Raw genomic sequence first — 115,343 nt, forward strand, 5'->3', positions numbered from 1 at the left:
ACTTTTCATCTTGTTAATCATTGTAGGTACTTCCTTTATGGGAGGCTACTAATTTAAAAAAGTGACATGTCGCTTTTTGAAGGAGCAAAGGACAGGTTGAAATAATCTGTCCTTTTTCCAAACTTAAATCAACAGAATACCTCGTATTCTGAGCAACCTGCAAGAGAAAGGAGGAAGAGAATTGCCTAATTCAATGATGAGATTCATGGGTCAACCTATTGAAATTAGAGATCGTTTTGGTAGAGTTCACCGTGGGTTCATGGATGGGTTTGATGGTCGAAGAAGAGGCGTGTTTATCCGGGATGGCTTTAGAAGAAGAAGATTTATCCCCTTCTTTATAATCTTTGCTATTTTTTCCAGAAGACGTCGCATATTCTAAAAATCGACTGATATCTATGAATAAACACAATGAAAGGAAGAGCCTATTATAGGTTCTTTCTTTTTCGGTTTTTTTTAGTCTCCTCCATATTAAATGAATATTCATTTTCGAAAAAACTTTTCTTATCTTTCTAAACGCTTGTCCAGTCCTCTTTATTCTTTTTGCATAGCTTATTAGGGAGAGACAGGAATCTCTCCGCCGCCAAGCACAGACATAGAGTCACCTCTGGAAGTAGCGTATGTCATAATGCATACGCTACTTCTTGTTTTTATCGGTTTAGAAAAATTACGGTACGATCGCGGATTTCTTCAAAAAAGCGGTGCATGTCCAATCACGTTCTCTTGTAAAAAATATACTAATGGTAAGATGGTAATTAACCATCCACAAACGAAATAGGTGGTGAAAAGATATGGGATTTTGCGGTGGCGGTTACGGCTACGACGGTGGTTATAGCGGTGGAGGTTATGGCGGCGGCAGCACATTTGTTTTAATCGTTGTATTGTTCATTCTATTAATTATCGTTCTTTCCACATTTTAGTTTTAGGGACAATCTGAACATGTTCATTTGAGAATGAAATCGTCATTTTCAAATGATCGATCGGAAGGAAGAGCCTAGTATGGGCTCTTCCTTTCATTATGTTTATCGGCGAAAAGCACATGTGCACAATTAAAAAAACGGTTAAACTAAGGCGTCTTAACCGATTTTCATTTGGTTACGTTAAAGCTCATTGTTGATTTTGGCACATGTTGATTGAAGCGGAAGGCGCGAAGACTCCTGCGGGAGGACGGGGCAGGGGAGACCCCGCAGAAGCGCAGCGACGAGGAGGCTCCCCTGCCCGCGGAAAGCGAAGCGCCTGGAGTGGAAATCAACAGCCAAGTATAACAGAGCTTTTTATTTAAAATTGATGCGATTTAAGATCTTTGCTTTTTGATAATGAAAGATGGATTGAGATAATTCAAAGATGGTTCCGTTCGTTAAACAAACGGTGTTTTCAATAATCAATGCTGGATCGAGCGGATTGACCAGGAGCAATCCCGCACTGGCTTCATCGATTTTTTCGCAGTTGATAACTTTGTCCGCAAAACCAATCGATAATTTTAAGTCGTCGATCAGGTAACTATAAATAGAACTTGAGGCGATCTCTTCGTTTAAGTATGGGACAATGTCCTTATTAAAATAACTGATTTCAATCGAGAAGGGTTCTTGATCTACGATGCGGAGCCGCTTGATATAATAAAGCTTGGTTCCAACTTCACTACGCAATTGTTTTGCTTTTTCTTCATCGGCTTCTAGCACGTGTAAATCTAGAATTTTCGTTTCAATGTTCTTTGAAGTCAAATCTTTTGTTAAGCCTCTAAGACTGCCTAAATTGATCGTATCGGTTTCGGATTTTTCCCGTAAAAACATGCCGCTGCCCTGCACCTGATAGATGTGGCCGCGATTGACGAGCTGATTAATGGCTTTCCGAATCGTATTACGGCTCACTTCAAATTTATTTATCAGTTCATCTTCGGTCGGCAGCTTTTTCGTTTGATCGAATTTCCCATCCTGAATGTCCCGTTCTAATTGATCCGCTATTTCTTTATATTTTACAGCCATATATTCTCCCTAATGTTTCGTTCCATTATTTAATGACTTTATTATACATCAAGCCTCCTGATTCATATCAAGAGGCTTTCTTTTTTACTTACAGCTCTTCTCCTCTCGTCTCAATGATATGCTTGTACCAATGAAACGACAGCTTTTTCTTTCGATTTAAGTGATTCTTGTGATCGACGTATATGAATCCGTATTGCTTTTTATAGCCGTTTAACCAGCTGAGGAGATCAATGACAGACCAGGCGTAATACCCTTTTAAATTTATGCCTTCTTGGATGGCACGCTTAATCACTTTTAAATGCGCCTCAATATATTTAATCCGAGGCACATCGACGATTTCGCCCTCAATGATCGGATCCTCATCACCGAGTCCGTTTTCGGTTACATACATTTTGATATCACCATATCGCTCTTTTAGCATATGGAGGCCGTCTAAAAATCCTTGCGGTGATATCTCCCATCCCCATTTTGTATAGGTTTTATCCTCCATTTTCACGGTCCGATAAAAGCCATCAAACGACGGGTTGCCTGGAGTCAGCGTCGAAGTTTCTCGTGAATGTTCCATGGTTGAAACGGCTTCGTGATTTTTTTCAACGCGAATCGGCTGGTAATAATTCAGTCCGATAAAGTCATTTTTTCCGGCATTTCTTTTTAAGGTATCCAGCTCTTCTTCTGTCCAATTTGGCGTCCAGCCTTTTTCCTGTAATTGCTCGACCACGTAAGACGGATATTCGCCTTTTAAAATCGGGTCATAATACCAAAACGTTTCATATTCAGTGGCATGCCGGGCCGCTAGGACATTCTCCTCTTGATCATCTACGCTGTAAGCGGGTAAGAATACATGGGTAATCCCAATCTCGCCGTAATGATTCAGCCCCTTATAGACTTCGACGGCTTTTGCATGGGCATAAAACACGTAATGTGTGGCTTGAAAGTATTTATTCTCATCGTTTTGAATCCCAGGCGGATGCGCCCCTTTTAAATAGCCTAAGCCAGTAAACATCACCGTTTCATTAAAGGTAATCCAATGTTTGACGCGGTCGCCGAAGGACCGAAAACAAATTTCCGCATACTTGACGAAGGCTTCCGCTGTTCGTTTACTCGTCCATCCCCCGACTTCTTCCAGCGTCAGCGGCAAATCCCAATGATAGAGCGTTACAAATGGCACAATTCCGTACTTTAAACATTCATTGATGACATTGTTATAAAACTCCAGGCCCTTTTCATTGACTTCACCGTCTCCCGTTGGCAAAATCCGTGCCCATGAAATCGAAAACCGGTACGATTCCAGTCCCATCTCGGCCATCAGTTGAATATCTTCTTTGTAGCGATGATAATGGTCGATCGCTACGTCTCCGTTGGTGCCCTCATACGTTTTCCCCGGAATCTTTGAAAATACATCCCAATTGGTTACCCCTTTACCGTCTTCATTCCACGCTCCTTCTACTTGATAAGAAGCAGAAGCCGCGCCGAATAAAAAATCATGTGGAAACTTCATTTATAACCCCTCCATTTTTATACCAACTCATTATATTTATTACTATGAATTTTATTTATAGGTACAAATATTAATATGATTATATACCGTTTTTTATTTTTTGACTAGAAAAACTTCCTAGATAGTATCTACTGAAATGGATCATTAAATCCGAGTGCGATTTATTATAACCTTCCCCCTTTGTTCAACTACTAACAAGAAAGCTAAAAAGCCAGGGGTTTTTCCTGGCTTAGGTCATTGTGTTTGCCGCTTATGGAGAACCTTTTATTTTTTGGACTGGATCTCGGACCGTGGCGGGCTTTTTAGTTACCTTTTTTAATCATGCTGGGATGAAAATTTTAGGTTAAGATACTAGATTTCTATTCTAGCAAGTATAGAAACAACGAAAATAAAACCCCTGCCATCGGATTTAACCTAAGAACAATTTATCGGCCACTTCGAACAATTTATCGGCCACTTTTTCATTTTATCAGCCGCTTTTCGATTTTATCGGCCACTTGTCATTTTCCTGCCCCAAACCTCCTAAAAAACTAAAAATCCAGGCGTTCAGCCTGGATCAGGTTATTGTCTTTCTCTTTTCTCAATACCTAAACCAATAAGTTGCCCTTTTTAATAAAAACCCTAGTCAAGTCCATTTAAATGGAAAGGAAGCCTACTCTGGGTTCTTTCTCCTTATGTTTATTTAAAAAAAGGACATGAATGATTTAGATTTTTCATAAATTGTAAGAGCGATTTAGAAAAGGGGGAAAAGATATGGAAATTCCGGTTACTGGGTTTATCCTTCATTCAAGTGATTCAAATATGGATTCTGAGCATTCTCACATATTATATCTTACGTCTTGGAACGGCACTCCTATTCATAGACATCATTTTTCAGGAGTGACCTCATTTATGGGAGGGCATGACCATAGATATTCAGGTACTACGGAACCTGCCCCTACTGGTGTAAAACATACTCATAAATACTTTACCGTGACTTCGTTAAATGATGGCCATAAACATGAAATCCGAGGCACAACGGGTCCTGCTATTCCCTTACCTGGTGGAGTTGGACATTATCATAATTTTCACGGAGTAACGACAGTGAACGGAGACCATCCTCATTCACATAAATATAGTGGTACAACTAGCCCTAGCTCCTAGGGAAAGTTTCACCCCATTAAAAAGCCGATTTCCTGATGGTTAAGGAATGGGCTTTTTTTAGCTTCTTTAACTGAGGTACCCGTAAGCTTAATAAGGGTACCACTCCAACTCATTTCTCTTTTAATTTTCCAGTATCCGTTTCACCCATGATACAACACACATAGACTAATGATGACTTTACAAATTTTTCATCTAGGGAGATGACTGTATTTTGTATAACCCTTACCAATACAATCCTTATCACATTAGTCAACAGCAGCAGTATAGCCCACACCATTATAAACACACAGTATTAAGAAACATTGAACCTCTTGTTCAGTATGGATTACACGAAGCCCAGCACACTTCTTTTCCTCATGCCTTACGAGAGGTTGCTGCTATAACGTACCTTATGGGTATGGGATATGAACCTACCGTAGCCCGCAAGATCGTTGAGTCTTGGGAAATCAACGAGGCATTTTATCCAGGGCAGATATAATTCCTAACCTTTCAAAAGGGTAATGAAGCACCGTTTACACGGTGCTTTCTTGTAAATTTTACATGATTTAAAGGTAGCTCCTTGTCTATTTTTTGATTACCCACTATTCTATAGAACGTACATATTCGGCTATTTTTAAAATTTCACCGTCTGTAAACTCAGGCTTTCCTTTATATCGAATACGCTTAATAACCTCTTCAATCGTATTGGCACTGCCATCATGAAAATAAGGTGCACTTGCCCATACCCCTCTTAATGTTGGAACATCAAAATGAAGAGTATCTCTTGGGTTTGTAAAACCTTGTCTAGCATTACCTTTAGATGGTTTATCTATCGGATTAGTAGTACCGATATCATGCAAATAATTAGTATTGCTAGTTGTCAAATGACCGTTTTCATCAATAGCCTTTACGCTATCTGTAAATTGAGCCCCTGCATGACATGACATACATCCTGCTTTCCCCTCAAACAATTTTCTTCCATCCTCTGCTGTAGAGGTTAAGCTTCCATCCTTATTACGATAAGGACTTTTTGGGACTGGGAGTGAATCAGGATCATCGAGATAGGCAAACATCGCATCATACATATGCTCGACATCATTAGGGAGTGGTTTTCCCGGATCAAATTCCATCATGCCACCCATTTCACCCTGCACAGTCAATATATAATCCGTAAAATCATCACGACTGCCATCCCACATAAATAATCCGGTTTTTGTCGTTAAAACATTGCTTGGAACTTCTCTTGGTCCTTTTGGAGTCATTAAAGTTAGTCCATTTGTTTCACCATCAGCATGACAAGAAATACAACTCATCCAATTATTCCCTGTAATTCCTGTCGCAAACTCATCGCTATTGGCACTATAAAAAATCGTTTTCCCTTCTCTTACTAGTGGGGACAGAGGATCTTTTGCTATCAACTCAAGATTTTCACCTTTCATTTTTGCACGAGCGTATGGACTGTTTCCACCTGTAGAAATCTCAGCAAGATCATGACTCATAGCGTTGTTAACATAAACGGTTTTGCCATCCGGTGAAATCACGGCACCTCTTGGATTATTTCCTTCAATTCTTCTTAGAATCTGCGTTGCATTGCCACCACGTTTTAAATCAAACACAACGAGATCTTCACTTCCAGACATGACAACATATGCTTTGTTACCGTTTGGATGAAAGACGACATCATTTGGATTTGAGGTAATGATTGTGTCATTTTTTTTATCTGTGATATTTATTTCTTCGAACAATTCTTTCCGTTCATCAACCAACTCTTCATCAGTCGTTAAATCAATGACAGAGATGGCTGGGAAAATCGTTTCTTGAAAGTGAACTGGTGTATCAACATTTGTTAACAAGTGAGGAATCCAAGCTTTTTTTCCATCGGGATCTATCACAAATTGTTCTAATGTATTTGGAATCCCTTGGCTTTTTTTGCGATCGTTATTATCTGGTGAATCGGCAAGGGAAAATACTTTACTTATTTTTTCAGTTTCGGTATTAATCACACTAATTTTCGCATCTAAATAATGCGGAACATATAACTTATGCCCATCTGCCGTAATCGCTAATGTTCTAGGTCGATCGCCGACTTTAATCTCAGACTCAACTTTTTTATTCGTTAGATCGATTACTGATATTGTACTAGATCGATAGTTTGCAACATACAGCTTGTTACCGTCCTGATTTGTTACAACACCATATGGTTCAATTCCGACATCAAGAGAATCGACCACTTTTTCTTTTTCAATAGATATGATGTCAATTTTATTGTCATACCTACAGGAGACATACAATTTACTTTCATCAGGTGAAAGGGTAAGCTGCACAGGGGATTTTCCGACTGGTATTTCAGCTGTCACCTTTTTTGTTTGACTGTCAACAATGGTAACTGTATTTACATCAATATTGGCTATATAAATGGTATTACCAGCCTTATTCATAACAATATTGTTGCTGTTAACAGCATAGTCCCGAACAACTCCTGGCTCTTTCTCGTTTACTGCTTGTATTCCTTCCTTACAACCAACTAACGCCCCCATCAATAGGAGCGTTAGCCAGAAAAGGGCAATTTTCCTCACGATTACCTACCCTCTTTATCTTTATTTTTTTACTTCAACAGGTACAAGAACAGGTGCAATGCCGTATTTACCATGACCAGCTTGAGTTTGTGGAACTTGATCTCCATCTGTGTTTCCAGACTTATCACCATCAATGTAAAAATCACCTGTATCCCAGAATTCACTTGCTTGCATTCCTTGTTTAAGATCTGGACCATCTATGACAGTTTCATAAAAATCAACATATCGCGAAATAATGGTTTCCACTTCTAATGCTTTTGGCTGTTCTTTATCGCCTTCCATATTGCTTAAGTTATTAATCGCGACACGTAAGACAGCAGATACTCCACCTGCAGTATAGGCATCATATTTCATTTCGCCTTTCACAGTTTCATAGGCTTTTGCCTTATTATCCCAAAGCATTTCATCCATTGCTTGATAAACGGTACGAGCAGCATTACGATATTTTTCATCCTTTGTTGCAAGATATGCTGCTGTTAAGCCGCGAACGGCCCCAAGTTGTGCATTTAATGGTGTTTCCTTATCTGCACCTTTACCGAATGTATAGCCTTTTGCAACTAAGCCTGAATCTGTCATCAGTTTATCAATGATAAAATCAGCTTGTTTTGTCATTAATTCAATTGCACGTTTACCTTCAGCTGTATTTAATCCTTCAGCGTCTTCTGCATTTGCATATCCAACTGGAAGACCATCAATTGCACGCTGGAAAATACGAAGTGATTCCATTGTATAGCCTGCATTAAACGTATCTACATAATTTCCTTGCTCTTTACCATTATTTTCAGCTACAAATGCACCTTCTTTTTCATTAAAGTGCATGGCGTCAATATTTTTAAACACATGAAGCAGTACGTCACGGTTAACAGAGTATGGATCGTTTACAGTCACATCGTTTCCTGCATTGTTATCAAGATTTACTTTAGGTGCAGCAGGATAAGGATCACTGTCAAAAAGTGCTCGGAATGATGGCGCGACATTTTTATTTTCTGGACGCTGATCTGTCGTGCCGAAGAATTCAGATGAAGGCCAAAGCATTAACCATTGATCTGTTAAAATACTGCGCGCATCTGTTACTTCTAGTGACTCGGCATTAGGGACGTCTGTATTTCCGTCTTCTTTTACTTGGATTGTATGAGGTAAATAAACATAGCCTTTTGATGGATCATACTGACTTCCAACACTTGCAGGAAGTAATTTCTTATCATTTTCCTTGTAAAATAAGTGATTACGAACGTAATTTAATTTGTTCCAAATTTCCTCTACTAGGATGGCTCCCTGCATACCATCTGCTGAGCTGACACCAATAGCAACGTTTTCATCATGATCATCAGTAGGTGTTTCACCTTCCAATTCTTCATCACCGTCTACAGTATGAAACCCACCCATAAAATCTCCAGCCCATAGAGCTTGTTTTAAGAATGCCCCCCCATATGCTGCTGGATTTAATACTTTATCCATTTTATTACGATCCCATCGAAGCGACTTAAAGTTAACTTGATATTGAGGAACGTATGTATTTTCTTCCCCTGAAGCATAGTTAGAAGTATCTACTTCTTGAATATAATGAGGGTCACCTTTTGCATATTCAATAAAGGTTGGAAACATATTCCTATGAATCTCTTCACGAGGATAGCCAACTGCATCAGCTAATTTATAGAAACGCTCTGCTAATAATTCTTGTGATTCTTTCCCCTGCTTTTTAGCTAATTCCTTGACAACCGGACCATTAATTAAATGTAGCCCCAACCCTGATTTTTCTACAACTTCATACATTGCTTCCTCTGAATATTCATACGATTCAATTCCTGCTGTATAATCAAACTTTGTGGGCGAATCTAATTTTTTTGGATCAAGAACATCCAAATCAAGTCCTAGTCCCTCTACTAAGGGTTCTCCTGAAAGTTCAAATTCTGCATAGGCGAACATGTTACCTGCTGTATCAAACGTATAATCTGTCACAGGTACTGTTACAGAAGCGTTTGTCACTTTCTTACTTACTTGTTGCTCTTGCTCTGATGTTTTTTCTTCTTTTGCAACTTTCTTTTCGCTCGTACATCCAGCAATTAGTACTAAAGTGGATGCAAGTGCGATAGACGACATCACTTTCCATGGCTTGTTTTTCATAATAATATCCCTTCAACATAATAATTTTATCTATCATCATAAAAAAATAAGAAATAAATTGATTAATAGCTAATATACGACTATTTTTTTAACTAATCTATAAAAAAATACTTATTAATTAAGAAATATTCTTAATAAGCCTTTTTGGTATAACAGGCTCTTCTACCTTTTTGTTTTTAAAAGAAAGCTTTTGATCTATTCCAAAATACCGGTCTACACTGAAAACATAACTACGTTGTATAAAAAATATAATTGCAAATGCGCTTGTATAAAGGGTCAGACTTATTAAATTCATATTTCCTGAAAGAATAAAATTCACATGCATAAAAAGACAAATAAAAACAGAAGGAATAATCATAAATCCAACGATCAAACATATTCCCAAAATAATTTGCACAATAGGAATTGTATAATTGAAGAACATAACATGATCTAAAGCTACATGTTCAATAAAATACTTGTAAAATTCTGGAACATTCGGTTTTTCTACTGCAGTTAATAAATAATTTTCAATAAAAATACCAGGTTCACTAAACCAGTGTTTTTCACTAATCTTCGTTACACCTGCTAAGAGCCATCCTACAGCAAAAAGAATACGCATTACAGTTACCAATAATTGCAAGACCACTTTATTAATTAATGTACTCATTATTATCACCTCCAATGAATCTATTAAGAATATTCCATAAGCTCAATGATAATGATTATCATTTTCTTTATGATTTTATACTTAAATGATAATCATTGTCAATCAAAATTGAGTGAAAATTACATAATCTATGCTATAATGACAGATTTAATAGTTTAAAATAGAGTAGTATTAATATAAATTGTAAGAATAAGGAGAAAAAATGGATCGATTTAAAAACGTTTTAATTATTTCTTTTTTAATAGCAAATATTATCGGACTTTGTGTATGGATTTTTTCTATATTGAAATAGAAAAATTCCTTTATTAACAGCCTCCATGAAAAGTTAATTTCTTAATGGAGTAACCTTATTCCACCTGAACCGAATTCTGAACAAGAAAAAAGAGTGACTAATTAAGTCACAATTCATTTCAATTTCCAACTATTATTTGATTTTTTTTACTAAATGTTTTAAAGAAAGGAATTGAATAAAAGATTTTTAAATTTGCTTCTTTTTTACAAAATGAGCAGGTGCTATGATAATTATCAACTTTAACAACATGAGGAACGTCAAGTGCTTCGAGAGCTTCAGTTACATGTTTTTTACAAACTAACACTTTTACAACCTACTTTCATAATGATAATCAGTCAGAGTTTTTCTTTATTCAGTTATCAATTCCAGACAATAATTGATAATCATTATCAATATCTCACTTAAATAATAATTGAAAATGATTATCAATGTCAATAAGAAAAAAGAGCGACTTTTCAGTCACTCTTTTTTCTTTATAAAAATATATAAAAGCGTTATCTAATTAGACATTTTGATGTTATTTTCACCAAAGGGTATCATCCAAAGTTCATTCGTCAAAGATAAGGAAAAGGAGGTGTGATACGAATGGCACAAGATGTTCTTTGTGAAGTAAATAACTGTTCTTACTGGGGCAACGGAAACAAATGCAATGCAGATGCTATTTATGTAGTCAGTCATAAAGGCAAACAGGCATCCACTAGTGAAGAAACGGATTGCAAAACATTTGTTCCAGAAGCATAATTTTCGTTGGGATAGCCTTTTTATGGTTATCCCTCTAATATTTGTAGTATTGATAATAATAATCATTTTCATACATGCTTATGGATATTTCTTATTTTTCTAATTTTATTGGAAATAGGAATTGAATAGAAAATATTTATATTAGCTTCCTGTTTACAAAATATACAGGGACTTTTATACAATTTGCTTATTTCTACATGTGGGACGTCAAGACCTTTTAGTGCCTTTTTAACATGGTTTTTACACACCATTACCATATAGAGACCTCACTTTCCTTGATCTATAAATAAATATATGTGCTGTATAAAACATTTATCATCACTCAAATGTTGCTGACATGTACACATTTGAATTTTTATTACAAAAAAAGAGCAGCTTTTCAGCCGCTCCGATGTTATCCCTTTCTTCTTATTTTCGCTTGAAATACCTAAATCTTAAGCCGATTAAACTCCAATTTCCTCTTTATAAGGATGCGATTCTTTGAATAGCTGTTCCCACTGTTCATATAGGCTTTTAGCTGTCTGATAATCATCGAAATCTGCTATTAAATCTTCCTGTAATTTCTCTTTTAAATTGCGGCATGATGACTCCCATTCCTCTAAACTTTTTATATCAAAAAGTTTTGAAAACCTTGGTTTCATACTTTCCCAATTAGAATAAATGGTATTACACCATTCTAACAATTCTTCACGGTATTGTAGTTCTTCGTCTAAATCCACATATTTATCTGTATCAACCTCAATCTCCTCTTGATAAGCAACCCTTTCCAATAATCCTTCATGGAATGGTTGTTCCTCTTCCCATTCCAAACGGTGATCGGAACCGACTTCAATCTCTTCTTGAGAAGCAGCCCTTTCCATTAATCCTTCATGGAATGGTTGTTCCTCTTCCCATTCCAATCGTGTATCAGAAACGATTTCAATCTCTTCTTGATACGCATTCGTTTCTTTGAATACCTGTTCCCACTGTTCATATAGGCTTTTAGCGTTCAGATAATCATCGAAGTCCACGTTTAAATCTGACTGTAATTTCTCTTTTAATTGACGGCATGATCCTTCCCATTCCTCTAAACTCTCCCTATCATAGAGCTTGGTAACCATTGGTTTCATACTTTCCCAATTAGAATAAATGGTATTACACCATTCCAACAAATCATTGCGGTATTGTTTTTGTTCTTCCATTTTGAAACATTCCCCTCACCAAGGTTATTTATTTTTTCTTATCCTGATTATAAGGACCACAAATTTATACTATGTTCCACGATTGTCCTAGGTTAAAACATTCACCCATAGGTAAATAACAACATGACGTCAGTAAGAAAACGAAACAAAAAAGGGTTCCAACCACTTCAAAATTTAATGAATAATTCAAGAATGGGAACTTTTCAGAAGCCCAATATGGCTGGATTAACTGAGTTTGCTAAGGAATTTGTTATAAATAAAACGCCACTCAAGAACAAATAGCTAAATAAAAATGCCCACATCAAGTTGGGCATTTTTTTGAAATAATTGATTATAGAAATTAAGGTATACAAATCTGCCCAAAAAAACACAATAATTAGAGAAAAAGGGTTATATTGCCATTTAAAACCTTGATCTTAATGTTCAGAAGTTATTTTAATACCTGCAGCCCCTGTAATAATACACATAATCAATAGGATTGTTCTTAAACTTCTAGGTTCTTTAAAGAAGATCATTCCTGCTAAAACACTTCCAACAGAGCCGATCCCAGTCCATATTGCATAGGCAGTCCCCACTGGAAGAGATGTTAATGACAAAGAAAGAAAATAAAAGCTTAAACTCCCCAAAAAAAGACACGCTACAGAGGGGAGCAATTTTTTAAACCCGTCTGCACGCTTCAGGCTTATAACACTACCAATCTCGGCAAATCCGGCAATAAGAAGAAAAAACCAAGCCATTGAATCATCCCCAAACCTTGTATAAATCATTTCATTTCCTTTAATGTTTAGGTTGTGCAGGACTAACTTTTATTCCAATTATACCCAATATCATTAAAGCTACAAAAAATACTTTCAGTGGATTAATAGTCTCTCCCCAAAAAAGCATCCCAGTTACTACTGTTCCCACCGTTCCCAATCCAGTAAAAATGGCGTAACCAGTTCCTAAGGGAATTGAATGTAAAGCTTTTGAAAGTAAAAAGAAACTAAAGAGTATAATAACTACCGTTACTATACTAGGTATAATTTTGGTGAATCCGTGTGAATATTTAAGACCGATCACCCAGACAATTTCCAAAATTCCTGCCATTATGATATAGATCCATGCCATTTTATCGCTCTCTCCTTCGGCATTGACACTTATTTTTGAACCACGAAGTTCTCCATATATCGATAAATCGCATAAGCTACCCCATTCTCATCATTTTTAAGGGTTGTCGTTGTACAAACAGTTTTTATGACATCTTTCGCATTTCCCATCGCTACGCTGTATCCAACTTTCTGGAACATGGATAAATCATTGTTGCTGTCCCCGATTGCCATAGCCTGATCTAAGGAGCCATTCATCGAGAGAACCAATTTTTCAAGGGACATCCCTTTTGAAGCTCTTTTACTAGTCATTTCAATGTTATGATCAGCAGATGAAACAACCATCAACTCATCAAACTTTTTGAATTGGTTCCATGCTTCCTCTAATTTCTTTTTATCAAAAGAACATGCTAAAATGTTATAGAATTCTTCCTCCTGTTTTAAGATATCATGATAGTTTTCAACTAAAACATATCCAGACTGGTCAAATTGCCTTTCCGCTACTTCAACTAATTCTTTCATATCTGTATTCAAATCTGAGCTTTTCAAGCTTTGAATCTCATTATAGAAATGTTCTCTTCCCTCTTTAAGAGTATAAATGGCTTTATCAGTAAACACTTCGTAATAATAATTCCGTTCATCTAACCATTGGAGAATAGCTTCGACACGATCTTTAGTTATCGTAATAGAAGAAATGCACTTTCCGCTTTTTGAATGAATGGTTGCGCCATTTGTCCCGATTACAAATGGGGTAATCCCGGCTTTTTCACAAATTGTTTGAACGTCAAAATAAGCCCGTCCTGTTGAAATAACTACTTCAAAGCCTCTATCTTGGGCATATTGAATCGCCTTTATATTTTCTTCACTAATTTCATTCTGGTCGTTTAATAATGTTCCGTCTAAATCTATCGCAATGAAACTCATACAATATATCTCCTTTTCCCATTCTATCTATTAAATTTTCTTTCTAGTTTTTTTACCTGCTTTCAATAAAAATCTAATCAAAAAAGAGAGAGAACTCCCTCATCCGTCTCGATATGTCCTTTTATGGATTGACTATGCTTGAATCCAATTGATTTCCTCTAATTTTGAATGATTTCTCCATTCCTCTGGAAATGGTTGTTCGCAGACAATCACATCGACTTTTTCTAGAGGACAAACTTTACAAAATGTATCGACACCAATTTTAGAGTAATCTGTTAGCAATACAACTTGCTTTGATACCTCGACCATCTTGCGTGAAACTAATGTTTCATGTAAATGATAATTACTAACCCCACTTTGAATAGAAACACCACCAGCTGAAATGAACGCTTTATCAATATTAAATTGATTTAACATTTGTTCAGTGAGACCGCCGCATATAGATTGCTGCTTTGGATCAATTTGACCACCTAGTAATAGAATTTGTCCTGTAAACTTATTTTGATTAAGCGATTCGGTCAACACAGACGACACAGGAAGAGAATTGGTTAAAATCGTAATGTCTTTTTTATTTTCAATACACTGCGCAAATTCAAGCATGGTTGTCCCTACATCAATGACAATCACATCTCCGTTAGAAATGAGTTCTACTGCTTTTTTCCCAACCTTAACTTTCGCTTCTTGATTCACCGTTGTACGCTGTGTGAATGGAGGTTCCTCAAATTGAAAGACTGTTTTAATCGCTCCACCGTAAACCCTCTTTAAAAGTCCTTTTTCCTCTAATATCATCAAATCGCGTCGAATCGTTTCCTCTGAAACATTATATTGATCAACTAATTCCATAACTTTTACTTTTCCCATTTTGTTCAGTTCTTTTAAAATTTCATTCTTTCTTTCTTCTGGCAAAACAGACATATTTCTTCCCCCGCGATCATTGATAATTTATAAAATAAGGCATTCTTTCTTCGGTACAAGAATATGAACGCGTGCTCCTTGCTCAAACATTTTCCCTCGGTGGTGAAGATAGTCTACATGGAAAGCGGACTCCTCTGTTTCTACTTCATATCTTAAAACATTCCCTGTCATGGAAACATCTTTAATAACCCCTTTAATGCCCCAGTTCTCTTGTAAATCCAAGCTATCCTCACCAACAGAAACTAATTGTAAAACTTCAGGACGAATCGCGACTTCATTCCCTTTTAATTCTGTGCTGCGAACGAGTTTACGGAAAACTTCCATATTACAAACATTGTAATTTCCGATAAATTTTGCAACAAATGTATTGACTGGAGAAGTATAAATTTCTGATGGAGAACCGGATTGTACAACATTTCCTTTATTCATGACAAAAATTCGATCAGACATTGTCATTGCTTCTTCCTGATCATGCGTAACAAAAATAGTAGTAATATCTAATTCTTTTTGTATTCTCTTTAATTCTTTTTGCAAACTTTTTCTAATTTTAGCATCCAATGCGCTTAACGGCTCATCCAAAAGCAGTACTTTCGGCTCCATGACAAGCGCACGGGCAAGAGCAACCCTCTGCTGTTGTCCACCAGATAATTGATGAGGATAGGACTCTTCTTTTCCTATTAAATCAACCATCTCAATCATCTTTTTTACTCTTGATTTAATATTTTTTACCTTCTTCATTTTAAGGCCGTACGCGATATTATCAAAAACGCTCATATTTGGGAAAAGCGCATAAGACTGGAATACCATACCGACTTCACGCTGACGCGGTGATAAATTAGTAATATCTTTTCCATCAATTAAGATTCTTCCTGCATCAACGCCTTCAAGCCCCGCAATGGAACGTAATAATGTACTTTTTCCGCATCCGCTTTGCCCAAGAAGCGTAGCAAATTCTCCTTTTTTTAATGTTATTGAAATGTTATTTAAAACGACTTGATTTTCATACCCCTTAGTCACTTGATCGATGGTTACATAGTTCATTAGTTTTCACCTTCTAAAGCAGTATTTTTATGACGGTATTGTTTTTTTAAAAAGGAAAGAATTCGCTTCTTATTAGACACGATAGGATTTTTTTCATTTCTAAACGTCAGTTTTAATACAGTCCCCGTTAACAGTAAAATCATTGAATAATAAGTAATAACAATTGCACTTGTTAAGTGACCGCTGCTGTTTAGTTTGTCGGCAAGATAAATTTGAATGGTTTCAAATCGGCCCCCGACAAGCAAATTGGCAAAAGCAAACTCACTAAATAAAAGAGCGACTGATAATAAGGTAGACACTAAAATACCAGATATAATATTTGGAAACACCACTGTGCGAAACGCCTGGAATTTTGTAGCACCTAGTAATTCAGCAGCATCAACAAGCTGTACAGCATTAAGCGTACGAAGACTGTTACGAATACCTTGATACATAAACGGTAGAATGGTTATGAAATAAGCACCAATTAAAATCCAAGGTGTTCCGGCAATTTGAATCGGTCCATCTGAATATACCTTGATTAATCCAACAGCTCCGACAATGGGAGGAATTCCATAAGGAAGCATAGCTGCTGCTTGAAGCAATCCTTCCCATTTACTGAAATATACTGTGATGATGAAAATAGTCGGAAGCATAATAACAACACTAAGACCTACAGACATGACAATTAAAAACAGCGTTCGTCGAAAAGCATCATAAAACCGTTCATCTTGAAACAATTCAATATACCATTTCATTGTATAACTCTCAGGTAAAATGGTATGATCCCATTTACCAGCAATCGAGAATAATAATGTTCCTACAAGCGGAATTAATAAATACATAACTAGTAACCCCACAAGCACTTTATGAAAAGTCAATGAAGATTTCATCGTAAATCCCTCCTAATGCGACGCATCATTCGTTCATTGAACCACATCGCCCCTATCATGGTCGCCGCTAGAAGAACTCCCAACGCACTGCCTAGCTGCGGCTTTAATGCAACGTCACTAGAAACTAGAGAGGCGATTTGCAATGACAATAAATTATAGTTGCTGCCGACCAATGCATAGGCTGTAGCGTAAGCTCCCATCGCATTCGCAAACAAAATACTGAATGTACCTACAATACTAGGTAAAAGAACCGGAATCCCAATGTGAAGCCAAAATGATAATGTTGACCCTCCTAATAATGAAGAGGCCTCTTTCCATTGTTGCTTAATTCCTTGATAAGACGGGTAGATGAGCATAACAGCAAGCGGAATTTGAAAATAAATATAAACAAGAATGAGGCCTGTCCATGAATATAAATTAAAATCTGCAAACACATCCCAACCAATCTTAGAAAAAAGCAATGTAAACAACCCATTGTTTCCAAGTAAAATAATATATGAAAATGAAAGAGGAATCCCCTCAAAGTTCGACGTCATATTGGCAATCATCAGTAAACGATTTTGTATTTTTTGTGAGAACTTTGTAAACGAATAAGCTGCAATGACAGCTATAGTCACAGAAGTTATAGCAGCAACTAAGGAAATGACAAGGCTATTTTGAATGGCTTGTAAGTAAAATTTACTTTTAAATATGGTTGTATATTGATCAATCGTAACTTGAATTCCATCGTCTGCATAAAAACTATTTTTAATCATTGCCACTAATGGCCCCAGTTCAAATCCAATCACAAACATAACAAATGGCAGTAAAAGAGCTAATAAGTAAATTTTTTGTTTTTTTATTTTTCGCAAGACTTCTCGCTCCTCTATGTTCACTAACAATTTGGGAATTGGTTTAACAGTACGTTCGTTAAACCAATTCCAGTCAACCTTCATTCTAATGTTGAAGAGGGTATCTTTTCTAAATGGAAATTTTTCCTTTCAGACCTGGCAATTGATATGAAATCATTTTATTGGACGGCTCAATATTTAAAAGTTCACAAACTAGTGGTGCAAAAGCTAATTGCGGAACCACTTCACTGTAGACGCCAGGCTCAACTTTTGGACTAATGATAAAGAGCGGTACATCACGCTCACCATCAGTTGTGCCGCCATGGTTGCCATATTCACTCATTCCATGATCAGATGTAATTAAAATGTGGTAACCTTCTTTGATCCAAATTGGCAAAAGTTGTGCCAACAAGCTTCCCATTTTTAAGATTTGTTCACGATATTCTTTCGATTCTGAACCGAAAATTTCTCCTTTTACATCTACACCGAGCGGATGGATATATAAAAAGTGTGGGTCATACTTTCTGCGCAAGGCTTCTGCGTCCATTAACACATGACTGTCTGGATAGTCATCGTCCCAATAGAATTTTCCATATTGAATCGGCTTAGACTCATCCTCTTGCTCACGATCTTCAATAAAATGGAATGGCGCCCGATTATAAAGTTCGCTTACCCAGTAATACGATACCGTTCCGTTCCTTAATCCGTTTTCTTTCGTAAGATGAAAGAGACTTTTCTCGGTAGATAAGCGAACGGCTTGATTGGACGTAATTCCGTTCACTGAAGCCGGTGTACCCGTTAGTAACACTTCATATAATGGGCGGGAAAGACTTGGGAGTTCCGACTTTACTTTGTATAGTGCCGCCTGATTTGTTTCAACTAGATGTTGAATAAATCCAAGAGCCTCACATGCTTTATCATATCGCATACCATCAACAACAATTGCTATTACTTTATTTGACATGGACTAACACCTCTTCTTGCCAAATCTGCGGTAAATTTTTAGCCGTTTCTTCCCATGCTTTGTAATCTTCAATTGGTTTTGCATTTTTGTACTGTTCTTCTGGAACCATTTTTTCAGCTACTTCTTTCGGAAGTTCTACATCGCGAATTGGACGGGCAAACCCTTTAGCTAAGTTAATTTGTCCTTCATCACTTAAGATATATTCTCTAGTTGCCATCGCTGCATGCGGATGCTTTGCAAATTTGTTAATAATAGTTGCATAGCCGCTTACGACTGAACCTTCACTAGGAATGGTTACTTCAAATTGATCACGTTTAATTTGATTAGCGTAACCAAGGGCATTGAAATCCCAAACAAGGGCAACTTCCACTTCCCCTTTTTCGATGTTAGCCGGCTTGGCATCAGTTAAGCTAAGGCGGCCTTGCTTGGCAAGCTTAGCAAAATAGTCAATTCCTGGTTGGAGATTTGTTTCATCACCGCCGTAAGCGATGGCGGCTGCAAGAACGGCCATTTGGTTCTGTGTACCACGCTGAACATCTCCAACTGTTACTTTATAATCTCCTTTTAATATGTCACCCCAAGATTTTGGCGGGTTATCTACTAATTCTTTATTAGTAAAGAATGCAATTGTTCCTTGGTAGCCAACAACCCAATCCCCGTTGTCATCTTTTGCCCAGTCAGGTACCTCGTCCCAATAGGAAGTTTTATATGGAATCGTTAATTCTTTTTGTTCCGCGATTGGCCCAAAGGAAATCCCTACATCGCCGATATCAGCTGTTGCATTCTCTCCTTCAGATTCCATTTTGGCAATCTCTTCGGCACTGGATAAATCTGTATCATTGTGTTCCAATGTATATTTTTTCATCACTTCATTCCACGTTTCTCCCCAGTTAGCCCATGAATCAGGCATACCAACACTATTAATTGTTCCCTCTTCTTTTGCCTTTGTTTCAATTTCTTTCATGGTTAACGAACTTGGATCCTTAACAACTGGAGCAGCCTCCTCTTTAGTAGCTCCACAAGCAGCTAATCCTAGTACACTCACTCCTAACATCACAGCTTGAATAGACTTGTAACAATTCTTCTTGAATGTGTAATTCATAAAAAGTGCCTCCATTTAGTGTGGAATTTTTAATGTTTATTACTGTTTGTTACAACTTGATCATAATCAGACAATGTTAACTCCACATTAATCCAATGTTAAGGTTATGTAAATCAGTTCTTTATTTGTCCAATTCATCAGCTTTTATTTTCAAAATGGGGTCCCGGTAGCAAAACGCGGAAATAAATACACTTTTTATTATTTTTTTGTCCGTATGGACGGTTTCTTTAGGTGTATCAAAAACAAATGAATGTAAATGACTACACAAATGAAGCACCGTTTACGCGGTGCTTTCTTGTATAATGCCCAAAACAAGTCGGACATTTTTTGATTATAAAAATTAAGGTATCCAAATCGGCAAAAAAATAGAGCTATTTATCAGCTCTAAGTTTTTATTCATGATTAAATTTTTTATTGGCAATCCAATAATTCGTTACCAAGAGTACCAGCAAAATACAAGCAATTGTTAGTAGTACATTGACTATTTCGTTTAAATTTACCGAACCTGTGATTAGAGATTCCATTGCATGTTTACTCATACTGGCTGGATTTACATAATCAATTGCTGGATTCAAACCGACGATAATTCTGCAACCCAAAAGGTAAACAATTGAAATTAGCGCGATAATACCTTGACTGTGAAAAATAGTACTAATCATTGTTGTAAAAGATACGATATAAAGAACCCATACAAGATAAAATAATAGTGCAGCAATCATGTCTAAAAATGGAACATCTTCGAAAAGATAATTTACGTATAGATAAGAAGAAAGGTATCCAATCGTTACACTAAAAGCTATTATCAAATAATTTGATACAATTTTTCCACTGATATATGAAAAAACAGTAACAGGTCGTGTTAAGATAAAGGCCAACATACCATTTGATTTATCTGATTGAATAATCCCCATCATTGAGATAACAATAATCATAATCCCAAGCTGATCAAATTGGGACCCTAACGTGGTGGATAGTACTTCTCCTCCTTTTTGAGCTGCCACACTCGGATCAATTGTAATGCCTGTCCCTCCTCCTAACGATTCCAAAATTGATGGCAAGTAATAAGTTACTATTGGCTGAGTTATTCCTAAAAAGAGAAAGACAATCGGTAGCCAAATAACTTTATAATCACGTACCATTTGAACAAATTCTTTTTTTATTAGTACAGTAAAATTATTCATTTCACACCACCAATTTTAAAAATATTTCTTCTAAAGTATCATTATTGATTTCAAATTTTACGATGTCCACGTCGTGAGAGAGTGCATTCATCAGTAGCATATTTTTGTTTTTTTGGATGTTTTCAACTTTTATTTGGACTTTATTCCCTATGACCTCGACTTCCTTCACATAAGGTAATTTTTTTATCATGCTAATCCATTTTTGATCCTTCGATATGATTTCTAAATTTAATTTATTTTCGTTATTTCGGTTCAACAGTTCTGTGATTGTTGTATCTTCTATTTTTGTTCCATTTTTAATGATTACAAATCGTTCACATATTTCTTCTGCATCGCCTAATATATGGGTTGATAATAAAATAGTAGTATCTTTTTTTATATCTTCGATCAGGTTTAACACTTCTCTTCGCCCAATTGGATCTAATGCAGATACTGGCTCATCCATGACAATAAGTGAAGGCTTATGTAATAGTGCTTGTGCAATACCAAGTCTCTGTTTCATTCCACCAGAAAATGTGCCGACTTTTGAGTTTTCTTCACCTTCTAGTCCGACTTTTGCTAAAATTTCAGGTATCCAGTTCGATAATTCTTCTTTTAGCATTCCAGAAAGTTGACCCATAAACGTAAGAGTTTCTTTCGCTGTCATCCATTGAAAAAAGTTAGGGTACTGTGGTAGGTAACCAATTTCCCTTTTCATTTTCGATATTTTTTTCCCATTCAACAAAACTTCACCAGAGTCTGAATTGATAATATCTGAAATCACTTTTATTAATGTGGACTTCCCTGCCCCATTCGGACCGATTAATCCGACACATTCTCCTGAATTCAGTTCCATCGAAAAATTATTGACAGCCATTTTTCCTTTAAATTTTTTCGTAACATTTTTGATTTCTAATTTCATATTCTCTCACTATCCTTTCTCCCTATGGTGAAGTACAGAATTGGTCCAAGTGTATTGGCAAATAGAATAATTAGCACCCATGGGAGCACATTTTTTCTTGTTTTTCTATGTCGGTATAAATCAATTAATGCAATTAAAATTAATATCGTACTTACTACAATAACTGGCATTATTATAGGTAGAAAAGCCATAAAATCAATATCTTTTAGGTCACCCAGTCCGTATTGCAGCTTCATTTCCGTCATCCCCTTCAATCTCATTCTCATTCTTAATAATGATAACTTAGTTGCAGGTGTGTTGCAATAGCTATTCTCATTATTTATAATGAGATTAAAATTAAACATTGAATGAGGTGAAATTGTGAGTAACAAAATTGAAGTTATAATGCATCCAGTAAGAATGAAAATTTGCCAAGCATTAATGAGAAATAAAGAAAATGGACTCACACCCTTAGAAATGGTAAAAATCATTAAAGATGTGCCTCAATCAAGTCTATATAGGCATATACAAACCATGGTGGATTCTGGTGTCATCCACGTTATTAATGAAAAAAGGGTGAAATCTGTTTCCGAAAAATATTATGCTTTAAATGAAGAAGAGGCAAGAATTGACGTAGAGGAATGGAAAAAGGCTTCTAACGAGGAAAAATTAACCTATTTTTCTTATTATCAATTATTACTTATGACTCAATATCAAGATTATCTTAAGAAATTAGGCGAACAAAACTGCCAAGAGGACCTTGCTGCTTTTTCTGTAGTTGAATTAAAGATTGATGAGGAACACTTTATACAATTTCAAAACGAATTAAACGATTTATTGACTAAATACTACAATACTACAAGCAAGAAAACAGAGTCTCCGGTTCGAACAATTGCTTTTACAATTATTCCAGATGCTTAACAGAAGCTATCGTCTCACTAGAAAAAGAGAGTCTTAATTTACCTCGATGGCTTGGAGTATTCTTCGAGCCATTATTTATGCAAAAAAACCTTCTTCAACTTATTTTCATGGTAGTCAAGAAGGCAACATCATTTTCATAAAAGTAAAATCTTTATCGACACATATTTTAATAAATACCTTTTGCATTAACTGGTAGTTCTCTAACGTGTTTTAGGAATTTAGTCATTTTTTTATCGTCATCAATTGGATATATGTACAATAAATGTGCTGCAACATCTTTTGCTAGAGTTCGAAACAATTCACAAGTAACAAATATTGATCTCCAAAAATTCTCATAGTTATCGTCAGAATAAGTTTCTTCGTACATTTCCCAATAAGATTCAGGAAGGAACTTTTTGAAATGCTTACCCATCTTCCCCGTCGAAACTTGGAAGTCGTGTTTTATGCCGACCCACCAAGAAACCATCTCATCTAGTCTAACCCTTATTACATATTCAAACATTTGCTTTGCATATGGTAATTCATCACGCCATATTCCTTTTCCAACGTTCTGTAGACACCACCAAAAGTCATTACAGCAACTAAAATAGACTGGTTCTATTGGCTTCTTTACCCAATAATCAATATCTGAAGGAGCAGGGATGGGCGGAAGTATATGGTCCTTATCTAATAAAGGAGTTGTAAGTTTATCCTTGATATACCCCTCATCCATAACTTCTCTTGTTTCGAGATGAAGGTCTATACGATTCCCATCTGTAAAGAGCATTAAATATCCATAGGACCTGTCAAAATCCATTTCCATACCAACATGTTTATCAATTTTATCAGGTTCTTGAATCATAAGTAAATCTCCAAAAATACTTATCCATTTTTCATCTTTTATGAAAGAGGCAGTTTCCGTCACTACATAAACAATATCGTAATCCTGAAAAATATCCTTTGGGGCATTTGGATTGGTTCTTGAACCGTTCATATAAACAGCTCGAATACGTTCATCCTTTTGTGCTATTCCTAATATCAAATCATACATTTCTTTTTCGGTTCTCAATTGCTATCCACCTCCGTAGGATTCTCCATCTATTTGTTTCCATTAAATATCAATAATCAATTATTTCTATATAAGTAATGGTATTTCCTTTAATCCCAATACATTTGTTCTTGAAATAACTTTCTCGGTTGGCAGAATAAGGAAATGGGGATATTGGTCTATCTAACCCCAAAAAACTTAGTACTTTACACTCGTTGACTAAAATATAAGTTTAAACGATAATGATAATCGTTATCAATGATAATAATTATCAATTATTTAGGGGGCTTTATTATGTTTATTAAATTTTTAAAGGAAAACCGTTTTGTCTCACTGCTACTTACTTTACTTCGACTCTATCTTGGTTGGCAGTGGTTAAATGCTGGTTGGGGAAAAATCTCTAGTGGAAAATTTGATGCAAGCGGCTTTTTGTATGGAGCAGTAAAAAATATGTCTGGTGAACACCCTGCTGTTCAACCTTGGTGGGGGAATTTTTTAAAAGAGGTAGCATTACCGTATGTTGATATTTTTAATGTAATCGTTCCTTGGGGTGAATTTTTAGTAGGTCTCGGATTAATTTTAGGTATTTTCACCACATTTTCTATACTAATGGGGCTTACAATGAACTTTGCTTATATGTTCTCTGGAACAACCAGTACAAATCCACAAATGGCTTTACTAGGGATGTTTATTCTAGTTGCCGGACTAAATGCGGGAAAAATTGGTTTGGATCGATGGTCCATACCTTTTTTAAAAAGATTATTTTTAAAAAAAGCAGAGAAAGAACAATTCCCCCAAAGTGCTTAAAAGGAACACAAAATCAGCGATTTGCCTAAAAATAAGAGAAACGTCTGCTTTATAAGCAAACGTTCTTTGGAGGTCACACTTTAAAAATATTTGGATTGGGTGTAGTAATAATATATGTACAAGATATTAAAACTGAATAGGCAAGCGCTGAGCTAAATGAAAAAAAGTTCTCCAAAATCAGGCTTAACTCATTGGTTATTCACATGAAAGGCTGCATAAGCTAGAGTGTACCCAAAGCCCCATAACCAATTCATGGAACATACACCTTCATGAGTAATAGTTTCAACCAAAAAAGCCCTTATAGGGCTTTTTTTGGTTAAGAATAATTGTTTCTTCTTAGAAACAGATTACTGCTCCTACGATGATTAACAAGATAAACAATACAACAATTAAAGCAAAGCCGCCGCCATAGCCGCAGCCGACACCGCCGTAGCCATAGCCACCACAACCACCATAACCACCATAACCAAACATATTACAGACCTCCTTTAGGATTATTCTTTACAATCTATGTTAAGAAATTAAATTTGGGAAGGGCTTTTTCACTAGGTCTTTTACGGGACAACTACATCCCCTCCTACGAAACCCGCCATATATAGCGAATAGCTCATTTCTGTAAAATCTTAATAACCAAGAAAAAAAACATTCGGCCATTTTTTGTCGAGTAGATAGGACGTAAGCCGTTACTTTTGTCCAATGGTTGCATTTATTATAGTAATTGCTTTTAAAAGCGCTTTGGTAAAGGTTTTATAACCATTTTTCAGGAAAATACACTAATTGGACCATGTGGAGGTTATTGAATGGCAGCAAAAAAGAAAGACAAGTTCTTTAATCATTTAAATAACATTTCTTTAAATTTAAAAGAAAGTGCGAACTACTTTGCTGACTACAAGTTAAAAAATGTTAGTGATCTTAAAATTTTTTCCGAAACGATGAAAGAATTTGAATCAAATGGAGATGCCATGGTTCATGACCTGATTAGGGATCTAAATAATGCCTTTATCACTCCATTTGAGCGTGAAGATATTTTGGCTCTTTCCATCAGCTTGGATGATATTTTGGACGGTTTATACCATACAGCTGCCCTATTTGAAATGTACTCTATTATTGAAATGGACTATTATACGCTTCAATTTGTTGATGAGATCAAAAATTGTGCCGCGGAAATTGATGCAGCGATTCAACTGCTTTCCACTAAGAAATTGCTTCATATAAGAGAACACGCAATTAAAATTAAAGAAATTGAGTCGCATTGCGACCATATTCTGCGTGCATCCATTAAACATTTGTTTACCGCTGAGCTTGACCCTATCCGAATTATTAAATACAAGCAAATCTATGAAGGTCTAGAAGAAATCGCGAACTGCTGTCAAGCAGTGGCGAATTCGTTTGAAACCATTATTATGAAGAATGCGTAACACGCTTCATCCTCCAGAAAGTAATTTGTTCCTCCATATTGCACTTTATCCCAAGAAAAAAAGCCTCAAACCTGAGGCTAATTTTTTTGATACGATTTATTGTAAAGATAGTAAAGTCATTTGTTGACCCCTTTTTCCTTCAAGTGTTAGGGTCACTTTTTCCCCTTGATGTTCATATAATTCATTTAACATGCTGCCTGTTGCTTTAGCAGCATACGTGATCCCATTAGATGTGATAAACCGAAACGTTCCTTGAGGGTCCACCCCACCTATATGTGCTGTAACTTTAATTTGATTCGTAGCCGTTGCTGTTGTGGCAGGGATTTTGATTTCTTGGCCAATTTTCAACTTTGCTGAGTCTACGGTTGGATTTAATTCTTGAATGGTTGAGACAGAGATATTTAGGGCTTTACTGATTTTTGTAAACGTGTCACCGGGCTTAACCACATACACTGATGGACTTGGTTTTGTTGTTGCTGGCAGGTTAGTAGTTAAATAGGTTTCACTCACATACGCTGCTTTGCCTTTGAAATTAATCTGAGCCCAACCATTTATAGATGATTTGACAGAAACAAGATCGTTTAATCGTAACGTACCTATTACAGCACTACTCGTAGTGGCAGCGTCTCTCACTCTCAAGGAAGTGGCCGTTACATACATGGGTTTGGCTTGAGTGATCGCTGGTTTCGTCGTTTCTTCTGGTGTGGTAAGATAATTGGCACTCACAAAACAAACTCTTCCTTTGATCAGAATGCCAGCCCAGCCGTTTTCTATGAAGGAGACCTTCACTACATCCCCTTGTATATATTTTCCGATGACACTGCTTTCAGTCGTCGGGTGTGACCGAACATTTAGCGTGGTCGCGGTAACCGTTCTGTTATGTACTTTTGGTAAAAGAATTTTTTTACCGTTAATGGAAGTTCGTCCATTGGCCTCTACGATTTCTTGTACTGTTACTCCATGTGCGGCAGCGATCTCTTCGATTTTTTCACCGTTTTTTACCTGATAGGTATATTCCTGAATAAAGGCTGCGTTTGATGTGCTTGCAAAAAAGCTAAGGACGACGGTAAAAATACCCGTCACGACCAGTTTTTTTACTGGGCTGGTTTGAATCCATTGGTTCACCTGTGACACATATGTATTCCAATTGGCACGAATATCTTGTAGGAATCCTTTGACATCTAATACATTTCGAATATCAAAATAATGGACGCGTTGATCATATTCGCGTTTTTCCATCCTTGAAGTGAACTCTGGGACAGGTTTGGTTGGCTTGCTTTTTCCGTGGGTTTCTTTCCTGATTCGTCTTAATTCACCATTTACAAATAATTCTTTGGTCATAATAACTTGTTCTCCTATTTCCTGTTTAGGGTCATTCATTTGTTGTCATTTAAGAAAAATGAACGATTCTGTATTTTTATTAAGGTAGACGATCAAGGTTAACACTAAATGTGGCCCATGACAATATACCTCCCCTTTGTATATTTCGACATTTTCCATCATTTTCTGTCCCAATTCTTCGTTTTTCTTTCAGAAATATACAAAAATACTGACACTGACTAAATCACTATGGCAAATTTTTCAAAGGCATTCCCCTATATATTTGCATAAGTATATAAAGAAGGAGTGAAATACAGTGAATGCTCAAACAGAAAATACAAAAGAAACCAAGAAAAATAATAATTCTGACAAGACGGAACTGATTTCACAACTTGAAAAACAAGTCTCCGTTGCCGTCTGGATTCAATTTATTGGTCAGATCATGGAGGCATTTTATTTATCTAAGATTATGTTAATTGATGAGGAAGTCCAATCGGATGCCAATGAGAGACAAATATTACTGGGAGCATGGATTCAAACCATGGGCCAATTTTTAGAAAGTATTGGTACGACGAAACAAGTATTAACGGATGAGGAAAAGCTCACGTTGGAAGCTCAAGAAATCACCAATTTGGGAGATTGGTTACAATCCTTAGGGGTTGTAATAGAAGCAAACGCAGGTACGCAAATTATTCTGGAGGAAAAAAAGAAAGAATTGGAACCGACCGAGGAGTTCTTGCCATAACTGTTAATTATTTGTTGAAGTTTAAAGACTTAAATTGTTACCTGGCTAAAACAACTACATTGAAAAAAGGAATGGGTTGGAAATGAATCAATCTGGAATGCTCTTGTTTAATGAAAATGATAAAAGACGGATATTTCTGCGGCCTCATGCTTTTTATCACCATTTTTACTATGGGGGACCACATTTCGGCGCCCCTTTCTGGGGAGGGTTTACGGGTGGAATGATGGGAGGCCATTATTTATCCCCATATGGTTACAGTTCCCCTTATTATGGATATGGTTATCCTGGATATTATTCCTATTATTAGTTTAATGACTTTTTTTACTGCCAGGTGCAAGAAATTATAGTTGAAGATGGGGTTGCGGCTGCAACTCCTTTTCTAATTCCACTAACGGCAGTTTAGTTTATTAAGAATCTTCCATCTGTTTAATTGAGTGCCAGCTCATGTTATAATGAGTAACTTAGGATAATTACTACTTTTACTTAGAATTGAACGGATGCCAAGAAAAGCCTCCGCCAAGCGATTAAATATGGAGGTGTAATAGAATGAATAAACGATGGACGATTGGTAAAATTAAAGAATTTGTTGAGAACCATTCAGAAAGTAAGTTGCTAACCACGGAATATCAAGGTTTTTCTCAAAAGTTACTATTTAAATGTGCATGTGGCAGCAACTTTGAAAAAACATTTACGAAATTTAAAAATAATGACCAACGTAAATGTGACGTGTGCCAACCTCCAAAAGCGACACGATAACGTATAGCGAATAAACGAAGTGCCAATTTCTATTAAAGAGAAGTTGGCACTATTTTTATTTTATAGGGGAATAAAAGTGGATTTCACTATAGGGCGGTTTAGACGAATATTCCTTTTTAAACTACCGGATGCAAGAGTTAAAGATCGGAGCTGCCATTTTGGCGGCTTTTCTTATTGGACCAATGGATTAGGATGCTTCTGTCATAAGTTTCCTAAGCTTTGAACGGTATGGTCGTTTGTAAGTTTTTTATTAAGATAATATTTAAAAAAACGGTATGAAATGACTACATAAAATCGATATAAATTTCCGTTGATTGGAAAAAATATAGATTTTATCCCTTTTTAAATCGAAGGTCCTATTCTAAATTAACTGTCTATCGACTACCAGACTATTTTTCTTTTTACAATATCTTCATATTCAATTAATAAATCCCATTTATAATCAAAGCCGTGGTAAAGAAAAGTAATCTGAGAGGGGAATATGAAGCATGACAAATGAGAGATCTTTGGATCAGTTAATTAAGAATTTTAACGAACAAAATTTGCAAAAGAATATTGACCGCCGCAGCTTTCTTCATGGAGCCGGCAAGATTGCGGGGCTGTCCCTAGGGTTGGCTATTGCTCAATCAATGGGAGGATTTAAAGTAGATGCTGCTCCGAATTTCAGCGAATATCCTTTTACTCTTGGTGTTGCTTCTGGCGATCCGCAATCTGACAGTGTCGTTTTATGGACAAGGTTAGCTCCAGATCCGTTAAATGGCGGTGGGATGCCCTCTCATATCGTTCCCGTCAATTGGGAGCTTGCATCAGATGAAAACTTCCGAAGCGTAATCAAACGAGGAACAGAACATGCTTCTCCTACCCTCGCCCATTCTGTCCATGTAGAAGTGAGCGGCCTGAAGGCGAATACGGTTTATTATTACCGTTTCAAGACCGGAAATGAACTAAGCCCTGTTGGAAAAACAAAAACCCTCCCGGCCGCAGGTGCCAGTGTAGCAAGCATGACGTTCGCATTCGCTTCCTGCCAGCAGTATGAACACGGGTATTATACTGCATACAAGCATATGGCGAAAGAAGATCTCGATCTTGTGTTCCACGTTGGCGATTACATATATGAATACGGTACGAACGAGTATCTTTCTCCCACAGGCAATGTCCGTGCCCACAAAGGCGATGAAATTATCGCGCTTGAAGATTACCGCACTCGCCATGCCCAATATCGTTCAGATGAACACCTAAAGGCTGCGCACGCTGCATTCCCGTGGGTTGTTACATGGGATGACCATGAAGTGGAAAACAACTACGCAAATGTCATTCCAGAAAAAGACCAGTCTGTTGAAGAGTTTATCAAGCGCCGTGCCGCTGCTTACCAGGCTTATTACGAGCACATGCCGCTTCGCAGGTCGTCATTGCCGCACGACGGAGGCATGCAATTATACAGGGATTTCACGTATGGGGATTTGGCGAACTTCTATGTTCTTGATACACGCCAGTACCGTGATGACCAGGCGAATGGTGATGGAACGAAAGCTCATACACCGGAATCCTTGGATCCAAAGCGCACTCTTCTTGGAACAGAACAAGAAAAATGGCTGCTTTGCAATCTAGGAAACTCGAAATCTTATTGGAACGTCCTTGCGCAGCAGATTTTCTTTGCGCAGCGCAAATCCGGAAGCAGCACGGCTCCGAAATACAGCATGGATTCTTGGGATGGCTATCCGGCCGCACGAGAGCGCGTTACGGATTTCGTCGCTGGACATAACATCAACAACGTAATCGTCATTACTGGAGATGTCCATGCAAGCTGGGCTTCTAACCTGACAACGGATTACAACAATCCAGACGCTCCAATTTTTGGAGCAGAGTTTGTGGGTACATCGATTACGACAGGAGGAAACGGATCGGATTTGCGTGCAGACACAGCCAAAACTTTAGCGGACAACCCGCACATCAAATTCTTTAATAATTACCGCGGTTACGTTCGCTGCCAGGTCACTCCGCAACAATGGCGTGCAGATTACCGTGTCGTTCCGTTCGTAACTGAGCCGGGAGCAGATATTTCAACAAGAGCGTCATTTGTTTATGAGAAAGACCAGAAAGGGATAAAGGAAATTGCAGCCACCACGGTGCCTATGGGTATCAAAATGTCTGCAGAAGTCGAAGAAGACCGCCACAAAGCCCACGCACGTGCGCATGAAATCCAAATGGAGAAAAAGCGCAAACGCGAAGCCGTTCCTAATTAATTAAGATCATACCTGTAGAACAGCAGGCTTTTAATAAGAAGGATACAAAATAGAATCGTCTATTTTGTATCCTTTTTATTTTGAGGCATATTATCGTAGTTATTCCTAGCGTACAAAGATTCAAACTTTGAAATAAGAAATTTTTACAGTATAGATTCAAAGATAGTGAAAGAATGGGATTTTATTGCACCTGTCAGTTGAAGAGAAAATAGTAATAATTTTAAGCTTTTTGGTAAATTTTAAAATAAAAACTGTTGAAATTGGGTGTTCCTATTGCGTGTTGTTCTGTGCCTAATTCTGGTACTTTGCTGCTGGAAATTTGGAGATCTAAAAAATTGGAGAAAATATTACCCCACTATTTTGTACCTGATTGCAAATAATTTATTATATAGCTTCTTTGTTAACGGAAAATATTTTCTATGGAAGTTGGAACCTGATTTTTTATTAAACCATGCCTTTTCAGTATTAGTTCAAACTTTCATCATTTTTCCATGTATTGTCATACTATTTTTGTCATATTCACCTAATAATCGGAAGAATCAAATAATTTATTTGCTAATATCGGTAGCAATTCTTGTTTGTATCGAAGGTATAATGTTTATTGGTGGAAAAATCACCTATCATAACGGGTGGAATTTCTGGTGGTCAATCGCCTTTAATTTCATATGGGTTATTTTGTTGAGATTTCATTACCTTAAGCCGATTCCAGCTTGGTTGGTTTCTATTTTATTTACAGCTTTTTTTGTCATTTATTTTCATGTTCCGTTGCCTTAACACAAGTAAAAAACGAAAAAAGATTTTTACCGTTGATTTCAGACTTTAAAAAAATTTAATACTTAATCACACCGAACTTATTGTAGGTGCATAACATGCCTATATGTTTATTTGATACCTAATAAGAGGTGAAGAAATTTATGGCTTCCTATATGGATTATACATCTCCATCAACTCAATACACTTTTGACGTAAACAAAAGCCCCCTGTTCATAAAAGATAACCAAAACTATATTAATGTATTAGGTATTAAACAGTTGAATACACTGGAAAATGTGTCTCTGCTGGACATTTTCCTAAGTACTAATAATGTTGTAGAACCGCACTATCACCAAAATGCAGCCGAGCTAGTCTATTGTATTTCAGGTACTGCTACAGTATCCATCCTGAACCCCTTTACAAAACAGATACTCAATTACACGATTACTCCTGGACAAGTGGCGAACGTTCCTCAAGGTTGGTGGCATTATGAAGTAGCTGCGGTTGATAACACTCATCTATTGGCTATTTTTAATGCACCAACTCCAGAAGTAATTTTAGGATCTGACATATTAAAATTTACTCCTGCAAACATCATGTCGCATACCTATTGTCTTGATGAAACTCAATGGAAACAAGTAACTGCACCTGTAAAACCCTCAACATATATAGGTCCATACAAGGACTGCAACAAAGCAAGAGAAAATATACCTCATCAAAATGTACATCAACCGTATCAACAGCCCCAATATCCACAATACCCACAAACACCATACGCTCCTCAGTATCAGCGATATCGTTGATAGCAGAGAGACCATTACAACTATAACTGGGACGAAGACCGCTTCGAATCTTGAAGGGGTCTTTGTATGTTTATATAGATGGGCTGATCTAACTAATGATTTAGTTAGATTTTTTTGCGATGGGCATACCCCTACTCAAGTTTACTGGTATAAGAGAGTGATAGTTTGGCAATAATGATGATAGTTCCATATTCGAGGGGGTTATGAGGGTGAAAGAGAATAGGTTGTTATTGTCAGAGTTTGCGAGTGAGGAAGGTTTTGAGCTTAACAGCTATCTTACCAGTTTGTTTGAATATTTTTCTAGTTTGACAAAAAATGAAGGCACGAAGATTGAGCCAACCCCTTGATTAGTGAGGAGTGGCTTTTTTTTGTGTGTTTATTTAACTGTGTTGGGGGATGAAAATGGGGTTTCAGGCATTTTTGGATTTTATTCTGGCAAACCTCCAAATTGTGGATTCCGCCTACTTGTGGAGGAATTCCGCCGATTTGTGGAGTCATTCCGCCGATTTGTGGAGGAATTCCGCCAAACTGCGATGGGATTCCGCCAACTTTGACTACTATTCCGCCAAACCCCTTTTTAGTTACCTTTTTTAAGAAGAATCTTGCCTAGATTACTCCACTCCCTCCATTCAACCTCAAACTCCCCAAAAAGCCAGGCGCCAGACTGGCTCAGGTAACTTTTTTTTCTACTTTTTCCATTCGACCACCCTAATTTCAAGACATAAAAGCATTAAGTTACCTTTTTTTTATTAAAACCCTGCCGCCGCCTGAAATTTGGTGTCAGGCACCGCGACCTCTTCCCGTCGATTTGCCCGAGGTTTGGTGTCAGGCACCACCTCTTCCCTTCGTTTTACCTGAACTTTGGTGTCAGGCACCACGATAATTGCTTTGAGATGAATTGCGGTGCGATGGAGTTTTCGCAAACGTTTCCTATTCGGCGAGGGCGATTTTGGGTTCATTTTTCAAAAATGTGTTTTGGATTGAGGCTTGCCTTCCTCTTTGGGTGTGTTTTTGGGTATAATAGTGGAATATGGATTTTTTGGAGGGGGTTGTGGCTTTGGAGTCGACGCCTGCAAGTGAACGGATTGAGCTTTTTGGGGATCAGGTTCGGGAATTGCTGCACCCGACGGTGACGGAGGATGCGAAGCTGGTTCAGAAGGGTTTGATGCTGTACCGGCAAGGGCTGGTGAAGCAGTTACAGATATGGAATGAGCAGATTACGGCGACGGTCCAGGATGTGACGCCTTGTTATGTGAAGTTGAATTTTGAGTTTTTGTCGCAGAGTGAGTGCTCGTGTCCGACTGAGGGGTTTTGCCGTCATCAGATGGCGGTGTTTTTGAGTGCTTATTCTCGGGTTGGCAGTGTGGCGGATTGGGTCGCTGAGTGGCGGGAGCCGATGCGTGAGTCGAAGGCTGTTTCGGACTGGGGGCTGCAGACGGCGAAGGATTTGATTAAGGCGAATGGGGTGTCGAAGCCGGATTATGGGCGTTGGGTTCATTCGTTTGAGGTGAGTTTTGATACGCTGCTGGCGACGAAGAAGTATACGAGTCCATATGTGATTCCGGAGTTGTTTGGGATTTATGAGCGCCGGATTCATGCGAGTGCGCCGGTTGAGCAGGAATGGCGTTTGCTGTATGAGTTGGTTGGGATCGTGGTTTCGTTTCGGAAGCTGGCTCGACTGAGTGAGCAGCTTGGGCATGATGAGGATATGGTTAAGCGGGCTTATTTGCATTTGTTCCATAATTTGATGGATGATGCGGAGGAGCTCTCGATGAAGATTGGCGTGCAGTCGCTGCCGTTTGATTTTGATGAGTTTGTCGATAAGTTACGTGAGGATACATTTGAGCTGTTGACGTGTACGCAGGGATTGGCGTATGAGCGGATTTTCTTGTACCGGCTGTTGTGGATTCATTTTTTCAAGAAGAAGGCGTGGCGTGAGGAAGAGTTAGTGAAGATTCAGGCGCGGAAGAAGGAGTTGCAGGATTGGGAGAGCCCTGCGCCGTTGCTGCTGGCTGGAATTCATTTGAATTTTCTGCTTGGGGATGATGAGGCGGCGTTGAAGTTGACGGGTCCGTTTGGTGATGAGGAGATTGCACCTTATTTGGTGTATTGGATTGAGTATTTGTCGGGGCTGAAGGCGTGGAAGCGGGTTGGCCCGGTGATTGAGTTGTTTTTGCAAAAAGTGAAGGGCTATTTGGAGTGGCTTGGCGGTTATCATAGTTGTGCGACGTTTGTGCGGAATGCGCTGCGGGCGGTGGCGCCTTATTGTGCGGAGAGTGACCGGGTGGATTTGTATGAGCGGGCGATGCTTTCGATGCTCCCCTTTAGTTTTGGGGATTATGAGTTTGTGTTGTTTGAGCGCGGGCAGTATGACCGCTGGGGTGAACTGCAGGCGTTTGTGGGCTTGGATTATTATGAGTTGCCGAAGGACCGTTTGAAGCTTGTGGAGAAGGAGCGGCCTGAGGTGCTGTTGGCGATGCTGCATCAGACGGCGCAGCGTGAGATTGATCAGAAGAACCGGGCGAGTTACCGGATGGCGGTACGGCACTTGAAGAAGCTGCGTACGCTGTATAAGAAGCTGAAACGGGTAGATGACTGGGAGTATTTCTTGGATACGTTGATGGAGCGGACAAAGCGTCTGCGGGCGTTTCATGAGGAGTGTAAGCGGAGTAAATTGATTGAGGGTTGATGGTTTTTTCTTGATAGAGCAAAAGGTGCCAATTCTAGTGGCACCTTTTATTTTTGTTATTTTTACCATGGGGCGGCGGTGCAGGTTCGTTCGAATGTAAATTTGAACTGGGATAGTTACCGTTGAAGCAGGCTAAGTAACAATAACGAGTGTATGTTTTGGGCTATGGCCTGATAGGTGATTTCGAATTCTGCATGGTCCCCTTCTGCATGGCTGACGGGAATGCTGATTCCGAGAGAGTCGCTGGTGAAATAGCTAAATGTGTCGGACTGATTTTCGGTGCCGATATTGTCGAGTGAATCAGCGTTTGTGAGCATGTTTAGTAGGTCGCTTGGGTGTATGCTGTTCAGGATGCCTTGGTGTTCAGGCTTCATGGATTTGGCGTTTTGCTTGAGATTTCCGACGAAGTTTTCATCGATATTGACCATGTCTTTTAATTGTAGAATAGTTCCCGTTTCGATGTCGATATTGGTTGTATAGTAATGATTATTGGGATGGGCTGCACTGTTCATGTACCCCACTCCTGTGTATTGAATGCTCAGCAGGCTGGGACTTTTGGATTTGATTTCATAATTGATTTCGAGGGTTAGGTCTTGAACCTCGGGCAGGTAGTAGTTTAGTACTTTGATGGCTTCTTTTTTTATTAGTTCGTTAATGGTTTTCTCCTTTTGCTGATCGCTTGATTTCTTGAGTTGGGGATAGTTTATTTTGATGTTGTTTTCTGTGTAGTTTGTTTTTGTTATTTCGTAGGGATTACTGGATGGACTTGGATTGTTAGGGCTGCTATTGTTGTTATTGTGGTCGGGTGGTTCGGCGGGCTTTACGCCGGGGTTGGTGTCAGGTTTTTCGGTGTCATCGGGTTTGGTATCGGGCTTAGCATCCGGTTTTTCAGCAGGTTTTTCGTTTGGATTTTCAGTTGCTGGCTCGGGTTGTGGGTCACCACTCGTTTTCGGATTATTCCCTTGGCTGCATGAGGTTAACAACAGAAGTAAAAAGATTAATAGCGTTATCATGAGATTCTTCTTTCCCATATACGATCTCCTCGTTTTATGTCCTTAATAGATACAATAAAAAATCAAAGCTTAAGCTTCCATTGGTGGGTCCAGATGAAACTAGATTTCGCCATCAATTATATGCCAATTTATTCGTTTTATGTTACTACTGGCGGTTTCCTTTCTCAGGTCATTATCTTTCCGATTATGGAGAACCAGCACTTATTAGGGGATGGATCCCTGCCTGGGACTACTTTTAAGTTACCTTTTTTAACAAACAAACCACGTACAAATATACTACTTACGGAAGAACTTCAAGCCTCGCCCTCCTCTAACCACACTTTTTTGGGTATAATAGAGGATATGGATTTTTATGGAGTAATTTAGATTGTTATTTATGGTGACATTTATGGTGTCAGGCACCGCTCGAGGACACTTTATTGATTTTGTCCATACTGAGCGGACATTTGGTTAGAATTAGATAGGTTGACTGGTATTGTGGCTTGTTTATTTTTAGGGGAAATTTGTTTTGTGCTATTTTGGATGGGTTTTGTGCCATTTTAATAAGGTTTTGTGCCATTTCAGGGGGCTTTTGTGCCATTTTTAAGGGGTTTTGTGCAATTAGACATTTACTGGAAATTTTTATCTGACTTTGTTCTCTCCCCCAATAAAGGAGTTTTGGATCGATGCTTAAAACAAGGTTTATGAAATTGCTGACAACTAAATTAGGGGAAGGTCGCTTTCTTCTTACTGCGGAGGATGAACGGGGTCATGTGATGAGCCCGTCTAGATGGAAGAATCTCGTTTTCAGCAGTCATGAGGAAAGCTTCTTTGGTACGCTCCTTGAGACGGAGACGGTGAACGACGTTGAGGGTGTGGTGGTGAGCGGCTGGCATCTGGTTTCGCTTTTTGCCAAGGAGTCGTTTAATCGCTATATCGAATGGGATTGGAATGAGCAATCTGAGATTTGTCTGGCGGCCGCCCATTCGCTGTATGAAGGCATCGTCGAGAAGGATTGGCTGCCGGACTTTTCGGTCTGGGAGCACGGAGATTTCCGTTGGAAGCTTCCTGAACGCGTGAAGGATGAGTTTGACCCGTCGTTTTGGGAACAAAGGATTGAGGAGTCTGAGCCCGCCGTCGACGAACTGATTGGCCATGAACTTGGGACGACCAAAAACTATATCTCAGACTTGTACAATGATGCCCTCGATGGCTATTTAACGCGGAATTCAGCAATGAAGGAGTTATTCGGACCGAAGCTTGATTTGCTCCGGAAGCAAAATATTTCCGGCGGTGAGCTCGCTCGCTATTTTGATGAGGAAAGCTGGCTGGAATGGGTCGGAATTAAGGAAAGCGACACACCGTTTACGATTGGGCTGCGCTTAGATGAGCCGGTTGATGGCGAAGGTGCGTGGAGTCTGGATCTATTTATACGAGGAAAGAAAAACGTCGATGAGGTTTATGATGTGGATGGGACCACCAAAATCCCAGCGAAGTGGCGTCCATTTTTAGAAAAAGTTGACCGCGAGCGGGATCGCTGGGTGCGATTGATTCCGTGGTTGGGTGAAGACGGTTATTTTAAAACGCATCTGAGCGAGGAAGAAGCGTGGATGTTTTTGACGGAGGCGAGTGAGACGCTGGTGGCGTTGGATGTCGAAATCCTTCTCCCTTCCTGGTGGCAGGCGATGAAAAATGCCAATCTGAAAGTGAAGGCATCGCTGAAGGGTGGCTCGAGTCACCGGCCGTCATTCGTCGGGCTTCAGGCAATGCTTGATTTTAACTGGCGCTTTTCGATGAATGGTGTCGACTTGTCCGAAGATGAGTTTGGGAAACTTGTCGAGGAAAAAAGGCGGCTTGTCTTCATTCGCGGCCGTTGGGTAAAGCTTGACCCGCAGTTTATTCGACAAATACAGGATATGATGAAACGCGCCGAAAAAGAGGGCCTGCATGTCCGTGATTTGCTGGAACAGGAATTGATGGAGTCGGATGCGACCGAGGATGAACTGGATAATCCAAAGGCATTTGCGAAAATTCAAATTGAGTTGAACCGACAATGGAAGCAAATGATCAAACAGCTGGCGGAAGTCCACGAAATTCCGCTCGAGGACGTCCCTTCTGGTTTGCAGGGTGAACTTCGTCCTTACCAGCAGCTCGGCATGAGTTGGCTCTGGTTCTTGCGCCAGTACGGATTTGGCGCCTGCCTCGCCGATGATATGGGTCTCGGTAAAACCGTCCAGCTGATCTCTTACCTTTTGAAGGTGAAAGATGTGGTCGGGGATGAATTGGCTGTGGTGCCTGACACCCGAACTGAGGCGAAAAAACGCCGTAAGAAGGATGAGGATGCAGCTGCAGTTAAAGTTCCAACCAAGGCTGCGTTGATTATTTGCCCGACTTCTGTACTTGGAAACTGGCAGAAGGAGCTGGAGCGCTTTGCACCGGAGATGAAGGTGTATTTGCATTACGGGTCCAACCGTCTGAAAGAGGAAGCTTTTGCGGAGAAGGCAAAAGATGCCGATATTGTTTTAACTTCGTATGGGCTGAGCCACATCGATTTGGCGGAGTTTGAGTCGCTGATTTGGAGTTCGATTGCGATTGATGAGGCGCAAAACATTAAGAATGCCCAGACAAAACAGTCAAAGGCAGTTCGCAGACTGCGCGGCCGTCATCACATTGCGCTGACAGGAACACCGATGGAAAACCGTTTATCGGAGCTGTGGTCGATCTTTGATTTTACCAATCATGGCTATCTTGGCAGTTTGGGCCAATTCCAGAAAAAGTTCGTGATTCCGATTGAAAAAGATGAGAAAAAAGACAAGGTTCAGCAGCTTCAAGCGTTGATCCGGCCGTTCTTGCTGCGTCGCACGAAAAAGGATGAAGAGGTTGCCCTTAACCTCCCTGATAAGCTGGAGCAAAAGGAATATTGCCCGCTCACCGCTGAGCAGGCGTCGTTGTACGAACAGCTTATCCATGACACGTTTGCGGAAATTGAAAAACTGACAGGCTTTGAGCGCAAGGGGTTAATTTTACAAATGTTAAGTAGATTGAAGCAGTTGTGCAATCACCCTGCCCTCTATCTGAAAGAAAAAGCGGCTGGGCGCGAGCTACTGGAGCGTTCGAATAAGCTTGAGAAACTTGTCGAATTGATTGACGCCGTTTTGGAACAGGGCGAAAGCTGTCTGATATTCACCCAATATATCGAAATGGGCGAAATGATTCGGAGCACATTGAAGAAGAAGTTTGGCATTGAGGTGCCTTTCTTGAACGGAAGTGTGCCGAAAGTGAAGCGTGACGAGATGATTGAGCGATTCCAGAATCAGGAGTTTCCTGTGTTCTTGCTGTCATTGAAAGCAGGCGGAACCGGGCTGAATCTGACGGCGGCCAATCACGTCATCCACTACGACCGCTGGTGGAATCCGGCTGTTGAGAACCAGGCCACCGACCGTGCCTACCGGATCGGTCAATCGCGCTTCGTTCATGTGCACAAGATGATTTGCACAGGTACCCTCGAGGAGAAAATCGACGCGATGCTTGAGAAGAAGCAATTCTTGAATGACCAGATTATCCAAAGTGAGAACTGGATCACCGAGTTATCAACGGATGAGCTGAAAGATTTGGTTTATCTAGGGTAACGTGGTTTTTCGTGTAATGATGGTGCCTGTGATGGTAATTGTGTCAGGCACCATCGTGTAGACCAAAAAACATACAATGAAAAAACGCTCAGAGATTATCACTCTGAGCGTTTTTTATTGTTTCACTTATAGTCCCCCGTTTGTTTATAGGCAACTCTTTTTTGGAAGAATATCCCTAAATTAGGATTTGCAGTTTATAAATTTCCTGTGTAATGGGAGGAAAAAGCTAAATACAACAAAATACAACGGTATTGAAAAGAAAAAGCTCCAGCCGTGTGGCTTGATATAACCTACTTTTCGCATTCCCCATTCCACTAGAGTAGCAATTATGGTAAATATAATGACTAGTATCCATTTATTTGTTTTCTTAAAATAGTTTAAAAAAACAACAGAAAGAGATGAAGGAATTAAGGTGTAACTAATAAACTCACCGATTCCCGTGATATTCGGGTTACCAAAATCAACAAGGTCGAGCATTTTTGCAAATAAGGAATCACCAATCCAAGCAAAATAACCAATGATTCCAAAAGTAATATAAAATTCTCTCCAACCGATCTCTTTTTTAGGCATAAAAAGAGCATATAAAAACAATAACAAGCCTACACAGATTGGCAGCCAAGTTCCTTGAGCATGTAAATCTAAATTCTTCGTCACTGAACTCAAACGAATCACCTCTTATTTACTTTCTCCAAATTTATTATGATTATTTCAAGTTTTGTCCTACGGTTGGACTAGTCATTTAATTTAAGATTTGCAGATTATTATATCGAATTGATTTAAGCCGCAAAAAAAGTCATTCTCAATAGAATGACTTTTTTACTGCTTTATACAAATAGATCTGTCTGATTGTTAAACTCTTGCACTCGTTAGTTTAAGTGCAAAATTTCACAATTTTTATTGTGGAATAAAAAAAGGCAACCTTCATCTTGAAGAGTCGCACCCGCTACTTTAAAAGTCATTAGTTTTCTTGTATTTTTCAAAAAGATATTGAAATCCATATAAGAAAAAAGCCTTGTAAAAGAAATATAGAAAGAATTGAAATTCGTTAAATTGAACTAATTTATAGAGTTTTAATTTTGTGAATAACCTTGTAATTGGAGATACAAAAATTACTTCGCCAATAACATTTAACATAATAAACTTTTTAAAATTTCCGTATCCCCATTTTAATGTCCATAAAGACATCGCCAACATTGGACCTATGAGAAAAGGAAATTCATTTTGAATAAAGGACTGTGGTTTATTATAAAAAGACCACCATCTGCGTTTTTTTCCAATTTGAGCATCCAAACCACATAGTAGAACTGCAAGGATTGAAGCTGGTAAAAATCTCTTTATAGTCCGCCATCCTAACAAAGGTATTGTAAGCCACGAGAGTAATATCATTACAATATTAAGTAACCACTGTTTTTTCATTGACATATTAATACCCCCCTTATCCAAAAGGAATTATTTAACTTAGTATATCTCCTTCTTTATTTAGCTATTCTGCCCCTTTAGTGCAACAAGAAAAGCTGCCAAAATGACAGCTTGATCTACAACTCTTGCACCCGTTAGTTAAACAAGGTCCATTCACTTTATTTCAAGTTTGCAAGGATTTAATAACGGCACCCCAAATGGCAAAGTAAATAACAGATACTTTATTATCCATTTTCAGTGGACAAAATTGTTTTCCTGATTAAAAATGTGGTTAAACTTAGGATGGTTCCTATATGTTAATAAATAAACCATGATATTGAGCTGAAAAGAGGTAAGCAAATGATTCAATCAATTGTTCACATCGCATTAGTTGTTAGAGAATATGATGAAGCAATAGATTTTTATACTAATAAACTTAATTTCACATTAATTGAAGACACTTATTTACCAGAGGAGAATAAGAGGTGGGTAGTGGTTGCTCCACCTGGTTCTGTTGGTACAACAGTACTACTCGCAAAAGCATCTAAACCTGAACAAGAACCATTTGTAGGTAATCAGGCAGGCGGGAGAGTCTTTCTATTTTTAAACTCCGATGATTTTTGGAGAGATTATAACGAGATGACCTCAAAGGGAATAGAATTTGTAAGAGAGCCAAAAGAGCAACCTTATGGAACGGTTGCAGTATTTAAAGATTTATACGGTAACTTATGGGATTTGCTTGAGTTAAAAGAAGACCACCCAATTTTAAAGCGAATTAAATAACTGATTCTAAAAGCAGGGTACTTATATACCCTGTTTATCCCCTTTAGTTTAAGAACAATAGGTATCGTCGCAGCAACCCCTTTTTTAATTTAAATAAAAAAGCTACCGTTTTGTGGTAGCTAATCGACAAACAAAAAACAATGTTATCTTTTGATGATAGCCATCGAAATCAGAGCTTGTCGTAGAGTAGAATATGTGGGAACACCATTAAATTCGAGTCCTAGCTGTACAGCCGTTTGTGCTATCTCAGGTCTAACTCCTGTAAGGGTAGATGTCACCCCTATTAATCTCAATGCTTTTATCAGATGGAAAATTTGATGTGCTACCATTGTATCAATCATTGGAACGCCTGATAAATCAATAACAAGAAAATTTACTCCTAGATTTGCACACTGGTTTAATGTATTTTCAAGCATTAACTTTGCCCGTCTTGCATCTATATCGCCCACAAGAGGAAGTAATGCTACCTCGTTGTTAAGAGTAATAACCGGAGAACTTAACTCCTGTATAAGTTCCTGTTGAGCAGATAGTTTTTGATGTAAATAGTATTGATGTTCTTCGACAAAACCTAACATAACTTTATCAAATGCTTTTAAAATCATTCGGTTCCAGCTATCTATCACCTCATTGGGAAACTCACCCATATGTAGAGAAACAAAATCTTTAATATAATCAAGATACTGTTCCCGCACCCTGAAAAATTCTCTTAACATAAAATGGATTGGTGTGTTTAAATGCTGTGGATCTTGAGCAATCGAAAGAATCCATTTTTGAAATTCTTCCAGGAACGCTGTTTCCTCTCTAATAAAAGCCTCACAAAGATGTAAATGGAAATCAAAGTTTTGTTTTTTTAAAGTATCGATTATATTAGGGTCATCCGAGGAATATACTCCTGACGAGTCATTTTTATCTAGAGAATTATACCATTCCTCTGTAAGATTTCTTGCCTTAGCCAATAAAAACGAGTGTAATTCTTTATTTTTATGCAACTTAAATCCCCCCTCCATCAATTCAATATTATATACATTATACTAAGTAAATTTTAACTTATCTTACCAATTAAGTCTTGCTGCATACACCTCCTTATTATACTAACCTGCTCCGTTAGTACAATAAGAGAAGCCACCAAAAAGGGAGCTGGATCTTCAAATAAAAGTAACGCGCTTAGTCGCTCCTTTTTGTCTCCTCATTGAGACAAACTTCTCTTATTTTTCAGTATAATTTTGCTATTTCGCCTATTATGTAACCGCTTTTATGTGAAGTGATTCACATGTATAATAAGTTTATAAGGTATCCAATAACCCATTCCAGGGAGGAATCATGATGCTTACTGATTTTTTGTTTGAACTCAAAAACTGGTTGCTTGGCGATCCAATGGATGAAATCCACGAATTCGAACGATTAGAATCAAAACATACCAGGGTTCACCACGATGAATATATTTACGAGATTATCCGGGTCCATTAATCCATTTTATACGTCAACGAAGCCTTCATAATGTGGAAGGCTTCATTTTTTTGATGTTAAGAAAGAAATTCAACTAGCATAGCCTCAAAAAAAGAAAGCAAACTAAATTCGTGGGGTGCCGAAATTTTTGCATCCTGGCGAGGGAAATCTACATGGGTGGTGAAAAAATGGCTAAAACTAAGAATAACCAATTTAAGAAACATAATACGGCTCTGCCAAAAGCAGATTTGGAATTTGCGGAAGAACGAGGAAATGGCTTTGAAAAAGTCGCATTAAAAGCTCAAAAAAGTCATAATAAGTAAACCAAAAGGGACAGTTAATCTGTCCCTTTTGGTTTTCTAGTGGGGCGTCTCTGTTCTATGCAGGAACGCTTTTTTACTTGCTGCTTTTTTCTTGTGATATATGTAGGATTTGATAAATTACTCCGCTCATTTCTTGTACGCTGCTTACATCGTTTAAAAAGTAAAACACATCGTACTTCCATTTCTCGGGATTATAAATAACTAGATACTCTGTATGATCAATGGTTGGTATTTCTTTTCCTATTTTATCTTTTAAGTTATTTAGACTTTGTTGTGGTGGTATGTCCCTTGTGATTTGGAAAAGATATTTATTCTCTTTGATTTTCGATGTCGTTGTATCAATTAGTGGAATTCCAACATTTACTCGCTGCCATCCAAAAGAGTTGATTATATTGTCATAATACCCATTAAATAAGAACTTGTTTAGCCCGTTGCTGCCGTTCCAAAGGTATAATGGGCAATAACTATTTTGTAAATTATTGTGGATTCCTTTTTCCGTGATCAAATAAAGCTTAAATTTGAGATCCTCAAATCCATCTGTTTTATGACCATTATTTCGGACTCTGTCTCTGATTATATTCATATCATAATCACTTGGTAAGATAATCTTATATTGTGTGGCGATCATTTTATCATTTCCTCCTTTTGAGTCCTTGAGAATCACTCGGCATTTATTTTTGTAGTGAGTGCCTGAAAGAATTTTTGTGGTTCATCGAGACGGAGATGGGCCTTGGTCACCTTTTTCTTAATCCCGTAGATGAACCTGGCTTCGATTGGATGATGAAACTCCACCTCAAATGTGGGTTTTTCTTTGAAAAAATCAGCAAGGACCGCGTCGAAAACTTGTTTTGATTCGTCATTTGTTAATCTTTCAGGACCATCGTAATGTTGGATGCTTTTAATTTCCGCAAGCGGAACGATTAACTGTTTGATGAGCCCTATTTGCAGGTATAAATGCCGGTCGGTGATCATAATCGGGCAATGCCGAATTGCTTGGATTTCAGCCAGAAAGAATAATAACGTATACACATTAAGTACGAGAGCGATGATGGCGACTAGCGGACTCCACGAATGAAGGAGGAAATGAAAACCTACCGATTCCAAAACCAGTGCGTGGATCAGCATGATGTACAGCGTGATGGTGCCAGTTTTTTTATGATAGGTGTAAATAAACTCATTAGGTAACATCGGTTTTTTCCGCCAAGAAAATAGGCTGTAATAATACATCGTCATGTCGGAGAAAAAGATTTCTTGTACCCGGGATGGTGGTAGATGCTGATCCCATGCCTGCTTCATTCGAAATGAGAAGGTTGGAATTTCGCTGGCGTTTGTGCGGTAACTCTTGATGATTTTTGGAAGCGATGCAAATAGCTTAAACACGACATAAAGCTCGAGTAGGAAAAAGGCAGCCTCGCCCGCTAATAAGATATATTTTACAAAGGAGTAAGCTGACAGCAGGCCGTGTGGAATTATTAGGACTGCTGCGCCATAGCCCGCGATCATGACTGGGAGTATATATTTTAGGGAATAGCGTTTTCTGATGATAAAGAAGTAGACGAGTAAGGGTATGGTAAGGATGAAATCGAATAGGGTTCCTAAGGCGATGCCTGTTGGGAGTGGTCCTAAGCTTTCTAGGCGGTAGATTAATAGATTTGAACCGACCACTAAAGAGATGACGACAGAGAACCAGAGCCATTTATTTTTCGAAAGAGAGATCATGGTTTCCTCCAGAAGTTGTACTTTGATGGTTCTATTTTAACATAAATATCCAATTTACGAGGTTATAAAGTACTCTAAAATAGGTAAAAATATCAATCACTTTTAGAAATAGGTTCGGTAATGGTATAACAGGGTTTCAGAACCTTTAACCAGACATAACCAAAAGAAGGACCCATTATGGTCCCTCTGATCACACTTTCGTCCCCAGCACACGAATCCGCTTATAATCCGCGATCCACTCACCGTTTTGGAATAAGACTTCTCTTAAGTTTTTTTCGACTCTCGTGATGATTAACTCTTTGGTGTCGCTTGTCACACCTTCGAACATGCTGGTGGCGAACATCTCGATCCAATTTCTTAAGCCTTGCTCTCCAGATAAAGGCGTCGGCCGATCAAAATGTTGGGCGTGGGTGACATGAAATCCCACTTGTTCCATTATGGATGTGTATTCGCCAATGCTTGGGTAATACCAAGGGAACTTCTCTGATTTATACTCGATTCCCTGCTCGCCTAATTGGTTAATGATTGAGTCGGTAATTTTCTGGACATTGCCTTTCCCTCCGAATTCAGCGACATATCTGCCCCCAGGTTTTAAGGCATTATAGATGGACTGTAGAGTCTGTTTCGGAGTTTTAATCCAATGTAGTGTAGCATTAGAGAAAACTGCATCAAACTCGTTGGTGTACCCCATATTCACAGCGTCCTGTACCTTAAAGGTGAGACCCGGGTACTTTTTTTGTGCTTGCTGGATCATGTTTTCGGATTTATCAATCCCAATAATATCGACGCCCAGTTGATTCAGTTGGTTGGCTAGATCCCCTGTTCCGCAGCCAAGATCAAGAATCTTTTCACCTGACTGCGGTTCTAGCAATTGGACCAAATCCCCTCCAAATTGAGAAACAAAAGAATGCTTCTTATCATATAAATTGGCATTCCAACTATCTTCCTGAACTCCATTAGCCATCCTTCCCAACCCCTTTTTGGTACTTTGCTAAACATTATAACAAAGGTCTGGAAAAATTTGTTGCTAGTTGTCCCTTGTGCAAGTACAAATGTCCACGAATGGTGCCTGACACCATTATTATTAGCTCCCTCCATTTACCGTCGAAGCGGTTTTTTTCTTTGAGTGGTATATGAAACGGCTCTCCATTTATGCACGACCTGATTTTTGCCTTGGACGGTAAATGAAAGAATAGAAAAAAGACCAATCTCATAGCAAGATTGGTCTTTCCACTCGAGATGGACAAATAAGTGCATTTGTCCACGGACGGTGCCTGACACCAAAATGACACCATAGATGACACCAAAAATGTTACACCAGTGATGACACCAAAGGTAATTTTAAAAGTCAAAGTTGTCGGGGTCTGGGCCGACGCGGTGGTTTTGGTTTAGGTTGTTGATTTGGTGCATGTCTTCTTGTGTTAGCTCAAAGTCGAATACTTGTGAGTTTTCGATGATTCGGTGTTCTTTTGTTGATTTTGGAATGGTGATGACGCTGTTTTGCAGATCCCAGCGCAAGATGATTTGGGCGACTGATTTCTTGTATTTTGCGGCGATTGCTGCCAATCCTTCATTGTCTAATAATTGGCCTTGCATTAATGGCGACCAGGCTTCCATCTGAATTCCCTGTTCGCGGCAGAATGCTTGGACTTCATTTTGGGTTAAGCGCGGATGGTATTCGACTTGGTTTACCATCGGCTTGACCTCTGCATCTTTCATCAGGTCTTCAAGGTGGTGCACTTGGAAATTACTTACCCCAATCGCACGTACGCGCCCTTCTTTATAAAGCGTCTCTAATGCTCGCCACGCCTCCTTGTATTTGCCCGCCACAGGCCAATGAATCAGATAGAGGTCCAAGTACTCTAAACCTAGTTTATCTAGGCTTGTTTGATAGGCCGCTAATGTGGATTCGTAGCCAAGGTCGGCATTCCAAACCTTTGAGGTGACGAATAGGTCTTCTCTGGCGATCCCAGATTCCTTAATTCCTTGTCCGACGCCCTCTTCGTTTTCATAGATGGCCGCTGTATCAATGCTGCGGTAGCCATGTTGGATCGCCGTTTTCACCGCGTTCACGAGCTCCGGTCCTTCCTCTACTTTAAAGACGCCAAGTCCGAACCAAGGCATTTTTACCCCATTATTTAATGTTGTTGTACTTTGTAAATTCATCTAATGTTCCTCCTCGAGATATAAAAGTTGTTATTTTAACCTAGCAAGATCGTTTTACATGTTCTGTAAGGATATTTTCGAAAAGATTACTGCTTTTTACTACTTTTCAACGCCTTAGCCGCTTAAATTTAGGATAAAATTACACCCCGTCAACCGATTTTAAGATATATCAGCGGAAAATTTCCTTTTATCAGCGATAAACCGATTTTATCAGCGATAAATAAATTTTATCAGCGAAACTAAGTCATTTATCAGCGGAAACACGATTTTTTCAGCGAATCTATATTTTTGCTACGTGCTTTTAATTATTATGGCTTTAGCAAGCTTCTTCTAATAAAACTGGTTGGACTCTCCGTTCCAACGCTCGACTCCATCCTGTTAGAATGGCTGCTGCGAGAACCATTAAGGCTCCGATCCAGGTGGTGTGGATGAGGCCAAGTGTGTCGGTGATGGTGCCGCCTAGATAGGAACCGATGGCGATTCCAGCGTTAAAGGCGGCGATGTTGAGGGCGGATGCGACATCGACGGCACTCGGGACGTAGCGTTCCGCGAGAATGACGACGTATACTTGCAGTCCTGGTACGTTCATAAAGGCGAGCAATCCCATAAATATAATCGTGATGAGGCCTGCGATTTTGAATTGTGCCGTGAACATCAAGACAAAGAGAACAACGGCTTGAACGATAAACATATAGAATAGGGATCCAATCGGATTGCGGTTCGATAGCTTCCCTCCCACCATATTGCCCACCGCGATCGCTAATCCGTAGGCTAGTAAAATTATTGCGATTGAGCCTTCTTTAAAGCCGGTTATTTCCTGTAGTAATGGTGACAAATAAGTAAAGACAACAAATGTGCCGCCATACCCCAGTGCCGTGATTGTGAATAGAAGTAAGAGCCGGCCATTGGTTAGGAGCTTGAATTGGTCTCGAACGCTTGTCTGGGTTCCTTTTTTCAAAAAAGAAGGAATGAGAATCCAGTTGGCGATGAAGCCGATGATACCTACGACGATGATGATGACGAAGGCGAGTCTCCAGCCATATTGTTGGCCAATGAATGTTCCGAATGGCACGCCGGTGACGGTGGCGACGGTGAGGCCGGAGAACATGATGGATATGGCGCTGGCGCGGCGGTTGGCCGGGACGAGGTCGGCGGCGATGGTGGAGCCGATCGACATGAAGACGCCGTGCGACAGTGCGGAAATCACTCGTGCAACAAGTAGGACGCTGATGCTTGTTGCGGTTGCGGCGATACTGTTACCGATGATGAAGACGATCATGATCCATAGTAATAAGGTTTTGCGTGACATGCGCGATGTCAGTGATGTTAGGACTGGCGCTCCGAATGTGACCCCAAGGGCGTATAGGGAGACGGTTAGTCCGGCCGTTGTGACGGGTATATGCAAATCTTTGGCGATGAGCGGCAGCAGGCCGACACTGATGAATTCGGTTGTTCCGATCGCGAAGGCGCTGACGGCTAGGGCCAATAGTGCGAGTGTGCTTTGCTGTTTATTTAAAGGCATGATTTTTCCTCCTCATTTGTGTAGGTTTATTTAAAAGGGTATGATTGTTTTCATCCGGCAAATGTTATTATGGGATATATGAGGAATATTAGGAAGTACGCACTTTAAAGTGATATAGGTACCTTTTGGTGCGGTAGGTACTTTTCGGTGCCTGTCTGAATGAGGAGGAAGATGTGTAATGGAGAAGAAGAAATACAATATATCGGTGGAAGCGACGCTTGAGGTGATTGGGGGGAAATGGAAGTGTGTAATTCTCTGCCATTTGACGCATGGGAAAAAGCGGACGAGTGAATTGAAGCGGTTGATGCCGAATATTACGCAGAAGATGCTGACGCAGCAGCTGCGGGAGTTGGAGGAGGATGGCGTGATTAATCGGATTATTTATAATCAGATTCCGCCGAAGGTTGAGTATGAGCTGAGTGAGTATGGCCGGAGCTTAGAGGGGATTCTGAATTCGCTTTGTACATGGGGCGAGAATCATATTACGAGGGTCTACGGGGATAAGTTTTCTGTCCTGGAGGAAAATGTATTGAATGATCATCTGAAATAGATGGTTTTTATTGGTGTCAGGCACCATTAGTGATATGGGTCTTGTGACAATATTGTTTTTGGTGTCAGGCACCGTTTGTGATATGGGTCTAGTGGCAATAGTGTTTTTGGCGTCAGGCACAGTTTGTGATCTACGTCCACTGCCAATAGTGTTTTCCGGTGTCAGGCACCAATCATGGTTTACTCATGCACAGGTTTATTTTTCTACATAAACTGCCCCTGCGTTATTATATTTGTTCTCTCCAACGGTAACGTTCCGGCTAGACTCTTTTGTTGTGTTAACTGACTTCCCTTTTATGTTTTCAAATGTGTTTCCTTTAATAGTTAGCCCATCGATGATAAAACGTTTATAGGAGGCTGTTTCAATTCCACGTTTGAAGGTATTGAAGGTGTTCTTTTCAAATGATGTGTTTTTAATATCGGGACCTTTTGCCCATAAATAAACGGCTTTACCTTTACCTGTTCCGGAAATTGTGTTTCCTGTGAATTCTGTATTTTTTGCACTAGTTTTAATGGTTATCCCATTACCAGTGGTTGTTACGTTATTTTTGGATATGTTTGTCCCAACGGAAGCTCCTAAATGTCCCTCGATGACCATTCCATTCTGAGTATCGATCGTATTGTTAGAAATCCCCAGACCAGCGTTTTTAAACAATACGTACATTTCTTGCACTAAGAATGTATTATCGTGGATTTTGGCATCCTTTGTTTCTTTGATCATGAACTTTCCATTTCTGCCTTTTACCTTGTTATCATAAAACTCTATATCATGATAATAATTCCCTGCTCCCTTCGTTCCTTCTATTTGGATGGTATAGGTTCGGCTGCGTTCGTTTCAAATGTGTTATTGAAAATTTTCGCATCATATAGGTTTATTTTTTCCCAAGGTTCGAAGTGCAGAGCTGGACGACCGACGGATGATTTACTCATGTTATTAAATATCTTAATTTAGAGTAACCGTATCGCGATTCTCACCCACTAGATTCACATTTGATTTTACAAAAATCGGCTGCAAAATATAGGCTCCAGCAGGTATGTTCACATCGCCCCCGCCATTTTTTGCAACGGTATCGATTGCCTTTTGGAAAGATTTTGTATCATCGGTTAATCCATCACCTTTTGCCCCATAATTCTTCACACTGGACCCCGAAGGATTGTTCACCTGTTTGGTAACGATATAGAATGAAAGGAGCGTTAGTGAAAATAAAATTAATAGAGTAACTTTTTTCATTTTACGCTCCTTTTTTATAGAGATTTTATACGACTTAGGCAAGCTGTTTATGATTGTATAAATGGCCGGTCTTTTAGATGGTCGGTATGCTCCATCATGTGAACGTAAAACAGGTCGTATCGGACCCAGCGGAGCGGGAATTTAAACGCAAGTTCGTTTTTCTTGTCGTAGACGAGAACATGCTTTTTGTTGTATTCAACCTTTTTGATTTCGTGTATTCCGATCTCATGCTGTTTGGATCCGTCCTTCATCACAAGCTGCCGGCCGACGACTTGGATGGCTCTTTTCTTATTTCTTGTAAGTTCATATAGACACACAGCACCGCCGATAACGGTTAGTACAATCAAGTAAGGAATCGAGTCTTCTGAAAATCCTCCGACAGCCTCTCTAATCCAGTTAACAACCGCGAGGCCAAGAAAGAACCAGGCACCTTTGCTGAGCCGTGGTGAACTTTCAAAATAGACACTGGTTTCATGTTCTTGTTTTTCCTCTGCTCTTTTTTTGAAAAAAGCAGCTTTGTGTTCTTCGATGCTTGCTTTATCAAATTCGACAAAATCAGTGTAGCTGCCGTCCCATAGTTCGGCCGTATCGTCGCCATCCTCGAGCGCATAGCCGCCTGCCCAGCCCGCATATCGGGTCCCGATATGCAAGAAACTCAATAAGTAATAGCGGATTGGCTGGCCATAGGTGTTTTCTGTATCGATTTTATCGATGATCTGAATGTCTTCAGGAAAGCGGATGACTCCTTCTTCTTCCTCTGGCAGGTTGATAATTGTCGAAAAAAGCCTAGATTTCGCCAAATGGGGCTGCTTTTCTTTAGTGATTGGATACAGATGTTCCAGATTTCTTTCCTTCAATTCCCAATAAACCATTTCTGCACTTTCAATCTGATTTGAAACCTCTACTAGTGTGTTTTGATTATATGGAAGGTTTTTGGCGATGGATATGATCAGCGCTTCTGTTTTAATAAAAGGATCACGGAAAGACATCGCCTGCTCTAGCTCGGCGCCCATGTCTGTTGAATAATAATATTCCATTAAGCTAATAAACAATCGCATTCTCGAACGAAGGACAAAATAGCTATCCTTCCATGCAGTGTACACATATTTGCTTGTAAAATCGGCATCAAATTTCAAGTAAGCTTGTTTCTCTGCCTGATAATCTTCGAGCAAGGTCTGGAGGATTACCTCCTTTTTATAGCCTTGTTCTAAGCCGGAAGAGTTTAGCGATAATAACAAATCATACAGCATGAATTTATAGTGTTTGGTATTTAGATGCTCGAGTGTTTTATCAAGGATTCCCTTGATCAGCATCGGATACGGTTCTAGGTCTTTAACTGGAATAAAGAAATCCTCTGTCTGGATTAACCCAATTATTTTTTCTTCGAGCACGTAGAATATCTCTTCATCTTCAGTTGTTAGCAACGTTTCAATAGCCCGCTCTTTTGCCTGTACATCCAGACCGTCGAAATGCTTTAGGAGTCCCTCCACCACTTCCGGCATCGGAAAATCACAGACAAAGTCAATGAGATAAAATGATGGGTTGTCCCAATTATCTACACGCTCTGGAAATTTTGACGCAGCGGTCTTGATCATATCCATTAATACATCGATTTGAACCTCGAGTCCTTCTTGATGCTTATATTCAGAAAGCTGTTGAAATGCCTCCAGTCTTTTTTGCGGACTTTCACTTTTAACTTGCTTTAAAATCGAACGCAGCTTTAATTCAATCATCGTTCCCCATCCCTATCCATTCTTCTAATTTATGACATTATGAATATATTTTATTTCATAATAACAAAATCAGCAATGTGGAAATGGATTAAAATATTTGGATTTCCCCGGATTTATTAAAGAGCAAACTGCCTTGGACCATGTGATTGCCGCTGTTGCTAGCTTAGCCATTAGCCAGCCTATGTTGTTCGGAGGTCGATATGAATCCTATTTCAAAAAAAAGACCTAACAGTTAGCTGTTAGATCTTTTTTGATGGCTGAGATTATTGCCGGATTTAGTTTAAAACGATAACTTTCACGGTCTTTCTACCCCATTGTAATGCTTTCGCTCTATTTGGCACTAATACGTCGATTTTATGGCCCTTAATTGCGCCGCCTGTGTCACCTGCGATGGCAACGCCATAACCTTCTACCCAGACTTTTTTACCAAGTGGAATGACTCTAGGGTCGACGGCAATCAATTTCATATTCGGATTTTTACGAATGTTGTAGCCGAGCGCGGTAATGGAACCGGACTCTTCCGGGCTGTATGCTGTTGCGGTAACATACATCTCCTTACCACTTGTTGTTGCTGCTGCTGTTGTTGTTGTGATGTTTTCTGATGATGAAGCTGATGATGGCGCTGCTTTTGTTATTTTTGCAGTTGTACGTGCTTTGGCCTCATCTTGTTCTTTTTTGATTTTCGCTTGAATATCCTTCATTTGTGACTCAACGCCGGCTTTTTCCTGTTCGGCTAGCGCCATTTGCTTAAGGATTTGACTGTATTTTTGTTGCATAACGGTTAAGGTTTGTTGTCGTTTTTGCATGTTTTGATCAAGTAGAGCTTGTTGATTCTCAAGATCCTCTTGGTCTTTTAATAAAATTTGTTCTTGTCTATCAATCTCTTTTTTATCATTTTCAATCTTTTGAAGGTCTTCCTTCTGGGCACCTAAGATATCTTTATCCGCATCCATCAGGGCCGAAACGGCGCTCGCGCGTTGGATAAATTCTGAGATACTATCAGACTCGAAGAATAGGTTGATCATTACATTGACGTTATCATTTTGTTGAAGTGCGACGGCCCGCTGCTTCATAATCCCTTTACGTGCAAGGATTTTATCTTCTAGGACGACGATTTCTTGTTTCTTTTTTTCAATGAGTTGATTTGTTGCGTCTATTTTTTGTTGCGTTTTTGCCATTGTTTCTTTGTTCTTTGTAATATCGCTGTAAAGAGAGTTCAATTCTTGTTGAATTTTTTCTATCTCTTGATTAACAGTCTGCTTTTCTTGGGCTTTTTGCTCTACTATTCTTTGTTTCTGCTCCAGCTGTTGCTTGGCATTATGTAGGGCTTCACTGCTTGTTTGTGCATATGTAACCATAGACCCCGTTACTGATAGCATGATTGTAAGTAACACGAGAATGATACGCTTTTTTGTCGTTTGCATACGCTTTCTCCTCTCCTTAGTACTCTATTTATACCAGATAAATGTACCAGTAATGTTACAGAAATATTAAAAGTACATCACTTTTTGTCATATTACACGTGAAAGTGTCAATCCTGTGTCATAACAGTGTCCTCTTTTTGCGGTGGAATGTCAGTTGTGGGTGGGTTTTTTTGGCGGTGGAACTTTGGTGTCAGTCGCCTGGGTGAGCAGTTACCTGAGCCAGGCTGGGCGCCAGGCTTTTTAGTTTTTGTGGGTTTTGAAGGAATTTTGGGGCGGAATAGTATAGCGGGCGATATATTGTTGAAAGAGGCCGATATATCTGGAAAGCGGCCGATATATTGTTCTTCTGGTAATTATTTTGTTGGGTTTTTATAAAAAATGGTAATTTTAAAAGATTTAGAGCTCGAAATCAGGTTGATCCACTGAAATAAGTGAATAAAAGTTACCTGAGCCGGGCTCAACGCTGGCTTTATAATGGACAAAAGCAAGAATAGGTCCCGAATATATCTTCGGAACCTTTTCTATGCTGCCAGTGCATTTTCCAATCTTCTCTGTTCGTTTTTTGCGCACCTCATATTAAATACCATTTATCGCTCTTCTCCCTTTAACTCCTTGCTCTCAGCGCGGATGGATGCTTTTCTCGCTCCTTTAAGTCTTCTTTTACTATTCGGGAATACGGCTAAAAAGGAAACTTTGTTATCTTCTTTTATAGCAAAATGATTGAGGAGCTCGAACACTTCTTTTTCTGTTAGATCGATATCTTCTTTAACAATTTGTAGCGAATGACGGTGACGGTGGTAGCTGATTTGAATATTGGAATTATTGATTTGGATGGGAATGATTGCTTTTTTATAAAACGGGATGGATTGGTATGGAATATCTCCTGCTGTATGGGGCGACTGGGTAGAAAGTTGTAATGCATCGAAAAAACTGGGTTTACTTTTGATTTCGACTTTTTGGTTGTTGTTTTGCTTACCAATAAATATGATTAAGTTATTTTTCACAAAAATAAGAACCTCCCAATATTACAATTATTTACACCAACTATCATTATTCGACGATAATTTCCAATTTCCTTTATTGCGATTTTCCGCCAGCCCATATTTTGTCGACATCGTGCATTTTTTTCACAAATAATTCACACATTCAAACTTAATGTTCTGTTTTCCCGTTAAGTTAAAACCATGAATTGTTTTAATGGCGGTGAATTAGATGTCTTTATCGGAAAAATTAAGGAAATTGCGCGATAACCGAAACTGGTCCCAGCAAACGCTTGCCGACATGATGAGGATGGATCGGTCCACAGTAAGTCGCTACGAAACGGGTAGAAGTATTCCCAACTATCAGACGGTGGTTCGATTTGCGGAAATTTACCAGGTCGATAAGGAATATTTGGTGGAGGAGCTCGATCAGCTGCTGCCTTAAACGGAGGGGTCCGGATTCATCGCGAAGGAAACCAGCGACGATCACGATCTGCTCATTATTAACCAGTTTCTTCAGAAAGAGCCTGATTTTAAAATGGCCTTATTAGAGCTTTATCTCATGCCACCCAAACGGAAAGCTTTTTATATTGATTCATTTATCAGCCAGATTAAAGTGAGTAAGCATCATAAGGATAAGTTTTAAGAAAAAGGTATTCCTGCTTAAGCAGTTTACAAACGTATAAACATCAAAGAAGCCGCTGACGAGTTCAGCGGCTTCTTTTTTAAAAAAACAGGGGGGTTTTTTTTATAGTTTATCCAGATTGATTATTTTTATACCCGTAGACAACAAAAAAATTCCGGCAATTACCTGCCGGAAAAATGGAGATGAAACACGGAGCTGTATTTGATTTTCTATATAAATAGGCAGTTGCGGGGATATTTTTTTAAAAATATTCGCCTGGCAGCTTGAACGTGATGCAACCAAGGCGTATTTTTGAATATCACTCAAAAACGAAAAGGAATGTTTTGTGAAGAATCATGTGGATGTGAGGAGTAAATTCTGATGAGGTTGTCTCTTTCCTTGATTTCATGTTGTTGTTCCTTAATGGCCCATTCTAATTGGCAGACGCGCCTTTGGAGGCTGTCGACGTTTTTGTTGGCATTTCCTACCATCTTAATTAAGCTTTCCAATAATTGCTCGAGGTTGCTGGCCATTTCATTGTTAGACCCCAATCGTCATTTCCTCCTTTTTTGGCTCAGGCGCTGCTTCATGCGGCTTCGAGCTTAGAAAGCGGACGGTTTCGGCGATAACCTCGGTCACATACACCCTTTTCCCCTCTTTGTTATCGTAGTTCCGGGTTTGCAATCTCCCGGTGATCCCAACGACTGAACCTTTACGGCAATACTTGCATGTATTTTCTGCCGCTTTCCGCCAAAGTGTGCATTGAACGAAATCTGCTTCAATTTCGCCGTTTTGATTGCGATAGTGACGAGTCACTGCTAAAGTGATATGAGACACTTGCGTCCCTTCTGTCGTCTCTTTTAATTCCGGGTCCCGCGTCAACCTGCCAACCAATGTGACTTGATTGATCATTTTTTCATCTCCTTTTTGTTTGATGGTCCTAGCATAGCCCGTTGGACTGATGGTTGTAAAACAAGGAAAAGGAAGTTATAGAGGCTGATCATTGCAGAATAATCGGTTTTTCTTGGGGGTTTTTGTCAAAAATGAAGGGCCTTTTTTGCAGGAAAATTGATCTTTGAAATTTCGACAAATATTATTCGACATTTGCTTTAAGCGAACCTATGTTATAATTTAGGAAAAAGAAATCAGGAGGTTGTGATGAAATCTTTTAAATTGTACTCTTTAGATGTGGTCGAAGATGATGCTTCAGTTGAAGTTCCGTTGGTGGATGGCTTGATTCTTAATAAGGAAGACGAGCGCTCGACATGGCTGCTTGAGGCGTATACAGATTTGTCCCTCTATGATTATTTCAAAAAAATTTCCGAGCAAGACCGCGACATTATTGTCGAAGCTGTCATTACCAAGAAGGAAAATGCTCCAGCTTATTTTCAAACAAAAATTTGTTCATTGACTAAATTCGAAAAGCATATCAGCGTTTTGTTCGAAGGCAGTATCCGCCGCAACAAAAGTGATTACTCCGAACTACTGCTCGAAAGTCTCCTCCAAAAAGGGCTTGAGGGTTCCGCGCTTCTTACCGAATTTAGGGATAAAATAAAAAGCAAACCGAAACTAAAAGTAAAAAACAAAATAAAATAGAAGCAAAGGGACAGGCAGATGCCAGTCCCTTTTTGTTACTTATTCATCTTTATTGTCAGCGTCATTCCTGTCAATATCATCTTCGATTATTTCTTCTTTTTTGGTGTTGCTATCCTTAATTGGATCTTTGTCGGTATCGGTATTCTTGTCCTCTGTGTTTGGATAATGGTTGTTCCTGTTGTCTAAATCGATGTTGTCATCATCGTATTTAATACCATTTGGATTATTCAGATCTGTTCGGTTGTTCAAATCTGTTCGATTATTCACGTCTGCTGGATTATTTACAGCCGGTGGTGGTGGATTTTGGTCATCATTGTCGTTATTACAGCCTGTTAACAACACAGCAGATAAGATCGATCCTGCGAGCAAAAGAAATAACTTTTTTTTCAAAATCATGTACCCCTTCCAAACATAATTTGACCTATCATCTTTTATTGGTCTGTTTTTAGGGTTCCCGACGTCTTTCAAATGATAGCAAGCATTTTTTTACAAAAATGATTTGAAGGTCATTGCTGCTTCTATGTTTTTGCGCGCCCACATAATAGCATACGAAAAAGCGACCAGAATCCTCCGGTCGCTTTCATTTGGTTATTCTTTTTTCTCTCCTAAGGCAAACGTGATTTCCGCTTCGCAGGCAACTTCGCCGTCAACAGTTGCAACGGCTTTTCCTTTGCCGATTGGTCCGCGCAAGCGTACGATTTCGACTTCAAGACGAAGCTGGTCGCCTGGCTTGACTTGTTTTTTAAAACGACAGCCATCAATTCCTGCAAAAAAGGCTAAGCGGCCGCGGTTTTCTTCTTTTTTCAACATAGCGACAGCGCCAACCTGTGCCAGTGCTTCCACGATTAACACACCAGGCATCACTGGATAATCTGGGAAATGTCCGTTGAAAAATTCTTCATTGGCGCTGACGTTTTTAATCCCGACGGCGCTTTTTCCTTCTTCCACTTCTAAAATTCGATCGACCAACAAAAATGGGTAGCGATGTGGAATGATTTCTTTGATTTGTTCGATATCGAGCATTATTTAGTACCTCCTACTAGTAACAAGTGTCTATTTCCTATTCTACTACTTAAGGTATACAAAAAGGAAGGGATTTACGTCCCTTCCTCCATTTATTTTCCTTTTTGAACTAAATCAATAATATGTGTCCACGTGGATTCTTGGAAAACTTCTGCCACTTTTCCGCCGCCAAGCAGGCCGTAACCGACAACAGCGCCTGCCGTCACACAGAAGATGGCCATTACTACTAATAGAACGAGCCGCAGCCAAATCGGAATGAGCCGTATTCTGATACGTTGGTACGAAACAGGTTCTGTCTCCGCATTCTTACCTGCGCTGTTCGTGGTGTTTGACTCCTTGGGCCTTTGGGCCTCACGAGTTGGGTTTATTTTCGTTTCTTTGACCCCTGGCGTCTCGCTTTTCTGACGCGGCTGTTTGGTTTTTACCTGTTGACCCGCATCCTGAGTTTTTCTTGCGATTCTCAAGGCTGGCTTTTTTAAACCCTTTAGACTACCTGCTACGTTCTTGGCTAGTATCTCAACAATCTTTGTTGGCGCTTGTTTCTCTACGACCTTCGTTTGTTGTGCTTCGTCCTTGGCACGTTTCTCCGACTCCTTTATCTGTCGCGCCGCATCCTTGGCCTGTTTCTCTGCGTCCTTTATTTGCCGCGCCGCATCCTTGGCCTGTTTCTCTGCGTCCTTTATTTGCCGCGCTTCGTCCTTAGCCTGTTTGTCTGCGTCCTTTATTTGCCGCGCTTCGTCCTTGGACCGATCCTCTGCGTCCTTTTTCCGTTGCAGCTCTTCGGCTTTAGCGCGCTTGTAATCTTCTCTCGTGCTATATTGTTCATGGTTTGAATTATTTACTGACATTCCTTAATTCCCCTTTAACTGAAGCCGTCCATTTGTTTTTATCTGGCATGGTTGACCCCGGATTCAGTGAGTTAGTACATATTATAACCATTAATTGTGTTCAACTCATGTTGCTGAGTCATTCAATTTATAATTTTAAAAAAATAATTTTTCCAATTCATTACCTCTATTATAAAAAATAAATTGAAAATACTCATCAACTTTTTACAGGAAATAGTCAATAAACGTAGAAATAGCTCAATTTTTGTCGCCTTCTTTGTTTTTTAAGGCGTATTATTGCAAAATTATTCCTCCAAACCCAAATAAAAAAGCCCAATGATCGAGGCTTGTCCTGCCTGCTTCATTAGACTTTTTGTATCCAAGGTATGATGTCATACAACAGCAAACCTAGAATGGACCAAAGTGATTAACTGTTTATCCAATTTCCACTCGCAGGCAAAGGACAATTTTTCAGAGAAAATCATCCAAACTTCCGATTTTGAATCTTGTCGATGTTATCTAGCATAATTCCTGTTCCAATTGCCACACAATCCATTGGATTTTCTGCGACAAGGACTGGAACCTTTAATTCATCTGCTAACAGCATGTCGATGCCGTGCAGTAATGCTCCGCCACCCGTTAAAATCACACCACGGTCAATGATGTCAGCCGATAGTTCCGGCGGTGTGCGCTCAAGAACGCTTTTTGCAGCCTGAACGATAACGGCCACTGATTCACGCAAGGAGCCTTCGATTTCTTCTGAACGAACAGAGATGGTACGCGGCAGGCCGCTAACCATGTCACGGCCGCGGATTTCCATTTCTTCCGAGCGTGATCCTGGGAAAACTGTCCCGATGTTGATTTTAATATTTTCAGCTGTGCGCTCACCGATTAACAGTTTGTACTCGCGCTTGATGTAGTTGAGGATTTCCATGTCGAACTTGTCGCCGGCCATTTTGATGGAGGAGGAAGTCACGATATCGCCCATTGAAAGAACAGCCACATCCGTCGTTCCTCCACCGATGTCCACTACCATATTTCCGCTCGGTTGGAAAATGTCCATTCCCGCACCAATTGCAGCTACCTTTGGTTCTTCTTCTAAGTAAATCTTTTTCCCGCCGCTTTTTTCTGCAGCTTCTTTGATCGCCTTTTGCTCAACGCTTGTAATATTCGTTGGGCAGCAAATCAGAATGCGCGGCTTCGATAGAAATCCTTTTACGTTCAACTTATTAATAAAATGCTTTAACATTGCTTCTGTCACATCAAAGTCAGCGATCACGCCATCTTTTAATGGGCGGATCGCGACAATGTTACCTGGTGTCCGACCAACCATACGGCGGGCTTCTTCACCAACAGCAAGTACGCGATTTGTATTTTTGTCAATTGCCACTACGGACGGCTCATTTAATACGATTCCACGGCCCTTGACGTGAATTAACACGTTAGCCGTACCTAAATCAATCCCAATATCTCTTGCAAACATTCTCTTTTCTTTCCTCCTTAAAACGGTATCCACATACTTTTCCTAATTGTATATTGTACCATACTCATTAAAATTTCCATACTTTTAGAAAAGAAAAGATGGTATATTTTGCAGAAGGATGTCGAGTTAAGGAATTCTAGAGAATGCCCTTGAAATATTTTGTTTTCTCAGCTTGAATGATTCGGAAACTGAGGTCTATTTTACAGCTTCGCCTTCCTTTTCTTCTTTTTGATATTTCATTTTCGTTGCCTCTCCCCCCCGGAGATGACGGATCGATTTATGATAATCTAGAATACCTTTAACCTCATTTGCCAGCTCTGGATTAATCTCAGGAAGTCTCTCAGTTAGATCCTTATGGACTGTACTTTTGGATACGCCAAACTCCTTCGCAATCACGCGAACCGTTTTCCTCGTCTCCACGATATACTTTCCAATCTTGATAGTTCTCTCTTTGATGTAATCGTGCACACTCTCGCCCTCCCTAAATTGGATGTGAGTAGTGTGAAATGAGACCCGCTTATCACTTCGACGAATTCTGCTTCCGTTCTGGTGTCTGTTTTGGTGTCATCAATTTTGGTGTCATGGTGGTGTCATTTTTGGTGCCATTTTGGTATCACCATTTTGGTTTTACTATTTGGTTTTACTATTCTGGTGTTACCATTTTGGTGTCAGGCACCATAAAAAGGCATTCGTCCACCGATGGAGGACACTTCCGTTGATGAGTGTCAGGCACCAGACGGCAGAAAGTAATTTACCTTCTGACTATACGATGAATAATCATGTCCCCGACTGAATATCCGCTAATTTCAAACGACTCTTCACCTCAAACACTCTCTTTGTAAAGGTTTGTAATCATTTTATTAGCTTGGATACGGGATTATGCTATAAATACTCAATCGGGACAAGATGTTATTCCATAGTTTTTTGAAAATTGGACTTCTTACTTATTTTCGACAATCGTGGAGAATCGTCCAGAATCGCATGATATAAGGGTTTTTGGCTGGAAATATCACAATCTTAGCATTTATTTCCCGAGAAATTTGTCGAGAGAAAATTATTCAAAAATGGCGATAATTATTGGAATGAGGGCTAATTATAGGATGCCAAAGCCCGTACTTAATATGATTTGGGGCAATTTTTTACAAAAAGGATTGTTCAATTTATTATATTTTTGATACCTTTTTGATATGTACGTTTTGAAAGGACGATCACGATGACACCTTTTACGGAAAATGTGATAGAAATTATTCGAAATATCCCTGAAGGCAAGGTTGCGACTTATGGTCAGATCGCAGGGCTCGCTGGAAGCCCCCGTGCTGCCCGCCAAGTCGTCCGCGCCCTCCATTCCATGAGCAAGAAGCACCGCCTCCCCTGGCACCGCGTCATCAACGCTAAGGGGCAAATCGCCCTCCAAGATGACGAGTCCTACAATGAGCAAAGGCTGTCGTTAGAGGCAGAAGGCGTGGAGATCGGTCTAAACGGAGTCATTGATCTGGAGCGTTATCAGTGGAAGCCTTCCCTTCCTCCCTCTGAAGTAACCTAACGAAAAAGAAAGGGGCATCCATCAGCCCCTTTCCCACTTTACTATCCTAAAGTTTAATATACTTTTACCGTTCGGGCGGCACTGGTTAATCCTTTTGCATCCGTTGCCGTTACAGAAAAAGAAGTTCCTCGTTTTTGCCTCGGGATGTTTACTTTAAAGCTCCCATAACTATTGGACTTTGCCCAATACATTCTCTTACCAATCCACACTTTCACGACGGCTAGCTTTTCTGTTTTTCCGGTAACTGAGGTTGCGGTATACTTGACAGCATTCACAACAGGCAGATTAGGGGCCACTCGTGCGACCGTGAGTGACTTTGGATTGCTTATCTTCCCGGCTGCATCCTTTGCTGTAATTTTGAGGGATGTCCCGCTGTTTTGGATCGGGATACTCACCTTGAAATTACCGACGCTATCAGCTTTCCCATTATAGTACTTACTGCCAATTTGAACAGTCATAATCGCATACTTTTCAGTCTTGCCCGTAACCCATGCTGATTTGTTGTTAACGGCATTGACCACTGGGATGTTAGGGGCAATTCTCGTTACCTGTAGTGTCTTTGGTAAGCTCGTTCCCCCTGCATCTGTCGCAGTTACGCTTAAGACCGCGCCGCTGTTTTGGGCAGGAATAGTCACCGTAAACTTTCCATTGGCATCGGCATTGCCTTTATAGGAGGATGCTCCTGCTTTTACCGTAACCACAGCGGATTTTACCGTTACACCCGTTACCGTGGTCGCTTTATTGGTAACAGGATTCACCGTCGGGCTATTGGGCGGCACTTTTACGACCACGAACTTTTGTAAACTTTGATTAGTCGCGGCATCCACTATAGTCACGTAAAAAGTTGCACCAGGAGTTGGCGGGGTAATCTGAAAGGAAAATTTCCCGTCAGAATCCGCATAACCGAAATAAGTATGGCCAATCATGGCAATCGTCACAGAGGAGCCGGCTTCGGTTACACCTGTGATTTGAGTTGTTCTATTTGTCACCGTATTTATCTTAATAGGTGGCGGGGTTATGTCCTTCACTGTAACAAATACAGGTGGGCTGACATTATTCACAGCATCCGTAGCGATCACGCGCAAGTAAGTGCCTGATATTTGCTTGCCAATCGGAATCTTAAAAAGACCATCAACTGGGTTGGCATCTCCCTCGGCAATCAAGACGTCCTCATTAAAAATCGAAATATGAGCTCCTGCTTCTGCCACGCCGGTTATTTCCTCCGTTGTCACTGTATTTGGAGTGTCCAACGAAAGTTTCAGCGATGGAGGGGTTACATCTTTTACCGTAAAAAAAATCGATTCACCTTTATTCTTGGAGGCATCTTCTATCCTAACTTCGATTTCCGTTCCTGCTGGTTGCCTCTCAAAAATAATCGAAAAATAATCTGAAGGCACATAGCGTGAACCGAGGATGGTTTGTCCTGCAATCACGCTAATGAGCGCCCCTTTTTCTGCGTATCCACTAATGTAATCCGTCTGGTCTGTGATCGAGTCTTGATTTAATTGCGGTGCGGCGGGCGCTGTTATGTCCGCCACTATGACTGTCGCAGCTGGACTGATGTTCCCGGCTACATCCGTGGCGGTGATCTGAATCATCGTTCCTGCTGTCTGTTTTTTAATCGCGATCGAAAAATGGCCCTGTTCATCTGCCTCGATTTTTCCAAGGGAAATAGTTGCTTTGGCTTCGACCGTCGAAAACGGCTCGGCTTTACCGGTGATTACTTCAGAATGCTCGGTCACTGCATCGACAACAGGCGCCTCTGGCGGGGTTTCATCCACAACCGTGACAACGGTCTCTGGACTTACCCGGTTGTAGCTATCCGTCGCCTTGATCGTTAGCTCCACTCCACTTTTTTGCGGAGGAATTGGAATCTGGAAGCTCCCATCTTCATTCGATGGTCCTTCGCCAATTTTCTCAGTTCCCTGGTATACCTCCACCTGACTATCCCGGTCGGTGATCCCACTCACCAATGTATCCCGGTCACTTACCTTTTCAACGAAGGGCTTTTCTAGCGTTCCAAGTGGGTGGCCGTTTTCAAACGGTTTATAAGCATTAGTACGAATGTCTAACTTACCCAAAAAGTTACTGTTATCGTTCCCGTCCGTAATTCCACGCTCGATTCGAAGTGGATCGGTTACGCCCCAATAATTATCATTTGCATCGAAGAGCAGTCGATTATAACCTGAGACCTGCACAATCACTTTGGTGTGTGGCCATCCAAAGAAATTATTTTGGTTCATGTGGATATTGGGAATCCCGCCGTCCCCATAGTCACCTCTTACAGTCAGATCATTATAAGAGTCGATTGGATTCATAAAGGTATTATTTTTAACAAAAATTTCCCCTGGTCCATTCGCAACACTTAAGTCCGCCTTTTCACTAAAAAAGTTATATTCAATAGATGAGTTCAATTTTGATGAGGAAATAGAAATCGAGCCATTTTTGTATTGGTTATGGCGAAGGATGGCATTTTTGCCAATAGTCGTCACAAGAAACCCGCCATTGTACCTTGATTGACGATAATGGTCCGCATATTCAATCTGAACAAAACTTCCCTCAAAATTACTGCCTTGTACATACACATCCTGCAAACGGATGCGTTCTTGCTCGGTCCCAACCGCCTTCAATTGGCCGCGCACAGAAATCCATGACCCATATTGACCAATCAACTCGACCCCCGGCTCCATCGTAAGGGTTACTCCCGAATTGATTTCGATAATACCCGTTTGATAATAGGGCGAACCGTCTTTGGTCAACACCCTATCTTCACTAATCACGCCGGATATCGTGCTGCCGCTAGTAGTAGTTTCCGCGTGGTTCTTCGATGGGAATAATGTCAGTAATAAAAGGATAGATAGAAAGATTTGCAGAAATTTATTATAAAAAATCATCCGATTCTTCTCCATTTAATAGATTTATCATATTTATTATCGAGGCTGACATCCCATATTTCAATATCTTATTTCCACTTTCTATTGGTAAAAACCAACAAAAAACCCCTGATTTTTTGGTGCCTGACACCGTAATGAGGGCGAATAATTATCTTCCTGGTTTACTTATGTGGTTCGCTGAATTGTCCAAGTGGGAATCTCTGAAAATCGGAGCATGGTCGAGGAGTTGGACAGTAAAACGTGGAAAGTGGACAGTAAAACCCAAACCCCGACAGTATAGGTCCCCAAGTGGACAGTAAAAAGGTATTCCCGCAAACACCCCCAACTAAAAATCCCCTCTAAACAAAGAAAAACACCTAGCCGCCTAGGTGTTTTCCCAAATCTATTTAAAAGTCCACATGGTGGTGCCTGACACCAGATCCCGATGCCTGACACCAACCGATCCACCCTCCATTTACCGCACCAACTCAAAAACCTTCTTCACTTTCTTCACGGGCACCAGCGAACCGCCCCTGCCCTGGACGTTCTCGACCATCATCGCCACCATCAAACTTGGCGACTCCGTGTTGTAACCAATAAACCAGCCATTTTCAGTGCCCGTTTCACCCTGCTTCTGTTTTATCTCCGCCGTCCCCGTTTTACCAGCCAACGGATATCCCTTTATATCGGCAGCATGGGCCGTCCCAGCAGCGTCAGCAACGACCTTCCGTATATCCGCCGCAATGACGCCGGCGTGTTCAGGGGAAACCACCGCCTCTTTCAGCACCTGACCCTTCTGTTCATCCGCCAAAAGAATCGGCCTAATCATATTGCCATTGTTCACAAATGGCGTATACGTCGACAGCAAATGAACGATACTCATCTGAATCTGCCCTTGGCCATAACCGGAATCGGCCAGCGCGATATCCCGATCCAACGCACCAATCGTTGATTTTTCCAGCGGAAACGGAAAGGCCAAATCTTCATCAAAGTCAAATTTCTTCAGCCCATCCGCAAACGCATCCTTCTCCGTTTTCAACGCTGCCTGAGCAAAATAAATATTATCGGAGAACACCAATGCTTTTTCAAGGTTAATCGGGCTGCCGCCATGGACCCGCGTCACAAAATAGCCGCCCCACGATTTATCCTTTTGCCATTTCGACCCTAGAATCGGCACCGCCAGCTCCGGCGTGATCGCCCCGCTCGACAACGCCACGGCTGCCGTAATCGGCTTCATGACCGAACCCGGCGCATAGGCCTGTTTAAACCGCGTTGAGAGCGGCTGTTGCTTATTATCCTGCAGCACCTTCCACTCAGCCGCCGAGAAGCCAAGCATCGCTTGATTCGGGTCAAACGAAGGCGTGCTGACAAGCGCCAGCGTTTCACCCGTCACAGGGTTGATTGCTGCACCCGTGCCGGCTTCCTTGCCAAGTTCATCAAAAATCGCCGCCTGAACATCCGCATCGATCGTCAGCTTGATATTTTTCCCATCTTCGACCGGTTTTTCAGCAAGCACCTCGGCTTCACCATTCTTCTTTTTAATCGTAATCTTCACACCGGGCTTCCCTTTTAACTGCTCGTCATAGACTTGCTCGAGCCCTCTTTTTCCAATCATATCATTGCTCGTGTACCCTTTATCCTTCAATTTTTCCAACTCATCCGCCGTAATCGCCCCAACATAACCAATCAAGTGCGCCGCAGCCTGATCATACGGATAAATCCGTGCCTCCACCTTCCTCGTCTGCACTGGCTCGAGCGCAATCAACTGGGCAATCCGTTCCTCATCCTGCATCGACACCCGCTTCAACGGCACAAACAACTCCGGCTTAACCCAACTCGCCGTAATCGCCTTCTTGATTTGATCCGGGCTCATCTTTAACAGAGAGGCTAACGGTTCCAACACTTGATCCGTCACCTTCCCCGCAACTACGCCAACCTCGTACACCTGACCATTCACCGCCAGCCCGATGTCATTGCGATCAAGAATCTCCCCTCTTTGCGGCGCATCCGTACTAATCCCGATCTTATCGCCTTCCTGCAATTTTGGAAAAATGAACTCAGTATTCCAGTCTACATACCAATTCTTCTTATCATCTCTTTCTTCTTTTTGCAACTTAGCTTTCTGGGTGAATTGAATAGACCCAGCAATGCTATTCATTTTGGCGTTAAATGAATATTGGGCTTGCTCTTTTTCTGCCTGCTTATCCTCTTTCGGTTTTTTGAAGTCAACCTTGAGGTCAGTAATCTGAAGGTCTTTGTAGATTTTATGATAGCGGTTCGTAAATTCTTCTTTAGTGATTTTTTTCTTGGCATCCGTTGAAAGATAATCATACATCTGATCAAACTTCTGCTCATTCCACAAAGCTATGTACTTAGAAAATCGATCCTGTGGCGTCGGTTCCTTACTGCAGCCAGCCAAAGCTACCCCAAACAGCAGCATCACCAGCATGGTCCCTACCAACTTCTTCAAGCAAATCCCTCCCTTAATATGAATGGTGTCAGGCACCACAAAAAGACACTTCTAGCAATTTGTACGCGGTGGACGGACACTAGCTGGGTGTCAGGCACCAATATTATTAATTATACCGTGAATATACATAAAATGGGTAATTGTGAAAATAAGTACAAAAAAAAGAGGAAAGAATTCCCCTTCCCCTTTGTAACGATATTATGAATTTGTATTTTTTGTAGAAGTAGATGATTCTTCATCCACATTTGTTTCTTGGTCGGAAGAGTTTGCTGGGTCTTCAATCTTTTGTTGTTCTTCCTTCATTTGTGGAGTCTCTACTGATTCGCTTGCTTTATCATTCGAAAGTTCTGCTTCCTGTAACGTGCTTAACGATTTGTTAAAATAGTTAGTGGGATTTACAGCAATTCCATCTTTACGAATTTCAAAATGTACATGTGTTCCAGCTTTTTCATTGAACAAGCTTTGTCCAGCCGTGGCAAGAACTTGTCCCTGCTTTACTTCGTCGCCAACCTTGATCTTTATGTCTTTTACGGATTGATATTGTGTTACAATACCTTTGTCGTGTTCCACTTCAATGACATTCCCAAGGACTGCATCTTCATCAACTCGTGTGACCGTACCGCTTAATGCTGCAACGACATTAAAGGACTCATCATCTTTCATGGTAACGTCGATTCCAGTGTTTGGTTGGTAGGTATTGTTATAAAATACCAATGCCGCTTCCTGGTCTTCTGTTTTTCCATTGAAATCATAGAATTTCGTTTTAACGACGGCTGCATCCGCATTTTCCACTGGCATTTTGAAGTTTTCAAGTGTTTTGCTAACTTCAATCGCTGGTTCTTGGTTCTTTTTACCGGCAATATCAGTGGATTTGTAATCGTATTTGTCTGTCGCACTGTTGCTCGATTGATACCATAGTACTGCGGTCAGAATGAGTGCTGCACTTGCAATATAGATGGCTGGAAATACCCAACGCTTTTTGAAAAAGCGTTTTACGCTGGAACTTTGAGAAGATCGTTTGTTTTCTTCCTCTCTCATTTTCATCACCTCAGCAATCATTCTGAACAGATAAGTAGAATTATATACACGAGCGAAAAAAAATTTTTTTAACTTATTTTTTAACAGTGTTTATGTTTTTATGCATGAAGGGTGAAAAATTATTTTAAAAGTGCTTTTACGATATAGGAGGAAATTTTCATGAAAATCATAAAATGGGTGTTGCGGGTGCTCCCGTTTGCCTATATGGCGGCCATTTGGATTATGTCGAGTCTGCCAGCGGATCATTTTGTAAAGCTGCCCGATTCCCAAATCGACCACTTTATAAAGGAATCCTTGCATTTAATAGAGTTCGCGATTTTGTATGTTTTGCTCGTGCTAGCGATGTTAACTCGCCGCCACGCCTTCACACCGGCGTTGAATATAGCCTGCGCAGTCTTCGCTGCCCTTTACGGCATTAGCGACGAAATCCACCAATCATTCTATTCCTATCGCTCTTCCTCGCTCTTTGACCTTGTAAAAGACTTCACAGGGATCTTGGTTTGTTTTTACTTTATCAGAGGGGCATTGTTTAAAGGGAAGTTTACGCGGCTTAGGAAGGTACTGGGGCGTGTGTAGCCACTTTTGAACTTTTGGGAAAATAAATTCTGCCTTTAAATACCCCTATATAGGCTAGATTCATCGATTTTAGAATTTTATTTGCACTTTTAGGGGAGTGAATATGCAGAAAACGTCTCAACTCAGAGTTCGTAATCGAGGGCTTTATTAAAAGAAAGTAATCGTTGAGCGCTTGGATATGGGCTGTTTTCGATTTGCACTTACAATTCGGACAGACCCACGTTCCATATATATATTTCATGGGTAAACAGTTACATGTAGGGCATTGAACACCTGTGGGGAGATCATGTGTAGAAAGATGAAAGTGTTCGAGTATATCGGGATTTTCCGGAGTATCATTGGTTAAAATCAATCGTTTAGCCTTACCCAACTCTTTCTTATTAAGTTTCTCATCCTTATTTTGGCTAGCAATCTGCGTAATTTTTTCTAGTAAGCCTTCACTATTGCAGATATTTCGCAGGATTTGTTCATGACCCGATTCAACACGAATTATAGCCCTTTGGTTACTATTGACAACAAGATAGTGAATTGGAATATCAGAGATGTTATGCTCTTTCAGCCATTTTTTTAGTTTCAAAGCCTGTAGCCTGGCTTGCAAGACAGGATTCTTTACTCTCTCCTCCTTACCATTATTTTTTAGGATTGTTTGATTTAAGTATTTTTGGAAGTGGTACTCCCCCGTTCGGTTTTTCACTTCAAGAGCTAAGGCAAATGCGGCACTATGGAGTAGAATATCAATCTGGAAAAAATACTTCCCTAATTGAAGGCGAATGTTATGGAAAATAAGATAGTTTGTGTCGGGGAGCATACTTAAGTGGAAGTCTAGAGATTTTTCTCCGTGGTAACCGGCCATTCAGTTCTTATATTCGGTTAATAGGGCTGGGTGAATTGGGTGATTTTCATTAATTCTTGGGATGAGTGCCTCATATTTTTGAATTCTCAACGGAAGTATACATTCTTTTGCGAACAATCGCATCAGTCCTTTCTCTTTTTTTAAAAATTCCTCCTTTCACGTGGAAAATCGTGCAATAATCGACAATCTTTTTTGTCCATTTTATGAACTTAAGTTACCTTTTTTAAACCGTTTTATATTTATTTTCCACTTTGATCATTTTATCTGCCACTTTTCGGATTTATCTGCCACTTTGATTATTTTATCGGCCACTTTCTACAACTTATCTGCCACTTCCCTTTTTTCACCTCCAAACCACCTTCAACCACCACATAAATAGCTAAAAAGCCAGGTGTTTTTCCTGGCTTAGGTCACTTTCTTTTCCTTGTATTAGAATCAAACCCTATTGAACTGGACTCTCTACCAATTTTCCAACTTTTAAGACCTTTTTAGAACGTTTTGATATTTATCTGCCGCTTTGATCATTTTATCTGCCACTTTTCGGATTTATCGGCCACTTTAACCATTTTATCTGCCACTTTCCTTTTTTCACCCTCTAAAACAGAAAAGCCAGGCATCCCTCCAGCCTGGCTCCCCACATATTCACTTCTTCGCAGTAATCGTATCTAGCATTTGATCCGCCGACGTAATCTCGACTCCCTGATAATAATGCTTCACAATTTCCTTATAATTCTTTCCTTCCATTGCCATTCCGTTAGCCCCGTATTGGCTCATTCCGACGCCATGACCGAATCCCTTGGTGGTAATCACAATATTATCGCCCTTACGCTTCCAGGCAAAGTCTGATGACCGCAGATTCAGTTTATCGCGGATATCGCGCCCGCTCAAAACCTTTCCATTAAATTCAACCTTGCCGACACGTTTCCCCTCTGTCCGGTCGACAATTTTTCCAATCGTTGACCCCGAACCGAGCTTCACTCCAAGCCGCGCTTCAAACTGATGAACCGTCATTACCTTTTGACTGTTAAATTTCGGGGAATTTTTATCCCATGGACTGGATACACTTCTTAAGTATGGGATGTTGCCTGCCCAATAATCTTCCGAGTTTTCCGTGTAACCATTACTTGTGGAGAAGAACAATGCATCAATCGGCTCACCATCATAGGCCAAAATTTGCCCAGCCGTTGCCCGAACAGCGTTTAAAACCTTCGTCCTTTTCGCGTCGTACTCCATTCCCCATTCCCTTCTAAGTTCATCATCATTCATGTAAACCTGATGGATTTGGGTGTCCGTTACCTGCGCACCTTTAGGGACGCCGAGCGTATCCTTACTTAGTAACCTTTTCACGATATATGTTCTCGCTGTTAGTGCCTGGGCCTTCAGGGCTTCTTCCTTAAACTCTGCCGGCATCTCAGCTGCTACCACACCAACGAGGTAATCTTCTAATTGTACATTCTCAATTTGGGATTTTGAGGTACGGAACACCGCAACTTCGACGGCCGGATCGGAAGAAGTGGGCACCGCTTTGGTTTCTTTGGCCGGGGTCTTGGTTAAATCCTCCCCTAGCTTTCCACTTGCCCGATGCTCATCCGAGAACGGTAACACGAGAACTGCGGGAATAATTAATGTCAAGGCAATGAGGACTGCTGCTAGTACGACGAAAGGTTTGATTTTTTTCATGATAGTGCCTCCAGTTTGCAAATTCACAACCCCGCCTACAGCACAGGCGGGCTGCGTCTCAATTAATACATATGGAGGCGGACAAGCATTTATTACGGTTTTTTATATAAATAATGAAACTGGTGTCAGGCACCGCTCGTGGACAATTGTCTTTCCATGGTGTCAGGCACTAAAGAAACACAAGTGTCCACAACACGCGGACATCACGCCACGATTCCCGGAAAATATAAAAAAGGCCCTGATTCTACGTCAGGGCCCGTTGTTTTGCGTTTGTTTTTATTGGCTGTAGGAATTTGGTTAAGCGTCGCCTAACAAATCCGATACAAGTTACACGATCCAAGATCCAAACTAAGCGTTCATGTCCGATACGTAGTCTTGGACTTCTGTGAATATTTCGTCTGCTTCAGTAATACGCTCGATGTCGGCTCCTAGGCTTGCTAGCTTGCCGTGGAAGTCCACGTAGCCGCGGTCTAAGTGTTTCAACTCGGTCACGCGTGTCATGCCTTCAGAAACCAAACCAGTCAAAATTAATGCGGCAGCAGCACGTAGATCTGTTGCAGATACTTCCGCACCTTGTAAATTGGAAGAACCATTTAAAATAACAGAACGGCCTTCAATTTTAATGTCGGCATTCATGCGGCGGAATTCCTCAACATGCATAAAACGGTTTTCGAACACAGTTTCTGTAATCATCGAGGTGCCGTTTGCGCGAAGCAATAACGCCATCATTTGTGATTGCATATCGGTTGGGAAACCTGGATGCGGCATCGTTTTGATGTCGACAGCCTTCAAACGATCGGTTCCGATGACACGAACACCATCTTCTTCCTCACGGATTGTGATACCCATTTCAACCATTTTTGCAATCAAAGAAGATAAATGTTCAGGAACTGCGCCCTTTACCAATACATTTCCGCCTGTAATCGCAGCAGCTACCATAAAGGTTCCCGCTTCGATTCGGTCAGGAATAATATGGTGTTCTGCGCCAAATAACACGTCCACACCTTCAATACGAAGGGTCCCAGTGCCAGCGCCGCGAACCTTAGCGCCCATTGAATTCAAGAAGTTTGCAAGGTCAACGATTTCTGGTTCTTTTGCCACGTTCTCAATAATGGTCGTACCAACCGCAAGGGTTGCAGCCATCATAATGTTTTCGGTAGCCCCAACACTTGGGAAATCCAAATAAATCTTTGCACCTTTTAAGCGGCCATTAACCTCCGCTTCAATAAAACCGTTTCCTACCTTCACTGACGCTCCCATGGCTTCAAAGCCTTTGAGATGCTGATCGATAGGACGGGATCCAATAGCACAGCCACCCGGCAGGGCCACACGTGCACGGCCATTTCGAGCGAGTAATGATCCCATGACAAGCACAGACGCGCGCATTTTTCGAACATATTCGAACGGCGCCTCATCCTTTAACACTCTGGATGCATCTACTACGACTGTATTGTTTTCAAACGACACTTCAGCGTTTAAGTTGCGTAAAACTTCATTAATTGTGTATACATCGGAGAGTGTAGGTACATCACGAATTACACTTTTTCCGTCACTTGCTAATAATGTTGCAGCGAGTACAGGCAAGACAGCATTTTTTGCGCCTTCTACTTTAACAGTTCCATCAAGCCTTTTTCCGCCGCGGACGATAATCTTTTCCAAGAGTATTCCCCTCCGCGTCCATTTTCTCTATATTAATATTCAATCGTAATGATTGGTGTGCCAACTACGATGGTAGTCTTACCGCCCAATCCTTCGGAGCGTATGCCAATTTGTAAATTCATGTTATCTCTTTGATCATCTATGGAGCCTTTAAACATCGGCGAGTTCGCCGAAACAGACATGAATGTCTCCTCTTTTAACGCTTCGATTTCTTTTGCCTTAAATACGGACAGCAAATGATTCGCTGTCTTGGGTAAAGCCGTATCCATCTTATCACCGACCGTACCTTTCATACAAGAGAAAATTGTTGGTTTCCCTCGAAATATGTCAGACAGCCTAGATTTAAATTGACGGGTTGTGAAATAGGCCTCGGTAGACTTGTTCCACTCTTTACCACTGATACTATATACTATATACGCATTAACCGGTTGTTTTGTGTGGGTTGCCATCATTTGAAGCTTTTCTATGCGGTGTTTAGTCGTTGGAGATACTGCCGTCACTTCCCACTTTTCGCTGGTACTTTTTACAGACCATTCCCAATCAGGAAACTTCGTTTGAAGCTCTTTAGCATATTCCTTAACTTCCTGCTCACTTTTTAGGCCATCCAAATGCTCTCTTGCATAAAAAGTCCAATCATCGAGCAAAATATCTTCGGCTTGTAAAATAGAGCCGATTTTTGTTAAGTCCATTTCTTTTTGAAAAATGGAGCCGATTCCGCCACCGTTTGCTTCAGTTTGGTTCCCAATAACAACCAGGATTAAACTGATGATTGTTATCACGCTCAAAAGGATCTTACGATTTCTCTTCATCTCTACTCCCCCTCATTACCATTGTTACCATGTAGAGGAGTAGCATACTTGGGAAATGTCGTCACTTTTAGACAAGTTCCAAACTTTATGACAGTTCATTTGAAGTTATTTTTCCACATAAAGACGATTGTACTCAATTTATTAACAAATTGGAACATGTACGAAGACCTAAATTTTTACCAATTGTATATTTTGCATGATCAAAGGCAGTTGTCTAGACCATTGGAGATAATCAAGGAAAAAGTTACTAACAGATGATCCGACGAAAATTGCTAATAATATGTAAAGTAAGCGCGCCTGAAATACATGGTTGGGTTTCAGCAATTTTTCTAAACGGATTGCTTGTAGGGCCCACCAGGAAATCGTTATAAAAATTAAATGAGACAGGATACTTAACACGGCAATTTGCCCAAAATCATTTATCACTCGGTAACCTCCTTTTTTCACACAATGATTATTCTATCACAAAGAAGGTCAGAAAAGTTTCCTTTTGTATCCATTTTTAAAAAATAAACGCATTTTCTATCTTAAAAAAAAATTCACCTTCCTGAATGACTCGATTCGAAGGCGAATTTTTATTGCTTTATCTGGTCTCTTGATACGACCTCGGTTTCTAATACCGTACAAAAATACATAAACCACGCACTTACCATTAATTTACCTGATTCCAAACCCTGCCTAGATTTAATGGGACATATACTTTCTCGCCCTGTATTTCCTTGTGTATGATCGGATTTTCAAAATTCGAATCCCAACTATGATCTACTCTAATTTTGCGCCGGGCTCTGATGTTTCCTCCAAAAAAATCACCTAAGTTCACTCTTGAAAATTTCATCCACCTTACCCCTTTCTTCATTTGATGAGGGATAGGAAACAAAAGGAAAGTTCCTTTTTGTTTCCTATCATTATACTAACCTAGTAAAACTGTGTTACTTTTATTTTGCAGCGACCACCAGTACGCGTCCCCTGTCCAATTCTTTTTCAAATTGTTGTGCTTCTGTATCGGTTAATCCTAAGGATTCCATTTTAGAGCGTAGTTCGTCCCCGCGTGAGCGAAAAACATTTGCGATTGAATCAAAGACGCCTTGTTCGTTTACCCCAATTTCATTGGTATCCAGTGCATCTGACAAATCTTCTGAACGTTCTTTGCCGTGGGCCAATAAGTAGACCTCATCTTTTTCGAACCCTTGATTTAAAAATTGTTCAATTTCCTTTTTTGCTTGAAGTCCATTTTCTACTATTTTTACTTGTGTCATTTTAACTTCCTCCTCAATTTTTAATGTGTGACCATCTTGATTTTGTAAGTAAGTTGAAATGCATCTTGTTGTTCTATTTGATATATAACCCTTTTTAAAAAGTTGAAACCTTTTTTGTGAAGATTAACTGCTCTCCCTAACGATTTTCCCGTCAGTTAAGACGATGAATTGCCATGCAGGTACTGGAGCTCATCCGCTGTTTGAATGCGTTTATCTCCTCTTTCATCTTCCTTCGGCGTGGAAAATGACTGATCTCCCTGACGACTTGGGATGGTCTCGTCCTCCAGTTTTTCTTGCGCTTCCACAGTTCGTTTCGCATAAGGAAGGGCTTCAAGTCTGTCATAAGGGATATCCTCACCTGTTTCGACACAAACTCCATAGGTTCCATTAGTGATCCGCTCTAACGCCTCATTCACTTCTTCGAGGCGGCTTTTTGCATTTTCAATTAACAGCATTTGTTTTTCTCTTTCCTCTAATTCAGTGGCGGTATCAGCAAAGTGATTGTCATAGCTGGTTAACTCCCCAAAATCTTCAAACGTTAATGGCGGGTTGGACTCTAACATTTCGATTGTTTCGTTTTTGATTTTGATTAATTTATCTTTTAAAAAAAGCAGATCTTTCTCTGACAACATGTTTTTCCCTCCCTTTCTTTTCTTCTTAATGGTACATACCCTTTAACGCGAAATTCTAAAACTATAGCGGATAGAATTTTTTTATTAAAAAAGGTTTGTCCATTAAAATAACGGGTACTTACATTAGTAGATTCACATTAAAATTTGAAAGGGATGAATTTTCATGGGATTTATTTGGTCTTTAATTATCGGAGGAATCATCGGGTGGTTAGGGGGTCTTGTCATTGGACGTGATATACCTGGAGGTGTAATTGGAAATATCATCGCCGGATTTATTGGTGCTTTTCTCGGATCGTTCTTATTAGGAGATTGGGGACCTGAAGTGGGCGGTTTTTATCTTATTCCAGCCATCATAGGAGCGATTATTCTCACATTAATCGTTGGCTTCATTTTTAAAAGTATGAGACATACAGCATAATTATAATAGGATAACTTTCACTCAAGAGGCTGCTAATCATGCAGTCTCTTTTTATGTAGCATTTTTTAGACAAAGGAAAACACCTTAAAACAACAAGGTGCTTTCCTTTGTGATTCTTATTTTAAAATAGAAACTATTCCTCGTCTTGTTCAGAATGAGCCCAAACCGAGACACTGCCACCGTTAACAAAGAAGGTGGCAAATCCATCTTCTTCAATTATAATATGATCGTCTCTCGTTCCTGTTAGGTCGACCCATACTTCTCCAGTCCGCTCTTCTCCGACAAACATTCTTTTTTCGCCCTCGTCCTGATTGGAAATGAGGACGGCGCAGCCTGAAGACTCCATTTCCTCAAGCCCCAGACGGACCCATCCAATCAGATGGGAATCATCGAAATAATCCTCTTGTTCACCATAGGCTTTATGGTAACGAGCATAAAGGAGCGGGTCCATCGCTGCCTGTTTTCCTTCGATTGGTTCTTCTCCCCCAATGCCAAAATAATCTCCGTAAAATATACATGGATGTCCATCTTTGCGAAGTAAGATAAGCGAATAAGCACTCTGCTTAAACCAGTCATCCACCCATGATTCAAGGGCTTCGTTTGGTTGGGTATCATGATTGTCCACAAAAGTGACCGCATGTTCTGGATTCACATTCACTAATGTATCATCGAAGATCGTTGTCAGATCAAAATCAGCTCCTGCTTTAGACGCTTCATGTAATTTATAATGAAGCGGAACATCAAATAAATTCAGTTTGAAATCAACATTTTCCAAAAATGTTTGGCATGCTTCAAGTTCCGGGACCCAAAACTCACCTAGAACATAAAAGTCTTCTCCTCGCTGCTGCCTTACATGATCTACAAAACTTTTAATAAAACGATAATCAATATGTTTAATCGCATCTAAACGGTAACCGTTGCATTGTAAAGTATCGGCCAGCCAGTTCCCCCACTGGATCATTTCCTCTTTTACATCTGGATGGTTGTAGTCAATATTAGCAAACATTAAATAGTCGTAATTACCAAATTCATCATCGACATGGTCATTCCACTTTTTCCCCTCTCCTACAATCCGAAAAATCCCGGTTTTATCTGTTTTTCCGTCGTAGTCTATTCCATTAAAATGTTCAAATCGCCAGTTGAAATTAGAGTACTTGTCCTTTCGATTTGGGAAGGTGAATTTCGTATACCCCTCTATTTCAAACGGCTCAGAAATATCTTCAGTTCGGTCATCCTGGTCCACTTCAATGACTTGAAAAACCTCTGTTTCATCTGCTCCCCCTTTATGATTCATGACCACATCCACATAGACATCCATCCCGCTTTCATGACATGCGGCAATCGAATCCAGCAATTCTTGCTTCGTTCCATATTTCGTGCGGACCGTCCCTTTTTGATCAAATTCACCTAGATCATACAGATCATATACACCATATCCTTGGTCTTCTCCTGATTGACCCTTTGTTACCGGTGGAATCCAAACCGAATCGATTCCTTTCCTTTTCAGTTCGGGAGCCAACTCCTTCAGGCGGTTCCAATGCGAACCATCTGGCTCTACATTCCATTCAAAAAATTGCATCATCGTATGATTTCTCTCCATGAGTGTTTTCCCCTTTTATGATTTTTTCTTCTATTGATTGTTCTTTTCTAAGCTTCCATAAACGATAAGTATGATGGACAATCACCTTCAGAACTGCATACACTGGAACGGCTAGGATTAACCCGAGAACGCCTCCCATACTTCCAGCTGCAAGTAACAACGAAATAATAGTGAGAGGATGAATTTCTAGCTTTCTTCCCATCACCTGTGGTGAGATAATATGCCCTTCAATTTGTTGGACAACCACCATTACGATAAGAACTTTTACGACCATCATCGGTGAATCTAAAATCCCAATAATTAAGGCAGGGATGATTGCAATGATCGGACCGAGAAATGGGATTACATTTGTTAACATGGCGACAATGGCAACAAGAAGCGAATAGTCGAGGCCGATCATTAAATAACCGATGAAAAGCATTGTCCCTAGACAAAAACTGACAAAAATTTGTCCATGAATATAGGAGCTGAGTGCCTCATCCAAATCAGCTAAAATCTTTCGTCCATTTTTCTCCTGCCCTGCTGGTAATATACGAAGAATCAGCCGGGGGGCCTTTTCTCCTTCTTTTAACATATAAAATAAAATAAACGGGACAGTGACAAATACTGTCACAATCCGTGCCATCATACCGATAAAATTCATAATATTTGATCCAATAACAGCGAGACCCGAGGGTACATTTTTTGAAATAGAATCGGTACCCTTTTCAAAATTAAAACTTTTATTGTCATATAAACGGTGGACCCATTCATTATCTTGAAGTTCCGTTAATTTCTCCTTGATCGACTCGATAAAAGCAGGTGTAGTATCAATTAAACTATTGATTTGCTTCTGCAAAATCGGTCCAACAAAAAAGACTAATAAACTTATCATGGCAGCTGCCATTAAATAAATCAGGAGGATGGAAAGTGCCCTTGGAACCTTTTTCAATTGAAGAAAATTCACCAGAGGGCGAAATAAGTAATATAATACCCCTGCAATCAAAAAAGGAAAAAAGAGAGTTTGGACTAGTATACCAATGGGCCGAAAAACAAAATTGATTTTCATCCCTACAAATATAATTAAGAAAATAAGCAAAAGTCCGCAGCCCACTCGAAACGCTTTCGTTACCGGCATGTCATCCCCCCGTTCTATTAGATTTTCAAAAAAGCCTTTCATTATAAAATTCCCGAAAATAGACGAGCAAATGATTCTTTTGCCTTTTCAGTAAATCCTCTTTTGTAAAATTCCACTGGGCGAATTCTCAGGCAATCCTCTAGGTCTTCCTCATAATGGGCCACTAGGTCTTGGATGGAATCTGTGCCTATTAAAAATAAATTCACTTCAAAGTTGAGGCGAAAACTGCGCATATCCATATTGGCTGTTCCAATTGTGGCAAGGTCCCCATCAACAATCATTATTTTTTTATGGAGGAACCCTTTTTGGTACGCATAAATTTCAATTCCAGAACGCAAAAGTTCAGGTAAATACGACTGTGAAGCATATTGCGTGAGAAAACCATCATTGGTGTCAGGCACCATGATTCGTATTTGAATCCCTTTTTTGGCAGCAATCCTTAGTGCTGTTCGAATTGCTTGATTAGGGACAAAATACGGCGACGCAATCCAAATCGATTTTGTTGCACATGAGATCATCGCATAATAATGATCACTCATCCGTTCGGTTTCGGGACCGGTGGCGACGACATGAACCAGACCATCTCCAGCGGCCGATATGGGTTTCATATAGCGTTCGTCCATAACCAGCATTTCCCCACTAACATACCTCCAATCTAATAAAAAAACGGCATGCAATGTTTGGACTGCTTCCCCTTCCAGGACAACATGTGTATCACACCAAAATCCGATTTCCTCGTCTTCACCAAGATATTCGACCCCAATGTTCAGTCCGCCGACAAATCCTACCTTCCCGTCAATGACAACGATTTTTCGATGATTACGGAAGTTAAACTTTTGATTATAAAGGCTGCTTTTAATTGGCAAAAAAGGATGGACCATGATTCCGGCCTCCTTCATTTTTTTAATAGCAGCACCTGAAAGTGTGATACTTCCCATCGCGTCGTACATAAGGCGAACTTCTACTCCTTCTTGCACTTTCTTGATTAAGATGTCGATGATCTCACTGCCTAATCGGTCATCTCGGAAAATATAGTATTCCATATGGATAAAATCGTTTGCTTTCTTAAGCGCACTTTTCATTTCTCGAAAAGTTTCCTCGCCATTTTTTAATATGTTTGTGTTCGTATTGGTATTCGTTGGTGTGATGGTCGCCCGATCCAGATAGTGTGCGAAATGATGCTGGTGATGATTAAGCTGCGAAAACTCGACTTTCTGCTTTTCCCTACTAATTGTTTCAAACACTTCACGATCTTTGATGCGCTTACTTTTAAAGAGGTAGCCTTTTAAAAATAATTGCCCGGAATAGACATAGATGATATATCCGAGTACCGGTAAAAACACTAATATATGTATCCACAAAAGCGTGTTTTGCGCCGTCCGATTTTCGAGCATCAAGGAAAACACTGTAATCAAGATAATTACGCCGTAGAATGCCATTGATATCATTTTCGGCAGGAAAGGAACGTCTGTAAAAAACACCAAATATGCTAGAGCAATCATCATAATGACAAAAACAAATTCCATTCTCCGTTTTTTCATAACGTTGTTCTCCCCCATAATTTAATTAGATACCCTTATGGGGTAATACCCGATTTATACGAAGATTAATCCTGCTCCTAAAAAAAAGATGCCCGCCCCCCGCAATGGAGGGAAAAGTCACCTACGCCTTTCGATAAACTTTCTTGGAAAAATTTTTTATACGGTTTCAAACGATGTTGTACGGGGTATGGAATAAATATCAACACAATTCCACTAAACGGAGGTAATGAAGATGGCAAAGGTAAAAGAAAAAAATAGTTTAGTAACAGAGGCTCTCAACACTCAGGTCGCTAATTTCTCAGTTCTTTATATGAAGCTGCACCACTACCACTGGTATGTAAAAGGTGAAAATTTCTTCACCCTGCATCCTAAATTTGAAGAATTGTATAAGGAGTCGGCGCTCCATCTTGATACCATCGCTGAAAGAATGCTGTCACTAGGAAATTTACCAACGGCGACACTAAAGGAGCAATTACAGATCTCTTCCATCAAGGAAGCCGCAGGCGACGAAAATGCCGCGGGAATGATCCAGACACTGGCTGATGATTTTAACACCGTCTGCACCGAGCTTACAGAGGGAATCACCTTGGCCGAGGACAACGATGATCAACCTACGGCAGATCTGTTCATTGCGATTCGCACGTCCTTAGAAAAGCACAGATGGATGCTCGAAGCCTATCTGGCAGACTAAATGAATTGTGAAAGGGTGTCAGCTTTACAGCTGATGCCCCTTTTCTCTCTCATGAGCACTGTGAACTCCTCACAGAGTGACCGTCCCTGCCTTTTTTCCCCTCTCATAGGCACTGTGAACTCCTGACAGTGACCGTCCCTGCCTTTTTTCCCCTCTCACGGGCACTGTGAACTCCTCATAGTGACCGTCCCTGCCTTTTTTTCTCCCTCATGGGCACTGTGAACTCCTGAGAGTGACCGTCCCTGCCTTTTTTCCCCTCTCATGGGCACTGTGAACTCCTCACAGTGACCGTCCCTGCTTTTTTTTCCCTCTCATGGTCACTGTGAACTCCTCACAGTGACCGTCCCTGCTTTTTTTTCTCTCTCATGGGCACTGTGAACGGACAAAAAAACAAAACAAAACACGTATCCAAAAACGGTTGGATACGTGTTTTGTTACGCTTATAATAGTAGGTTACAAGAGTTGACCGATAATATAGGTTAAGTCATCATTCCGTATTTTGGTATACAATTTTAAATGATTCGACATCTCTTCAATCGATCGAATACTTGATAATAAATGTTTAATGGCGGGAATATAAATCCCGTCCGTATGAATAATAAATTTCGCATCTTTTTCATACGTAAACGTTTCAATTCCATATTTTTGCGGCTTTCCAGATAAATATCCATAGACAGGGACTGGGTTGAAAAATTGACCTGAGGGCGAATAAAGAACAAAGCGAATGTTTCCTACGGAGCTATAAGTAATTTTTTTAAGTAAAAAGTCTACCTTAAAAAGAGATACGGTTGCACCTCTTTTATCCTTAAGGACTTTATTACAATAATCGATTAATACATCGACCTCTTCATAATGGTATTGTTCTACCACTTCCCGAATCGCGTTAGACGAGGCATGTGCGTACATCCCGCTTCCCAAACCGTCCGCAACGGCACAAATGAAGTAATCATCCGTTGTCTTAATAAAAAAACTATCGCCGTTACACACATTACCTTCCTTTTGAATCTGATAAACTAAGGTTTGAATATATTGATTTGATTCAAGTTCAAGCATTTGTTACTCCTGTATTGGCATCATCTTTGTTTAGTGCCTGTCGCAATTTTTGAATCGCCTTTTTTTGAAGACGTGATACATGCATCTGAGAAATCCCCAAGGACTCTCCTGTTTCTTTCTGACTCTTATTAGCGATAAATGTATAACGGAGGATTTCTATTTCTCGTTCTGATAGCACATGCAGAACACTCTCAAGCAAGAGCCTTTGGTCGACTCTTTTGAAACCATCGTCATGCGATCCGATGGTGTCGAGTATTGTAACCGTGCTGCCGTCTGAGCCCGTCTCAATCGAACGATCCACAGATACAGCTTGATAACTTTTACCCATCTCCATTGCTTCTAATACTTCTTCTTCCGAAACGTCCAAATGCTCGGCAATTTCATGGATCTTTGGTGACCTTTGATGTTTATTGGTCAGTTCATCGACAACTGTCTTTATTTTCGTCCATAATTCCTTTACCCGCCTCGGGACATGGACTCCCCATGTTTTATCCCTTAAGTAACGTTTGATTTCTCCAATAACGGTCGGTATTAAAAATGTTTCAAAGGATGATCCAAGTTCCGGATCATATCTTCGTATTGCACCCAATAGACCGACGATTCCTATTTGCATGAGATCCTCATGAAAGTTTCCGCCTTTTGAATATTTCATCACAAGGCTTCCGACTAGCGGAGTATAGTGGTCTACTAATATTTCTTGAGCTGACTTACTCTCATTTAGCTGAAAGTCTTTGATTAGGGCGTTGATTTCTTCCTTAGTTCTCTTCATAGTTTGAAATGGTTGTGTCATGATTTACACGCTCCCCACTTAAATACTTCACCATGAAGACCGTAACTCCGGAATGATCAAATACATGGACTTCATCCATGAGCGTTTCCATCAAATATAGACCCAACCCTCCCTCCACCAGTTGGTCGGTTGTAGTTGAGGCGGAATATGGGCCTAGTTTGTCCCTTGTCTGTTCAAAATTAAAACTCTCTCCATTATCAGTGATCATAATTTCTAGTTTATTTTCATAAATTCCAAATCCAACAATTGTTTCTCCGAAGGCGTTATCTTTGTAAGCATGTTGAACGGCATTCGTACATGCCTCACTGACGGCAATCTTTAAATCTTCAATCTCCTCATATGCGTATCCCATTCTGCTGGCAATTCCTGATAACGTTAATCGGATTACCCCTACATATTCCGGCTTAGCAGGCATTTTCACTTCAATGTAGTCAACTAATTGTTTCATTGTACCCCACCTCTGAATTCGTAGAAATATCAATTATGTTGCTTAAACCTGTAATTTGAAAGAGTCGTTCCAAGCGATCTGACAAGTCTACGAGCTTTAATTCACCATCATTTTTCATTATTAGTTTGAATAAACCAATAAATACACCTAGGCCAGTACTATCAATATATGACACATCTTTTAAACTGACGATCAGTGATTGGTTTTGCTCTTCAGCGAGTGGTAATAATTCCTCTCGTAGCTTTGGTGCAGTGTATGCATCTATTTCTCCTGCAACAAAAACGAATGTCTTTCTATTATTTTGGTGTTTATCAACTTTTAAATCCATTCATTATCACCTCAGGAATTTAATCTATTTTTATGTACTTACCCGCACCCATGGAAGATTAAACCTTTCTTCGAAAAATAATTAGGGTAAAATCATCATTCATTTCAAAGTTCTGCATCTTTTCCAAATCTCGATAAATTTGTTCCACCATTTCTTGAGCGGTTAATTGCTTATATTTTTGAATTAAGTCAGTTATCACCGAACGTTCGATAAAACCATCTTCTGTTCTTGCTTCCGTCACTCCATCCGATAATAAGACAATCATATCCCCGGGTTCGACTTGTTTTTGATACTGCTCATATGTAAAGTTCTGGTCCACGCCTAATACTAGACCTTTTGTCACGAGATCCTCAAATGAATTCGTAACGGAATGATAATAGAATCCTTGTTCATGCCCTGCTGCACCATAGGTAAAGGAATGGTTAACTGTATCGTACATCCCATAGAACATGGTAATAAACATACCTTCATCGAGATTATCTTCTACGACTCTATTTATACTTTCTAAAACAAAGTGAGGACTTTTCCTAGACTCTGGTAAACTATCGATTGCATACTTGATCATCGCCATACAAATGGCTGCAGGTATTCCTTTACCAATTACATCTGCAACGGCTATATGAATATTTTGCCCCTCTTGAATAAAGTGATAAAAATCCCCATTCATTTGTTTGGCAGGAATACTTGTTGCCCCAATATCTAAATCGTCCATTTGAGGAATAGATGTTTCTAGTAAATTTTCTTGAATGCTTGCTGCAATCTCAATTTCTGATTTTATTTCCAGCTGTTGATCCCGCATGCATTGATGCTCCTGGTAGGCTAAGCCATAGTCTATCATCACCTCTAAAAGAAAATCAAAGGACAATAAGACCTCTTTTTGAATATCCGGAAAAATTTCTTTCAACGCTTCACTATGTAAACTGACAATTTCCTCAGGAGAAATTTGCTGTAAAATCGATTTTCTACTAAATAGTTGTGCTTGGTACAAAGCTTTTTCGGATGATTCTTTCAGATAACTGCGAAGCAAATGCCGATACCTTGATTTGAAAATTTCCATAGCAAGCATCCTCCTAACGAGTCCATTTTACCGTCTTAATAATTGTACCTTCCTCTAGTGAAGAGGTAATATCAAATTCATCCATTAAGCGCTTAACCCCCGGTAATCCCGCTCCTAACCCACCTGATGTGGAATATCCATCTTCCATCACTTTTCTAATATCCTGAATTCCTGGTCCATTATCAGCAGCGATCACCTTTATACCACGTTTATCACGTCCATCTATGCGTTCAATCCGTATTTCACCTTGCCCTGCATATAAATAAATATTACGTGCAAGCTCAGAAATCGCTGTCGTGATTCTTGCTTGGTCAACTGTACCAAATTCAAGCTCCTTGGCAATATTTCTTCCTAGTTGCCTAGCTGCAACGATATCCCATTCGTTAAAAATTTTCACATAGGATTCGTTCTCCATGCTTTCTCCCCCAACTCCCGTTGTAGTGTTTCTAACCCCTTTTCTAAATCTAGTGCTGTAAGCACCTCTTGAAGATGGATTCCTAGTTCAACTAATGTAATGGCTACAGCTGGTTGGATGCCCGTTAAAACTACTTTTGCCCCCATCAGTTTGGACATACTAATAACATCGCCTAGTACTTTTGCAATAAACGAATCAATCACATCTATAGACGTTAAATCGATGACTACACCATTCGATCCTGTTTCATGGATTTTATGAAGCAAATCTTCTTGAAATTGTATTGCCGTTTGATCATCAAGTTCCCACTGAATAGAAATAAGCAGGCAGTTATATAACTTTAGTATAGGTATTCTAGCGACCATTATTATTCCTCCGTTGATATGACCTTTCGATTCGTCATTTCCAAGGCAGCCTCAATTCCTTTTTGTAAGCTATTTTTGGTGATGACTTGAGTTAAATTAATTCCTAAATTAACGATTGTTTGTGCAATCTCTGGACGAATCCCAACGATTAAACATTTTGCTCCTACTAATCTTACGGCTTCGGATGCCTGAATAATATGGTGGGCAACCATCGTGTCTACGACAGGAACTCCTGTGATATCAATTAAGACAACTTGGGCGTGATGCTTAACAACCCCTTGTAATAAATTTTCCATAATCGACTTTGCTCTTTCTGTGTCAATGGTTCCAACTAACGGCATGATCGTAATATTTTCAAAAATCGGGATAAGCGGTGCAGATAGCTCTTGAAGCGCAATTTTTTGTAAGGATACCGTTCTTTGCCAAGTTTCCGCATACTGATTCAACACGGCAACGTTGATCGGACTAATCCATTTGTCATAATCCAAAATAAATTCAACTTGTTCTTTTTCTGAAGTCTTATCTGCCATGGGAAAGAAAACAATTTTTCCAAATTCACTTAAACTGTCCATAATAAAACCTAATGTCCAGCCGAGTTGAACTATTTTTTGAGTAAATTCACTGATCTTGCTTTCACTATTTTTCTGTTGATTGGTAGAACCATTAATTAGTAAATTTATATAATCATTGCAAATATTGATATAGACTTTCTCTGATATCAAATTAGCTGCTCTTTGTTCATCCATAAGAATTACTTTCTTCGACCACTCTTTTAAAATTTGCTCCCGGTTTATTTGAATATATTCTACTATTTGATTTGCTTTTTCCATTCATTTTCCCACCTAAACGGTTTCTTCGCTATTCGAAGAATTACTTGTTATGTAACATTATACCAATTTTTGCTAGCCAAATAATGAATCATATAGCATAGGCGCATAGCCCTACTATCTTTGATGTTTCAAATAAAAAAAAAGGGGTACACACAGGGTAGTAAGGAATCGATGTACACTCATTTTTTCAAATAGGAGGAAACGCAATGGATAAAGAGACAATGCTTCAACAGTTTAAGGATTATGGATTTGAACAAGTGGAGTATTTAGGGAACTCCACGTTTCGATTGCATATCATGAGTGATGTGACAGGAGCTTCCTACCCACTGTACGTAAAAACAGCCACCTCTGAAAAAGGCGGTATGTTCGTTCATTTTGAGGAAGCCGACTTTGAAGAAAATGACACCGTCCCGCTCCAGGTCCGTAGTGCAGCACTCGATATGCTGAAAGAATTAAAGCTATTATCCGTACCCCCATCAGTAGAAAAAAACAATAATGGCTCTATGGCACGGGATTTAGGCGAAATGAAGAAACTCGGCAAGGAAATGAGCCATATGAAAACCGGTACTCAGCAACTGGAAGAAGAAAATCTGATTCCTGATCCGCTCCAATAGCAGCAACATCCTCGTAACGGTCCTCTATAGTGGGCCGTTACTTTTGTTTGGACAATCACATGAAAGAAACGAGGCCTGGCACAAGTCGAATTTAAAACGCGAACATGACGAGTGATTATTCACTCGTCATATCCTTACCATTCAATTATATTTTTATAGTTCCTTACAAGTTAGGCCGACTTATAGATTCGATTTTGTTTCCTGATTGTTAGAATTGGCGTTCTTATCCTTTTTCTCAGTCTCTTGAGAAGGTTCTTGTCTATAATTCTTGGAATTGAGATCGTCACCAGGCTGTCTCATCTCTTGAGCGTTGTAATTTCTAGACTCAGCCTCTCTTCCTGGCTGTCTTATCTCTTGATTGAAATTCCTAGAATCGCCCTCTCTATCTGGCTGCCTCATCTCTTCATTAAACTGCCTAGAATTGGATTCGTCACTTTGCGGATTTTCAAATTCCTGATATGCATCTTGTTCGGGTTTCTTAAAAGTAGTATCATCTTTACGGCCTGCTTCTTCCCTACTGATTGTCTCACTAGTATTCTTTGCCATTTGATTTTCCTCCTTTTAATTTTTAAAATTTTACTTCAGGTTAACTTGTAACCTTAATTATGTTGTACCACCCTTTGTAGGAACCTAAACTTTTTTTGATAGATTTGTTACTTCTGTACTATCTATCATCTATCGAAATCGTTTTTTATCAAGCCAATCATTCTATTATTTAGATCTATTAAAATCGCCTATTGATTTCCGCTCCAGGCGCTTCGCTTTCCGCGGGCGGCCCGGGGAGCCTCCTCGTCGCTGCGCTCCTGCGGGGTCTCCCCTGCCCCGTCCTCCCGCAGGAGTCTTCGCGCCTTCCGCTCCAATCAACAGGGTGCCAAAATCAACAATAAGCTTTAACATAACCTATTATTTAAAAAACGAGCCTTTCTTTTTCCCTCTTAATAGGTCACCGGTCCAGCCATTAAATTTCAAAAATCCATAAAGTAGGATGGTTGAGACTCCAATTAGAATGACGGACATTATATAGCCGAACTTCCATTCCAGTTCCGGCATATGCTTAAAATTCATCCCCCATAATGCCCCAAACGCCATGACTGGGGTAAAGATCGTTGTGATGACCGTTAAGGTTTTCATAATTTCATTTCCACGATGGGATGAGATGACTTCCTCCAAATTAATGATTGAATCAAGCTCATGTTCATATTCATTGAGCAATTCAACCGCCCGGTCAATCCGTTTACACGTCGTCTTAAAAATATCTCCCGTGCTTACCTCATTTAGATTGATCTCCTCTATCCCCATTTTTAACTCTTTTATCGGGATTAATAGATTCTTCCAGACTAATAGTTCATGCCTTTGCGTATAGATTTTTTCAAGAATACTCGTTTCATTTCGTTTCCGGACACTCCAGATTAGTGTTTTTAACGCATCTTCAAATTGATCGATCTCAAACAACATTTCATTCATAAGTTCTCCCAAAAAAATTAAAAAGCCATCAACCGGGTTTTCCGTTCGATCAATGAGCCTGAGTAGGTCCTCCGTATGGATATGTTTAAAGGAAGACAGCATCAGATCAACTGTAATCAATTGATCCGTACTTACATAAAAATGAAAGATTTTATAATCTAGTTCCTCTTCAAAATTTTGCTGATAAATAAGTGAGCCGGTCACAACCTTCTTTCCATTATCAAGTGTTTTTATCCGTAAGAAGTTTGTTTTATGTTCCTGAAGCTGTTCCAGCCATCCGGTGCTCCCGCAGTTAACATTTTCAATAATTGGTTCTATTCGTTCACTGTCGTTTTTGTCAAATTGATACCACTTCCATTTGTTCGGTCCGATAGTTCTCTCCATAAAAGTCTCCTTTTGGCAAAAGTCTTCCTAATTAAATCCCCTAATTTTAAAAAAATGAAACATAAAAAATAGGTTTTAAATGCAGGGAAACGGGTATGAAAGGATTAATAGAACTTAGTTGAAATGAAGTCCTATTTTAAGAGATTGTTAAAATCTAAAGGAGGTCTTGATATGAAACGAGTTTTGCCTACAATGGTTGTGGTTGGAATGGGGGCATCTGCAGCGATGTGGTTATCTTCTAAACCGAACAGAGTAAAAGCAGAAAGTGTCTTAAGAGACTGGAAACGTAAAATTAAACCTTCTCCTTTTGATAAAAGTGAAACACTCCCGATTGAAAAAGGAGGACACCCGCATCCACATGATCTAGAAGATAATAATATGGTCAGCGAAGGGGCTATGTATTCGGTTCAATTTTTTAATGAGAAAATGCAGTGATAATCGGTTGGGGCACGTTACTGCCCCAGCTAATTTTTTGACCATTTGAGGTGGTAAAATGAATTTATTTTTTTTACTCATCTATTTCATCATCATTACAGCCGTTATCGAAATTTACGTGGTTTTATTTCGGTTAACAGGGCTCAAATTGGAGATTTCAAGGTTTCAGGTCATATCTTTGATGACAGGCACGGGCTTTACTACAGGAGAATCCGAGCTTATTTTAGGCCACCCCATTCGAAGAAAACTTGCCACTTTCCTGATTCTGTTTGGAGCCTTCTCCCTTGCAGTGATTATTTCATCAATTAGCAATTTCCTTTCTGACGATCTTAGAATGAATCACATTTTATTTGTAGCAGGTGGTGTCCTGCTAGTCTTTGGGGTATTAAAGCTGGCATGCATTCAGAAATTATTATCGAAATTATTTCATAAAAAAATGAAACAGAATATTGAGCTTGGTGATTTGCCAATCCGGGACGTATTTTTAACAGAGAAAGGAGATTATCTACTAAATCTTCATATCTATAAAGACTCTTCTCTCGCTTTCAAAACGATAAATCAAGTGATAAAAGAACATGGGCGGCTTGAGTTTGTTGTAATTTTTATTAAAAGAGGTGAATTAAAGATTAGAAGAAACATCTACAACGAAGAAATCCATGAAGGAGATCAGCTGTTTTTATTTGGAGAAAAAGAGGTTATCACCGAGTATTTTAAAGATGATATGAACATCATGGAAGAAAATTTAAAGAATCAACATCATACTTCGTTAACTAGGCAGTTTAGTTGAACAAAACACTTTAGGACAAAGGACATAATTTGCAGCATAAAAAGCAAATAGAACAAAAAAATCATCCCGGAGGACCTCAGGGATGAACTTTTTATGTTCTTATCTTTTTTTTTTCAAAAAAAAATGTTTCGTTGTTCCACAAAGCGGGTATTGATACTTGGCAGGGTGTAATTTAACAGCTATTGGAAAGGTATAATCTTTTGCGAAGCTTTGAAATAACATTTTTTTACATAAAGAGGAGGAATAAACTTTGAATAACTTTTATGACACTAAAAATATTTCGGCTTATATTATCGAAAACAAAGAAGAATTTCAGAATAAGCTGTTATCCGAGGCTGTCAATGTTGCCTCTAATATTGAGCGTATTTTACAAGCTGGAAATATTGATCTTTTAAAAAATGCTCAAAGGCTAGTTCTTTACGTTGTGGAAAATAGAGCAGATGAACTCATTGCTTTTGCTAAAGAAGAAGGAGTGGCTTGGGCGAGATTTTCTTTAACTCTGGCGTTCAAACTAGAATGGGTACATGCCATTAGACGTGCCTTATGGCATTTCATAAAACTTTATGATCAATTAAATGAGAAAGGCAATTATATTGAAGATTTTTTCGAATTGGAACATAAAGTTAATGATGGGATTGATGAATTTCTAAACACCTTTTTCATTAGCTATTCACAGTATAAAGATGAATTAATTCTTTCTCAAAGGAAATTAGTTGAACATCTCTCGGTTCCCATCATACCAGTTAGCACAACTGTAGCTGTATTGCCGTTGATTGGTACGTTTGATTCTTATCGAATGGATATTATTGAAGAAAAAGTTTTAACGGATATATCAAGGTTAAGGATTCTGACATTGATTATTGACCTTTCGGGAATATCGGACATGGACGAAGGTACCATTTCTCATTTTCAAAGAGTATTGATTGGTGTAACGTTGATGGGTGCTAAATCAATCCTAACTGGATTACGCCCTGAACTTGTAAGAAGAATGGTTAATTTAGGAATTGACCTTCACAGTTATACAGAGACAAAAGCAACGTTACAGCAAACATTAAATGAACATCTTGTTGTTTAGCACTCACAGTATTTAGAATGAAATAATTAGAAGAGCTTAGATATTCCAAGCCTTCTTTTGTTTTCGAGATTTTTAATTTTGGTTCCGTTATACTTGGTTGTTGATTTCCGCTCCAGGCGCTTCGCTTTCCGCGGGCGGTCCGGGGAGCCTCCTCGGCGCTAGAGATGAGCGGGTCTCCCCTGCCCCGTCCTCCCGCAGGAGTCTTCGCACCTTCCGCTCCAATCAACTTGGCTATAAATCCTTAATTTCAAATCTTTTTTACTTCTAAATTCGAAATGTGATAACCACTGATTGTGTGGACTTTGAACAGATATCCTTCTTGTACAACTTCACTTCCTTTTTGGGAGTCAAAGTTTTGTGATAGAAACCAGCCGCCAATTGTAATTATTCCTGCAGTCGCTAAGTTTGTACCGAGTAAATCATTTACGTCCTCTATTAATAGTTTTGCATCTACTAAATAATGGTTTTCCTTGATCTTTTGAATCTCTGCCACTTCATCCGCATCAAATTCATCTCTAACTTCTCCGACGATTTCCTCAATAATATCTTCAACCGTAACCAAACCAGAAGTCCCACCGTATTCATCTATTAGGATGGCCATATGGGTACGTTCTTTTTGCATTTTCACCAATAAGTCATGAATGGGAATGGTCTCGATCACGTAAATAACAGGATTGATATAGGATTTTACCTTCAACTCTTCCGTATTACCTTTATTCATTATTTTTGCTGTTAAGAGTGCTTTAACGTTTATGATTCCGATTATATTATCTATATCACCGTCCATTACTGGATATCGAGTATAATTTTCGCTTTTCACCCTCTTAATAACTTCATTAATCGTGTCGTCCACCGTAAGGCTGCTAATCTCCGTGCGAGGGACCATGATTTCTTTTGCTAATCTCTCATCAAATTCAAAAATATTGTTTACATATCGTAATTCATTCTGATTAATCTCGCCGCTCTTATAGCTTTCTAACAAGAGGATCCGCAGCTCTTCTTCAGAATGAGCTGATTCCTGTTCAGATGCTGGATTTAAGCCAAATAGACCGGCCAGCAGACGGGCAGAGCCATTTAATAGCCAGATAAACGGAAACATGATTTTGTTAAACCATATGATTGGCCGTGAGAAGAAAAGTGTTACAATCTCCGCTTTTTGAATTGCTACTGTTTTCGGCGCCAATTCACCAATTACTACATGTAAAAAGGTAACTGAGGCAAAGGCAAGCCCAAAGGATAAAATATGTGTAACAGATTCATTTAGGTTGAGTACCGTTAACAATGGGTGCAGCAGCCTTTCTACCGTTGGTTCTCCTAACCATCCCAGCCCGAGTGCCGTTACTGTGATTCCCAGTTGGCAGGTTGAAAGGTATTCATCGAGATGTGATACTACCTTTTTAGCTGCTACAGCACCCTTCTTTCCTTCCGCAATCAATTGATCAATCCTAGAGGGGCGTACTTTTACGATGGCAAATTCGATTGCGACAAAAAATCCAGTAAGTGCGATTAATAGTGTGATTAAAAGTAAATTTATTATCATCAAGAGAAGTTTCACTCCCTCTCTTTTATTAAAAATAACAATCCGAAATCATCTGAGTTTCGGATTGTTATTCGTGCGATCAGGTAACAACCTGTCCCTTTTTCTTAAATCTTTTATTCTACTATTTTCTTGTCTATCTTATTATCTAGCTTACCTAAATATTTCGTGGCAAATTCCTTTCCTCCTAGACCGAAGGCGAGGCCGAATGCTAATGCTACTCCACCTAATACGAGAATAAAGGCAGCATTTACGATGGAATGAGCAACCCCAAGCTGGTCTAATGCCATAAAGACAGTAACTGCAAAGATTGCATATTTCCCAACAGCTGCAAGTGTCCGCGAGTAGCTGTTCTTTAAAATGTTTTGTAAAATACGTTCTACTAAATGACCTAAATATAATCCAACTCCTAAAATAACTAGAGCAGCGAATAACATCGGTAAATAAGCAATCACGCCTGTTGCAAGAGTCACTAAGAACTCTAAGTGGACAATTTGTAATGCTTCCACTGTAAATAATAAAACAATCACTATTTTTGCGAGCATACCAACGATTTGTGAAAGATTGTACTTGGATTGCTCTGGATTTAATGAGCCAATGCCCATATGGTGAAATAAATTGTTAAATCGTAAGCGCCAAAGCATTTGAGTAACCATTTTTTCGACCCATTTTCCAAGCCATAAGCCCACTAAGATTAAGATTACCGCCACAGCGATGTTTGGAATGAGGGAGAGCACATGATGAAGCATCGTTATGGCTGGATCAGAAATTCCTTTCAGATCGAGTTTTTCTAAGGCTGTAATAATCGTCGGAATTAAGATTAAGATAAACACAATATTGCCGATCATACTTGAAAGTGTGGTTCCCTCTCCTGTTGGGCTTAACCCAAACCGTTGACCAATTCTCTCTGTACCAATACTTCTTAAAAAGTTGGTTAGAATATCACGGACAATTTTTGCAATAAGCCAGCCGACAAAGACAATCAGTGCGGCAGCAAATAACTTAGGTATAAAGGCAAGCAAAGTTGATAGAGTGTTTGCGAAAGGTTCAGAAACACCTTCCATTTGCAATGCATCCAAGACACCTGGTAAAAATAGTAAGAAAACAAAGTAGAAAAGAGCTTTTGCGATACTGTTTACCTTACTTACAGCATCCGCTGGATTATTTGCCATCTTCCACTGGACTAAAAGACGTTCAAAATGAAACATTGCAGAGGCCTTTTTAAAGAGCATACGAACGAGTGAGGCAACTGCCCAAGCTAGTAGTAATATTAGAGCAGCTTTTAAAACGTTCGGAATCGCTGCTGTAATGATTGATAACATTTGAACCAGTGGTGTGGCAATCAAGTTTAAGTTCAGCATATTAAAAAAGATAATCCACACAAACACTAGTAAAATATAATAAACAATTTTTCCAATAATCACTTCGGATGAGTATTTTCTCTTTTCAAAGTTTGAAAAAAGCTTATCATCAAAGCGTGTTTTCTTTAAAATGGCCTCGACACCTTTTCCGATACTCTTAGCGATCAACCAGCCAACCAATAATACAATCAGGGCAAACAGCAAGTTCGGAAGCTGATTAAAATAAGAGTACCAACCCATCATCATTTGATTCATATCCATCGTATCGATCTCCTTTTCCTAATTTTTCAGTTTTGTTATGATACTTTTTTTGTCGCAACAATGACCAGTCGCCCCATGTCTAATTCTCCTTCAAATTGCTGGGCTTCAAAATAAGATAATCCTAAAGATTCCATGTTGGAGCGTAGTTCATCCCCACGAGAACGAAATACATTTGCCAATGATTCAAAGACACCCTGATCATATTCCTCCATACCATTTGTATCAGTTACATCTGTTAGATCCATTGAACGGTCTTTGTCGTGGGCCAATATGTAGACCTCCTCTTTTGTAAAACCCTGATTTAAAAATTGAACCACTGACTTTTTTGCTTCAACGTCATTTTCTACTATCTTCACTTGCTTCATTTTTACTACCTCCTAGAGTTGTAGAATCATAATTAACAGCTTCAACTTATTTACGTAAGTAAGTTTTCTATTGGATATATAACCCTAATAAAAGAAATGAAACCTTATTTTTTTACTAGTTGGTTCATACTCCATCAATAAAAAAATTTTTCAAATGGGAATCAGAGGCTGCTAAAAAATGGCTTTTAATAGAAAGAAAACGATTTTTTATTCTAGTATGGATCATCCATACCTTACTCTTAAAAAAATTGAGGTTTCGTATTTTATACAGTGGGAATATAACCAATATGCAAACGAAAGGGGCTGAAAGGTATGAGTTTAATAGCAAATCCAATAACCATATTGGCACCATTAACCTCCCACGTTTACTTATTGGATGAGATTTCATTGCTTAACAGCAGATAGCGCAGCTCTTGGCACTTCTAAAAGATACTTACCGTTCAATTAGAAGGAGGAATCAGCAATGACTAGGAATTGGAAGAAAAAATTATTAGTGGGTGGAATGGCTGCTTCCCTTACATTCGGCGGATTAGCCGGTTGTGGAGATGGAGTCGACCAAGATAATGGCATTAATGATGGACAACAAAAAGATGCCGTAGATAATGATACACAGAAGGAAGCCAACGGAACGATGAAGGACGCGAAGGCGAACATGAAAGAAGCTATGAATAATGTAGAGAAAAAATTAGAAGATAACGGTGTTGGTGATGGAGTAGATCAAGATAATGGTATTAGCGATGGTGAAAAGAAAGATGAACTAGATAATAAAAATCCATAAGAACAAATACTAGGAGGGTAAACAATATGAATAAGGATAAATTGTCAGGTAATGTAGATCAAGTAAAAGGTGAAGCTAAAGAGCAATGGGGTCATTTAACAGATGATGATTCAAAGGTAGCAGAAGGAAAAATGGATAAAGCAAAAGGGAAAGTAAAAGAAGGCGTTGGCGAAGTAAAAGATAAACTATCAAGATAGTAAACATTCACATTGGCAGCCTATTAATGATACTACTATATTCATTTTTTATAAAACATCCAAATTTTAAATAAGAGGAGGAGTAAAATGAACAAACATGAAAAAAACATTGTAGGTGTGTATCAATCCGAACAAGAGGCCATTGCAGCAATTGAGGATCTTGTAAAATGGGGATACGATAAGTCAGAAATCAGTGTAATCGGTAAAGATCACAATCATGTTGATTACGTTACCGAAGAAACAGGCACTGCAGTCGAAGATACCGCAGCAACAGGCGCGATTACAGGTGGGGCACTTGGTGGCGCAACAGGACTATTAGCTGGACTTGGCGCTCTTGCTATACCGGGTATTGGCCCGATAGTTGCCGCAGGTCCAATCGCCGCAAGCATAATGGGTGCTTTAACCGGTGCAGGTTTAGGCGGATTAACTGGAGCACTAATCGGACTTGGAATTCCAGACGATGACGCTAAGTATTATGGGGAGTCCGTTGAAGAAGGTAAGATCTTAGTCCTGGTCAAGAAAAGAGAAGACTCTGCCCATAATATGGTCGACAGTGAAGAAGAGCCCCCTTTAGACGTGGAACCAACACCTGATCATGAGGGAGACCGATTCAATACGATGAGAAATCGAAACCCTGCCTTGAGTAACAAATATTAAATAATTTAATGAATTAATTGTGTCATAAAAAATTCAAAAAGCTGCAGGCAACGAAATCGTTGCCTGCATCCTTTTTGTTTGAGGGGCATTTGTGATCATGGCGATTTCTAATTAATATCCAGTAAATGTCGTAAGTTTCGTGAAATGTGTTATAAGAGTTCGGTAATATGTAATAAGTTCTCGAAATTATGTAATAAGTAATTTGTAAACGATCTAATTTCCAATTAATATCCAGCAATTGTCGTAAGTATCGTGAAATATGTTATAAGAGTTCGGTAATATGTAATTAGTTCCTGAAAATATGTAATAAGTAATTTGTAAACTAACTAATTTCCAATTAATATCCAGCAATTGTCGTAAGTTTAGTGAAATATGTTATAAGAGTTCGGTAATATGTAATAAGTTCCTGAAAATATGTAATAAGTAATTTGTAAACTAACTAGTTTCCAATTAATATCCAGCAATTGTCGTAAGTTTCGTGAAATATGTTATAAACGACCGGAATTATGTAATAAGTTCTCGAAATTATGTAATAAGCAACCGGTAATTTTTAAAAACCAACAAAAAAAGAAGAGGTTCCCCAACCTCTTCTTCTTCATATAAAACCCCTTTAATTTAACCGGCCGCCTTCCCCCAAGCAGCCTATCTCTCCCTTAACGACTAGCTGAAAAAGTCTGCTAAGATATCAAGGTTATTTTGCATAAAATCTAAAGCGATATTCGGCATCACACCAAACAGCACCGACCCAACCACAGCAACAATCAAGACCACAATAATTCCAAATGGAAGATTGAACTTGCTGTCATCGCTTGCCGGACGGAAGAACATTTGCGTCATCACGCCGAAATAGTAGAAATACGAAACGACCGTCGTCGCAATCATAATCGACGCAAGCACATAATGCGGTGTACCATAAAATGCCCCGATAAAGATGTTTAATTTTCCGATGAAACCAGCTGTACCCGGGAAACCTGCCAACGAAACAAGCAGTAAGCCCATCACGACTGCAAGCACCGGCGAGCGGCGATACAATCCAGCAAAATCAGCAATCTTCGTTGAACCTGTTTTTTCGCTAACCACCTGGATGACCGCAAATGCGCCAAGGTTCATGAACAAGTAAGCGAGCAAGTAGAACCAGATTGAATAAAACATATTCGAGCTTAAAGATGTTAACGCCACTAAAATATAGCCGGCATGAGCGATACTTGAGTAAGCAAACATCCGTTTTATGTTCGACTGCTTCAAAGCAATCACGTTACCAATAATCATGGTTGCCCCAGCGATAAAGGCGATATAGTCCTGCATATCTAGCAAAATCGGCATTTGTGGATTTCCAACCGATGCAGCCGAACCAAATACTGTTAACAAAATGCGGAGCACAATCACAAAGCCCGCTGTCTTCGAAACCACACTTAGAAAAGCGGTAACTGGTGTTGGCGCCCCTTGGTAAACATCAGGTGCCCACATATGGAACGGAGCCGCACCCAATTTAAAGGCTAATCCAACAAAAACCATCAAAAATGCCAAGGTTAACAAGTACGCTTGCTGGCTATCCGTAACCGTGGACAACCGGCCGGCAATGTCGAGCAAGTTGGTTGAGCCTGTTAAGCCATAGATATAGCTCATCCCAAACAACGTAATCGCCGTCGAAATTCCGCCATTGATGACGTATTTCATTGCTGATTCGTTAGACTCTAAATGATACTTGCGGATCCCCGCTAAAATATAAGAAGAAACAGTTAACAATTCCAAGCCGATAAACAGCGTAATTAGATCGCCGCTGGATGTCATAATCATCGCACCGAGCAAGGCCGATAAGAACAAGTAATAAAACTCGCCGCGATATTCTTCCAAGCCGTCTTTCGGCTCATAGCTGACGGCCAAGAACATGACCAGACCTGCACCCGCAAGCAGCAATAATTTAAAGGCCATCGCAAAACTATCTAAGCGGAACGAATTCTCCAAAATCGACGTCACTGGTCCGCCGACCATGCCAAGCACAGAAACGATCGCTGCAAAAATGGCCGCAATCCCGATCCAGCCGAGAATTTTTCGATCCATATTTTTCGGCATAAATAAATCTAAAAGTGTAAGAAGTGCAGATACACCAAGGATGATGAACTCTGGCGTCATGGCACTCCAATTCATTTGCTGCAAGGTCTCAAGACTCATCCTTCATCACCCTCCTATCCCTAGCATGATCGTTTCAAGTGTAGTTTGTAGCGGTGCGCTGAGGACACTTGGGAAAACCCCAATTAAAACGATTAACAACATCAAAATAACCACCGGCACGAATTCCACGCCTTTCAGATCAAGGACGCCGGTAAATTCACGATGTGACTTGCCGTACGTAATCCCTAACACCGCGCGAAGCAAGTAAGCCGCCGTCATGATAATCCCGATCGTACCAACCGCGGCAATCCACGGCATTTCTTTGAAAAGACCGAGGAACGCCATAAACTCACTGACAAATCCAGACATCCCTGGCAAGCCAAGCGACGCCATCCCTGCAGCCAACAAGAAGCCCGCTGCAATCGGCATGCCCTTCGCCATTCCGCCCAGATTCTCGATCAGCGATGTATCGGTGCGTTCATAAAGGATGCCCACCAAGAAGAACAACAGCGCGGAAATCAATCCGTGCGAAATCACTTGGAAAATCGCCCCCTGAACCCCAGCCTCATTCATCGCCGCAAGTCCGATTAACACAATACCCATATGAGAAATGGATGAATAAGCCAAAACCATTTTAAAGTCTGTTTGAATGAACGCTAGGAACGCCCCGTAGAGGAGGTTAATCACTCCAAGGACAGCAATCAGCGTCGCAAGTGTCTTAAATTGCTCGGGAAATATACCCATCCCAAAACGGATTAATCCGTACGCACCGATTTTCAGGAGAATCCCTGAGTGGATCATAACAACAGAGGGCGGCGCTTGAACGTGTACCTTCAGCATCCAGCTGTGTAATGGGAAAATCGGTAATTTTACACCAAACGCAATCAATAAGGAAATGAACAAGCCAAGCTTTAAGTCGCCAGACAGCGGCGCATTTGGATCGGCCACAATTTGAACTAACGCATCAATGTTTGTTGTCCCTGTTTTTGCAAACAGAATCATGATGACGATCAGCAGTACGGCTGACCCTAAGCCGTTATAAATTAAGAAGCTGTAAGCTGCCTTTTCTTTTTCAAAATAACCCCATTTTCCGATTAAGAAGAAGGTCGGGATTAAGGTGATTTCAAAGAAGATGAAGAACAGAATTAAGTTTTCGGCGGTAAATACGCCGAGCATTCCGATTTCTAACAGAAGGAAGAGCATGAAATAGCCTTTCCATTCCTTTTTCACAAACTTTGCCGCCGCAATCGCTGACAGCGTCGCTACGACCGCTGTGAGGACGACCAGCAAGAGTTGAAAGCCGCTCAAGGCAAGTTCATAGTACACCGAGAAAACTGGCTCTTCGACGCCGGTCATGCCGCGGAACTGAATCCACGGGACGGATACGGTAAAGTCCGCCAAATCCTTGCCAAATTGATAATGAAGATAGGCCGCTAGGGCCAACAGTAAGGCCGGCAGCGTGGCTAGGAAGCCAACCGCTTTAATCGCTTTTTCCGCCGTTTTAGGCATGATAGCCAAAACGATGATACCTAGTAAAGGGGAGAATACTAGGATTGAAAGAACAGATGTTAAATTCATCGTAAGTACCCCCCAGTTAATGCAAAGATGACAACGAGTACCGCTAGCCCAATAAAGGCGACCGCGCCGTACGTTTGAACCTGTCCGGTTTGCAGCTTCGAACCTGCTGCTCCAAGACCTTGGACAATCCCAACCACACCCTTGACGAGTCCACCGACAAGGAAGACATCAATGAAACGTAAGAAGTAGCTGAGTCCTTTTGTGAATGCGACCACCGTCAGTTGATAGAACTCGTCGACATAATATTTATTCGTTAAAATCGTGTGTAATGTATCCCCTGTGCCGCTTAACCAGTTGCGGGCCACAGAACGCTTGCTGTACATCAAGTATGCAAGGTAAATTCCCGCTAAGGAAACAACCGTTGCGGCAATCATGATCCAGCTTGGACCTTCGACGTGGCCATGGTGCGCGAGCGCTTCGTTGCCATCGACAAGCCAGTCGCCAAGGAACGTTCCAAACCAAGGTGTATTGACATAACCAGCAACAATCGCCAGCACACCGAGGAGAATCATCGGGTAAGTCATGTTCGCTGGTGATTCATGCACATGCTTTTGTTCTCCTCGTGCTTCACCGGTAAATACCATGAAGAACAAGCGGAACATATAGAAAGCTGTCATAAATGCGGCCGCAAGTGCGAGTAAGAAGAGGAATGGATGTCCGCCTTCCCAGGCCGCAACTAAAATTTCATCTTTGGAGAAGAATCCGGAAAGCCCTGGGACACCGCTGATTGCGAGTGTTCCGATTAAGAATAGCGGTCCGGTTAGTTTGAGCTTTTTCCAAAGTCCGCCCATTTCTTCGATGTTCTGTGTATGTACCGCATGAATGACGGAGCCGGCTGCTAAGAATAATAGCGCCTTGAAGAATGCGTGTGTCATCAGGTGGAATACCCCAGCAACATAACCGGCAGACCCTAAGGCAAGCATCATGTAGCCAAGCTGTGAGACCGTTGAATACGCGAGTACGCGTTTAATATCGGTTTGTACAAGACCAATGCTTGCTGCAAAAATCGCGGTAAATGCGCCAATCACGGCGATCGTAAGGAGCGCTGTTTTGCTCGCTGCGAACAGTGGAAATAGTGCCGCTACCAAATAAACACCGGCCGCTACCATCGTTGCCGCGTGGATTAAGGCCGAAACAGGCGTCGGACCTTCCATCGCATCCGGAAGCCAGGTGTGAAGCGGGAACTGGCCCGACTTACCAACCGCCCCGATGAAAATAAGGATGGCGGTTAAGGTGATCATGGTGCCTGACACCGCACCGGCATCAACGGCAGCGAAAATTTCACTATATTCAAAGCTTTTGGTTTCCCAGAATAGCAGAATCATGCCGATAAATAAGCCTACATCCCCGATTCGGGTCATAATGAACGCTTTTTTCGCGGCCACCTTCGCTTCGTCCTTGTAAAAATAAAAACCGATTAATAGGAAGGAACCGACACCGACAAGCTCCCAGAAAATATAGGTTTGCAGCAAGTTTGGTGAAATCACCAGACCAAGCATTGCAAACGTAAAGAGTCCTAAATAGGCATAGAATACTGGAAACCGCTCGTCCCCTTGCATATAACCTTTGGAGTAGGTATGTACTAAGAAACTTACGAGCGATACGATAAACAGCATTAATGCATTTAATTGATTCACTTCAAAGCCCGCTGTTAGATGCATATCTCCTATCGTGAGCCAGTCAAATTTCGTAACATAGGTTGGCTCAGAAAAGCGCTCGAATAATACCAAAATCGAGTAGACAAGCGATGCCAATGTGAACAGAATCCCCACATACGCACTCGCCTCCTTCAGTCGCTTCCCGAAAAGAAGAAGGATCAAAAACGATAATAGCGGGAAAAGCGGTATGAGCCATGCATTCTCCATCATTATCACTATCCCCTTAGACACGGACGGTGGCTGCCACCACCCGAGTTTTGTCGAAAGTTAATTTTTATCTGGTGCCTGACACCCTTCGTGGACAAATCTGCATAAACGTCCGCGTACAGTGGACAAATCAACACAAAGTTGCAGTGTACGTCCACCGTGGACAAAATGACGAAGTGTCTTTTCGTGGTGCCTGACACCCAATTTTTTTTAGTTTTTCATTGTGTCCATTTCGTCGATGTTGACGGTCTTTTTGGCGCGGTAGAGTGAGATTAAGATGGCTAGACCGACAGCTGCTTCGGCTGCTGCGACGCTGATCGCGAACAGGGCGAAGATTTGGCCGGTAATGGACGGCGCCATTCCATATTTGCTGAAGGTAACGAGATTAATATTGACCGCGTTCAGCATTAATTCAATCGAAATCAGGACAATCACGGTGTTCCTTTTGGTAAGTGCACCGTATAAACCGATGCAAAACAAGATCAGTGCAAGTGCCAGGAAGGTTGAAGCGGGAACAGAACTCATTGGTCGTCCGCCTCCTTCTTCTCATTTTTCGCTAAGATAATCGAACCAACAAGGGCGACTAATAGTAAAACAGACGTTAACTCAAACGGAATGATGTATTTTGAGTAAAGTGCTTTACCGATTTGCATCGTGTTGTTTTCATGCAAGGTGGTCGGAACCTGTTCGATATTGAAATTGTAAATGCCAAGGTAAACAGCAAATGCAAAGCCGAGAATCCCTAAGAAGACGAGGATTTTTCTCCATTTGCCTGTTTGTGGTTCGTGTTCATCATTATGCTTTGTTAACATGATTCCAAACAGCATGATGATGGTAATCGCACCTGAATAGATTAAGATTTGCACAGCTGCCACAAATTCGGCTGACAGCAGCACGTAAATTCCAGCGATTGCGACAAAGGTGAAGATCAGTGAAACGACCATATGAACCACCTTGGTAAGGTTTAAAAGAAGCACACCGCCGATAATGGCGACAAGTGCGAGCCCCATAAAAGCGAGGAATTCGCCTGAAAAGGTCATGGTTTATTCACCTGCCGTATGTTTTCATCGTTTTCATCTAACCATTCTAGGTTTTTAAATAACATGTCACGGCTGTATTCAGCGAGCTCGAAGTTATTGGTCATGATAATCGCTTCGGTCGGGCATACCTCCGTACATAAGTCACAAAGGATGCAAATTTCAAAGTTAATATCATAGGTATCAATGATTTTCCCTTTTTTCGTTGGGTCCGGATGCTTTTTACCCGTTAAATTAATACAATCCGTCGGACAGATGTTCATGCACTGATTACAAACAATACACTTTTCCGGATAAAACTTTTGAATACCGCGGAACCGGTCTGGCAGTGGAAGCGGCTTGTTTGGATAATCATACGTTACCTTTTCTTTGGTCAAGTTTTTTAGGGTATATTTCAAGCCTTTTGCTAATCCAAGCACGTTTTTCACCCCTTTTACATTTTAAAGATGGTTTCCTTTATTTACGCTGTTAAACTTGGCGGTTGATTTGTTGCTCCAGGCGCTTCGCCTTCCGCTCTAATCAACTTGGTTATAAAAATCAATACTGACCTTTAACACAGCTTTTTTTTAAAAGAATAATGATTTAACTAATGCTGTTAAGAATATGTTTGCTAGTGCGATTGGCAACAGTACTTTCCAGCCAAATTCCATGAGTTTGTCGGCGCGGAAACGTGGTAGTGTTGCCCGCAGCCAGATGTAGACAAAGACGACGACACTGAATTTAAGTGCAAACCAGACGGCGCCTGGGATGAAGTCCAGGAAGCTGATTGGTGCCAGCCATCCGCCAAGGAAGACGACGGTAATGAGTGCGGACATTGCGAATAAGTACACATATTCAGCGAGCATAAAGAAGGCCCAGCGGAATCCGGAATATTCTACGTGGTATCCAGCGACTAGTTCGTTTTCCGATTCCGGCAGGTCAAATGGTGTCCGGTTTAATTCGGCGATTGATGCAATGAAAAAGACGATGAAGCCGATTGGCTGTAAGAGTATGAACCAGCCATGTTTTTGTGCTTCGACGATATCATTTAGGTTTAAACTTCCTGATAAAAGGATGACGCCTAGGACGGACATGACTAACGGGATTTCGTAAGAAATCATTTGGGCTGAAGCACGCATACCTCCTAAGAGGGCGTACTTGTTATTTGATGCCCAGCCGCCAAGGAGCATGCCAAAGGTGGTTAATCCGCTAACGGCAATATAATAGAGTAATCCGACACCAATGTCAGCAAACTGAAAGGCGTCTGTGAACGGCATCGTCGCTAAGACCATAAAGGATGGCGCGAAGGCGATGACTGGTGCAATGATAAATAATGGCTTGTCGGCTGCCTTTGGAATAATGTCCTCTTTTAGTAACAGCTTGAGGACGTCTGCGACGGTTTGTAATAGTCCCCATTTACCGCCGACCTGGTTTGGACCATGGCGCAGCTGCATGTAGCCTAAGACTTTCCGCTCTGCTAAAATTCCGTAGGTAACAAATCCTAATACGATTAAAAGCAAGACAGCGCCGAGTAAAAAGAAAATTCCAAAGTTAGCCCAACCCGGACTTGACTGGAGCAATTCTTCTATCATTAGCCGTCAACCTCCCCAAGGACAATATCAACTGCCCCTAAAATAGCAATCATGTTTGCAATGTTTTCACCCTTTAAAAGTTTCGGGAGAATTTGCAGGTTATAGAAGGATGGTCTTCTAAACTTTAAGCGGTACGGCTCTTTTTTGCCGTCGCTATAAATATAGCAGCCAATCTCTCCACGCGGTGATTCAATGCGGACGAAGGCTTCCCCTTTAGGTGCCTTAATGATTTTCGGCACTTTCGCCATAATTGGACCTTCCCCAGGAAATTGTTCCACGGCTTGTTCAAGGATTTTCAAGGATTCTTCAATCTCCGCAAGACGCAAATGGTAGCGAGCTAAGCAATCGCCGTCTTCTGAGGTTGGTACATCAAAGGTAAAACGGTTGTAAACGGAGTAAGGCTCATCTTTACGAAGATCCCATTTCACGCCTGTACTGCGCAGGTTTGGTCCGCTCAGTGAATATTGGAGTGCCTCTTCTTTTGTATACTTGCCGACGCCTTTGACCCGGTCGAGGAAGATTTCATTTCCGGACACAAGATCATGATAGCCTTTCAGCTGGCCGCGCAGGTACGGTACAAAGCTGCCTACTTTTTCAATCCAGCCTTCAGGTGCATCCCACTTCACACCGCCAACGCGCATATAGTTGAAGGTCAAGCGGGCCCCTGATAATTCGTTGAGCATATTGATAATCATTTCGCGGTCACGGAAGGCATAGATGAACGGACTTGTTGCACCTAAGTCAAGGATATACGTACCCCAGGCGACAAGGTGGCTGGCAATCCGGTTCAATTCCATCGCAATCACGCGTAAGAAATCAGCTCGTTCAGGAATTTCAATCCCCATCATCGTTTCGACGGCATGACAGAGGATATAGTTATTGGTCATCGAGGACAAATAGTCCATTCGGTCGGTGTAAGGAATAATCTGCGTATATTGCAGGTCTTCTGCTAATTTTTCGGTCCCGCGGTGTAAGTACCCGATGACAGGTTTCGCTTCGGTAATGATTTCCCCATCAATTTTAACAACTAGCCGGAACACTCCGTGCGTACTTGGATGCTGAGGGCCGACGTTTAATATCATTTCTTCTGTTCTGATCATTGGTTACACCTCCACGTCGTACGGCTCGTAATCTTTTCGCAGTGGATGGCCAACCCATTCTTCGCCTAGCAAGATGCGCCGTAAGTCTGGATGTCCTGGAAACTTGATTCCTAGTAAATCATAGGCTTCACATTCAGGCCATTCTGCGCCTGCCCAAAGTGGCTGCAAGGACTCGATTGTTGGTTCGCTGCGGTCAATCCTCACTTTTAGGGCGACGGACTGACGGTTTTTGTATGAGTATAAGTGAACATAAACTTCCATATGTGTTTCAAAGTCTGTCCCATGAAGCTCTGATAAATAATCGAACCCTAAGAGCTCGTTGTATTTTAAAAATTGAGCTACTTTGTAATATGTATCACGCTTCGCCACAAGGGTTGGAACGTCCTTAGATAGTTTATTAATATAAGAATCTTCTAAAACATCCGGTCCCAGATGTTCGGTAATCACCTTCACATACTTTTCGAGGTATGGCTGGTTTGGTGATGGCTTCGTTTCGGCTGCCGGTGCCGCTGTGGCATCCGTTTTTCCGCCTGCTGCGGCTGCTGCTTTCGCCTTGGCCGCTGCTACTGCTTTTGCCTTTGCTTTCGCCGCTGCAATCGCTTTAGCTTTTTCGTCATCGCCGCCTGCTGCTGCTTCTGAGTCGGTTCCTGCTCCTGCCGCTTTTGCTTTCGCCGCTGCCGCTGCCTTTGCTTTGGCTGCTGCCACTGCTTTCGCCTTGGCCGCTGCTGCCGCCTTTGCCTTGGCATCGTCTCCTGCTGGGGCGTTATCGCCTTCACCAGTGTCGGCGTCGGCTGCTGGGGCTGCTCCGCCAGCTAGTTCCATCGCTTTTTTCTTCGCTGCGGCCGCCGCTTTTGCTTTCGCTACCGCTGCTGCCTTTTTCTTTGCTAAATCGTCACTGTCTTCTGAAGCCGAAGTTTCAGCCACTGGTGCTGGTGTTTCAACTGGCGCAGATTCCTCGGCTGGGGCTGTACCGCTAGCAAGCTCCATTGCTTTTCGCTTTGCCGCTGCTGCCGCCTTCGCTTTCGCTACCGCCGCTGCCTTTTTCTTCGCTAGATCATCGCCGTCATTTGCCGGTATTGGCTCTGGTGCTTCGGCCTTAACTGGTTCCGCCGGTTTTTCCTCCTGCTTCGGAGTTGGTGAGGCTTCCCCTGCAGCCTTCGCCGCCCGTTTCGCCGCCGCTGCCGCTTTCGCCTTTTCAACGGCTTCCTTTTTTAACTGATCAAGATCTTTATCCCCACTCATCGGTTAGATCACCTTCTTCCCAGTCTTCGCTTCATAGCGAATCTTTTCCTTTAATTTATTGATTCCATAAATTAAAGCGGCTGGGTTTGGAGGGCATCCAGGTATGTACACATCGACAGGAACGATTTGATCGACTCCCTTAACGACGGAATAAGACTTTACATACGGCCCACCTGCTGTCGCACAAGAACCCATCGCAATGACCCATTTCGGTTCAGGCATTTGGTCATACAATCTTCGTAAAATTGGTGCCATCTTCTTCGTCACCGTTCCAGACACAATCATACAATCGGACTGGCGTGGTGACGTACGGAAAAAGGAACCCGAACGATCCAAATCATAATTCGCACCGCCTACACCCATCATCTCAATCGCACAACAAGCTAGACCAAATGTCACCGGGTAGATCGAACTGCTTCGAGCCCAAGCTTTAATTTGCTCTAGCGTAGTCATAAATACATTTCGCTGTAACTCGGACATTTCTTGTTGTGAAATGCCATCTAGTTTTAATTCCATCGTAGCACCTTCTTTTTCCAGGCATACACAAGGCCAATTAATAACATAATAACGAAAATCAACATCTCGATTAGTGCAAAAATCCCCAGTTTATCATAGGCCACTGCCCATGGATATAAAAACACGGTTTCTACATCAAAAATAACAAACATCAAGGCAAAAATATAATAGCGTACATTGAACTGTACACGGGAATCGTGAAAAGGCTCAATACCGCTCTCATATGTGGTATACTTCGCTTCGCTCGGTTTATGCGGACGCAGAAGCTTACCTAAATATAACGCCACCACAGGCAGCAGCACCCCAAGACATAGAAACGCAAAGACGATCAGATAATTATTCTGATATACATTTAGAAGTTCCATGCCTATCCCCTCCAATGTTGTAAATTTTCATACTAATGAATATTGTAACCGAATTCATTATAGCATTGTTACAAACCCATGTCGACAAACCAAATTCATAAAAATTGGAATTCAATCCGCCGCGAAATTCCTGATTAAAAGGCTCTTGAGAGCTCGCTCTCAAAAGAGACTTTCAATCAGGAATTTTGCAAGCTTCAGCGATAGCTGAAGCGCAGGATGCGCTAGCATCCGGCGGGTAGAATTACAATTTACACCTGAACTAAGTCGTCGACATGAAGTCCCCTCCCCTGAGCATTTGCGTGATCTCGCAGAAACACATCCTGAATTACTTCAGAGATGACGCAAGAGCGAACCCGCCACACTAGATTAAAAGAACATGTTTTAGCGCACGTGATCTGGAGCGTTAGCGGAAGATGACGTGCATAAAGGGTTCGCAAGAACCCCATAACCTACCTAATAATTCGACAACAACCCCTATTTAACAACAAAATGTGAACAATGTCAGTGAGTTTTGTCATTAAAAATACATCAAATATCTCTTTTTTTAAACAAACTTATATTTTTCTAAAAAAGTAATAAACAAACCAAACAAAACTCAACCTCACATTAATGTAAACATGTCCCCTCTACAATCATATTCACACCCAAACTTTTCATGCTTTATTCCGGAATTAGCTCCAGATTTAATAGCCAGTCGGGAGACTGGCTAGGTAACTTTTATTCCCTATATCTAGCGGACCACCTAATTCCAACCCCGAAACTCTTTAAAATTACCATTTTTAATAAAACCCCTCCCATTTAATTATCCGAAGTACAACTTAAATACCGCCACCTATCCAAAAAGCCAGTCGCAAGACTGGCTAGGTATCTAATTTACTCAAATTATAGAAATAACTCTCCCTCATAGGCTCTTCCAGATACCTCTTTTAATAAGTCCTCATATTTACTGTCCACTATCCTAATTTTACTAACGACTTTTATAAATTTACGGTCCTCTCCCCATATAAAACCTCAAACCAACCAAAAAAGCCAGTCGCAAGACTGGCTCAGCCAAATAATTTACCCCAATTATAGAAATAACCCTTCCTCCAATGTCTTCCCTAATACCTCTTTTAATAAAACCCCTTCCTTACTGTCCACTTTTCCTAATTTACTGTCCACTTCTAACCAGTTACTGTCCACTCCCCTATAAACCCTCAAATCAACCCAAAAAGCCAGTCGCAAGACTGGCTAGGTAACTTTCTTTCTTCCCATCATGAATACGCTAAAATCCCCTCCCTCCACACCACAACCATATCCATACATCCCCAAAAAACCACAAAAAAACCCCTCCAGCGGCAAACTTATTGCCACCAAAGGGGTTCGACTTCTTTTTCAAAAACACTATATTTTTCGTTCCGATACGCCGAGGCGATTGATGGCACGCTGCAAGGCAAGCTCAGCACGTCTGAAATCGGTATGCTCAACTTGATGGTCTTTCAGACGCTGTTCTGCGCGTTCCTTCGCTCTTATGGCACGTTCAACATCAATTTCAGACGCAGTTTCCGCTGATTGGGCTAAGATAGTCACCTGATCAGGACGGACCTCTAAAATTCCACCGCTGACCGCGATAAATTCCGTTTTTCCGTCTTTTTTAAGACGTACGGAAGTAATTTCGAGCGGAGCCACCAACGGCATGTGGCCTGGGGAAATCCCCAAATCACCACTTGTTGCCTTGGTACTTACCATTTCCACATCTGAATCAAACACCGGGCCATCGGGAGTAACAATACTGACTCTAATCGTCTTCATTTTTTACCCTCCAGGCTCTGTTTAGACCTCTACACCCATGCGTTTCGCGCTCTCAATAACATCCTCAATACGGCCTACGAGACGGAAAGCATCTTCTGGAAGGTGGTCATACTTACCTTCAAGAATCTCTTTGAAACCACGAACCGTTTCCTTAACAGGTACATAAGAACCTGGCTGGCCAGTAAACTGTTCAGCAACGTGGAAGTTTTGAGATAAGAATACTTGAATACGACGCGCACGTTGTACCGTTAACTTATCATCATCACTTAGTTCATCCATACCAAGGATCGCGATAATATCTTGTAACTCTTTATAACGTTGTAATGTTGATTGAACTTGGCGCGCTACATTGTAGTGCTCTTCGCCAACAATATCAGGTGACAATGCACGAGAAGTTGAAGCCAAAGGATCCACCGCTGGGTAAATACCCATCTCAGAAAGCTTACGCTCAAGGTTTGTTGTTGCATCTAAGTGAGCGAATGTTGTAGCCGGAGCCGGATCCGTATAGTCATCGGCTGGTACATAAATCGCTTGGATCGATGTAACAGATCCTAAGTTTGTAGACGTAATACGCTCTTGTAATTTACCCATTTCAGTTGCAAGAGTCGGCTGGTAACCTACCGCAGATGGCATACGGCCAAGTAGCGCGGAAACCTCAGAACCTGCTTGCGTGAAGCGGAAGATGTTATCCATGAAGAAAAGAACGTCTTGTCCTTGCTCATCACGGAAATACTCAGACATAGTCAAACCAGTTAGAGCAACACGCATACGTGCGCCAGGCGGCTCGTTCATTTGTCCGAATACCATCGCTGTTTTCTTGATAACGCCTGAATCCGTCATTTCATGATAAAGGTCATTACCTTCACGTGTACGCTCACCAACACCGGCGAATACCGAAATACCACCGTGCTCTTGAGCGATGTTATTAATTAATTCCTGGATTAAAACCGTTTTACCTACACCGGCACCACCAAATAGACCGATTTTTCCACCTTTAATATATGGTGCAAGAAGGTCTACTACCTTAATACCAGTTTCAAGAATTTCAACTTCAGTAGAAAGGTTTTCAAATGTTGGTGCTTCGCGGTGAATCGAATCACGGCGCTCACTTGCTGGAATCTCAGCCGCAAGGTCAATCGTTTCACCCAATACGTTAAATACACGGCCAAGTGTTACATCACCAACTGGTACAGAAATAGGCGCACCAGTATCTTCAACTTCTATTCCACGAGTTAAACCATCAGTCGTTGACATCGCGATCGTACGAACCGTATCATCACCTAAATGAAGAGCTACTTCAAGGGTAATGTTGATACCAACTTCGGAAGCATTACTCGCTTTACTTGAAATTTTCAACGCATTATAAATCGCAGGCAGATGACCGCTTTCGAACTTAACGTCAACTACCGGACCCATAATCTGAAGAACGCGTCCTTTGCTCATCGTTTTCCCTCCTTACTTACTCTCTCGCAGAAACCACCACAAGCATTTTTATAAAAATGAACTCATTGTGGTCACGCGTCTTGTTCTATAATGAACAAAATGAGTGGGAACGGACATAGCGTTCCCTGCTCAAAATCTAGTCAAACCCGCTACATCGGGTTCATTTTTAAAATAAAGGTTTTATTCAAGTGCTGCCGCACCGCCGACGATTTCCGTGATTTCTTGGGTGATCGCTGCTTGACGGGCACGGTTGAAAACTAGTGTATAGTGATTAATTAGTTCTTTAGCATTATCAGTTGCATTTCTCATTGCCGTCATCCGAGCAGCATGCTCACTCGCTTTGCTGTCTAAGAGTGCTCCGTAGATCAAACTTTCAGCATATTGAGGCAGGAGAACTTCTAATATTTCTTCAGCAGACGGCTCAAATTCATAGGAAATGAGTTTGTTTGAAGTGGCTAAGTCCGATAACGGAAGGAGCTTCTTCTCCTGTACTTCCTGTGAAATGGCACTTACATAATGACTGTAATAGACATATAATTCATCGAAAGTTCCATCGGTAAACATTCCAACCGTTGCTCGGGTAATGTCTTGAATGTCAGAAAAGTTAGGCTGAGCTGGAATCCCAATTGATTCAAGGACCACATTCATGCCGCGTTTGACAAAAAAGTCACGTGCCATTCTTCCGATTGCAATGATCGCGAATTCATCATTCGATTTATGACGGCTTTGAATTGTTTGATAAACATGACGGAGAACGTTGCTGTTAAAACCGCCAGCAAGTCCGCTGTCAGAAGTCATAACAATATAACCGGTTTTCTTAACAGGTCGACTGGTCAGCATGGGATGATTTACTCCGCCTGAGCCAATTGCAATCGATGCCGTTACTTCTTGGATTTTTTCCATATAAGGTACAAATGCTTTCGCATTGACGACGGCACGATTCCACTTTGCAGCAGAGGTCATTTCCATTGCTTTGGTTATTTGACTCGTCTTTTTGGTTGAATTAATACGAGTTTTTATCTCACGTAATGAAGCCATAGGTTCTCACCACCCTTTTTCAAAGAATGTCTGGCAAGGACGTGCGGCACGCCTCACGGGGCCGCACACTCTCACCGTTCTAAATGTCAGACCCTATTATTCGGAAACTGCAAACGTCTTTTTGAAGGCGTTGATTGCAGAAGCCATATCGTCATCAGAAGGAAGATCCTTCGTTTTTGTAATATGGTCTAACAACTCTTTGCGGTTGTGGTCTAACCAATTAAGGTATTCTGATTCAAAACGACGGACATCCTCTAATGGAATATCATCAAGGAAACCGCGTGTTAATGCGTAAAGGATTGCAACTTGCTTTTCAACTGAAAGTGGCTTGTGAAGATCTTGTTTCAGAACTTCAACCGTACGTGCACCACGATTAAGTTTCGCTTGGGTCGCTTTATCTAAGTCTGATCCAAACTGAGCAAATGCTTCTAATTCACGGTATGATGCAAGGTCAAGTCTTAGTGTACCAGATACCTTTTTCATCGCCTTGATTTGTGCAGATCCACCTACACGTGATACGGAAAGACCAGCGTTGATCGCCGGACGAACACCGGAGAAGAATAAGTCAGATTGTAAGAAAATTTGTCCATCAGTAATTGAGATAACGTTTGTTGGGATATACGCTGAAACGTCCCCTGCTTGCGTTTCAATGAACGGAAGCGCAGTGATTGAACCAGCACCAAGTGTATCGTTAATTTTTGCGGCACGCTCTAGTAAGCGGCTGTGCAAGTAGAAAACATCCCCTGGATAAGCTTCCCGACCTGGAGGACGACGAAGCAGCAAGGAAAGCTCACGGTAGGCAGCTGCTTGTTTAGAAAGATCATCATATACGATCAATACGTGTTTGCCAGCATACATAAACTCTTCAGCCATTGAAACTCCTGTATATGGTGCTAAGTAAAGCAATGGAGCCGGTTGTGATGCAGATGCAGTTACAACGATTGAGTATTCTAGCGCACCGTATTTACGAAGCGTTTCAACCGCGTTACGAACGGTTGATTCTTTTTGTCCGATCGCAACATAGATACACACCATGTTTTGACCTTTTTGATTGATAATGGTATCAATCGCAACAGATGTTTTACCTGTTTGACGGTCACCAATGACTAACTCACGTTGACCACGTCCGATTGGCACTAGAGCGTCAATCGCTTTGATACCTGTTTGTAATGGCTCATGAACGGATTTACGAGCCATAACGCCTGGAGCAACTGCTTCTACTGGGCGTGTTTTTGTTGTATTGATTGGACCCATACCATCAACTGGTTGTCCAAGTGAGTTAACAACGCGTCCGATTAGTTCCTCACCAACTGGAACCTCCATGATGCGTCCTGTACGGCGAACCTCGTCACCTTCTTTGATTTCAGTGAAAGGTCCGAGAATGATAATACCAACGTTATTTGCTTCAAGGTTTTGTGCCATACCCATAACGCCGTTTGAAAATTCAACAAGTTCTCCAGCCATGACATTGTCGAGGCCATGAACACGTGCGATACCGTCACCGATTGAGATAACTGTACCGACATCAGTCACTTGAATTTCCGCCTGATAGTTTTCAATTTGCTTTTTTATCAGGGCACTAATTTCTTCAGCTTTGATGCTCATGAGTTTCACCCCTAATCTTTCGAATCTAACTTAACAATTTACGTTCTAAACGATCGAGTTTTCCTCTTAATGACCCGTCATATATACGATTTCCAATGCGAAGGCGGATACCGCCAAGCAGATTGGAATCTACGATATTTTCAATTTTTAGGGACTTTTTGCCCACTTTTGCTGCAAATACAGACGAGATTGCTTCGCGTTCCGCATCCGTTAATTCACGGGTGCTGTACACTTGCGCTTCGGCAATGCCCATCTCATCATTTGCCAGCTCTAAAAATTCATTTGCCACGTCAACGATTTGGTCTTCACGGTGGCGGTCGATTAAGATCAACATGGTATTTAATACATTTACATTAACTGTTGTGAAAGCAGCCTTAATGATCTCTTTTTTCTCCACAATTGAAAGCTTTGAAGAATTTAAGATATTTTTTAATTCAGGATTGTATTGTACAACTTCCTTCACTACACGAAGTTCTTCTTCAATAACTCCGAGCGTTTGAGTTTCTTTCGCAATTTGGAAAAGAGCCAACGCGTAGCGTTTTGCTACCATTGAGTTACTCATCGCTCTTCTCCTGCCTCTTTAATATATTCGTTAATGAGCTGCTCCTGATCTGCTGCAGTTAATTCTTTTTCAATTACTTTAGAAGCAATTAATACAGATAGAGAGGCAACCTGTTCGCGAATAGCGGCAACAGCTTTTTCTTTTTGCTGCTCAATTTCAAGCTTTGCTGCTTCTTTGATGCGTTCAGCTTCTGTACGAGATGCCGCAACGATTTCTTCACGTTGAAGTTCACCTTGCTTTTTGGCATTTTCGATTAAGTTTTGCGCATCATTACGTGCTTCTTTTAAAAGATTTCTTTGTTCTTGTAAAATCTTTTCTGCTTCTAAACGGCTGTTTTCTGCCGCACTAATTTCACTACCAATATGCTCTTCACGCGTCTTCATAATGCCCATTAATGGACCCCATGCAAACTTTTTGAGCAAGGCTAACAATACAAGAAAAACGATAAGCTGGAAGAAAATATCCCCAGTATTAATGTGGCCGCCGCCTTCAGCAGCAGTGGCTAATACTAAACTGTTTGTTAACACCCTCGGTTCACTCCTTTCAAGAGTTGCTTAACGATAGTAAAAACACATAAATGAATGGCGAGGATTTGTTGATCATCGCCATCTTGAATTTTCCTACTATTATCGGTTTAATACCATGAACGCGATAACTACACCGATAATCGGTAA

At 40.5% G+C, this 115,343-nt stretch carries 120 protein-coding genes (2 of these 120 cut by a window edge); 34 read left to right on the plus strand and 86 right to left on the minus strand.

The genetic code is table 11. The features are described from left to right. Positions 1-52: the 3' portion of a YjcZ family sporulation protein gene (locus tag AB7942_RS15090; protein ID WP_369447496.1), read on the plus strand. 44 nt of this gene lie to the left of the window's left edge; the window shows 52 of its 96 coding nt (coding positions 45-96); its start codon lies off the left edge, out of view; it ends in the stop codon at positions 50-52. Positions 53-788: 736 nt separating this feature from the next. Beyond that, positions 789-917: a sporulation protein YjcZ gene (yjcZ, locus tag AB7942_RS15095; protein WP_088090094.1), complete on the plus strand. Its 129-nt coding sequence runs from the start codon at positions 789-791 to the stop codon at positions 915-917. A gap of 354 nt (positions 918-1,271) precedes the next feature. Here the strand turns inward: yjcZ and AB7942_RS15100 are convergent, their stop codons facing one another. Further along, on the minus strand, positions 1,272-1,979 hold the full coding sequence (locus AB7942_RS15100) for a GntR family transcriptional regulator (protein ID WP_369447497.1): 708 nt from the start codon (positions 1,977-1,979) through the stop codon (positions 1,272-1,274). A gap of 88 nt (positions 1,980-2,067) precedes the next feature. Beyond that, the gene (locus tag AB7942_RS15105; protein ID WP_369447498.1) at positions 2,068-3,477 is read right to left on the minus strand and encodes a GH1 family beta-glucosidase; all 1,410 of its coding nucleotides are present in this window, start codon (positions 3,475-3,477) and stop codon (positions 2,068-2,070) included. Positions 3,478-4,230: 753 nt separating this feature from the next. On the opposite strand from AB7942_RS15105, the gene AB7942_RS15110 reads away from it, so the two are divergent. Further along, the gene (locus AB7942_RS15110; RefSeq protein WP_369447499.1) at positions 4,231-4,620 is read left to right on the plus strand and encodes a YmaF family protein; all 390 of its coding nucleotides are present in this window, start codon (positions 4,231-4,233) and stop codon (positions 4,618-4,620) included. Positions 4,621-5,201: 581 nt separating this feature from the next. On the opposite strand, the gene AB7942_RS15115 is transcribed toward AB7942_RS15110, so the two are convergent. From AB7942_RS15115 to AB7942_RS15125, 3 genes are all read right to left on the minus strand, one after another. After that, positions 5,202-7,136, minus strand: a complete 1,935-nt coding sequence (locus tag AB7942_RS15115; RefSeq protein ID WP_369447609.1) for a beta-propeller fold lactonase family protein — start codon at positions 7,134-7,136, stop codon at positions 5,202-5,204. Positions 7,137-7,196: 60 nt separating this feature from the next. Further along, positions 7,197-9,299, minus strand: coding sequence for a hypothetical protein (locus tag AB7942_RS15120; protein ID WP_369447500.1), 2,103 nt, complete (start codon positions 9,297-9,299; stop codon positions 7,197-7,199). Between the two features lie 118 nt (positions 9,300-9,417). Continuing rightward, entirely contained in the window at positions 9,418-9,948 is a 531-nt protein-coding gene (locus AB7942_RS15125; RefSeq protein ID WP_369447501.1) for a hypothetical protein, read from the minus strand. An 877-nt stretch (positions 9,949-10,825) separates the two neighbouring features. Between AB7942_RS15125 and AB7942_RS15130 the strand changes: the two genes are divergently transcribed. Next, positions 10,826-10,981 carry a DUF1540 domain-containing protein gene (locus AB7942_RS15130; protein WP_369447502.1) on the plus strand — a complete coding sequence of 52 codons (156 nt, stop codon included), beginning with the start codon at positions 10,826-10,828 and terminating at the stop codon, positions 10,979-10,981. Between the two features lie 443 nt (positions 10,982-11,424). Here the strand turns inward: AB7942_RS15130 and AB7942_RS15135 are convergent, their stop codons facing one another. The 13 genes from AB7942_RS15135 to AB7942_RS15195 form a co-directional block, all read right to left on the minus strand. Further along, the gene (locus tag AB7942_RS15135) at positions 11,425-12,162 is read right to left on the minus strand and encodes a hypothetical protein (RefSeq protein WP_369447503.1); all 738 of its coding nucleotides are present in this window, start codon (positions 12,160-12,162) and stop codon (positions 11,425-11,427) included. 416 nt (positions 12,163-12,578) lie between these two features. Beyond that, on the minus strand, positions 12,579-12,899 hold the full coding sequence (locus tag AB7942_RS15140) for a DMT family transporter (protein ID WP_369447504.1): 321 nt from the start codon (positions 12,897-12,899) through the stop codon (positions 12,579-12,581). Between the two features lie 40 nt (positions 12,900-12,939). After that, complete coding sequence (locus AB7942_RS15145; protein WP_369447505.1) at positions 12,940-13,269, minus strand: DMT family transporter; 330 nt, start codon at positions 13,267-13,269, stop codon at positions 12,940-12,942. Positions 13,270-13,298: 29 nt separating this feature from the next. Next, the gene (locus AB7942_RS15150; RefSeq protein WP_369447506.1) at positions 13,299-14,171 is read right to left on the minus strand and encodes a Cof-type HAD-IIB family hydrolase; all 873 of its coding nucleotides are present in this window, start codon (positions 14,169-14,171) and stop codon (positions 13,299-13,301) included. 132 nt (positions 14,172-14,303) lie between these two features. Further along, a complete protein-coding gene (locus AB7942_RS15155) occupies positions 14,304-15,086 on the minus strand; it encodes a DeoR/GlpR family DNA-binding transcription regulator (RefSeq protein ID WP_369447508.1) in 783 nt (260 codons plus the stop codon). Between the two features lie 27 nt (positions 15,087-15,113). Beyond that, positions 15,114-16,127 carry an ABC transporter ATP-binding protein gene (locus AB7942_RS15160; protein ID WP_369447509.1) on the minus strand — a complete coding sequence of 338 codons (1,014 nt, stop codon included), beginning with the start codon at positions 16,125-16,127 and terminating at the stop codon, positions 15,114-15,116. After that, entirely contained in the window at positions 16,127-16,999 is an 873-nt protein-coding gene (locus AB7942_RS15165; protein ID WP_369447510.1) for an ABC transporter permease, read from the minus strand. The genes AB7942_RS15160 and AB7942_RS15165 overlap by 1 nt, the downstream gene beginning before the upstream one ends. Next, positions 16,996-17,850 carry an ABC transporter permease gene (locus AB7942_RS15170; protein ID WP_369447511.1) on the minus strand — a complete coding sequence of 285 codons (855 nt, stop codon included), beginning with the start codon at positions 17,848-17,850 and terminating at the stop codon, positions 16,996-16,998. Before AB7942_RS15170 ends, AB7942_RS15165 begins: the two co-directional genes overlap by 4 nt. 109 nt (positions 17,851-17,959) lie before the next feature. Beyond that, positions 17,960-18,793, minus strand: a complete 834-nt coding sequence (locus tag AB7942_RS15175) for an alkaline phosphatase family protein (protein ID WP_088090110.1) — start codon at positions 18,791-18,793, stop codon at positions 17,960-17,962. Continuing rightward, entirely contained in the window at positions 18,783-19,895 is a 1,113-nt protein-coding gene (locus tag AB7942_RS15180; RefSeq protein WP_369447512.1) for an ABC transporter substrate-binding protein, read from the minus strand. The genes AB7942_RS15175 and AB7942_RS15180 overlap by 11 nt, the downstream gene beginning before the upstream one ends. Positions 19,896-20,287: 392 nt before the next feature. Next, a complete protein-coding gene (locus tag AB7942_RS15185) occupies positions 20,288-21,076 on the minus strand; it encodes an ABC transporter permease (protein WP_369447513.1) in 789 nt (262 codons plus the stop codon). A gap of 1 nt (position 21,077) precedes the next feature. Then, positions 21,078-21,977, minus strand: coding sequence for an ABC transporter ATP-binding protein (locus AB7942_RS15190; RefSeq protein WP_369447514.1), 900 nt, complete (start codon positions 21,975-21,977; stop codon positions 21,078-21,080). Next, positions 21,974-22,213, minus strand: a complete 240-nt coding sequence (locus tag AB7942_RS15195; protein WP_369447515.1) for a PLDc N-terminal domain-containing protein — start codon at positions 22,211-22,213, stop codon at positions 21,974-21,976. Before AB7942_RS15195 ends, AB7942_RS15190 begins: the two co-directional genes overlap by 4 nt. 124 nt (positions 22,214-22,337) lie before the next feature. On the opposite strand from AB7942_RS15195, the gene AB7942_RS15200 reads away from it, so the two are divergent. Continuing rightward, on the plus strand, positions 22,338-22,877 hold the full coding sequence (locus tag AB7942_RS15200) for a transcriptional regulator (RefSeq protein WP_369447516.1): 540 nt from the start codon (positions 22,338-22,340) through the stop codon (positions 22,875-22,877). A 166-nt stretch (positions 22,878-23,043) separates the two neighbouring features. On the opposite strand, the gene AB7942_RS15205 is transcribed toward AB7942_RS15200, so the two are convergent. Next, positions 23,044-23,925: an aminoglycoside 6-adenylyltransferase gene (locus AB7942_RS15205; RefSeq protein WP_369447517.1), complete on the minus strand. Its 882-nt coding sequence runs from the start codon at positions 23,923-23,925 to the stop codon at positions 23,044-23,046. A 273-nt stretch (positions 23,926-24,198) separates the two neighbouring features. Here AB7942_RS15205 and AB7942_RS15210 point away from each other — a divergent pair, with 273 nt between their 5' ends. After that, on the plus strand, positions 24,199-24,711 hold the full coding sequence (locus AB7942_RS15210; RefSeq protein WP_369447518.1) for a DoxX family protein: 513 nt from the start codon (positions 24,199-24,201) through the stop codon (positions 24,709-24,711). A gap of 336 nt (positions 24,712-25,047) precedes the next feature. On the opposite strand, the gene AB7942_RS15215 is transcribed toward AB7942_RS15210, so the two are convergent. Then, the gene (locus AB7942_RS15215) at positions 25,048-25,185 is read right to left on the minus strand and encodes a YjcZ family sporulation protein (RefSeq protein WP_369447519.1); all 138 of its coding nucleotides are present in this window, start codon (positions 25,183-25,185) and stop codon (positions 25,048-25,050) included. Between the two features lie 326 nt (positions 25,186-25,511). On the opposite strand from AB7942_RS15215, the gene AB7942_RS15220 reads away from it, so the two are divergent. Next, complete coding sequence (locus AB7942_RS15220) at positions 25,512-26,129, plus strand: DUF47 domain-containing protein (RefSeq protein WP_369447520.1); 618 nt, start codon at positions 25,512-25,514, stop codon at positions 26,127-26,129. 96 nt (positions 26,130-26,225) lie between these two features. Here AB7942_RS15220 and AB7942_RS15225 read toward each other — a convergent pair whose 3' ends face one another. Then, positions 26,226-27,470, minus strand: a complete 1,245-nt coding sequence (locus AB7942_RS15225; protein ID WP_369447521.1) for a LysM peptidoglycan-binding domain-containing protein — start codon at positions 27,468-27,470, stop codon at positions 26,226-26,228. 295 nt (positions 27,471-27,765) lie between these two features. On the opposite strand from AB7942_RS15225, the gene AB7942_RS15230 reads away from it, so the two are divergent. From AB7942_RS15230 to AB7942_RS15265, 8 genes are all read left to right on the plus strand, one after another. Beyond that, a complete protein-coding gene (locus AB7942_RS15230) occupies positions 27,766-28,194 on the plus strand; it encodes a hypothetical protein (protein WP_369447522.1) in 429 nt (142 codons plus the stop codon). A 546-nt stretch (positions 28,195-28,740) separates the two neighbouring features. Beyond that, complete coding sequence (locus AB7942_RS15235) at positions 28,741-28,950, plus strand: hypothetical protein (RefSeq protein ID WP_088090122.1); 210 nt, start codon at positions 28,741-28,743, stop codon at positions 28,948-28,950. A 488-nt stretch (positions 28,951-29,438) separates the two neighbouring features. Next, positions 29,439-31,193, plus strand: coding sequence for an alkaline phosphatase D family protein (locus AB7942_RS15240; RefSeq protein ID WP_369447523.1), 1,755 nt, complete (start codon positions 29,439-29,441; stop codon positions 31,191-31,193). A gap of 264 nt (positions 31,194-31,457) precedes the next feature. Next, positions 31,458-31,967, plus strand: a complete 510-nt coding sequence (locus AB7942_RS15245) for a CBO0543 family protein (RefSeq protein WP_369447524.1) — start codon at positions 31,458-31,460, stop codon at positions 31,965-31,967. A gap of 140 nt (positions 31,968-32,107) precedes the next feature. Then, positions 32,108-32,749, plus strand: coding sequence for a cupin domain-containing protein (locus AB7942_RS15250; protein ID WP_369447525.1), 642 nt, complete (start codon positions 32,108-32,110; stop codon positions 32,747-32,749). A 209-nt stretch (positions 32,750-32,958) separates the two neighbouring features. Next, the gene (locus AB7942_RS15255) at positions 32,959-33,096 is read left to right on the plus strand and encodes a hypothetical protein (protein ID WP_168240856.1); all 138 of its coding nucleotides are present in this window, start codon (positions 32,959-32,961) and stop codon (positions 33,094-33,096) included. Between the two features lie 21 nt (positions 33,097-33,117). Next, on the plus strand, positions 33,118-33,303 hold the full coding sequence (locus AB7942_RS15260; protein WP_369447526.1) for a hypothetical protein: 186 nt from the start codon (positions 33,118-33,120) through the stop codon (positions 33,301-33,303). 503 nt (positions 33,304-33,806) lie between these two features. Beyond that, positions 33,807-35,438, plus strand: a complete 1,632-nt coding sequence (locus AB7942_RS15265) for an SWIM zinc finger family protein (protein ID WP_369447527.1) — start codon at positions 33,807-33,809, stop codon at positions 35,436-35,438. Positions 35,439-35,554: 116 nt separating this feature from the next. Here AB7942_RS15265 and AB7942_RS15270 read toward each other — a convergent pair whose 3' ends face one another. After that, complete coding sequence (locus tag AB7942_RS15270) at positions 35,555-36,469, minus strand: polysaccharide deacetylase family protein (protein ID WP_369447528.1); 915 nt, start codon at positions 36,467-36,469, stop codon at positions 35,555-35,557. Between the two features lie 75 nt (positions 36,470-36,544). Between AB7942_RS15270 and AB7942_RS15275 the strand changes: the two genes are divergently transcribed. Both AB7942_RS15275 and AB7942_RS15280 read left to right on the plus strand, forming a co-directional pair. Further along, entirely contained in the window at positions 36,545-36,817 is a 273-nt protein-coding gene (locus AB7942_RS15275; RefSeq protein WP_369447529.1) for a hypothetical protein, read from the plus strand. Between the two features lie 299 nt (positions 36,818-37,116). Continuing rightward, positions 37,117-40,059, plus strand: coding sequence for a DEAD/DEAH box helicase (locus AB7942_RS15280; RefSeq protein ID WP_369447530.1), 2,943 nt, complete (start codon positions 37,117-37,119; stop codon positions 40,057-40,059). Positions 40,060-40,239: 180 nt separating this feature from the next. Here the strand turns inward: AB7942_RS15280 and AB7942_RS15285 are convergent, their stop codons facing one another. Both AB7942_RS15285 and AB7942_RS15290 read right to left on the minus strand, forming a co-directional pair. Continuing rightward, entirely contained in the window at positions 40,240-40,713 is a 474-nt protein-coding gene (locus AB7942_RS15285) for a hypothetical protein (RefSeq protein WP_369447610.1), read from the minus strand. A 294-nt stretch (positions 40,714-41,007) separates the two neighbouring features. Further along, positions 41,008-41,481 carry a hypothetical protein gene (locus AB7942_RS15290; RefSeq protein ID WP_369447531.1) on the minus strand — a complete coding sequence of 158 codons (474 nt, stop codon included), beginning with the start codon at positions 41,479-41,481 and terminating at the stop codon, positions 41,008-41,010. Between the two features lie 336 nt (positions 41,482-41,817). Between AB7942_RS15290 and AB7942_RS15295 the strand changes: the two genes are divergently transcribed. Continuing rightward, positions 41,818-42,240, plus strand: a complete 423-nt coding sequence (locus AB7942_RS15295; RefSeq protein WP_335398314.1) for a VOC family protein — start codon at positions 41,818-41,820, stop codon at positions 42,238-42,240. Positions 42,241-42,383: 143 nt separating this feature from the next. Here the strand turns inward: AB7942_RS15295 and AB7942_RS15300 are convergent, their stop codons facing one another. Then, entirely contained in the window at positions 42,384-43,229 is an 846-nt protein-coding gene (locus AB7942_RS15300; RefSeq protein WP_369447532.1) for an STAS domain-containing protein, read from the minus strand. 331 nt (positions 43,230-43,560) lie between these two features. On the opposite strand from AB7942_RS15300, the gene AB7942_RS15305 reads away from it, so the two are divergent. Next, on the plus strand, positions 43,561-43,707 hold the full coding sequence (locus AB7942_RS15305) for a hypothetical protein (protein WP_369447533.1): 147 nt from the start codon (positions 43,561-43,563) through the stop codon (positions 43,705-43,707). 152 nt (positions 43,708-43,859) lie between these two features. Beyond that, the gene (locus AB7942_RS15310) at positions 43,860-44,009 is read left to right on the plus strand and encodes a hypothetical protein (protein ID WP_369447612.1); all 150 of its coding nucleotides are present in this window, start codon (positions 43,860-43,862) and stop codon (positions 44,007-44,009) included. Between the two features lie 73 nt (positions 44,010-44,082). Here AB7942_RS15310 and AB7942_RS15315 read toward each other — a convergent pair whose 3' ends face one another. From AB7942_RS15315 to AB7942_RS15335, 5 genes are all read right to left on the minus strand, one after another. Continuing rightward, the gene (locus AB7942_RS15315) at positions 44,083-44,637 is read right to left on the minus strand and encodes a DUF4865 family protein (protein WP_369447534.1); all 555 of its coding nucleotides are present in this window, start codon (positions 44,635-44,637) and stop codon (positions 44,083-44,085) included. Positions 44,638-44,669: 32 nt separating this feature from the next. Continuing rightward, positions 44,670-45,728, minus strand: coding sequence for a hypothetical protein (locus tag AB7942_RS15320; RefSeq protein WP_369447535.1), 1,059 nt, complete (start codon positions 45,726-45,728; stop codon positions 44,670-44,672). Between the two features lie 190 nt (positions 45,729-45,918). Next, positions 45,919-46,692: a class I SAM-dependent methyltransferase gene (locus AB7942_RS15325; protein WP_369447536.1), complete on the minus strand. Its 774-nt coding sequence runs from the start codon at positions 46,690-46,692 to the stop codon at positions 45,919-45,921. Between the two features lie 377 nt (positions 46,693-47,069). Beyond that, positions 47,070-47,894, minus strand: a complete 825-nt coding sequence (locus AB7942_RS15330) for an aldo/keto reductase (protein ID WP_369447537.1) — start codon at positions 47,892-47,894, stop codon at positions 47,070-47,072. Positions 47,895-48,210: 316 nt separating this feature from the next. Continuing rightward, the gene (locus AB7942_RS15335) at positions 48,211-49,416 is read right to left on the minus strand and encodes an MFS transporter (RefSeq protein WP_369447538.1); all 1,206 of its coding nucleotides are present in this window, start codon (positions 49,414-49,416) and stop codon (positions 48,211-48,213) included. A gap of 178 nt (positions 49,417-49,594) precedes the next feature. On the opposite strand from AB7942_RS15335, the gene AB7942_RS15340 reads away from it, so the two are divergent. Next, on the plus strand, positions 49,595-49,966 hold the full coding sequence (locus AB7942_RS15340; protein WP_098932429.1) for a winged helix-turn-helix transcriptional regulator: 372 nt from the start codon (positions 49,595-49,597) through the stop codon (positions 49,964-49,966). A 195-nt stretch (positions 49,967-50,161) separates the two neighbouring features. Here AB7942_RS15340 and AB7942_RS15345 read toward each other — a convergent pair whose 3' ends face one another. From AB7942_RS15345 to AB7942_RS15365, 5 genes are all read right to left on the minus strand, one after another. Then, entirely contained in the window at positions 50,162-50,686 is a 525-nt protein-coding gene (locus AB7942_RS15345) for a hypothetical protein (RefSeq protein ID WP_369447539.1), read from the minus strand. A gap of 222 nt (positions 50,687-50,908) precedes the next feature. Then, positions 50,909-51,196 (minus strand): glycosyl hydrolase family 28-related protein, encoded by a 288-nt coding sequence (locus AB7942_RS15350; protein ID WP_369447540.1) that lies wholly within the window; start codon positions 51,194-51,196, stop codon positions 50,909-50,911. Between the two features lie 47 nt (positions 51,197-51,243). Then, positions 51,244-52,929 (minus strand): hypothetical protein, encoded by a 1,686-nt coding sequence (locus AB7942_RS15355; protein WP_369447541.1) that lies wholly within the window; start codon positions 52,927-52,929, stop codon positions 51,244-51,246. 275 nt (positions 52,930-53,204) lie between these two features. Further along, positions 53,205-54,353: a 3D domain-containing protein gene (locus AB7942_RS15360; protein WP_369447542.1), complete on the minus strand. Its 1,149-nt coding sequence runs from the start codon at positions 54,351-54,353 to the stop codon at positions 53,205-53,207. 587 nt (positions 54,354-54,940) lie between these two features. Then, positions 54,941-55,357 carry a hypothetical protein gene (locus tag AB7942_RS15365; protein WP_335437751.1) on the minus strand — a complete coding sequence of 139 codons (417 nt, stop codon included), beginning with the start codon at positions 55,355-55,357 and terminating at the stop codon, positions 54,941-54,943. Positions 55,358-55,565: 208 nt separating this feature from the next. On the opposite strand from AB7942_RS15365, the gene AB7942_RS15370 reads away from it, so the two are divergent. Next, positions 55,566-55,778, plus strand: a complete 213-nt coding sequence (locus tag AB7942_RS15370; protein WP_369447543.1) for a helix-turn-helix domain-containing protein — start codon at positions 55,566-55,568, stop codon at positions 55,776-55,778. A gap of 503 nt (positions 55,779-56,281) precedes the next feature. Here the strand turns inward: AB7942_RS15370 and AB7942_RS15375 are convergent. Together AB7942_RS15375 and ssb are read right to left on the minus strand one after the other, a co-directional pair. Further along, positions 56,282-56,509, minus strand: a complete 228-nt coding sequence (locus AB7942_RS15375; RefSeq protein ID WP_098932424.1) for a hypothetical protein — start codon at positions 56,507-56,509, stop codon at positions 56,282-56,284. After that, positions 56,499-56,870 (minus strand): single-stranded DNA-binding protein, encoded by a 372-nt coding sequence (gene ssb, locus AB7942_RS15380; protein ID WP_088090143.1) that lies wholly within the window; start codon positions 56,868-56,870, stop codon positions 56,499-56,501. Before ssb ends, AB7942_RS15375 begins: the two co-directional genes overlap by 11 nt. Before the next feature lie 246 nt (positions 56,871-57,116). On the opposite strand from ssb, the gene AB7942_RS15385 reads away from it, so the two are divergent. Next, on the plus strand, positions 57,117-57,554 hold the full coding sequence (locus tag AB7942_RS15385; protein WP_369447544.1) for a YwpF family protein: 438 nt from the start codon (positions 57,117-57,119) through the stop codon (positions 57,552-57,554). 39 nt (positions 57,555-57,593) lie between these two features. Here the strand turns inward: AB7942_RS15385 and AB7942_RS15390 are convergent, their stop codons facing one another. The 5 genes from AB7942_RS15390 to spoIIID all read right to left on the minus strand — a co-directional run bounded on the left by AB7942_RS15390 (position 57,594) and on the right by spoIIID (position 61,355). Next, the gene (locus tag AB7942_RS15390; RefSeq protein WP_369447545.1) at positions 57,594-57,944 is read right to left on the minus strand and encodes a hypothetical protein; all 351 of its coding nucleotides are present in this window, start codon (positions 57,942-57,944) and stop codon (positions 57,594-57,596) included. Between the two features lie 198 nt (positions 57,945-58,142). Beyond that, complete coding sequence (gene fabZ, locus AB7942_RS15395; RefSeq protein ID WP_040207086.1) at positions 58,143-58,577, minus strand: 3-hydroxyacyl-ACP dehydratase FabZ; 435 nt, start codon at positions 58,575-58,577, stop codon at positions 58,143-58,145. A 92-nt stretch (positions 58,578-58,669) separates the two neighbouring features. Beyond that, positions 58,670-59,425, minus strand: coding sequence for a DNA-directed RNA polymerase subunit beta (locus AB7942_RS15400; RefSeq protein WP_369447546.1), 756 nt, complete (start codon positions 59,423-59,425; stop codon positions 58,670-58,672). 460 nt (positions 59,426-59,885) lie between these two features. Further along, the gene (mreB, locus tag AB7942_RS15405) at positions 59,886-60,887 is read right to left on the minus strand and encodes a rod shape-determining protein (RefSeq protein ID WP_369447547.1); all 1,002 of its coding nucleotides are present in this window, start codon (positions 60,885-60,887) and stop codon (positions 59,886-59,888) included. A 195-nt stretch (positions 60,888-61,082) separates the two neighbouring features. Next, positions 61,083-61,355: a sporulation transcriptional regulator SpoIIID gene (gene spoIIID, locus AB7942_RS15410; protein ID WP_026568271.1), complete on the minus strand. Its 273-nt coding sequence runs from the start codon at positions 61,353-61,355 to the stop codon at positions 61,083-61,085. Between the two features lie 745 nt (positions 61,356-62,100). Between spoIIID and AB7942_RS15415 the strand changes: the two genes are divergently transcribed. Then, positions 62,101-62,430: an MGMT family protein gene (locus AB7942_RS15415; protein ID WP_369447548.1), complete on the plus strand. Its 330-nt coding sequence runs from the start codon at positions 62,101-62,103 to the stop codon at positions 62,428-62,430. Positions 62,431-62,483: 53 nt separating this feature from the next. Here AB7942_RS15415 and AB7942_RS15420 read toward each other — a convergent pair whose 3' ends face one another. The 3 genes from AB7942_RS15420 to spoIIQ form a co-directional block, all read right to left on the minus strand. Next, positions 62,484-65,324 carry an Ig-like domain-containing protein gene (locus tag AB7942_RS15420; RefSeq protein ID WP_369447549.1) on the minus strand — a complete coding sequence of 947 codons (2,841 nt, stop codon included), beginning with the start codon at positions 65,322-65,324 and terminating at the stop codon, positions 62,484-62,486. 454 nt (positions 65,325-65,778) lie between these two features. After that, on the minus strand, positions 65,779-67,773 hold the full coding sequence (locus AB7942_RS15425) for a penicillin-binding transpeptidase domain-containing protein (protein ID WP_369447550.1): 1,995 nt from the start codon (positions 67,771-67,773) through the stop codon (positions 65,779-65,781). Between the two features lie 198 nt (positions 67,774-67,971). Continuing rightward, positions 67,972-68,811 carry a stage II sporulation protein SpoIIQ gene (spoIIQ, locus tag AB7942_RS15430; RefSeq protein WP_088090152.1) on the minus strand — a complete coding sequence of 280 codons (840 nt, stop codon included), beginning with the start codon at positions 68,809-68,811 and terminating at the stop codon, positions 67,972-67,974. A 159-nt stretch (positions 68,812-68,970) separates the two neighbouring features. Between spoIIQ and AB7942_RS15435 the strand changes: the two genes are divergently transcribed. Beyond that, positions 68,971-69,387, plus strand: a complete 417-nt coding sequence (locus AB7942_RS15435) for a VanZ family protein (RefSeq protein WP_369447551.1) — start codon at positions 68,971-68,973, stop codon at positions 69,385-69,387. Here the strand turns inward: AB7942_RS15435 and AB7942_RS15440 are convergent. The 7 genes from AB7942_RS15440 to AB7942_RS15470 all read right to left on the minus strand — a co-directional run bounded on the left by AB7942_RS15440 (position 69,362) and on the right by AB7942_RS15470 (position 76,276). Beyond that, a complete protein-coding gene (locus AB7942_RS15440) occupies positions 69,362-70,240 on the minus strand; it encodes a nuclease-related domain-containing protein (protein ID WP_369447552.1) in 879 nt (292 codons plus the stop codon). The two genes, AB7942_RS15435 and AB7942_RS15440, sit on opposite strands and share 26 nt — an antisense overlap. Positions 70,241-70,882: 642 nt before the next feature. After that, the gene (gene spoIID / locus AB7942_RS15445) at positions 70,883-71,920 is read right to left on the minus strand and encodes a stage II sporulation protein D (protein WP_369447553.1); all 1,038 of its coding nucleotides are present in this window, start codon (positions 71,918-71,920) and stop codon (positions 70,883-70,885) included. 348 nt (positions 71,921-72,268) lie between these two features. Then, a complete protein-coding gene (murA, locus tag AB7942_RS15450; protein WP_369447554.1) occupies positions 72,269-73,579 on the minus strand; it encodes a UDP-N-acetylglucosamine 1-carboxyvinyltransferase in 1,311 nt (436 codons plus the stop codon). A 32-nt stretch (positions 73,580-73,611) separates the two neighbouring features. Next, a complete protein-coding gene (locus tag AB7942_RS15455; protein ID WP_369447555.1) occupies positions 73,612-74,388 on the minus strand; it encodes a YwmB family TATA-box binding protein in 777 nt (258 codons plus the stop codon). Positions 74,389-74,556: 168 nt separating this feature from the next. After that, entirely contained in the window at positions 74,557-74,814 is a 258-nt protein-coding gene (locus AB7942_RS15460; protein ID WP_088090158.1) for a DUF1146 family protein, read from the minus strand. 509 nt (positions 74,815-75,323) lie between these two features. Then, a complete protein-coding gene (locus AB7942_RS15465; protein WP_088090160.1) occupies positions 75,324-75,644 on the minus strand; it encodes a YflT domain-containing protein in 321 nt (106 codons plus the stop codon). Positions 75,645-75,799: 155 nt separating this feature from the next. Next, positions 75,800-76,276 carry a TraR/DksA C4-type zinc finger protein gene (locus AB7942_RS15470; RefSeq protein WP_369447556.1) on the minus strand — a complete coding sequence of 159 codons (477 nt, stop codon included), beginning with the start codon at positions 76,274-76,276 and terminating at the stop codon, positions 75,800-75,802. Between the two features lie 163 nt (positions 76,277-76,439). On the opposite strand from AB7942_RS15470, the gene AB7942_RS15475 reads away from it, so the two are divergent. After that, the gene (locus tag AB7942_RS15475; protein WP_088090162.1) at positions 76,440-76,694 is read left to right on the plus strand and encodes a GlsB/YeaQ/YmgE family stress response membrane protein; all 255 of its coding nucleotides are present in this window, start codon (positions 76,440-76,442) and stop codon (positions 76,692-76,694) included. A 133-nt stretch (positions 76,695-76,827) separates the two neighbouring features. On the opposite strand, the gene AB7942_RS15480 is transcribed toward AB7942_RS15475, so the two are convergent. Genes AB7942_RS15480 through cls form a run of 3 tightly spaced genes read right to left on the minus strand, consistent with a single transcriptional unit; the run spans position 76,828 to position 80,952 of the window. Further along, positions 76,828-78,294: an alpha-amylase gene (locus AB7942_RS15480; protein WP_369447557.1), complete on the minus strand. Its 1,467-nt coding sequence runs from the start codon at positions 78,292-78,294 to the stop codon at positions 76,828-76,830. Next, entirely contained in the window at positions 78,260-79,411 is a 1,152-nt protein-coding gene (locus tag AB7942_RS15485) for an AI-2E family transporter (RefSeq protein ID WP_098932525.1), read from the minus strand. The genes AB7942_RS15480 and AB7942_RS15485 overlap by 35 nt, the downstream gene beginning before the upstream one ends. A gap of 41 nt (positions 79,412-79,452) precedes the next feature. Next, complete coding sequence (cls, locus tag AB7942_RS15490) at positions 79,453-80,952, minus strand: cardiolipin synthase (RefSeq protein ID WP_369447558.1); 1,500 nt, start codon at positions 80,950-80,952, stop codon at positions 79,453-79,455. Positions 80,953-81,184: 232 nt separating this feature from the next. Between cls and AB7942_RS15495 the strand changes: the two genes are divergently transcribed. Next, complete coding sequence (locus tag AB7942_RS15495) at positions 81,185-81,643, plus strand: Dps family protein (RefSeq protein WP_369447559.1); 459 nt, start codon at positions 81,185-81,187, stop codon at positions 81,641-81,643. 453 nt (positions 81,644-82,096) lie between these two features. Here AB7942_RS15495 and AB7942_RS15500 read toward each other — a convergent pair whose 3' ends face one another. Genes AB7942_RS15500 through AB7942_RS15535 form a run of 8 tightly spaced genes read right to left on the minus strand, consistent with a single transcriptional unit; the run spans position 82,097 to position 86,929 of the window. Next, on the minus strand, positions 82,097-82,696 hold the full coding sequence (locus AB7942_RS15500) for a PP2C family serine/threonine-protein phosphatase (protein WP_369447560.1): 600 nt from the start codon (positions 82,694-82,696) through the stop codon (positions 82,097-82,099). Further along, positions 82,689-83,486, minus strand: coding sequence for an RNA polymerase sigma factor SigB (sigB, locus tag AB7942_RS15505; protein WP_335711617.1), 798 nt, complete (start codon positions 83,484-83,486; stop codon positions 82,689-82,691). Before sigB ends, AB7942_RS15500 begins: the two co-directional genes overlap by 8 nt. Next, on the minus strand, positions 83,452-83,934 hold the full coding sequence (gene rsbW, locus AB7942_RS15510; RefSeq protein ID WP_369447561.1) for an anti-sigma B factor RsbW: 483 nt from the start codon (positions 83,932-83,934) through the stop codon (positions 83,452-83,454). The genes sigB and rsbW overlap by 35 nt, the downstream gene beginning before the upstream one ends. Next, complete coding sequence (locus tag AB7942_RS15515; protein ID WP_098932409.1) at positions 83,918-84,262, minus strand: anti-sigma factor antagonist; 345 nt, start codon at positions 84,260-84,262, stop codon at positions 83,918-83,920. Before AB7942_RS15515 ends, rsbW begins: the two co-directional genes overlap by 17 nt. Positions 84,263-84,320: 58 nt before the next feature. Then, positions 84,321-85,319 (minus strand): SpoIIE family protein phosphatase, encoded by a 999-nt coding sequence (locus AB7942_RS15520; RefSeq protein ID WP_483310876.1) that lies wholly within the window; start codon positions 85,317-85,319, stop codon positions 84,321-84,323. A gap of 13 nt (positions 85,320-85,332) precedes the next feature. Beyond that, positions 85,333-85,734: an anti-sigma regulatory factor gene (locus AB7942_RS15525; protein ID WP_098932407.1), complete on the minus strand. Its 402-nt coding sequence runs from the start codon at positions 85,732-85,734 to the stop codon at positions 85,333-85,335. Continuing rightward, positions 85,713-86,099 (minus strand): STAS domain-containing protein, encoded by a 387-nt coding sequence (locus AB7942_RS15530; RefSeq protein ID WP_373408518.1) that lies wholly within the window; start codon positions 86,097-86,099, stop codon positions 85,713-85,715. The genes AB7942_RS15525 and AB7942_RS15530 overlap by 22 nt, the downstream gene beginning before the upstream one ends. Positions 86,100-86,101: 2 nt before the next feature. Further along, on the minus strand, positions 86,102-86,929 hold the full coding sequence (locus tag AB7942_RS15535) for an STAS domain-containing protein (protein ID WP_369447563.1): 828 nt from the start codon (positions 86,927-86,929) through the stop codon (positions 86,102-86,104). 206 nt (positions 86,930-87,135) lie between these two features. On the opposite strand from AB7942_RS15535, the gene AB7942_RS15540 reads away from it, so the two are divergent. Then, positions 87,136-87,543: a hypothetical protein gene (locus tag AB7942_RS15540; protein ID WP_369447564.1), complete on the plus strand. Its 408-nt coding sequence runs from the start codon at positions 87,136-87,138 to the stop codon at positions 87,541-87,543. 180 nt (positions 87,544-87,723) lie between these two features. Here AB7942_RS15540 and AB7942_RS15545 read toward each other — a convergent pair whose 3' ends face one another. Continuing rightward, positions 87,724-88,089, minus strand: a complete 366-nt coding sequence (locus AB7942_RS15545) for a hypothetical protein (RefSeq protein WP_369447565.1) — start codon at positions 88,087-88,089, stop codon at positions 87,724-87,726. A gap of 357 nt (positions 88,090-88,446) precedes the next feature. Next, the gene (locus tag AB7942_RS15550; RefSeq protein WP_369447566.1) at positions 88,447-89,391 is read right to left on the minus strand and encodes a magnesium transporter CorA family protein; all 945 of its coding nucleotides are present in this window, start codon (positions 89,389-89,391) and stop codon (positions 88,447-88,449) included. Between the two features lie 171 nt (positions 89,392-89,562). Between AB7942_RS15550 and AB7942_RS15555 the strand changes: the two genes are divergently transcribed. The 3 genes from AB7942_RS15555 (at position 89,563) to AB7942_RS15565 (ending at position 91,688) form a co-directional block, all read left to right on the plus strand. Continuing rightward, positions 89,563-89,826, plus strand: a complete 264-nt coding sequence (locus AB7942_RS15555) for a hypothetical protein (RefSeq protein ID WP_214732848.1) — start codon at positions 89,563-89,565, stop codon at positions 89,824-89,826. Between the two features lie 58 nt (positions 89,827-89,884). Further along, positions 89,885-90,613: a hypothetical protein gene (locus AB7942_RS15560; RefSeq protein WP_369447567.1), complete on the plus strand. Its 729-nt coding sequence runs from the start codon at positions 89,885-89,887 to the stop codon at positions 90,611-90,613. Positions 90,614-90,863: 250 nt separating this feature from the next. Beyond that, on the plus strand, positions 90,864-91,688 hold the full coding sequence (locus tag AB7942_RS15565) for an STAS domain-containing protein (protein ID WP_369447568.1): 825 nt from the start codon (positions 90,864-90,866) through the stop codon (positions 91,686-91,688). Positions 91,689-91,935: 247 nt separating this feature from the next. On the opposite strand, the gene AB7942_RS15570 is transcribed toward AB7942_RS15565, so the two are convergent. The 3 genes from AB7942_RS15570 to AB7942_RS15580 form a co-directional block, all read right to left on the minus strand. Then, positions 91,936-93,231 carry a hemolysin family protein gene (locus AB7942_RS15570; RefSeq protein WP_369447569.1) on the minus strand — a complete coding sequence of 432 codons (1,296 nt, stop codon included), beginning with the start codon at positions 93,229-93,231 and terminating at the stop codon, positions 91,936-91,938. Between the two features lie 110 nt (positions 93,232-93,341). Then, entirely contained in the window at positions 93,342-94,847 is a 1,506-nt protein-coding gene (locus AB7942_RS15575; protein WP_369447570.1) for a mechanosensitive ion channel, read from the minus strand. Positions 94,848-94,882: 35 nt separating this feature from the next. Next, a complete protein-coding gene (locus AB7942_RS15580; RefSeq protein ID WP_369447571.1) occupies positions 94,883-95,212 on the minus strand; it encodes a YflT domain-containing protein in 330 nt (109 codons plus the stop codon). Between the two features lie 463 nt (positions 95,213-95,675). Between AB7942_RS15580 and AB7942_RS15585 the strand changes: the two genes are divergently transcribed. The 3 genes from AB7942_RS15585 to AB7942_RS15595 all read left to right on the plus strand — a co-directional run bounded on the left by AB7942_RS15585 (position 95,676) and on the right by AB7942_RS15595 (position 96,844). Beyond that, entirely contained in the window at positions 95,676-95,990 is a 315-nt protein-coding gene (locus AB7942_RS15585) for a hypothetical protein (protein ID WP_369447572.1), read from the plus strand. A gap of 26 nt (positions 95,991-96,016) precedes the next feature. Next, positions 96,017-96,187, plus strand: a complete 171-nt coding sequence (locus tag AB7942_RS15590) for a CsbD family protein (protein WP_088090184.1) — start codon at positions 96,017-96,019, stop codon at positions 96,185-96,187. 87 nt (positions 96,188-96,274) lie between these two features. Further along, positions 96,275-96,844 (plus strand): general stress protein, encoded by a 570-nt coding sequence (locus AB7942_RS15595; RefSeq protein WP_369447573.1) that lies wholly within the window; start codon positions 96,275-96,277, stop codon positions 96,842-96,844. 660 nt (positions 96,845-97,504) lie between these two features. Here the strand turns inward: AB7942_RS15595 and nuoN are convergent. From nuoN to atpE, 18 genes are all read right to left on the minus strand, one after another. Next, positions 97,505-99,016: an NADH-quinone oxidoreductase subunit NuoN gene (nuoN, locus tag AB7942_RS15600; protein WP_369447574.1), complete on the minus strand. Its 1,512-nt coding sequence runs from the start codon at positions 99,014-99,016 to the stop codon at positions 97,505-97,507. A 6-nt stretch (positions 99,017-99,022) separates the two neighbouring features. Continuing rightward, on the minus strand, positions 99,023-100,534 hold the full coding sequence (locus AB7942_RS15605) for an NADH-quinone oxidoreductase subunit M (RefSeq protein WP_369447575.1): 1,512 nt from the start codon (positions 100,532-100,534) through the stop codon (positions 99,023-99,025). Next, positions 100,531-102,402 carry an NADH-quinone oxidoreductase subunit L gene (nuoL, locus tag AB7942_RS15610; RefSeq protein WP_369447576.1) on the minus strand — a complete coding sequence of 624 codons (1,872 nt, stop codon included), beginning with the start codon at positions 102,400-102,402 and terminating at the stop codon, positions 100,531-100,533. Before nuoL ends, AB7942_RS15605 begins: the two co-directional genes overlap by 4 nt. A 207-nt stretch (positions 102,403-102,609) precedes the next feature. After that, a complete protein-coding gene (gene nuoK / locus AB7942_RS15615) occupies positions 102,610-102,924 on the minus strand; it encodes an NADH-quinone oxidoreductase subunit NuoK (RefSeq protein WP_369447577.1) in 315 nt (104 codons plus the stop codon). Next, on the minus strand, positions 102,921-103,439 hold the full coding sequence (locus tag AB7942_RS15620) for an NADH-quinone oxidoreductase subunit J (RefSeq protein WP_088090190.1): 519 nt from the start codon (positions 103,437-103,439) through the stop codon (positions 102,921-102,923). Before AB7942_RS15620 ends, nuoK begins: the two co-directional genes overlap by 4 nt. Further along, complete coding sequence (nuoI, locus tag AB7942_RS15625) at positions 103,436-103,855, minus strand: NADH-quinone oxidoreductase subunit NuoI (RefSeq protein ID WP_088090191.1); 420 nt, start codon at positions 103,853-103,855, stop codon at positions 103,436-103,438. The genes AB7942_RS15620 and nuoI overlap by 4 nt, the downstream gene beginning before the upstream one ends. Before the next feature lie 147 nt (positions 103,856-104,002). After that, the gene (gene nuoH / locus AB7942_RS15630) at positions 104,003-105,007 is read right to left on the minus strand and encodes an NADH-quinone oxidoreductase subunit NuoH (protein ID WP_335438449.1); all 1,005 of its coding nucleotides are present in this window, start codon (positions 105,005-105,007) and stop codon (positions 104,003-104,005) included. Beyond that, positions 105,007-106,107: an NADH-quinone oxidoreductase subunit D gene (locus AB7942_RS15635; protein ID WP_088090193.1), complete on the minus strand. Its 1,101-nt coding sequence runs from the start codon at positions 106,105-106,107 to the stop codon at positions 105,007-105,009. The genes nuoH and AB7942_RS15635 overlap by 1 nt, the downstream gene beginning before the upstream one ends. Positions 106,108-106,110: 3 nt before the next feature. Beyond that, positions 106,111-107,349 (minus strand): NADH-quinone oxidoreductase subunit C, encoded by a 1,239-nt coding sequence (locus tag AB7942_RS15640; protein WP_369447578.1) that lies wholly within the window; start codon positions 107,347-107,349, stop codon positions 106,111-106,113. A 3-nt stretch (positions 107,350-107,352) separates the two neighbouring features. After that, positions 107,353-107,865 carry a NuoB/complex I 20 kDa subunit family protein gene (locus tag AB7942_RS15645; protein ID WP_214999302.1) on the minus strand — a complete coding sequence of 171 codons (513 nt, stop codon included), beginning with the start codon at positions 107,863-107,865 and terminating at the stop codon, positions 107,353-107,355. After that, the gene (locus AB7942_RS15650; protein WP_168241277.1) at positions 107,856-108,230 is read right to left on the minus strand and encodes an NADH-quinone oxidoreductase subunit A; all 375 of its coding nucleotides are present in this window, start codon (positions 108,228-108,230) and stop codon (positions 107,856-107,858) included. Before AB7942_RS15650 ends, AB7942_RS15645 begins: the two co-directional genes overlap by 10 nt. A gap of 1,383 nt (positions 108,231-109,613) precedes the next feature. Continuing rightward, positions 109,614-110,021, minus strand: coding sequence for a F0F1 ATP synthase subunit epsilon (locus AB7942_RS15655; protein WP_335438451.1), 408 nt, complete (start codon positions 110,019-110,021; stop codon positions 109,614-109,616). Positions 110,022-110,042: 21 nt separating this feature from the next. Beyond that, positions 110,043-111,464, minus strand: coding sequence for a F0F1 ATP synthase subunit beta (atpD, locus tag AB7942_RS15660; RefSeq protein ID WP_335438452.1), 1,422 nt, complete (start codon positions 111,462-111,464; stop codon positions 110,043-110,045). A 180-nt stretch (positions 111,465-111,644) separates the two neighbouring features. Further along, positions 111,645-112,502, minus strand: a complete 858-nt coding sequence (atpG, locus tag AB7942_RS15665; protein WP_369447579.1) for an ATP synthase F1 subunit gamma — start codon at positions 112,500-112,502, stop codon at positions 111,645-111,647. Between the two features lie 96 nt (positions 112,503-112,598). Then, complete coding sequence (gene atpA / locus AB7942_RS15670) at positions 112,599-114,107, minus strand: F0F1 ATP synthase subunit alpha (RefSeq protein WP_335438454.1); 1,509 nt, start codon at positions 114,105-114,107, stop codon at positions 112,599-112,601. A 25-nt stretch (positions 114,108-114,132) separates the two neighbouring features. Further along, on the minus strand, positions 114,133-114,669 hold the full coding sequence (locus tag AB7942_RS15675) for a F0F1 ATP synthase subunit delta (protein ID WP_335438455.1): 537 nt from the start codon (positions 114,667-114,669) through the stop codon (positions 114,133-114,135). Beyond that, positions 114,666-115,196 (minus strand): F0F1 ATP synthase subunit B, encoded by a 531-nt coding sequence (gene atpF / locus AB7942_RS15680; protein ID WP_369447580.1) that lies wholly within the window; start codon positions 115,194-115,196, stop codon positions 114,666-114,668. The genes AB7942_RS15675 and atpF overlap by 4 nt, the downstream gene beginning before the upstream one ends. 99 nt (positions 115,197-115,295) lie before the next feature. Further along, a protein-coding gene (gene atpE, locus AB7942_RS15685; protein ID WP_088090203.1) for a F0F1 ATP synthase subunit C crosses the window boundary here: on the minus strand, positions 115,296-115,343 show its 3' end. It continues 177 nt past the right edge of the window; the window shows 48 of its 225 coding nt (coding positions 178-225); its start codon lies beyond the right edge, outside the window; its stop codon occupies positions 115,296-115,298.

This window comes from Neobacillus sp. BF23-41 (genome assembly GCF_041106275.1).

What these genes read in the sequence shown, in the direction of transcription:
- AB7942_RS15330 (WP_369447537.1), bottom strand. Translation starts at nt 47,894, where the DNA reads ATGAATTTACAAAGTACAACAACATTAAATAATGGGGTAAAAATGCCT.
- nuoK (WP_369447577.1), bottom strand. Translation starts at nt 102,924, where the DNA reads ATGAGTTCTGTTCCCGCTTCAACCTTCCTGGCACTTGCACTGATCTTG.
- AB7942_RS15235 (WP_088090122.1), top strand. Translation starts at nt 28,741, where the DNA reads ATGAATAAACGATGGACGATTGGTAAAATTAAAGAATTTGTTGAGAAC.
- AB7942_RS15155 (WP_369447508.1), bottom strand. Translation starts at nt 15,086, where the DNA reads ATGTCTGTTTTGCCAGAAGAAAGAAAGAATGAAATTTTAAAAGAACTG.
- AB7942_RS15595 (WP_369447573.1), top strand. Translation starts at nt 96,275, where the DNA reads ATGAACAAACATGAAAAAAACATTGTAGGTGTGTATCAATCCGAACAA.
- AB7942_RS15485 (WP_098932525.1), bottom strand. Translation starts at nt 79,411, where the DNA reads ATGCCGGTAACGAAAGCGTTTCGAGTGGGCTGCGGACTTTTGCTTATT.
- nuoN (WP_369447574.1), bottom strand. Translation starts at nt 99,016, where the DNA reads ATGAGTCTTGAGACCTTGCAGCAAATGAATTGGAGTGCCATGACGCCA.
- AB7942_RS15270 (WP_369447528.1), bottom strand. Translation starts at nt 36,469, where the DNA reads ATGGGAAAGAAGAATCTCATGATAACGCTATTAATCTTTTTACTTCTG.
- AB7942_RS15540 (WP_369447564.1), top strand. Translation starts at nt 87,136, where the DNA reads ATGGATAAAGAGACAATGCTTCAACAGTTTAAGGATTATGGATTTGAA.
- AB7942_RS15420 (WP_369447549.1), bottom strand. Translation starts at nt 65,324, where the DNA reads ATGATTTTTTATAATAAATTTCTGCAAATCTTTCTATCTATCCTTTTA.
- AB7942_RS15560 (WP_369447567.1), top strand. Translation starts at nt 89,885, where the DNA reads ATGAATTTATTTTTTTTACTCATCTATTTCATCATCATTACAGCCGTT.
- AB7942_RS15370 (WP_369447543.1), top strand. Translation starts at nt 55,566, where the DNA reads ATGTCTTTATCGGAAAAATTAAGGAAATTGCGCGATAACCGAAACTGG.
- spoIID (WP_369447553.1), bottom strand. Translation starts at nt 71,920, where the DNA reads ATGAAAAAAATCAAACCTTTCGTCGTACTAGCAGCAGTCCTCATTGCC.
- AB7942_RS15360 (WP_369447542.1), bottom strand. Translation starts at nt 54,353, where the DNA reads ATGCAAACGACAAAAAAGCGTATCATTCTCGTGTTACTTACAATCATG.
- AB7942_RS15435 (WP_369447551.1), top strand. Translation starts at nt 68,971, where the DNA reads ATGAAAATCATAAAATGGGTGTTGCGGGTGCTCCCGTTTGCCTATATG.
- ssb (WP_088090143.1), bottom strand. Translation starts at nt 56,870, where the DNA reads ATGATCAATCAAGTCACATTGGTTGGCAGGTTGACGCGGGACCCGGAA.
- AB7942_RS15620 (WP_088090190.1), bottom strand. Translation starts at nt 103,439, where the DNA reads ATGACCTTTTCAGGCGAATTCCTCGCTTTTATGGGGCTCGCACTTGTC.
- AB7942_RS15640 (WP_369447578.1), bottom strand. Translation starts at nt 107,349, where the DNA reads ATGAGTGGGGATAAAGATCTTGATCAGTTAAAAAAGGAAGCCGTTGAA.
- AB7942_RS15320 (WP_369447535.1), bottom strand. Translation starts at nt 45,728, where the DNA reads ATGATCTCTCTTTCGAAAAATAAATGGCTCTGGTTCTCTGTCGTCATC.
- AB7942_RS15400 (WP_369447546.1), bottom strand. Translation starts at nt 59,425, where the DNA reads ATGTCAGTAAATAATTCAAACCATGAACAATATAGCACGAGAGAAGAT.
- AB7942_RS15385 (WP_369447544.1), top strand. Translation starts at nt 57,117, where the DNA reads ATGAAATCTTTTAAATTGTACTCTTTAGATGTGGTCGAAGATGATGCT.
- AB7942_RS15305 (WP_369447533.1), top strand. Translation starts at nt 43,561, where the DNA reads ATGATGCTTACTGATTTTTTGTTTGAACTCAAAAACTGGTTGCTTGGC.
- AB7942_RS15130 (WP_369447502.1), top strand. Translation starts at nt 10,826, where the DNA reads ATGGCACAAGATGTTCTTTGTGAAGTAAATAACTGTTCTTACTGGGGC.
- AB7942_RS15295 (WP_335398314.1), top strand. Translation starts at nt 41,818, where the DNA reads ATGATTCAATCAATTGTTCACATCGCATTAGTTGTTAGAGAATATGAT.
- AB7942_RS15605 (WP_369447575.1), bottom strand. Translation starts at nt 100,534, where the DNA reads ATGAATTTAACATCTGTTCTTTCAATCCTAGTATTCTCCCCTTTACTA.
- AB7942_RS15140 (WP_369447504.1), bottom strand. Translation starts at nt 12,899, where the DNA reads ATGGCTTGGTTTTTTCTTCTTATTGCCGGATTTGCCGAGATTGGTAGT.
- spoIIQ (WP_088090152.1), bottom strand. Translation starts at nt 68,811, where the DNA reads ATGAGAGAGGAAGAAAACAAACGATCTTCTCAAAGTTCCAGCGTAAAA.
- AB7942_RS15550 (WP_369447566.1), bottom strand. Translation starts at nt 89,391, where the DNA reads ATGGAGAGAACTATCGGACCGAACAAATGGAAGTGGTATCAATTTGAC.
- AB7942_RS15475 (WP_088090162.1), top strand. Translation starts at nt 76,440, where the DNA reads ATGGGATTTATTTGGTCTTTAATTATCGGAGGAATCATCGGGTGGTTA.
- AB7942_RS15415 (WP_369447548.1), top strand. Translation starts at nt 62,101, where the DNA reads ATGACACCTTTTACGGAAAATGTGATAGAAATTATTCGAAATATCCCT.
- AB7942_RS15440 (WP_369447552.1), bottom strand. Translation starts at nt 70,240, where the DNA reads ATGGCCGGTTACCACGGAGAAAAATCTCTAGACTTCCACTTAAGTATG.
- AB7942_RS15515 (WP_098932409.1), bottom strand. Translation starts at nt 84,262, where the DNA reads ATGGATTTAAAAGTTGATAAACACCAAAATAATAGAAAGACATTCGTT.
- AB7942_RS15325 (WP_369447536.1), bottom strand. Translation starts at nt 46,692, where the DNA reads ATGGCTAATGGAGTTCAGGAAGATAGTTGGAATGCCAATTTATATGAT.
- sigB (WP_335711617.1), bottom strand. Translation starts at nt 83,486, where the DNA reads ATGACACAACCATTTCAAACTATGAAGAGAACTAAGGAAGAAATCAAC.
- AB7942_RS15655 (WP_335438451.1), bottom strand. Translation starts at nt 110,021, where the DNA reads ATGAAGACGATTAGAGTCAGTATTGTTACTCCCGATGGCCCGGTGTTT.
- AB7942_RS15180 (WP_369447512.1), bottom strand. Translation starts at nt 19,895, where the DNA reads ATGAATTACACATTCAAGAAGAATTGTTACAAGTCTATTCAAGCTGTG.
- AB7942_RS15190 (WP_369447514.1), bottom strand. Translation starts at nt 21,977, where the DNA reads ATGAAATTAGAAATCAAAAATGTTACGAAAAAATTTAAAGGAAAAATG.
- AB7942_RS15310 (WP_369447612.1), top strand. Translation starts at nt 43,860, where the DNA reads ATGGGTGGTGAAAAAATGGCTAAAACTAAGAATAACCAATTTAAGAAA.
- atpG (WP_369447579.1), bottom strand. Translation starts at nt 112,502, where the DNA reads ATGGCTTCATTACGTGAGATAAAAACTCGTATTAATTCAACCAAAAAG.
- AB7942_RS15585 (WP_369447572.1), top strand. Translation starts at nt 95,676, where the DNA reads ATGACTAGGAATTGGAAGAAAAAATTATTAGTGGGTGGAATGGCTGCT.
- atpD (WP_335438452.1), bottom strand. Translation starts at nt 111,464, where the DNA reads ATGAGCAAAGGACGCGTTCTTCAGATTATGGGTCCGGTAGTTGACGTT.
- AB7942_RS15220 (WP_369447520.1), top strand. Translation starts at nt 25,512, where the DNA reads ATGGCAGCAAAAAAGAAAGACAAGTTCTTTAATCATTTAAATAACATT.
- AB7942_RS15335 (WP_369447538.1), bottom strand. Translation starts at nt 49,416, where the DNA reads ATGCCTTTAAATAAACAGCAAAGCACACTCGCACTATTGGCCCTAGCC.
- nuoL (WP_369447576.1), bottom strand. Translation starts at nt 102,402, where the DNA reads ATGATGGAGAATGCATGGCTCATACCGCTTTTCCCGCTATTATCGTTT.
- AB7942_RS15125 (WP_369447501.1), bottom strand. Translation starts at nt 9,948, where the DNA reads ATGAGTACATTAATTAATAAAGTGGTCTTGCAATTATTGGTAACTGTA.
- AB7942_RS15470 (WP_369447556.1), bottom strand. Translation starts at nt 76,276, where the DNA reads ATGTTGTCAGAGAAAGATCTGCTTTTTTTAAAAGATAAATTAATCAAA.
- AB7942_RS15500 (WP_369447560.1), bottom strand. Translation starts at nt 82,696, where the DNA reads ATGCTTGAACTTGAATCAAATCAATATATTCAAACCTTAGTTTATCAG.
- AB7942_RS15150 (WP_369447506.1), bottom strand. Translation starts at nt 14,171, where the DNA reads ATGAGTTTCATTGCGATAGATTTAGACGGAACATTATTAAACGACCAG.
- atpA (WP_335438454.1), bottom strand. Translation starts at nt 114,107, where the DNA reads ATGAGCATCAAAGCTGAAGAAATTAGTGCCCTGATAAAAAAGCAAATT.
- AB7942_RS15110 (WP_369447499.1), top strand. Translation starts at nt 4,231, where the DNA reads ATGGAAATTCCGGTTACTGGGTTTATCCTTCATTCAAGTGATTCAAAT.
- AB7942_RS15520 (WP_483310876.1), bottom strand. Translation starts at nt 85,319, where the DNA reads ATGGAAATTTTCAAATCAAGGTATCGGCATTTGCTTCGCAGTTATCTG.
- AB7942_RS15160 (WP_369447509.1), bottom strand. Translation starts at nt 16,127, where the DNA reads ATGAACTATGTAACCATCGATCAAGTGACTAAGGGGTATGAAAATCAA.
- rsbW (WP_369447561.1), bottom strand. Translation starts at nt 83,934, where the DNA reads ATGAAACAATTAGTTGACTACATTGAAGTGAAAATGCCTGCTAAGCCG.
- yjcZ (WP_088090094.1), top strand. Translation starts at nt 789, where the DNA reads ATGGGATTTTGCGGTGGCGGTTACGGCTACGACGGTGGTTATAGCGGT.
- AB7942_RS15240 (WP_369447523.1), top strand. Translation starts at nt 29,439, where the DNA reads ATGACAAATGAGAGATCTTTGGATCAGTTAATTAAGAATTTTAACGAA.
- AB7942_RS15115 (WP_369447609.1), bottom strand. Translation starts at nt 7,136, where the DNA reads ATGGGGGCGTTAGTTGGTTGTAAGGAAGGAATACAAGCAGTAAACGAG.
- AB7942_RS15105 (WP_369447498.1), bottom strand. Translation starts at nt 3,477, where the DNA reads ATGAAGTTTCCACATGATTTTTTATTCGGCGCGGCTTCTGCTTCTTAT.
- AB7942_RS15135 (WP_369447503.1), bottom strand. Translation starts at nt 12,162, where the DNA reads ATGGAAGAACAAAAACAATACCGCAATGATTTGTTGGAATGGTGTAAT.
- AB7942_RS15650 (WP_168241277.1), bottom strand. Translation starts at nt 108,230, where the DNA reads ATGGAACTTCTAAATGTATATCAGAATAATTATCTGATCGTCTTTGCG.
- AB7942_RS15575 (WP_369447570.1), bottom strand. Translation starts at nt 94,847, where the DNA reads ATGGATATGAATCAAATGATGATGGGTTGGTACTCTTATTTTAATCAG.
- AB7942_RS15350 (WP_369447540.1), bottom strand. Translation starts at nt 51,196, where the DNA reads ATGAAAAAAGTTACTCTATTAATTTTATTTTCACTAACGCTCCTTTCA.
- AB7942_RS15195 (WP_369447515.1), bottom strand. Translation starts at nt 22,213, where the DNA reads ATGAAGCTGCAATACGGACTGGGTGACCTAAAAGATATTGATTTTATG.
- AB7942_RS15455 (WP_369447555.1), bottom strand. Translation starts at nt 74,388, where the DNA reads ATGAAGAGAAATCGTAAGATCCTTTTGAGCGTGATAACAATCATCAGT.
- AB7942_RS15280 (WP_369447530.1), top strand. Translation starts at nt 37,117, where the DNA reads ATGCTTAAAACAAGGTTTATGAAATTGCTGACAACTAAATTAGGGGAA.
- AB7942_RS15530 (WP_373408518.1), bottom strand. Translation starts at nt 86,099, where the DNA reads ATGGTCGCTAGAATACCTATACTAAAGTTATATAACTGCCTGCTTATT.
- AB7942_RS15465 (WP_088090160.1), bottom strand. Translation starts at nt 75,644, where the DNA reads ATGACACAAGTAAAAATAGTAGAAAATGGACTTCAAGCAAAAAAGGAA.
- mreB (WP_369447547.1), bottom strand. Translation starts at nt 60,887, where the DNA reads ATGTTTGCAAGAGATATTGGGATTGATTTAGGTACGGCTAACGTGTTA.
- nuoH (WP_335438449.1), bottom strand. Translation starts at nt 105,007, where the DNA reads ATGATAGAAGAATTGCTCCAGTCAAGTCCGGGTTGGGCTAACTTTGGA.
- AB7942_RS15215 (WP_369447519.1), bottom strand. Translation starts at nt 25,185, where the DNA reads ATGTTTGGTTATGGTGGTTATGGTGGTTGTGGTGGCTATGGCTACGGC.
- AB7942_RS15120 (WP_369447500.1), bottom strand. Translation starts at nt 9,299, where the DNA reads ATGAAAAACAAGCCATGGAAAGTGATGTCGTCTATCGCACTTGCATCC.
- AB7942_RS15555 (WP_214732848.1), top strand. Translation starts at nt 89,563, where the DNA reads ATGAAACGAGTTTTGCCTACAATGGTTGTGGTTGGAATGGGGGCATCT.
- AB7942_RS15675 (WP_335438455.1), bottom strand. Translation starts at nt 114,669, where the DNA reads ATGAGTAACTCAATGGTAGCAAAACGCTACGCGTTGGCTCTTTTCCAA.
- AB7942_RS15165 (WP_369447510.1), bottom strand. Translation starts at nt 16,999, where the DNA reads ATGAAATCTTCATTGACTTTTCATAAAGTGCTTGTGGGGTTACTAGTT.
- AB7942_RS15210 (WP_369447518.1), top strand. Translation starts at nt 24,199, where the DNA reads ATGTTTATTAAATTTTTAAAGGAAAACCGTTTTGTCTCACTGCTACTT.
- AB7942_RS15645 (WP_214999302.1), bottom strand. Translation starts at nt 107,865, where the DNA reads ATGGAATTAAAACTAGATGGCATTTCACAACAAGAAATGTCCGAGTTA.
- AB7942_RS15495 (WP_369447559.1), top strand. Translation starts at nt 81,185, where the DNA reads ATGGCAAAGGTAAAAGAAAAAAATAGTTTAGTAACAGAGGCTCTCAAC.
- AB7942_RS15590 (WP_088090184.1), top strand. Translation starts at nt 96,017, where the DNA reads ATGAATAAGGATAAATTGTCAGGTAATGTAGATCAAGTAAAAGGTGAA.
- AB7942_RS15525 (WP_098932407.1), bottom strand. Translation starts at nt 85,734, where the DNA reads ATGGAGAACGAATCCTATGTGAAAATTTTTAACGAATGGGATATCGTT.
- AB7942_RS15185 (WP_369447513.1), bottom strand. Translation starts at nt 21,076, where the DNA reads ATGAATAATTTTACTGTACTAATAAAAAAAGAATTTGTTCAAATGGTA.
- AB7942_RS15340 (WP_098932429.1), top strand. Translation starts at nt 49,595, where the DNA reads ATGGAGAAGAAGAAATACAATATATCGGTGGAAGCGACGCTTGAGGTG.
- AB7942_RS15545 (WP_369447565.1), bottom strand. Translation starts at nt 88,089, where the DNA reads ATGGCAAAGAATACTAGTGAGACAATCAGTAGGGAAGAAGCAGGCCGT.
- AB7942_RS15315 (WP_369447534.1), bottom strand. Translation starts at nt 44,637, where the DNA reads ATGATCGCCACACAATATAAGATTATCTTACCAAGTGATTATGATATG.
- AB7942_RS15355 (WP_369447541.1), bottom strand. Translation starts at nt 52,929, where the DNA reads ATGATTGAATTAAAGCTGCGTTCGATTTTAAAGCAAGTTAAAAGTGAA.
- AB7942_RS15250 (WP_369447525.1), top strand. Translation starts at nt 32,108, where the DNA reads ATGGCTTCCTATATGGATTATACATCTCCATCAACTCAATACACTTTT.
- AB7942_RS15635 (WP_088090193.1), bottom strand. Translation starts at nt 106,107, where the DNA reads ATGATCAGAACAGAAGAAATGATATTAAACGTCGGCCCTCAGCATCCA.
- AB7942_RS15580 (WP_369447571.1), bottom strand. Translation starts at nt 95,212, where the DNA reads ATGAAGCAAGTGAAGATAGTAGAAAATGACGTTGAAGCAAAAAAGTCA.
- AB7942_RS15275 (WP_369447529.1), top strand. Translation starts at nt 36,545, where the DNA reads ATGAAACTAGATTTCGCCATCAATTATATGCCAATTTATTCGTTTTAT.
- AB7942_RS15175 (WP_088090110.1), bottom strand. Translation starts at nt 18,793, where the DNA reads ATGTCAAATAAAGTAATAGCAATTGTTGTTGATGGTATGCGATATGAT.
- cls (WP_369447558.1), bottom strand. Translation starts at nt 80,952, where the DNA reads ATGAAAAAACGGAGAATGGAATTTGTTTTTGTCATTATGATGATTGCT.
- AB7942_RS15100 (WP_369447497.1), bottom strand. Translation starts at nt 1,979, where the DNA reads ATGGCTGTAAAATATAAAGAAATAGCGGATCAATTAGAACGGGACATT.
- AB7942_RS15225 (WP_369447521.1), bottom strand. Translation starts at nt 27,470, where the DNA reads ATGACCAAAGAATTATTTGTAAATGGTGAATTAAGACGAATCAGGAAA.
- AB7942_RS15290 (WP_369447531.1), bottom strand. Translation starts at nt 41,481, where the DNA reads ATGTCAATGAAAAAACAGTGGTTACTTAATATTGTAATGATATTACTC.
- fabZ (WP_040207086.1), bottom strand. Translation starts at nt 58,577, where the DNA reads ATGCTCGATATCGAACAAATCAAAGAAATCATTCCACATCGCTACCCA.
- AB7942_RS15345 (WP_369447539.1), bottom strand. Translation starts at nt 50,686, where the DNA reads ATGATCAAAGAAACAAAGGATGCCAAAATCCACGATAATACATTCTTA.
- AB7942_RS15145 (WP_369447505.1), bottom strand. Translation starts at nt 13,269, where the DNA reads ATGGCATGGATCTATATCATAATGGCAGGAATTTTGGAAATTGTCTGG.
- AB7942_RS15480 (WP_369447557.1), bottom strand. Translation starts at nt 78,294, where the DNA reads ATGGAGAGAAATCATACGATGATGCAATTTTTTGAATGGAATGTAGAG.
- AB7942_RS15535 (WP_369447563.1), bottom strand. Translation starts at nt 86,929, where the DNA reads ATGGAAAAAGCAAATCAAATAGTAGAATATATTCAAATAAACCGGGAG.